Origin of the sequence: Enterobacter sp. WCHEn045836 (assembly GCF_003965585.1) — a bacterium.
GTDB classification, from domain to species: domain Bacteria; phylum Pseudomonadota; class Gammaproteobacteria; order Enterobacterales; family Enterobacteriaceae; genus Enterobacter; species Enterobacter dissolvens.
The window spans coordinates 170,960-267,526 of sequence record NZ_RXPT01000007.1 but is presented as its reverse complement, the minus strand read 5'-3'; the positions used below and the strand labels follow the sequence as shown (position 1 = coordinate 267,526).

General features: G+C 56.2%; 91 protein-coding genes, 1 other RNA gene, 2 pseudogenes and 1 other annotated feature (1 of these 95 running past the window's edge). Of the genes and pseudogenes, 52 read left to right on the top strand and 42 right to left on the bottom strand.

Going from position 1 to position 96,567, the window contains the following annotated elements:
* Positions 1-249: 249 nt before the first annotated feature.
* The 4 genes from EKN38_RS11770 to sppA form a co-directional block, all read right to left on the bottom strand.
* The gene (locus EKN38_RS11770) at positions 250-1,506 is read right to left on the bottom strand and encodes a glycoside hydrolase family 18 protein (RefSeq protein ID WP_014831508.1); all 1,257 of its coding nucleotides are present in this window, start codon (positions 1,504-1,506) and stop codon (positions 250-252) included.
* Positions 1,507-1,677: 171 nt separating this feature from the next.
* Positions 1,678-2,319, bottom strand: coding sequence for a bifunctional nicotinamidase/pyrazinamidase (gene pncA / locus EKN38_RS11765; protein WP_014831509.1), 642 nt, complete (start codon positions 2,317-2,319; stop codon positions 1,678-1,680).
* 9 nt (positions 2,320-2,328) lie between these two features.
* Positions 2,329-3,345: an asparaginase gene (gene ansA / locus EKN38_RS11760; RefSeq protein ID WP_014831510.1), complete on the bottom strand. Its 1,017-nt coding sequence runs from the start codon at positions 3,343-3,345 to the stop codon at positions 2,329-2,331.
* A gap of 63 nt (positions 3,346-3,408) precedes the next feature.
* Positions 3,409-5,265, bottom strand: coding sequence for a signal peptide peptidase SppA (gene sppA, locus EKN38_RS11755; protein ID WP_014831511.1), 1,857 nt, complete (start codon positions 5,263-5,265; stop codon positions 3,409-3,411).
* A 167-nt stretch (positions 5,266-5,432) separates the two neighbouring features.
* On the opposite strand from sppA, the gene EKN38_RS11750 reads away from it, so the two are divergent.
* From EKN38_RS11750 to EKN38_RS11740, 3 genes are all read left to right on the top strand, one after another.
* On the top strand, positions 5,433-5,984 hold the full coding sequence (locus tag EKN38_RS11750) for an NAD(P)H nitroreductase (RefSeq protein WP_014831512.1): 552 nt from the start codon (positions 5,433-5,435) through the stop codon (positions 5,982-5,984).
* A 116-nt stretch (positions 5,985-6,100) separates the two neighbouring features.
* The gene (gene selD, locus EKN38_RS11745; RefSeq protein ID WP_014831513.1) at positions 6,101-7,144 is read left to right on the top strand and encodes a selenide, water dikinase SelD; all 1,044 of its coding nucleotides are present in this window, start codon (positions 6,101-6,103) and stop codon (positions 7,142-7,144) included.
* A 4-nt stretch (positions 7,145-7,148) separates the two neighbouring features.
* A complete protein-coding gene (locus EKN38_RS11740) occupies positions 7,149-9,056 on the top strand; it encodes a DNA topoisomerase III (protein ID WP_023620725.1) in 1,908 nt (635 codons plus the stop codon).
* 69 nt (positions 9,057-9,125) lie between these two features.
* On the opposite strand, the gene gdhA is transcribed toward EKN38_RS11740, so the two are convergent.
* On the bottom strand, positions 9,126-10,469 hold the full coding sequence (gene gdhA, locus EKN38_RS11735; protein WP_014831515.1) for an NADP-specific glutamate dehydrogenase: 1,344 nt from the start codon (positions 10,467-10,469) through the stop codon (positions 9,126-9,128).
* Between the two features lie 228 nt (positions 10,470-10,697).
* On the opposite strand from gdhA, the gene EKN38_RS11730 reads away from it, so the two are divergent.
* Positions 10,698-10,970 carry a YnjH family protein gene (locus EKN38_RS11730; protein ID WP_013097042.1) on the top strand — a complete coding sequence of 91 codons (273 nt, stop codon included), beginning with the start codon at positions 10,698-10,700 and terminating at the stop codon, positions 10,968-10,970.
* Here the strand turns inward: EKN38_RS11730 and EKN38_RS11725 are convergent.
* A complete protein-coding gene (locus tag EKN38_RS11725) occupies positions 10,930-11,346 on the bottom strand; it encodes a pyrimidine (deoxy)nucleoside triphosphate diphosphatase (RefSeq protein ID WP_014831516.1) in 417 nt (138 codons plus the stop codon). The genes EKN38_RS11730 and EKN38_RS11725 overlap by 41 nt on opposite strands.
* Before the next feature lie 75 nt (positions 11,347-11,421).
* Between EKN38_RS11725 and EKN38_RS11720 the strand changes: the two genes are divergently transcribed.
* Both EKN38_RS11720 and EKN38_RS11715 read left to right on the top strand, forming a co-directional pair.
* Entirely contained in the window at positions 11,422-11,991 is a 570-nt protein-coding gene (locus tag EKN38_RS11720) for a carboxymuconolactone decarboxylase family protein (RefSeq protein WP_014831517.1), read from the top strand.
* Positions 11,984-12,601, top strand: coding sequence for a CDP-alcohol phosphatidyltransferase family protein (locus tag EKN38_RS11715; RefSeq protein ID WP_126522083.1), 618 nt, complete (start codon positions 11,984-11,986; stop codon positions 12,599-12,601). Before EKN38_RS11720 ends, EKN38_RS11715 begins: the two co-directional genes overlap by 8 nt.
* Here EKN38_RS11715 and EKN38_RS11710 read toward each other — a convergent pair.
* The 6 genes from EKN38_RS11710 to xthA all read right to left on the bottom strand — a co-directional run bounded on the left by EKN38_RS11710 (position 12,598) and on the right by xthA (position 18,773).
* A complete protein-coding gene (locus EKN38_RS11710) occupies positions 12,598-13,905 on the bottom strand; it encodes a sulfurtransferase (RefSeq protein WP_014831519.1) in 1,308 nt (435 codons plus the stop codon). The genes EKN38_RS11715 and EKN38_RS11710 overlap by 4 nt on opposite strands.
* Positions 13,906-13,978: 73 nt before the next feature.
* A complete protein-coding gene (locus EKN38_RS11705) occupies positions 13,979-14,599 on the bottom strand; it encodes an ATP-binding cassette domain-containing protein (protein WP_014831520.1) in 621 nt (206 codons plus the stop codon).
* Positions 14,599-16,128, bottom strand: coding sequence for a thiamine ABC transporter permease (locus EKN38_RS11700; protein ID WP_014831521.1), 1,530 nt, complete (start codon positions 16,126-16,128; stop codon positions 14,599-14,601). Before EKN38_RS11700 ends, EKN38_RS11705 begins: the two co-directional genes overlap by 1 nt.
* Entirely contained in the window at positions 16,101-17,261 is a 1,161-nt protein-coding gene (locus EKN38_RS11695; RefSeq protein WP_394349992.1) for an ABC transporter substrate-binding protein, read from the bottom strand. Before EKN38_RS11695 ends, EKN38_RS11700 begins: the two co-directional genes overlap by 28 nt.
* Before the next feature lie 15 nt (positions 17,262-17,276).
* Positions 17,277-17,960 (bottom strand): TVP38/TMEM64 family protein, encoded by a 684-nt coding sequence (locus EKN38_RS11690; RefSeq protein ID WP_046887843.1) that lies wholly within the window; start codon positions 17,958-17,960, stop codon positions 17,277-17,279.
* Positions 17,961-17,966: 6 nt separating this feature from the next.
* Positions 17,967-18,773: an exodeoxyribonuclease III gene (gene xthA / locus EKN38_RS11685; protein WP_013097033.1), complete on the bottom strand. Its 807-nt coding sequence runs from the start codon at positions 18,771-18,773 to the stop codon at positions 17,967-17,969.
* A 433-nt stretch (positions 18,774-19,206) separates the two neighbouring features.
* On the opposite strand from xthA, the gene EKN38_RS11680 reads away from it, so the two are divergent.
* The 7 genes from EKN38_RS11680 to ves all read left to right on the top strand — a co-directional run bounded on the left by EKN38_RS11680 (position 19,207) and on the right by ves (position 26,904).
* Entirely contained in the window at positions 19,207-20,427 is a 1,221-nt protein-coding gene (locus EKN38_RS11680) for an aspartate aminotransferase family protein (RefSeq protein WP_126522081.1), read from the top strand.
* A complete protein-coding gene (astA, locus tag EKN38_RS11675; protein ID WP_014831525.1) occupies positions 20,424-21,458 on the top strand; it encodes an arginine N-succinyltransferase in 1,035 nt (344 codons plus the stop codon). The genes EKN38_RS11680 and astA overlap by 4 nt, the downstream gene beginning before the upstream one ends.
* Positions 21,455-22,942: a succinylglutamate-semialdehyde dehydrogenase gene (gene astD / locus EKN38_RS11670; protein WP_014831526.1), complete on the top strand. Its 1,488-nt coding sequence runs from the start codon at positions 21,455-21,457 to the stop codon at positions 22,940-22,942. The genes astA and astD overlap by 4 nt, the downstream gene beginning before the upstream one ends.
* Positions 22,929-24,254, top strand: coding sequence for an N-succinylarginine dihydrolase (astB, locus tag EKN38_RS11665; protein ID WP_014831527.1), 1,326 nt, complete (start codon positions 22,929-22,931; stop codon positions 24,252-24,254). The genes astD and astB overlap by 14 nt, the downstream gene beginning before the upstream one ends.
* Before the next feature lie 10 nt (positions 24,255-24,264).
* On the top strand, positions 24,265-25,230 hold the full coding sequence (gene astE, locus EKN38_RS11660) for a succinylglutamate desuccinylase (protein WP_014831528.1): 966 nt from the start codon (positions 24,265-24,267) through the stop codon (positions 25,228-25,230).
* A gap of 337 nt (positions 25,231-25,567) precedes the next feature.
* On the top strand, positions 25,568-26,059 hold the full coding sequence (gene spy, locus EKN38_RS11655) for an ATP-independent periplasmic protein-refolding chaperone Spy (RefSeq protein ID WP_014831529.1): 492 nt from the start codon (positions 25,568-25,570) through the stop codon (positions 26,057-26,059).
* Positions 26,060-26,346: 287 nt separating this feature from the next.
* Entirely contained in the window at positions 26,347-26,904 is a 558-nt protein-coding gene (gene ves / locus EKN38_RS11650) for an environmental stress-induced protein Ves (RefSeq protein ID WP_046887849.1), read from the top strand.
* On the opposite strand, the gene cho is transcribed toward ves, so the two are convergent.
* Both cho and nadE read right to left on the bottom strand, forming a co-directional pair.
* Positions 26,882-27,760: an excinuclease Cho gene (cho, locus tag EKN38_RS11645; RefSeq protein WP_014831531.1), complete on the bottom strand. Its 879-nt coding sequence runs from the start codon at positions 27,758-27,760 to the stop codon at positions 26,882-26,884. The two genes, ves and cho, sit on opposite strands and share 23 nt — an antisense overlap.
* 149 nt (positions 27,761-27,909) lie before the next feature.
* A complete protein-coding gene (gene nadE, locus EKN38_RS11640) occupies positions 27,910-28,737 on the bottom strand; it encodes an ammonia-dependent NAD(+) synthetase (protein WP_014831532.1) in 828 nt (275 codons plus the stop codon).
* A 232-nt stretch (positions 28,738-28,969) separates the two neighbouring features.
* Here nadE and osmE point away from each other — a divergent pair, with 232 nt between their 5' ends.
* The 7 genes from osmE to chbG all read left to right on the top strand — a co-directional run bounded on the left by osmE (position 28,970) and on the right by chbG (position 34,822).
* Positions 28,970-29,314 (top strand): osmotically-inducible lipoprotein OsmE, encoded by a 345-nt coding sequence (gene osmE / locus EKN38_RS11635; protein WP_003857836.1) that lies wholly within the window; start codon positions 28,970-28,972, stop codon positions 29,312-29,314.
* Between the two features lie 281 nt (positions 29,315-29,595).
* Positions 29,596-29,913: a PTS N,N'-diacetylchitobiose transporter subunit IIB gene (gene chbB / locus EKN38_RS11630; protein ID WP_008500676.1), complete on the top strand. Its 318-nt coding sequence runs from the start codon at positions 29,596-29,598 to the stop codon at positions 29,911-29,913.
* Between the two features lie 79 nt (positions 29,914-29,992).
* Positions 29,993-31,351 carry a PTS N,N'-diacetylchitobiose transporter subunit IIC gene (gene chbC, locus EKN38_RS11625; RefSeq protein ID WP_014831533.1) on the top strand — a complete coding sequence of 453 codons (1,359 nt, stop codon included), beginning with the start codon at positions 29,993-29,995 and terminating at the stop codon, positions 31,349-31,351.
* Positions 31,352-31,399: 48 nt separating this feature from the next.
* Positions 31,400-31,747 carry a PTS N,N'-diacetylchitobiose transporter subunit IIA gene (gene chbA / locus EKN38_RS11620; protein WP_014831534.1) on the top strand — a complete coding sequence of 116 codons (348 nt, stop codon included), beginning with the start codon at positions 31,400-31,402 and terminating at the stop codon, positions 31,745-31,747.
* 29 nt (positions 31,748-31,776) lie between these two features.
* Positions 31,777-32,595 carry a transcriptional regulator ChbR gene (chbR, locus tag EKN38_RS11615; protein ID WP_014831535.1) on the top strand — a complete coding sequence of 273 codons (819 nt, stop codon included), beginning with the start codon at positions 31,777-31,779 and terminating at the stop codon, positions 32,593-32,595.
* A 110-nt stretch (positions 32,596-32,705) separates the two neighbouring features.
* The gene (locus tag EKN38_RS11610) at positions 32,706-34,061 is read left to right on the top strand and encodes a 6-phospho-beta-glucosidase (protein ID WP_014831536.1); all 1,356 of its coding nucleotides are present in this window, start codon (positions 32,706-32,708) and stop codon (positions 34,059-34,061) included.
* 11 nt (positions 34,062-34,072) lie between these two features.
* The gene (gene chbG / locus EKN38_RS11605; protein WP_014831537.1) at positions 34,073-34,822 is read left to right on the top strand and encodes a chitin disaccharide deacetylase; all 750 of its coding nucleotides are present in this window, start codon (positions 34,073-34,075) and stop codon (positions 34,820-34,822) included.
* Positions 34,823-34,860: 38 nt separating this feature from the next.
* On the opposite strand, the gene katE is transcribed toward chbG, so the two are convergent.
* Positions 34,861-37,110, bottom strand: coding sequence for a catalase HPII (katE, locus tag EKN38_RS11600; RefSeq protein WP_014831538.1), 2,250 nt, complete (start codon positions 37,108-37,110; stop codon positions 34,861-34,863).
* A gap of 188 nt (positions 37,111-37,298) precedes the next feature.
* On the opposite strand from katE, the gene cedA reads away from it, so the two are divergent.
* Positions 37,299-37,553, top strand: a complete 255-nt coding sequence (gene cedA, locus EKN38_RS11595) for a cell division activator CedA (protein WP_071841842.1) — start codon at positions 37,299-37,301, stop codon at positions 37,551-37,553.
* 41 nt (positions 37,554-37,594) lie between these two features.
* On the opposite strand, the gene EKN38_RS11590 is transcribed toward cedA, so the two are convergent.
* The 4 genes from EKN38_RS11590 to hxpB all read right to left on the bottom strand — a co-directional run bounded on the left by EKN38_RS11590 (position 37,595) and on the right by hxpB (position 41,359).
* Positions 37,595-38,986, bottom strand: coding sequence for an L-cystine transporter (locus tag EKN38_RS11590; protein WP_126522080.1), 1,392 nt, complete (start codon positions 38,984-38,986; stop codon positions 37,595-37,597).
* A 127-nt stretch (positions 38,987-39,113) separates the two neighbouring features.
* Positions 39,114-39,704, bottom strand: a complete 591-nt coding sequence (locus EKN38_RS11585; RefSeq protein WP_013097014.1) for a metal-dependent hydrolase — start codon at positions 39,702-39,704, stop codon at positions 39,114-39,116.
* Positions 39,705-39,797: 93 nt separating this feature from the next.
* Complete coding sequence (gene kduD / locus EKN38_RS11580) at positions 39,798-40,559, bottom strand: 2-dehydro-3-deoxy-D-gluconate 5-dehydrogenase KduD (protein ID WP_014831541.1); 762 nt, start codon at positions 40,557-40,559, stop codon at positions 39,798-39,800.
* 128 nt (positions 40,560-40,687) lie between these two features.
* A complete protein-coding gene (gene hxpB / locus EKN38_RS11575; RefSeq protein ID WP_014831542.1) occupies positions 40,688-41,359 on the bottom strand; it encodes a hexitol phosphatase HxpB in 672 nt (223 codons plus the stop codon).
* Between the two features lie 148 nt (positions 41,360-41,507).
* Between hxpB and EKN38_RS11570 the strand changes: the two genes are divergently transcribed.
* Complete coding sequence (locus tag EKN38_RS11570) at positions 41,508-42,044, top strand: YniB family protein (protein WP_014831543.1); 537 nt, start codon at positions 41,508-41,510, stop codon at positions 42,042-42,044.
* A 36-nt stretch (positions 42,045-42,080) separates the two neighbouring features.
* Here the strand turns inward: EKN38_RS11570 and EKN38_RS11565 are convergent, their stop codons facing one another.
* The 3 genes from EKN38_RS11565 to pfkB form a co-directional block, all read right to left on the bottom strand.
* Complete coding sequence (locus EKN38_RS11565) at positions 42,081-42,941, bottom strand: fructosamine kinase family protein (RefSeq protein WP_014831544.1); 861 nt, start codon at positions 42,939-42,941, stop codon at positions 42,081-42,083.
* Between the two features lie 105 nt (positions 42,942-43,046).
* Complete coding sequence (gene ghoS / locus EKN38_RS11560; protein WP_014831545.1) at positions 43,047-43,337, bottom strand: type V toxin-antitoxin system endoribonuclease antitoxin GhoS; 291 nt, start codon at positions 43,335-43,337, stop codon at positions 43,047-43,049.
* Between the two features lie 103 nt (positions 43,338-43,440).
* Entirely contained in the window at positions 43,441-44,373 is a 933-nt protein-coding gene (gene pfkB / locus EKN38_RS11555) for a 6-phosphofructokinase II (RefSeq protein ID WP_014831546.1), read from the bottom strand.
* A 295-nt stretch (positions 44,374-44,668) separates the two neighbouring features.
* Here pfkB and EKN38_RS11550 point away from each other — a divergent pair, with 295 nt between their 5' ends.
* Both EKN38_RS11550 and EKN38_RS11545 read left to right on the top strand, forming a co-directional pair.
* Entirely contained in the window at positions 44,669-45,427 is a 759-nt protein-coding gene (locus EKN38_RS11550) for a YdiY family protein (protein ID WP_014831547.1), read from the top strand.
* Positions 45,428-45,689: 262 nt separating this feature from the next.
* The gene (locus EKN38_RS11545; RefSeq protein ID WP_014831548.1) at positions 45,690-45,899 is read left to right on the top strand and encodes a hypothetical protein; all 210 of its coding nucleotides are present in this window, start codon (positions 45,690-45,692) and stop codon (positions 45,897-45,899) included.
* A gap of 89 nt (positions 45,900-45,988) precedes the next feature.
* Here EKN38_RS11545 and yniD read toward each other — a convergent pair whose 3' ends face one another.
* Entirely contained in the window at positions 45,989-46,096 is a 108-nt protein-coding gene (gene yniD, locus EKN38_RS11540; RefSeq protein WP_008500658.1) for a small membrane protein YniD, read from the bottom strand.
* A gap of 85 nt (positions 46,097-46,181) precedes the next feature.
* Positions 46,182-46,274, bottom strand: coding sequence for a stress response membrane protein YncL (gene yncL, locus EKN38_RS11535; RefSeq protein ID WP_023620707.1), 93 nt, complete (start codon positions 46,272-46,274; stop codon positions 46,182-46,184).
* 317 nt (positions 46,275-46,591) lie between these two features.
* On the opposite strand from yncL, the gene thrS reads away from it, so the two are divergent.
* The 14 genes from thrS to selO all read left to right on the top strand — a co-directional run bounded on the left by thrS (position 46,592) and on the right by selO (position 59,349).
* Positions 46,592-48,520, top strand: a complete 1,929-nt coding sequence (thrS, locus tag EKN38_RS11530; protein WP_014831549.1) for a threonine--tRNA ligase — start codon at positions 46,592-46,594, stop codon at positions 48,518-48,520.
* A gap of 3 nt (positions 48,521-48,523) precedes the next feature.
* Positions 48,524-49,066: a translation initiation factor IF-3 gene (gene infC, locus EKN38_RS11525; protein ID WP_023616141.1), complete on the top strand. Its 543-nt coding sequence runs from the start codon at positions 48,524-48,526 to the stop codon at positions 49,064-49,066.
* Between the two features lie 97 nt (positions 49,067-49,163).
* Positions 49,164-49,361, top strand: a complete 198-nt coding sequence (rpmI, locus tag EKN38_RS11520) for a 50S ribosomal protein L35 (RefSeq protein ID WP_001124225.1) — start codon at positions 49,164-49,166, stop codon at positions 49,359-49,361.
* A gap of 50 nt (positions 49,362-49,411) precedes the next feature.
* Positions 49,412-49,768: a 50S ribosomal protein L20 gene (gene rplT / locus EKN38_RS11515; protein ID WP_000124850.1), complete on the top strand. Its 357-nt coding sequence runs from the start codon at positions 49,412-49,414 to the stop codon at positions 49,766-49,768.
* Positions 49,769-50,008: 240 nt separating this feature from the next.
* Positions 50,009-50,133: a sequence feature (Phe leader region), on the top strand.
* Positions 50,014-50,058 carry a pheST operon leader peptide PheM gene (gene pheM, locus EKN38_RS25765; RefSeq protein WP_001386830.1) on the top strand — a complete coding sequence of 15 codons (45 nt, stop codon included), beginning with the start codon at positions 50,014-50,016 and terminating at the stop codon, positions 50,056-50,058. (Overlaps the previous feature by 45 nt.)
* Positions 50,134-50,195: 62 nt before the next feature.
* Complete coding sequence (gene pheS, locus EKN38_RS11505; protein WP_013097003.1) at positions 50,196-51,179, top strand: phenylalanine--tRNA ligase subunit alpha; 984 nt, start codon at positions 50,196-50,198, stop codon at positions 51,177-51,179.
* A 15-nt stretch (positions 51,180-51,194) separates the two neighbouring features.
* A complete protein-coding gene (pheT, locus tag EKN38_RS11500; protein ID WP_014831550.1) occupies positions 51,195-53,582 on the top strand; it encodes a phenylalanine--tRNA ligase subunit beta in 2,388 nt (795 codons plus the stop codon).
* A 4-nt stretch (positions 53,583-53,586) separates the two neighbouring features.
* A complete protein-coding gene (ihfA, locus tag EKN38_RS11495; protein WP_013097001.1) occupies positions 53,587-53,886 on the top strand; it encodes an integration host factor subunit alpha in 300 nt (99 codons plus the stop codon).
* 103 nt (positions 53,887-53,989) lie between these two features.
* Positions 53,990-54,970 carry a vitamin B12 ABC transporter permease BtuC gene (gene btuC, locus EKN38_RS11490; protein ID WP_126522079.1) on the top strand — a complete coding sequence of 327 codons (981 nt, stop codon included), beginning with the start codon at positions 53,990-53,992 and terminating at the stop codon, positions 54,968-54,970.
* Positions 54,971-54,992: 22 nt separating this feature from the next.
* Positions 54,993-55,544, top strand: a complete 552-nt coding sequence (locus tag EKN38_RS11485; protein WP_126522078.1) for a glutathione peroxidase — start codon at positions 54,993-54,995, stop codon at positions 55,542-55,544.
* Positions 55,544-56,299, top strand: coding sequence for a vitamin B12 ABC transporter ATP-binding protein BtuD (gene btuD, locus EKN38_RS11480; RefSeq protein WP_014831553.1), 756 nt, complete (start codon positions 55,544-55,546; stop codon positions 56,297-56,299). Before EKN38_RS11485 ends, btuD begins: the two co-directional genes overlap by 1 nt.
* 74 nt (positions 56,300-56,373) lie before the next feature.
* Positions 56,374-56,838 carry a C40 family peptidase gene (locus EKN38_RS11475; RefSeq protein WP_014831554.1) on the top strand — a complete coding sequence of 155 codons (465 nt, stop codon included), beginning with the start codon at positions 56,374-56,376 and terminating at the stop codon, positions 56,836-56,838.
* Positions 56,839-57,131: 293 nt separating this feature from the next.
* Positions 57,132-57,842, top strand: coding sequence for an EAL domain-containing protein (locus EKN38_RS11470; RefSeq protein ID WP_014831555.1), 711 nt, complete (start codon positions 57,132-57,134; stop codon positions 57,840-57,842).
* Positions 57,843-57,906: 64 nt separating this feature from the next.
* Positions 57,907-59,349, top strand: a complete 1,443-nt coding sequence (gene selO, locus EKN38_RS11465; RefSeq protein ID WP_014831556.1) for a protein adenylyltransferase SelO — start codon at positions 57,907-57,909, stop codon at positions 59,347-59,349.
* A 39-nt stretch (positions 59,350-59,388) separates the two neighbouring features.
* Here selO and EKN38_RS11460 read toward each other — a convergent pair whose 3' ends face one another.
* Genes EKN38_RS11460 through EKN38_RS11440 form a run of 5 tightly spaced genes read right to left on the bottom strand, consistent with a single transcriptional unit; the run spans position 59,389 to position 64,162 of the window.
* The gene (locus EKN38_RS11460; protein WP_014831557.1) at positions 59,389-60,159 is read right to left on the bottom strand and encodes a 3-hydroxybutyrate dehydrogenase; all 771 of its coding nucleotides are present in this window, start codon (positions 60,157-60,159) and stop codon (positions 59,389-59,391) included.
* 10 nt (positions 60,160-60,169) lie between these two features.
* Positions 60,170-61,561 carry a GntP family permease gene (locus EKN38_RS11455; RefSeq protein ID WP_013096992.1) on the bottom strand — a complete coding sequence of 464 codons (1,392 nt, stop codon included), beginning with the start codon at positions 61,559-61,561 and terminating at the stop codon, positions 60,170-60,172.
* A gap of 43 nt (positions 61,562-61,604) precedes the next feature.
* Complete coding sequence (locus EKN38_RS11450) at positions 61,605-62,786, bottom strand: acetyl-CoA C-acetyltransferase (protein WP_014831558.1); 1,182 nt, start codon at positions 62,784-62,786, stop codon at positions 61,605-61,607.
* 9 nt (positions 62,787-62,795) lie between these two features.
* Positions 62,796-63,452: a CoA transferase subunit B gene (locus EKN38_RS11445; protein WP_063426294.1), complete on the bottom strand. Its 657-nt coding sequence runs from the start codon at positions 63,450-63,452 to the stop codon at positions 62,796-62,798.
* A gap of 2 nt (positions 63,453-63,454) precedes the next feature.
* Positions 63,455-64,162 carry a CoA transferase subunit A gene (locus tag EKN38_RS11440; protein ID WP_014831560.1) on the bottom strand — a complete coding sequence of 236 codons (708 nt, stop codon included), beginning with the start codon at positions 64,160-64,162 and terminating at the stop codon, positions 63,455-63,457.
* A gap of 140 nt (positions 64,163-64,302) precedes the next feature.
* Here EKN38_RS11440 and EKN38_RS11435 point away from each other — a divergent pair, with 140 nt between their 5' ends.
* Complete coding sequence (locus EKN38_RS11435; RefSeq protein ID WP_043951610.1) at positions 64,303-65,226, top strand: LysR family transcriptional regulator; 924 nt, start codon at positions 64,303-64,305, stop codon at positions 65,224-65,226.
* Here EKN38_RS11435 and EKN38_RS11430 read toward each other — a convergent pair.
* The 8 genes from EKN38_RS11430 to ppsR form a co-directional block, all read right to left on the bottom strand.
* On the bottom strand, positions 65,193-65,972 hold the full coding sequence (locus EKN38_RS11430; RefSeq protein ID WP_014831562.1) for a heme ABC transporter ATP-binding protein: 780 nt from the start codon (positions 65,970-65,972) through the stop codon (positions 65,193-65,195). The genes EKN38_RS11435 and EKN38_RS11430 overlap by 34 nt on opposite strands.
* Positions 65,965-66,957 carry a FecCD family ABC transporter permease gene (locus EKN38_RS11425; RefSeq protein ID WP_014831563.1) on the bottom strand — a complete coding sequence of 331 codons (993 nt, stop codon included), beginning with the start codon at positions 66,955-66,957 and terminating at the stop codon, positions 65,965-65,967. The genes EKN38_RS11430 and EKN38_RS11425 overlap by 8 nt, the downstream gene beginning before the upstream one ends.
* Positions 66,957-67,778 carry a hemin ABC transporter substrate-binding protein gene (locus EKN38_RS11420; RefSeq protein ID WP_014831564.1) on the bottom strand — a complete coding sequence of 274 codons (822 nt, stop codon included), beginning with the start codon at positions 67,776-67,778 and terminating at the stop codon, positions 66,957-66,959. The genes EKN38_RS11425 and EKN38_RS11420 overlap by 1 nt, the downstream gene beginning before the upstream one ends.
* Complete coding sequence (chuS, locus tag EKN38_RS11415) at positions 67,775-68,803, bottom strand: hematinate-forming heme oxygenase ChuS (protein WP_014831565.1); 1,029 nt, start codon at positions 68,801-68,803, stop codon at positions 67,775-67,777. Before chuS ends, EKN38_RS11420 begins: the two co-directional genes overlap by 4 nt.
* Positions 68,804-68,848: 45 nt before the next feature.
* Complete coding sequence (locus tag EKN38_RS11410; protein WP_014831566.1) at positions 68,849-70,834, bottom strand: TonB-dependent hemoglobin/transferrin/lactoferrin family receptor; 1,986 nt, start codon at positions 70,832-70,834, stop codon at positions 68,849-68,851.
* Positions 70,835-70,911: 77 nt separating this feature from the next.
* The gene (hemP, locus tag EKN38_RS11405; RefSeq protein WP_014831567.1) at positions 70,912-71,094 is read right to left on the bottom strand and encodes a hemin uptake protein HemP; all 183 of its coding nucleotides are present in this window, start codon (positions 71,092-71,094) and stop codon (positions 70,912-70,914) included.
* A gap of 197 nt (positions 71,095-71,291) precedes the next feature.
* Entirely contained in the window at positions 71,292-72,338 is a 1,047-nt protein-coding gene (gene aroH / locus EKN38_RS11400; protein WP_014831568.1) for a 3-deoxy-7-phosphoheptulonate synthase AroH, read from the bottom strand.
* 152 nt (positions 72,339-72,490) lie between these two features.
* Positions 72,491-73,324 (bottom strand): posphoenolpyruvate synthetase regulatory kinase/phosphorylase PpsR, encoded by an 834-nt coding sequence (ppsR, locus tag EKN38_RS11395; protein WP_014831569.1) that lies wholly within the window; start codon positions 73,322-73,324, stop codon positions 72,491-72,493.
* 335 nt (positions 73,325-73,659) lie between these two features.
* Here ppsR and ppsA point away from each other — a divergent pair, with 335 nt between their 5' ends.
* The 3 genes from ppsA to EKN38_RS11380 all read left to right on the top strand — a co-directional run bounded on the left by ppsA (position 73,660) and on the right by EKN38_RS11380 (position 80,051).
* Positions 73,660-76,038: a phosphoenolpyruvate synthase gene (gene ppsA / locus EKN38_RS11390; RefSeq protein WP_014831570.1), complete on the top strand. Its 2,379-nt coding sequence runs from the start codon at positions 73,660-73,662 to the stop codon at positions 76,036-76,038.
* A 233-nt stretch (positions 76,039-76,271) separates the two neighbouring features.
* The gene (locus EKN38_RS11385; protein WP_014831571.1) at positions 76,272-77,672 is read left to right on the top strand and encodes an MFS transporter; all 1,401 of its coding nucleotides are present in this window, start codon (positions 76,272-76,274) and stop codon (positions 77,670-77,672) included.
* 3 nt (positions 77,673-77,675) lie between these two features.
* Positions 77,676-80,051, top strand: coding sequence for a glycoside hydrolase family 3 N-terminal domain-containing protein (locus tag EKN38_RS11380; RefSeq protein WP_014831572.1), 2,376 nt, complete (start codon positions 77,676-77,678; stop codon positions 80,049-80,051).
* A gap of 5 nt (positions 80,052-80,056) precedes the next feature.
* Here EKN38_RS11380 and rprA read toward each other — a convergent pair.
* Positions 80,057-80,164, bottom strand: an RNA gene (gene rprA, locus EKN38_RS11375) — antisense sRNA RprA.
* A 209-nt stretch (positions 80,165-80,373) separates the two neighbouring features.
* Positions 80,374-81,489 carry an AI-2E family transporter YdiK gene (ydiK, locus tag EKN38_RS11370; RefSeq protein WP_014831573.1) on the bottom strand — a complete coding sequence of 372 codons (1,116 nt, stop codon included), beginning with the start codon at positions 81,487-81,489 and terminating at the stop codon, positions 80,374-80,376.
* A gap of 199 nt (positions 81,490-81,688) precedes the next feature.
* Between ydiK and EKN38_RS11365 the strand changes: the two genes are divergently transcribed.
* From EKN38_RS11365 to EKN38_RS11355, 3 genes are all read left to right on the top strand, one after another.
* Positions 81,689-84,745, top strand: coding sequence for an FAD-binding and (Fe-S)-binding domain-containing protein (locus EKN38_RS11365; RefSeq protein WP_014831574.1), 3,057 nt, complete (start codon positions 81,689-81,691; stop codon positions 84,743-84,745).
* The gene (gene menI / locus EKN38_RS11360) at positions 84,742-85,152 is read left to right on the top strand and encodes a 1,4-dihydroxy-2-naphthoyl-CoA hydrolase (protein ID WP_014831575.1); all 411 of its coding nucleotides are present in this window, start codon (positions 84,742-84,744) and stop codon (positions 85,150-85,152) included. The genes EKN38_RS11365 and menI overlap by 4 nt, the downstream gene beginning before the upstream one ends.
* Before the next feature lie 86 nt (positions 85,153-85,238).
* Positions 85,239-85,433, top strand: a complete 195-nt coding sequence (locus EKN38_RS11355) for a YdiH family protein (protein WP_003857766.1) — start codon at positions 85,239-85,241, stop codon at positions 85,431-85,433.
* A 44-nt stretch (positions 85,434-85,477) separates the two neighbouring features.
* Here the strand turns inward: EKN38_RS11355 and EKN38_RS11350 are convergent, their stop codons facing one another.
* Both EKN38_RS11350 and EKN38_RS11345 read right to left on the bottom strand, forming a co-directional pair.
* Positions 85,478-86,107 carry a helix-turn-helix domain-containing protein gene (locus EKN38_RS11350; RefSeq protein ID WP_014831576.1) on the bottom strand — a complete coding sequence of 210 codons (630 nt, stop codon included), beginning with the start codon at positions 86,105-86,107 and terminating at the stop codon, positions 85,478-85,480.
* Positions 86,108-86,173: 66 nt separating this feature from the next.
* Positions 86,174-86,833, bottom strand: a complete 660-nt coding sequence (locus EKN38_RS11345; RefSeq protein ID WP_043951611.1) for a helix-turn-helix domain-containing protein — start codon at positions 86,831-86,833, stop codon at positions 86,174-86,176.
* Between the two features lie 353 nt (positions 86,834-87,186).
* Between EKN38_RS11345 and EKN38_RS11340 the strand changes: the two genes are divergently transcribed.
* The 7 genes and pseudogenes from EKN38_RS11340 to fliB all read left to right on the top strand — a co-directional run bounded on the left by EKN38_RS11340 (position 87,187) and on the right by fliB (position 94,517).
* Positions 87,187-87,720: a fimbrial protein gene (locus EKN38_RS11340; protein WP_373371726.1), complete on the top strand. Its 534-nt coding sequence runs from the start codon at positions 87,187-87,189 to the stop codon at positions 87,718-87,720.
* 58 nt (positions 87,721-87,778) lie between these two features.
* Positions 87,779-88,456, top strand: coding sequence for a molecular chaperone (locus EKN38_RS11335; RefSeq protein ID WP_014831579.1), 678 nt, complete (start codon positions 87,779-87,781; stop codon positions 88,454-88,456).
* 44 nt (positions 88,457-88,500) lie between these two features.
* Positions 88,501-91,041 (top strand): fimbria/pilus outer membrane usher protein, encoded by a 2,541-nt coding sequence (locus EKN38_RS11330; protein WP_126522077.1) that lies wholly within the window; start codon positions 88,501-88,503, stop codon positions 91,039-91,041.
* A gap of 1 nt (position 91,042) precedes the next feature.
* Positions 91,043-91,990, top strand: coding sequence for a fimbrial protein (locus EKN38_RS11325; RefSeq protein ID WP_014831581.1), 948 nt, complete (start codon positions 91,043-91,045; stop codon positions 91,988-91,990).
* Positions 91,991-92,025: 35 nt separating this feature from the next.
* On the top strand, positions 92,026-92,514 hold the full coding sequence (locus EKN38_RS11320; RefSeq protein WP_014831582.1) for a fimbrial protein: 489 nt from the start codon (positions 92,026-92,028) through the stop codon (positions 92,512-92,514).
* A gap of 51 nt (positions 92,515-92,565) precedes the next feature.
* Positions 92,566-93,210 carry a helix-turn-helix transcriptional regulator gene (locus tag EKN38_RS11315; protein ID WP_014831583.1) on the top strand — a complete coding sequence of 215 codons (645 nt, stop codon included), beginning with the start codon at positions 92,566-92,568 and terminating at the stop codon, positions 93,208-93,210.
* Positions 93,211-93,298: 88 nt separating this feature from the next.
* Positions 93,299-94,517, top strand: a pseudogene (fliB, locus tag EKN38_RS11310) (flagellin lysine-N-methylase).
* Between the two features lie 47 nt (positions 94,518-94,564).
* Here the strand turns inward: fliB and fdhF are convergent.
* Positions 94,565-96,567, bottom strand: a pseudogene (fdhF, locus tag EKN38_RS11305) (formate dehydrogenase subunit alpha); it runs 148 nt beyond the window's last position.

Sequence of the window (96,567 nt, the reverse complement as noted above, 5' to 3'; positions counted from 1 at the left end):
AGGCACCGCGAAGCGGCGATTTACCGCCGGGAGCCCGGGTTGCCAGGGTGGTGGCGACTGAGCCACCCTGGCACGTTCACGGGTCATGTTGTTACAGAGCAGCAAGGAACGTAAAGTGAACGGAATTACCTCTACAGTCATATGTTCCCCCTCACCCCAGCCCTCTCCCTCAAGGGAGAGGGAGTCCTACGTGCAGGCATTATTTTGTGGGGAACCCTCAGCCCGGTGGGAGAGGGGTTGATTACCTCACTACTTGTGCGGGATCCCGAGCGACTCCGCCAGCTGCTTCGCTAACTGGTTGTTATCATCCGCCCCATACTCCCAGAACATTGCGCCTGCCAGACCTTTCTCTTTGATATAGTCCGCTTTGATGGCAACGGAACGCGGATTCTCATACGAGAGGGCAAACAGATCCTTCCCGTCGGCGCCCTTCACGGAAAGCCACGGCACTTTCGCCTGGTCGTCCCAGTGTTCGGTAAAGCGCTTTTGCGGGTCGTTAAGCAGCTTCTTCACAATATCGTTGTACTTCACGTAGGTATCTTTGGTCAGGTCATAACCGAGTGATTTGAACAACCCGATCTCCTGAGGGCCGAAGTAAGGCAGCGTAACCGGATTGTTTTGCGCATCGGGTTTGCTCCAGTCAATGCCCGGTTCCACAGCTCGTTTTGGCACGCGGCCATAGAAACCAATCCCGAGGTTCATCTGCTGTGGCTTCAGGCCAGCGGCCAGATAATTGTTCACCACAAAATCGACGCTGTATTTATCTGCGGCCGCCACGGTCGGCCAGGCGCTGGAGTCATACAGGTTTGCGTTAAAATACTGAGTACCGTACGCCATGTCGTAGGTCATCAGGTTGATATAGTCGAGCAGGGGGGCGATGGCTTTCACATCGACCCAGCTTTTCGGACTTTCCGCATTGGCTCCAACCGCAATCGTGACCAGTTTTTTCTGCCCGAAGGCGGTGCGCAGCTCTTTCAACAGGGCAGTAAAATTATCCCGGTCAGCAGGCGTGCTTGCAACCAGTCCCCATGCGCCGTTTACCGGGTATTCCCAGTCAAGGTCGATCCCGTCCAGACCGTATTTCTCAACAATCTCCTGCGCCGAGCGGATAAACACCGCGCGGCTCTCTCTGGTGGCGGCTGCGCCTGAGAAGCCGCGGGCACCCCAGCCGCCGACGGAAAGCAGAACATTTAAATTCGGGTTTTGTTTACGAAGCAGAGGGATAAGCGCCAGGTCGGACGCCACTTTCGGCGATAACCAGATCTGATGCCGCTTCGCCGGATCTTTCAGGGCGGCGTTGGTTTCGTCTTTTTCATCATTGTAGATAAGACCAAACGAATAGTTCAGGTGGGTGATCTGGCGAACATCGAGCGTATTGATATCGCCGCCGGGGCCGGCGGTCACATCTCCACCGCCGTTAAAGTAGCCCACGGACATCAGGGGGGCGGCATAAGCAACTGACGCGCAAAGCAAGGGTAAAGCTGCCAGCAATGGCAAACGTTTCATACAAGTTCCTCTTTGACAGAATAAAAATAACCACGCCACAGAAAAAGCGTGGCGAAAAAACAGCCTGAAAAGCATAGCATTGCCGCTTCGCTGGTGATGCGAGGGAGTTCACTTTATGGGGATCGGAGTGGAAATGCCGGGTGGCGGCTTCGCCTTACCCGGCATAAAAGACTACGCCTGCGTCTCCAGCCAGTCTGCCAGCGTATAGAGCGTTGCGCCTTCAGCGGCCATATCCATAAACGCCTGCGCGCTGTCCTGCGGTTGAATGTTCACCCCGCGACAGCCGTCGGTGATGACGCTGACCGTATAACCCAACTGGAGCGCGTCCAGCACGGTAAACTTCACGCAGTAGTCGGTTGCCAGCCCCAGCACAATCAGCTCGGTGATTTCGTGGTGACGTAACCACGCGTCCAGCGCCGTTTTCTGGCGATGTCCGTTATCGAAAAAGGCGCTGTAGCTGTCAATAGCCGGGTTTTCGCCTTTATGAAACACCGCGTCGATGGCTTTCTGATTCAGCAGCGGATGTAGCGCGGCGCCTTCCGTTTGCTGCACGCAGTGATCGGGCCAGAAGGTTTGCGCCAGACCGTCGAGCTCACCCTGACTAAAGGGTTCAACGCCGTGCTGGCTGGCAAAACTGCCATGGTTGGCCGGATGCCAGTCCTGGCTTGCGACAACCGCTTCACCGCGCGATTGACACCAGTCAATCAGGATATTGGCCACGTCGACCGTGCTGTCACCTTCTGCGACGGCCAGTGCGCCGCCCGCGCAGAAATCATTTTGCAAATCGACCAGTAACAGGGCGCGTTGCTTCATGAGGCCTCCTTATTCGTCCGGGGTCAGTTCGCCGCGCAGGTTTTGCATCATGGCGCGGCGAATGGACTGGATGTCCAGATCCTGACTCAGTAAATAATGAAGTTTAGTCAGTGTGGCCTCGACGGTCATATCGAATCCGCTGATCACCCCCGCATGCGCCAGGGCATTACCGGTGGCATAGCCACCCATGTTGACCTTGCCGGACATACATTGCGTCAGGTTAACCACCACAATTCCGCGCTCGCTCGCTTCCTGCAGCTCTTTCAGGAATTCGCCGTTCTGCGGCGCGTTACCCACGCCGTAGGAGCGCAAAATCAGCGCTTTTACCGGCTGGCGCAGGAAGTTACGTACCACATCAGCAGAGATGCCCGGATAAATGGTTACCACACCGATCGGCTGCGGGGTGATCGGGTGAACGATCAGCTCGCCTGAGGTATTCGGCGCAGGCGGCGTGCCCAGACGACGAATATGAATACCCGCTTCCAGCAGCGGTTGCAGGTTTGGTGAGGCGAAGGCATCAAACCCATCGGCGTGCGCTTTGGTGGTACGGTTGCCACGATACAGACGGTTGTTGAAGAACAGCGAGACCTCGTTAATCGGGTAGTTCGCCGCCACGTAGAGGGAGTTAAGCAGGTTAATCTGTCCATCCGAGCGCAGTTCCGCCAGCGGAATTTGCGAGCCGGTGACAATCACCGGTTTGCTCAGGTTTTCCAGCATGAAGGAGAGCGCCGAGGCGGTAAAGGCCATGGTGTCGGTACCATGCAGGATCACAAAGCCGTCGTACTGGTCGTAATGGGCTTTAATGTCATCCGCGATATGCTGCCAGTCTTCCGGCGTCATGTCGGAGGAGTCCATCAGCGGCTCGTACTCGTGGATGGTAAAGTCAGGCATTTCCGGGCGGTGGAATTCCGGCATCAGGGCAAGCTGACGTTGGAGGTGGCCGGACACGGGAATATAGCCGTTTTCAGAGCGCTGCATCCCGATGGTACCGCCAGTGTAGGCTACATAAATCGATTTCTTCTGCATGGTAGTGATTTCTTGTTCTTCAAAAGAAAAAAATCCCCTCTTCAGCGGAAGAGGGGACGGGTTTTAACGTACGTTTGCGCAGGTCAGGCAAAACGCATAACGACTTTGTGGATCATTAAATGCCGCGAGCTTGTCGCCTTCCGCTTTCATCGCTTTCGCGGCCGTGGCGACAGGCGCTGGCAGATAAGCCTGCAGCGCGTCCGGCAGCATGGCGCGCACGGAGACGGACATGCTGTCCATGACCATATCGAAGAACGATGGCTCATCCTGATAGTATTCAACATGCCACTGTTTGAGCTTCGCCAGTTCGGCGGCTTTCTTCACCGCGTCATCAAAGTCACCCAGGCTGTCGACCAGGCCGTTGCTCTTCGCATCCTGCCCCGTCCAGACGTGGCCCTGAGCGATTTCGTCGACCTGCTGCGGCGTCTTCTTACGCGAGTCAGCGACCAGCGTGATAAAGCGCTTGTAGCCATTCTCAATGCTGAGCTGCATCATCTCGGACACTTCAGGTGGCAGGGATTTGGTTACCGACACATCCGCCAGCGGCGAAGTGGCCACACCATCCGTATGCACACCCAGGTAATCCAGGCTGTTCTCTACCGTGTTGATCACCCCGAAGATGCCAATTGACCCGGTCAGGGTGCTTGGGTTAGCGACGATGTAGTTAGCCGGGGTTGAGATCCAGTAACCGCCGGAAGCCGCCATGCCGCCCATGGAAACCACCACCGGTTTACCTGCTGCACGCGCTGCGGCCAGCTCGGCGCGGATCACTTCAGAGGCGCTGACGCTGCCCCCCGGGCTGTTCACGCGCAGCACAATCGCTTTCACTTTCGGGTCAAGACGCGCATCGCGGATCTGCGACGCGGTGGTATCACCGCCGACGTTCCCCGGCGTCTCCTGACCGTCCATGATTGCGCCATTGGCGAAGACGACGGCAACGCTGTCACCGCTCTCATCCGGTTTTTTCGCCGCGTAATCGTACATGCTGATCGCGCTGTAATTTTTATCCTCTTTGCTCCAGCCGAACTGTTTGCTCAGGGACTTTTCGATCTCCGCGCTGGTTCCCAGGGCATCGACCAGCTTGTTATCAAGCGCATATTTCGCGGTATCGCCGTCAACCTTGCGCAAGCCGTCCAGCACGCCCTGAGCACCAGGGAAGACCTGTGCAGGGGTAATCTGACGGTTACTGGCAACCGTGGTCAGGTAGTTCTGCCACAGCTCACCAATCCAGCGGCTGTCCGCTTCACGGGCGGCCGGGGACATGTCATCACGGATAAATGGCTCAACGGCAGATTTATACGTACCGACGCGGAACACGTGGGTGGTGACCTTCAGCTTGTCGAGCAGCGATTTGTAGTAAAGCCCGTTCGTGGCAAAGCCGTGCAGGTCGACCGTACCCTGAGGTGAAAGCCAGATTTTATTGGCAAAGCTCGCCAGATAATATTGCCCCTGGCTGTAGCTGTCGCCTACCGCGATCACCGGTTTACCGCTGTCACGGAATTCGCGCAGCGCTTTGCCAATGTACTGCATGGAAGGCTGGTCGGCCCCGGCAAAATCTTTCAGATCCAGTACGATACCCGTAATGTTACGGTCATCTTTCGCCTGACGAATGGTATCGACGATATCGAACAGGGAGTTTTCCTGCAGACGGTCTGAGGTGGCGCCGAACAGCTGACGACCAATCACCCCCAGACGATTGCTGGTGGAGGGCTTATCGACAATCACGCCTGTGATATCGAGAAGCAGCGCCCCGCGCGTCGAATGCTGCGACTGATTCGCGTTACTGATGTGCATCCAGATGCCCGCGCAAACCAGCACCAGGAGGATGAAAAAGAGGTTCATCACCAGGTTGCGGACGAAATTGAGCAGTCGCCACGTCCATTTAAAGAAACCGGCAAAGATTCGCCAAAGGGTTCGCATGTATTCTCCCTAACCAGAAAATGACTGTTTCCGTCGCCACTGGACGGTAATGTTGGGTTATCGTAATGACCCAACCGCCACTTGTCAGCAGGAATCGCCTGCCAGGCTGTAACAAAATCTGCCGTCGTGTTAATTTTGTGAGTAAATTTCAAGAAAGGAGTTAACCAATGGACGCACTTGAACTGCTTGTTAACCGCCGTAGCGCGTCACGTCTGGCGGATCCTGCGCCAGCGGGTGAGCAGCTGGAGAACATTCTGCGTGCCGGTATGCGTGCGCCGGATCACGGCACACTTCAGCCGTGGCACTTCTTTATTATTGAGGGTGAAGGCCGCGAGCGCTTCAGCCAGCTGCTGGAGCAGGGGGCGGTAGCCGCCGGTCAGGATGAGAAAGGGATCGATAAAGCCCGTAACGCGCCGTTCCGTGCACCAATGATCATCGCCGTCGTGGCGAAGTGTCAGGCGGAGCATAAAGTGCCGGTATGGGAGCAGGAGATGTCGGCGGGATGCGCGGTGATGGCGATGCAGATGGCCGCTGTTGCACAAGGTTTCAATGGTATCTGGCGTACCGGGCCACTGACTGAAAGCCCGGCGGTGCGCGACGGGCTCAACTGCGGCGAGCATGATAAAATCGTCGGTTTCCTCTATCTCGGCACCCCTCAGCTTAAAGCCTCCAGCACCATTAGCGTGCCGGACACCACGCCTTTCGTCAGCCGTTTCTGATAACGCGCGCTAAACTGTCTGGATTCTGAGCATCTGCCGCAGAATTCAGACAGTCATACTTACCTCTTTAAGGAATGAGCGCTACCATAGCGCGATTGCATTGACAGGAGATGTCCATGAGCGAGCAAACCATTCGTTTAACGCAATACAGCCACGGAGCCGGTTGCGGTTGTAAAATTTCCCCCAAAGTGCTGGAAACCATCCTGCACAGCGAGCAGGCGAAGTTTGTCGACCCGAACCTGCTTGTCGGCAACGAAACGCGTGACGATGCAGCGGTTTATGACTTGGGTAACGGCACCAGCATTATCAGTACCACTGACTTCTTTATGCCGATTGTCGATAACCCGTTCGATTTCGGGCGCATCGCGGCGACCAACGCCATCAGCGATATCTTCGCGATGGGCGGTAAACCGATTATGGCGATTGCGATTCTGGGCTGGCCGATCAACACCCTTGCGCCAGAAATAGCCCGCCAGGTGATTGAGGGCGGACGCTTTGCCTGCCAGCAGGCGGGGATCGCCCTGGCCGGTGGTCACTCTATTGATGCGCCGGAGCCGATCTTCGGTCTGGCGGTCACGGGCGTGGTGCCAACCGAGCGCGTCAAACGCAACAGCACCGCGCAGGCGGGTTGCAAGCTGTTCCTCACCAAGCCACTGGGCATTGGCGTGCTGACCACCGCCGAGAAAAAATCCCTGCTGAAACCGGAACACAAAGGTCTGGCAACGGAAGTGATGTGCCAGATGAACCTGGCCGGTGCCGCTTTCGCCAATATCGACGGCGTGAAGGCGATGACCGACGTCACCGGTTTTGGCCTGTTGGGGCATCTCTCTGAAGTGTGTCAGGGCGCGGGTGTGCAGGCGCAGGTCTGGTATCAGGACGTGCCGAAGCTGCCAGGCGTGGAAGCGTACATTGCCCAGGGCGCCGTGCCGGGCGGTACTCAGCGTAACTTTGCCAGCTATGGTCATCTGATGGGCGAAATGCCTGAAGAGTGGCGTAACCTGCTGTGCGATCCGCAAACCTCGGGTGGCCTGCTGCTGGCGGTCACGCCGGAGTCAGAAGCTGAGGTGCAGGCTACGGCCGCCGAGTTTGGTATTACCCTGACGGCGATCGGCGAGCTGGTGACCGCGCGCGGTGGCCGACCGATGATTGAGATCCGTTAATTCGATGCGGTTGTTTATTGCCGAAAAGCCGAGTCTGGCCCGTGCCATCGCCGATGTGCTGCCGAAGCCGCATCGCAAAGGCGACGGCTTTATTGAATGCGGTAACGGGCAGGTGGTCACCTGGTGCATTGGTCACCTGCTTGAGCAGGCACAGCCGGACGTCTACGACAGCCGCTATGCCCGCTGGAACCTCAACGATCTGCCGATCGTGCCGGAAAAATGGCGCCTGCAACCGCGCCCCTCCGTCACCAAACAGCTCAACGTCATTAAGCGCTTTTTGCATGAAGCGTCTGAAGTTGTCCACGCTGGTGACCCGGACAGGGAAGGACAACTGCTGGTGGATGAAGTGCTGGACTATCTGGAGCTGGCGCCGGAAAAACGCCAGCAGGTGCAGCGCTGCCTGATTAACGACCTCAACCCGCAGGCGGTGGAGCGGGCGATTTCGCGCCTGCGCGCCAACAGCGAGTTTATCCCGCTGTGCGTGTCCGCGCTGGCCCGCGCGCGCGCAGACTGGCTGTACGGGATCAACATGACCCGCGCCTACACGATCCTTGGGCGGAATGCCGGTTATCAGGGGGTACTCTCCGTTGGCCGCGTGCAAACGCCGGTGCTGGGGCTGGTGGTGCGCCGCGATGAGGAAATTGAAAACTTCGTTGCCAAAGATTTCTTCGAAGTGAAAGCGCACATCGTTACCCCGAAAGAGGAGCGTTTTACCGCCGTCTGGCAGCCGAGTGATGCCTGCGAATCGTATCAGGATGAAGAAGGGCGTCTGCTGCACCGTCCGCTGGCGGAGCACGTGGTCAACCGGATCACCGGTCAACCTGCCATCGTCACCAGCTATAACGATAAACGGGAATCCGAACCCGCACCGCTGCCGTTTTCACTTTCTGCCCTGCAGATTGAGGCCGCGAAGCGCTTTGGCCTGAGCGCGCAGAACGTGCTGGATATCTGCCAGAAGCTCTACGAAACCCACAAGCTCATCACCTATCCGCGTTCAGACAGCCGCTACCTGCCTGAAGAGCACTTTGCCGGACGCCACGCGGTGATGAACGCCATCAGCGTGCATGCGCCGGATCTGCTGCCGCAGCCGGTCGTCAACCCGGATACCCATAACCGCTGCTGGGACGATAAAAAAGTCGATGCCCACCATGCGATCATCCCGACGGCGCGGGCCAGCAACGTCAACCTGACGGAGAACGAAGCGAAGGTTTATAACCTGATCGCGCGTCAGTATCTGATGCAGTTCTGCCCGGACGCGGTGTTCCGCAAGTGCGTCATTGAGCTGGAGATCGCCAAAGGCAAATTTATTGCCAAAGCACGTTTTCTGGCGGAAGCGGGCTGGCGCACGCTGCTTGGCAACAAAGAGCGTGACGAAGAGAACGACGGTACTCCGCTGCCGGTGGTGGCTAAAGACGACGAACTGCTGTGTGAGAAAGGGGAAGTGGTAGAGCGCCAGACGCAGCCACCACGTCATTTCACCGATGCGACGCTGCTCTCCGCCATGACCGGAATTGCCCGTTTTGTGCAGGACAAAGAGCTGAAAAAGATCCTGCGCGCCACTGACGGACTGGGAACCGAAGCAACCCGCGCGGGGATCATCGAGCTGCTGTTCAAACGCGGCTTCCTGGAGAAAAAAGGGCGCTATATTCACTCCACCGAGCCAGGCAGGGCATTAATCCACTCCCTGCCGGAGCTGGCTGCCAGGCCGGATATGACGGCGCACTGGGAATCGGTGCTGACGCAGATCAGCGAGAAACAGTGCCGCTATCAGGACTTTATGCAGCCGCTGGTGGGGACGCTGTATCAGCTGATCGATCAGGCGCGCAGCACGCCGGTGAAGCGGTTCAGAGGAATGGTGGCACCGGGTGGTGGTGCGAAGAAACCGTTTAAAAAGAAAAAGAGCGCGGCCTGACACCCCCTTTTTTTTCCCTCTCCCTGTGGGAGAGGGCCGGGGTGAGGGCACCCGGCCGCACGATAAACCTTAAATCACACCCTGCCCAATCATCGCGTCCGCCACCTTCACGAACCCGGCGATATTCGCACCACGCACGTAGTTGGTTTGCGAGGCCTCGCCGCCGTACTCTACACAGGCGTGGTGAATATCCAGCATGATGTGGTGCAGACGGGCATCCACTTTCTCTGCTTTCCAGCCCAGACGCGCGGCGTTTTGCGCCATCTCCAGACCGGACGTTGCCACGCCGCCGGCGTTGGCGGCTTTTCCCGGTGCAAACAGTACGCCCGCTTCCAGGAACAGATCGGTCGCCTCGATGGTAGTTGGCATATTTGCCCCTTCGGCTACCGCTTTTACGCCATTGCCGATTAAGGTGCGGGCGGCTTCAACGTCCAGTTCGTTCTGGGTTGCACACGGCAGGGCGATATCCACCGGCACGCCCCACGGCTGTTTACCCTCAAGATAGGTCAGACCAAACTCGCGGGCATAATCGGCCACGCGGCCATCGCGGCTGGCTTTGATTTCACACAGACGCGCCAGTTTCTCAGCCGTGAAGCCGGCTTCATCCACGACGGTACCGCTGGAATCAGACGCGGTGACCACGCGGGCACCAAACTGCATTGCTTTTTCGATGGCATATTGCGCCACGTTACCGGAGCCGGAGACTGCAACGCGCATGCCTTCGAAGCCTAAGCCGTGGCGTTTCAGCATCGCTTCGGTGAAATAGACCAGACCGTAGCCGGTCGCTTCCGGGCGGATCAAGCTGCCGCCGAAGGAGAGTCCTTTGCCGGTAAAGACGCAGGCGCTGTTGTTTGAGAGCTTTTTCATCATTCCGGCCATAAAGCCCACTTCACGCCCGCCTACGCCGATATCACCGGCAGGGACGTCGGTATCCGGGCCAAGGTGGCGATAAAGCTCGGTGATCAGCGCCTGGCAGAAACGCATCACTTCGCCTTCGCTTTTGCCTTTCGGATCAAAATCGCTGCCGCCTTTACCGCCGCCCATCGGCAGGGTAGTTAGCGCGTTTTTAAAGGTCTGCTCAAAGCCAAGGAATTTCAAAATCGACAGGTTCACTGAAGGGTGGAAGCGCATCCCGCCCTTAAACGGCCCGATGGCCGAGTTAAACTGCACGCGCCATGCGCGGTTGACCTGCACCTGATTGCGGTCGTCCACCCACGCCACGCGGAACTGGATCACGCGCTCAGGCTCGACGAGGCGCTCAAGCAAAGACATCTGACGATAACGCGGGTTTTGTTCCAGGAAGGGCCACAGGGTGGTCATTACTTCACGTACGGCCTGCGCAAACTCGCTCTGATGCGGGTCGCGCTGCTGAACATGGGTGAGAAAACTTTCCAGAGTGCGTGTCTGATCCATAGATATAAGAACCTCTTATGATAATTTCCGTATGTGTCTTATACGATTTGTGTTGTTTTTTTGACTATACCACCCGTACCGCTTTGCGAAGCAAGCAGAAATTTATGTCGAAAGGGAAATTAATGACCTGTGCGGCGTCATAACCAAAAGCGATGACGAGATAAATTAAAGGTTCCGCGATGATTAACCGTTATAGTCATTATCAGGACACAACAGGAAGAGAAGTCTATGAACCGTTACGTGATGACCGCGTTATGTTTGATGCTGAGCGCTGGCGCGCAGGCTGACCGCATTCGCCCGGATGTGGAAGTGAACGTCCCGCCGGAGGTCTTTAGCTCCAGCGGCCAGAGAGCGCAGCCCTGTAACCAGTGCTGCATCTATCAGGATCAGAACTACTCAGAAGGGGCGGTAGTGAAAGCGGACGGCATCCTGCTGCAGTGCCAGCGCGATGAACGCACCATCAGCACGAACCCGCTGGTCTGGCGTCGCGTAAAAGAATAAAGGCTTCCAGCAGCGGAATATCCGCCGGGGCTAAGGGGTAGTCAAACGCCTCTTCAGGCGTACACCACACCAGGGCGCTGTGGTAGTGCGCCGTTAGCTCACCGCTGAAGTGGGGAACGTGCCAGGCGTGCAAATTGATAAGCCGCTGTGACACTTCCCGCTGGTGGCTTGCGACGTAGTGCGACGGTTGCGCGTGGATCCCCAGCTCCTCCTGCAGCTCGCGGATCAGCGCCTCGGGCTGCGTTTCTCCGGCTTCCACCTTTCCACCAGCAAATTCCCACATCCCCGGTTGATCGGCATGCATGGGGCGCTGCGCCAGTAAAATTTTATTGTCTTTTTCGATGATTGCCGCAACGACATCGAGTGTTTTCAGCATGGTCGTCAATACTTGTTAGCGAAAAACACCATATTATCGTGCCCTTTCCAGGAGTCCAGTCATCAGGAGAATCACGTGAAAGCGACATCCACCTGGGTTGCCCCGGTTGAATCCCTTCCCGCCAGCCTCAAACCGATTGCCGCCATGCAGAAAAAACATTTTGGCGCAGTGCTTAACCCCACGCGCTGGTGGGGACGCATGCCGCGCCTGTTCTGGCTGGTGGCGCTGTTTATCGGGTTTCTGGAGCGACGCAACGCCCGCCTGACGCCGGTGCTGCGCTCGCTGCTGATGACGCGGGTATCGCAACTCTGTCACTGTGCGTTTTGTATTGATGCCAACAGTCTACGTCTGGCCGAACGCGCGGGCGCGCTGGATAAAGTGCAGGCCGTGAGCCAGTGGCGTGACGCTGCGCTTTTTAATGAACAGGAGCGCGCGGCGCTGGCCTATGGGGAGGCCGTGACCGCCACGCCGCCGCAGGTGGATGAGGCGCTCAAAAGCGAGCTCAAACGCCTTTATACCGATGAGACGATTAGTGAAATGACGGCGCTGATTGCGTTTCAAAACCTTTCGGCCCGCTTTAATGCCGCCCTTGATTTCCCGGCGCAGGGGCTGTGCGACACGTTTAAAGGAAAGCCGCATGCTTGATCGACATATTCATCCCCGGGTAAAGCCCGCCCTTAACCGGCTGGCCTCCTGGCTGGATAAACCCGGCATCACGCCCGATGGCTTAACCTTGACCGGATTTGCCGCAGGCGTGCTGACGCTACCGTTTCTGGCGCTTGGCTGGTATCCGGCGGCCCTGGTCGCCATTGTGGTTAATCGCCTGCTGGATGGCCTGGACGGCGCACTGGCACGCCGCAGAGGGCTGACGGATGCGGGCGGGTTTCTGGATATCGCGCTCGATTTTTTGTTCTACGCGCTGGTGCCGTTTGGTTTCGCCCTCGCGGCTCCCGCAGAGAATGCGCTGGCCGCGGCCTGGCTACTGTTCGCCTTTATCGGAACCGGCAGCAGCTTTCTGGCCTTTGCTGCACTGGCGGCGAAACACAATATCGATAACCCCGGCTATGCGCACAAGTCGTTTTACTATATCGGCGGATTAACGGAAGGGACGGAGACCATCGTGCTGTTTGTGTTGTGCTGCCTGTTTCCGGCGCACTTCACGCTTCTCGCGTGGGTATTTGGCGCGTTGTGCTGGCTGACCACCACAACGCGCATCTGGAGCGGGTGTCTGACGCTACGCTCACTCACGCCCTAGCGCGAACTGTCGGGTCCGCGTTCGCCAGACGACACCGGGTTTTGCGGGTGGCTGCTCCATTCGTACCAGCCACCGTCATAGACGGCGACGTTTTTCCAGCCCATCGCCCGGGCATACATAAAGCCCTCAGAAGCTCGCCAGCCGGTACCGCAATAAAAGGCCACGTGCTGTTCCGGCAGGATGTTCCAGCTTTTCCACATGGCGGCGATGTCATCGGCGCTGCGCATGGTGCCGTCCGGGTTATGGAAATCTTCCATGTGGGTGGCATCGCTTCCGGCATGACCCCAGCGGGCCCCGGCAATTTCACCTTTGGGTTTGATGTAGCTGTAGCCGCTGGTTTCGCCAGTAAACTCCGGCCACGAGCGAATGCTGACCAGCGAAGCATCCTGGCGATGCAGCATCCCGCGCGCCTGCGCCATATCGACCATCAGCTGTGGCTGACCGGGGATCGGCGCGCCGAAATCGGGGGCGGGTTTGACATCAGCAGGCATCCCTCTTTCCACCGGCAGGTTGGCCTCTGACCACGCTTTCCAGCCACCATCAAGAATACGCACGTCCTTCACGCCCGCGTAGAGCATAATTTGTGCCACGCGGGCGGCGGCATAGACATCGCGACCATACAGAATGACGGTGGTATCGTGACGGATCCCGTGTTTTGCCAGCATCGCTTTCAGTTTGTCGTCAGAAACCTTATTCCACAGCGGCTCGCTTTCCACTTCATTGGTATCAATATAACCCGCGCCGGGAATGTGGTTCAGCAGATAGAACTTCGGCGCACCCCAGGCAGCTTCAATCACTTTCCAGTCACCGGCCGGGGCGGCGGTCACCGGTTTACCCTGCGAAAGCTGGTGGATCCACTGCGGATAAACGAGCTGTTCAAAGTGCGGCAGGCGCTGCAGACGATCGGGGGCCTGTAGGGCATCGCTGAGGAGTGAAATCCGGGTATAGCCGGCTTTTCTGAGCCGGGCGCTCACCGCCTGGTTATCCGCGTCACTGCCGTAGAGGGCGAGGGGGGTTGTGGGGGTAAGTTGATGCTGTTTTGCCCAGCGGGCAATCTGGTCGTCGCTCATCGCACTCAGCCAGGTAGCGGAGAGGTTAAGCGCGGCGGGCTCGTGCCCGGAGGGGCCGCTCAGCGTTTGCGGCCAGCCGTTATAAAACGCACTGGCACGGGTATCGATCGCCGCGCCGTGCTGTTCCTGGAGCTGAGCCAGTGTGAGCGAGTGTGGCATATCAGCGGCCATGCAAGAGAGTGAGGCGAGGCCGCAAAGCAGGGCCAGCGCGGTCAGTTGAGAAACACGTTTCATCGAATAACCTGACGTCAGTAAAAGAGGGGGGCATTGTCGTCTCTCCTGAAAGGTAAAACATTGCGTTAGCACATTATTGCCAGCGAGAAATCTCAATCACCTCTCCACCCGGCGGAATATCTTCCTCGTCATGCGTGACCAGCACCACCGGGATATCACGTGCGCGCAGGGCATCAAACACCCATGTCCGAAAGGACGACCGCAGTGATTTATCCAGGCGGCTAAACGGTTCATCCAGCAACAACGCCTGCGGCTCGGCAAGCAGAGCCCGCAGCAGGCTCACCCTGGCACGCTCCCCGCCGGACAGCGTGGCCGGATCGCTGGCATAGTGGTGATTTAGCCCGGCTGAGTCCAGCGCCCGTTGCACCCCTTCCTGGCGTGCGCGCCCGGTGATCCGCGCCGGTAACGCCAGCAGCAAATTTTGCCCGACGCTGTACTGGTCAAACAGCAGGGCGTCCTGAAAGAGAATACCGATCCCACGTTGCTCGACAGGCAGCCCGTCACAGCGGCGATCGTCAAGCCACAGCTCACCCTGCGCCTGAAAGTCGTCAGACAGTGCCCCAACCATCCATGAAAACAGGGTCGATTTCCCGCTGCCGGACGGGCCCATCAGGGTGACAATTTCACCGCGAGGAACATAAAAGTTAATTTCACGGAACAGCGGCGCAATGGTGAGATTGTTGACCTTCAGCATTAACGTAATCCTCGTCGATAATGGCCCGCGAGCCGGGATAACAGTGCGGCAACGCCGAAGACGGCCCCTGTCACCAACAGCAGCCACAGCGCCCGGTTAGCCAGAATCGGGATGCTGCCGCCGCTGCTGAGCGCCACGGTTTCGGTGGTAAGGGTGCTGAAACGCCCCGCGCCGAGCCAGAGTGTTGGCATGTATTGCGCCATGCTGACCGAAAAGCCGGTTGCAAACGCCAGCAGCGCGGGGCGAAACAGCAGGGGACATTTGATCAGGCAGAAGACTTTTGTCCGCCGCCAGCCAAGCGTTCTGGCCGTGAGGAGAAGCCGCGGATCGATGCGCCGCCAGGCGGGTTGCAGTATCAGCAACATCCACGGTAACACCCACAGCAGATGGCTCCAGGGCACGGCGGCGTACTGCCCGTCGATATCCAGCCATAACGCCACCTTGTATTGCCCGGAGACTAGCGGCAGCGCAGGAAGGGCGAGCGGGAGCCAGACCCACAGCGCACCACGCCGCGGCCCCCATTCCAGCCAGAGCAGTATCATGATCAGGGCGATCAGGCTGGCGAGCAGGCCGAACGATAAGCTGGCACACACGGCGCTAACATCATCCCACTGGGCCAGCATCAGCAGCACTCCGGCGCAAAGCATGCCGCATGCGGGGAGGATTCCGCTGAGCATACGGGCGGGCGGCGCGAGGGGTAACGTGCGTCGCACCCCTGTCAGCGCAGGCAACGTGCGACGCCACGCCTTCCAGATACCGAACCCCAGCGCCGAAAGCACGGCCAGCAGCGCGAGCATCAGCAGGCAGAGCAGGGTTCCCTTCGTTTGCTGCTGCACGTCGCCCTGCGTCAGCCACTGCCAGGCCAGTACCGCCAGGGTAGGAGGATTCCCCGGCCCCAGGATGATGGCGACATCCACAACAGAGAGGGACCAGGCGAGCACCGCCAGCATTGTGGCACCCAGCGCCGGGGCGATCTCCGGGATCACCAGCCAGCACAGCCGCTGGAGCCGCCCGTATCCCAGGGTCTGCAACACGACATTCTGGCAGGCCAGTCGGGTTTCAGGTAACACCGCGTATATCGCCCACAGCACGAAGGCGCTCTCCTTGACGGCGAGGGTCAGCCCCAGCCCAATCCCGTAGCGATCCAACATCGGGGAGCAGCGCGTACAGAGCTGATAAAACAGACCGCCTTCGGCAAAGGTCAGCAACACGCTGGTGGCGAAGGCAACGTGGGGAACGGCCAGCAGCCACGGCAAACGGGTACACAGACGACGCCAGTGCTCGCCGGGCCACAGCGTGGTGACGAAAATCAGGGCGATAAACAGGGCGCCGAGAGTGGCAATCAACGTGGATACCAGCGTGGCGGCAAGCGCCTGCGGGATCTGCGGATCATCAAACAGACGTTGCCAGTTTTCCGCCGACATGGCCGGGATCAGCAGCATGGCGCTGGCGGGAACAAGCGGCAGATAAACTGCCACCATCGCCAGCCAGATGAGTGCGCTCAGCGGGTGCCGTAACGACGCAGCCATTCCTGCTCCAGCGCGTTAACCCAGGCAGCGTGCGGCTCCGCAAGCATCCGCGGAAGCCCTTGTGGCGTGTGGGCCTGAAGCTGTTTTGCTTCATCTGCGGGCAGCGTGTTCGCCTGCAGTACGCTAGGATCGCCCCAGATAGCCGGGTCGGCTTTGCGGATCTGCGCCTGAGGTGAGAGCAGGAAATTGGCAACCACCTTCGCCCCCGCGCTGGCGCTGGCGTTCGCCGGGATGGCAACAAAATGAACGTTACCGATCATCCCGTTGCGAAAACCAAAGCTGTAGCTGTCGGATGGCAGTTCACCGCTGGCCACTTTTTGCAGTGCATGTGCCGGGTTAAAGGTTAGCGACAGGTCCAGGCTGCCGCGGGCAAGCAGGGTATCCATCCGCGCAGGAGAAGGCGGAAAATCTTTTCCTTCTCGCCACAGCAGCGGGTGGAGTCTGTCGAGGTAGTCCCAGAGCGGCGCGGTAACCTGCGCAAAGGTGTCATCGGGCGCGCGTTTCAGCGCATCAGGCCGGGAAGTGAGCGTCAAAAGCAACTGCTCAAGAAACGCGGTGCCGGTGAAATCTGGCGGACGGGGATAGCTGATTTTACCCGGATGCTGCTGCGCCCAGGCCAGTAATGCCTGCGGATCTGACGGCGGAGTCGGCATGCTCGCTTTGCGGGCGATAAAGGTGAGCTGCGCGCCACCCCACGGAGATTCTGCGCCCTCGGTTGGCAGGGCGAAATCTTCCGTGACAGGTTTGTTTGTATCGACATAGCGCCAGTTAGGCAGCGTCTGCGCCCACCCGGTTTGCAGCAGGTTAGCCTCTTTCAGCGTGCGGAAATTTTCACCGTTAACCCACAATAGATCGACTGAACCGTGGGTCTTACGCCCTGCGGCGGCTTCTGTCTGGATCCGTTTTACCGCGTCCGCCGCATCGGCCAGATGGACAATGTTGAGGTTGATGGCGTAGTGCGTTTTCATCTCACCGCTGACCCAGTCGAGGTAGCGGTTCACCGCCTGATCGCCTCCCCAGGCGTTAAACCAGACGGTCTGGCCTTTGGCCTGTTGTTGGATAACGTGCCAGTTGTCGGCGGCACACAGAGGGGCGGTCAGCAGCAGACCGGTCAGAAACGCGCAAAAACGCACACGGCGCATAATGCCTCACTTTTTAAACGAAGAGGGGAGTCGGGAAAACAGCCATCGGCTCACCAGCGGTAATAACCCCAGTAGTGTAAAGGCTAACAGCATGCCCGGCGACAGAATATCGCGCAGCGAGGTGATTTTCCCCAGCTCGCGGCCGGCGTTGAGGAAGATAACCGTCGCGGGCAACATGGCGAGCTGGCTGACCCACCAGTACCGGCGCACCCCAATGCGGGTCAGCCCCATCAGCAGATTGACCAGAAAAAACGGGAACAACGGCATCATGCGCAGGGCGAAAAGATACCCTGCGCCGTCACGCGTCATCCCGGCGTTCACCGTTTTCATCTGTTGGGCAAACCGTCGCTGAACCCAGTCGCGCAGCAGATAACGGCTGGCGAGCATCGCGAGCGTGGCGCCGAGCGTGGAGGCAAACGACACCAGCAGCGTCCCTTCCCACAGCGTAAACAGCGCGCCGCCCAGCAGGGTCAGTATCGCGGCACCGGGGATAGACAAGGCGGAAACCACCACATAGAGCGCAAAAAAGAACAGCGCACTTTGCAGGGGGGAGTCGTCGACAAAGGCGAGCAACGTCTGTTGATGCGTTTTGACGGTTTCAAGAGAGAGCGTGCCCGGAGGAAGAGTGAGCCACGTCAGCATAAAGGCGCCCAGCAGGGCGCACAGTAAGACAATTTTTCGAATGTTCACACGGGGTTACAGCTTGAATTTCGCCCATACCGGCGCGTGGTCCGACGGTTTTTCCATGCTGCGGATATCGTAGTCGATCCCGGTTTCAATGCAGCGTTCTGCCAGCGGGGAGCTGGCCAGCAGCAGGTCTATGCGCAGCCCGCGGTTGTCGTCAAAGCCTTTTGAGCGGTAATCAAACCACGAGAAGCGATCCTGGGTATCCGGGTTGGCCGTGCGGAAGGTATCCACCAGACCCCAGCTCAGCAGGCGATCCATCCACTCACGCTCTTCCGGCAGGAACGAACATTTACCGGTGCGCAACCAGCGTTTGCGGTTCTCTTCACCAATGCCGATATCCAGATCGGTCGGGCTAATATTCATGTCGCCCATGATCAGCACCGGATTCTCTTTTTTCAGTTCGGTGGTCAGGTAATCCTGCAGATCCTGATAAAACTTCGCTTTTGCCGGGAATTTGGTCTCATGGTCACGGCTCTCTCCCTGCGGGAAATAGCCGTTGATCACTGTAATGTTGCCGAGCGCTGAAGGAATTTCCGCCATGATGATCCGGCGCTGCGCTTCTTCGCCATCACCCGGGAAGCCGCGGCGGACGGAAACCGGCGTCTCTTTGGTCAGCAGGGCAACGCCGTAATGGCCTTTCTGCCCATGATAAAAAACGTTGTAACCGAGTTTCACCACCTCTTCGAGGGGGAACATATCGTCGTGAACTTTTGTCTCCTGCAGGCCGATCACATCAGGCTGATGTTGTTCAACAATCGCTTCAAGCTGGTGAGGGCGGGCACGCAGGCCGTTGATATTAAAAGAGACAAATTTCATAGTCGCTGCCAGTGCAAGGTGAATAGTGCATGGATGGTAGCAGAATTTGCGTCGCCTGTTATGGGGATTGACCAATAACTGCGACAGATAATGCCAACGGTGCAATATTTGCACCATTCTGACGCGCTTCGCCCCTTAAGAGGGCGTAAATGGACAATAAATTTCGCGAGCGATCACAATTCCAGAATTATATTTGGCCTCTGCATACTCTTTCTTATTTTCATGCGGCAAAGCGCCGCTTATCGTAAAAATATTCACTTATTATGCAGTAATAGTGAATAACTCCATGTCGTAACCTATTGATATTCTGTTGCTCACTCCCGTTTATGCATTTTTATCGCTGGCTGGCACGAAGCGTGCAATCTACATTCACAGTGCAAACACCCAATTATTTAACATCTAAATAACTTTTTATTTACCGGATGAGGTCGCTATGTCTCTGTCAATTACGCGTGAAAATTTCGATGAATGGATGATGCCGGTTTACGCTCCGGCGGCTTTTATTCCGGTACGTGGGGAAGGCTCGCGCCTGTGGGATCAGCAGGGCAAAGAGTATATCGACTTTGCAGGGGGGATCGCGGTGAATGCGCTGGGCCATGCACACCCTGCGCTGCGCCAGGCGTTAAACGACCAGGCGGCGAAGTTCTGGCATACCGGTAATGGCTATACCAACGAACCGGCGCTGCGTCTGGCGAAAAAACTGATCGACGCGACCTTTGCGGAGAAAGTCTTTTTCTGTAACTCGGGCGCGGAGGCGAACGAAGCGGCGCTGAAGCTGGCACGCAAATATGCGCACGATAAATTCGGGGTGCATAAAAGCGGGATTGTGGCCTTTAAGAACGCGTTCCATGGCCGTACGCTCTTTACCGTCAGCGCAGGAGGCCAGCCGTCCTACTCGCAGGACTTTGCGCCGCTGCCGCCGGATATCCGCCACGGGATGTATAACGATCTGCAGTCTGCCAGCGAGTTGATTAACGACACCACCTGCGCGGTGATCGTCGAGCCAATGCAGGGGGAAGGCGGTGTGCTGCCCGCCCAGAAAGCATTCCTGCAGGGGCTGCGCGAACTGTGCGATCGTCATAACGCGGTACTGATTTTCGACGAAGTACAGACCGGCGTAGGCCGTACCGGTGAGCTGTATGCGTATATGCACTACGGTGTGACGCCGGACGTTCTCTCAACGGCGAAAGCGCTGGGCGGCGGCTTCCCGATTGGCGCGATGCTGACCACCGATAAATTCGCCAGCGTAATGGTCGTGGGCACGCATGGCACCACCTATGGCGGTAACCCGCTGGCAACGGCCGTGGCCGGACAGGTTCTGGATATCATCAATACCCCGGAAGTGCTGAAGGGGGTTAAACAGCGTCACGACTGGTTTGTGGAGCGTCTGAACGCCATTAACAGCAAGACCGGTCTGTTTAAAGAGATTCGCGGCCTGGGGCTGTTAATTGGCTGCGAACTGACGCCGGAGTTTGCCGGAAAAGCTAAACTTATTTCACAGGAAGCGGCGAAACAGGGCGTGATGGTGCTGATTGCCGGTGCCAACGTGGTGCGTTTTGCCCCTGCGCTGATTGTCAGCGAGGAAGAGGTGAGCACCGGTTTAGACCATTTTGCGCTGGCCTGTGAACGTGTGAAATCCGGGGTGTCATCATGATGGTCATCCGTCCCGTTGAGCGCGGCGATCTCGCCGGGCTCATGCAGCTTGCCGGTAAGACGGGGGGCGGGCTGACCTCGCTTCCTGCCGATGAAAAAACGCTGTCGGCGCGCATTGAGCGCGCCCTGCAAACCTGGCAGGGGACGTTGCCAAAAAGCGAACAGGGCTATGTGTTCGTGCTGGAAGATACCGATACGGGGACCGTGGCCGGGATCTGCGCCATCGAAGTGGCCGTCGGCCTTAACGACCCATGGTACAACTACCGCGTGGGCACTATGGTTCATGCCTCGAAAGAGCTGAACGTCTACAACGCGCTGCCGACGCTGTTTCTCTGTAATGACCACACCGGTGCCAGCGAGCTTTGCACGCTGTTCCTTGACCCGGCGTGGCGTAAAGAGGGCAACGGGTATCTGCTCTCCAAATCGCGCTTTATGTTTATGGCCGCTTTCCGCGATCGTTTTAACGAAAAGGTGGTGGCCGAGATGCGCGGCGTGATCGACGACAAAGGTTACTCACCGTTCTGGGAGAGCCTGGGCGAACGCTTTTTCTCAATGGAGTTCAGCCGGGCAGACTATCTGTGCGGCACCGGGCAGAAAGCGTTTATCGCTGAGCTGATGCCGAAACACCCTATCTATACCCATTTCTTAACCCCGGAAGCACAGGCGGTGATTGGCGAAGTCCATCCGCAAACTGCGCCTGCCCGCGCGGTGCTGGAGAAAGAAGGCTTCCGCTACCGTAACTATGTCGACATCTTTGACGGCGGGCCGACGCTGGAGTGCGATATCGACCGCGTGCGCGCGATCCGTAAAAGCCGACTGGTTGACGTCTCTGAAGGTCAGCCCGCGCCGGGTGACTGGCCAGCGTGCCTGGTGGCGAACGAAAATTACACCAACTTCCGCGCCATGCTGGTGCGTACCAACCCGAAATGTGAACGTCTGGTGCTGACGGCGGCAGAACTGGATGCCCTGAAATGTAATGCCGGCGATACGGTTCGCCTGGTACGACTCTGCCCTGAGGAGAAAACAGCATGACTTTATGGATCAACGGTGACTGGGTAACGGGCGAAGGCGAACAGCGCGTGAAGACCAATCCGGTCGGCAACGAGGTGCTCTGGAAGGGGAATGATGCCAGCGCCGGGCAGATCGAACAGGCGTGCCACGCCGCGCGCCGCGCGTTTCCGGCGTGGGCGAAACAGCCGTTCACCGTGCGCCAGGGGATTGTCGAAAAGTTTGCGTCTCTGCTGGAAGCGAACAAAACCGAGTTGACCCGCACGATCGCCCTGGAAACCAGCAAGCCACGCTGGGAAGCGGCGACCGAAGTGACGGCGATGATCAACAAAATCGCCATTTCGGTGAAGGCGTACCATATCCGTACCGGTGAGCAGCATACCGAAATGGCTGACGGCGCGGCCACGCTGCGCCATCGCCCCCACGGCGTGCTGGCGGTGTTTGGCCCTTACAATTTCCCGGGGCATCTGCCAAATGGGCATATTGTGCCGGCGCTGCTGGCGGGAAATACCGTCATTTTCAAACCGAGTGAATTAACGCCGCTGACCGGTGAGGTGGTGGTGAAGCTCTGGGAGCAGGCGGGGCTACCGCCGGGCGTGCTGAACCTGGTGCAGGGCGGGCGTGAAACCGGCCAGGCGCTGAGCGCGCTGAGTGATATTGATGGCCTGCTGTTTACCGGCAGTGCCGGAACGGGCTATCAGCTGCATCGCCAGCTGGCGGGGCAGCCGGAAAAAATTCTGGCCCTGGAAATGGGCGGCAACAACCCGCTTATTGTTGAAGATCCGGATGATATCGATGCGGCCGTGCATCTGACCATCCAGTCGGCTTTTATTACTGCCGGCCAGCGCTGCACCTGTGCGCGTCGTCTGCTGGTGAAGCGCGGGGCGCAGGGCGATGCGTTCCTCAGGCGTCTGGTTGAGGTGAGCGCGCGTCTGGTGCCTGCGACGTGGGATGCCGACCCGCAGCCGTTTATCGGCGGGCTGATCTCCGAACAGGCGGCGCTAAACGTTCTGAAAGCCTGGCAGGACCATGTCTCACGCGGCGCGAAAACCTTGCTGGAGCCGAAGCAGGTTCAGCCGGGCACGTCGCTGCTGACGCCGGGCATTGTTGAGATGAGCGGGACGAGCAACGTGCCGGATGAAGAGGTCTTTGGGCCGCTGCTGTGCGTCTGGCGCTATGACGATTTTGACAGCGCCATTGCGATGGCCAACAACACCCGCTACGGCCTGTCGAGCGGTCTGATTTCGCCGCAGCGCGAGAAGTTTGATCAGCTGTTGCTCGAAGCGCGCGCCGGGATTGTTAACTGGAACAAACCGTTGACCGGAGCCGCGAGTACCGCACCGTTTGGCGGCGTAGGCGCATCCGGCAACCATCGTGCCAGCGCCTGGTATGCAGCGGATTACTGTGCGTGGCCGATGGCGAGCCTGGAAACAGCTGCGCTGACGTTGCCGGACACGCTGAGCCCGGGTCTGGACTTTAGTCAGGGAGAACGCCATGAAAGCGCGTGAAGTGAATTTTGACGGACTGGTGGGGCTGACGCATCACTATGCCGGGCTCTCCTTTGGTAATGAAGCCTCGACGAAGCATCGTTTTCAGGTTTCCAACCCGAAACTGGCGGCAAAGCAGGGGCTGCTGAAAATGAAGGCGTTATCGGACGCGGGTTTTCCGCAGGCGGTGATCCCGCCGCAGGAGCGTCCAAACGTGGCGGTGTTACGCCAGCTTGGTTTTAGCGGTACGGATGAGCAGGTGGTCGAAAAAGCGGGAACGCAGACGCCACACCTGCTCTCGGCGGCGAGTTCTGCCTCCTCAATGTGGGTGGCCAACGCAGCGACCGTCGCACCCTCTGCCGATACGCTGGATGGCAAGGTCCATTTGACGGTGGCGAACCTGAACAACAAATTCCACCGCGCCACCGAAGCGGAGACCACGGAGCGCGTGCTGCGCGCCATATTCCATAATGACGCCCATTTTGCTGTCCATCCGGCTCTGCCGCAGGTGGCGATGTTTGGTGATGAAGGTGCTGCCAACCATAACCGCCTGGGCGGCGATTACGGTGAACCGGGGTTACAGCTGTTTATTTACGGGCGGGAAGAGGGCGGCCATTCTGCGCCCACCCGCTACCCGGCCCGACAGACGCTGGCGGCAAGCCAGGCCGTGGCGCGTCTGAATCAGGTCAATCCGTCACAGGTGATTTTTGCCCAGCAGAACCCGCATGTGATCGACCAGGGCGTGTTCCATAACGACGTGATTGCCGTCTCTAACCGTCAGGTTCTGTTCTGCCACGAGCAGGCGTTCGCCCATCAGGAGAAACTCCTCGCCACGCTGCATGAACGCGTGCCCGGCTTTATGCCGATTCAGGTACCGACCCAGGCGGTGAGCGTGCAGGATGCGGTTGAGACCTATCTCTTTAACAGCCAGCTGTTGAGCCGGGACGATGGCAGCATGATGCTGGTGTTGCCGCAAGAGTCCAGGGATCACCAGGGGGTGTGGCGTTATCTGACGGAACTGGTGAAAGCCGACAACCCGATTGCGGAGCTGCGCGTCTTTGATCTGCGCGAGAGCATGGCGAACGGGGGCGGTCCGGCCTGTTTACGTCTGCGCGTGGTACTTACGCCCAATGAAATGCAGGCCGTTAACCCGGCAGTGATGATGAATGAGACACTATTTAACACCCTGAACGACTGGGTGGACCGCTACTATCGCGACCGGTTAACGCAGGCCGATCTGGTTGACCCGCAGCTGCTGCGCGAAGGCCGCGAGGCGCTGGACGCGTTAACCTCAATCCTGCAGCTGGGCCCGGTTTACCCGTTCCAGCGCTAAAGGAGAGGCTATGGAGAATTTACTGGCGCTGACGCTGGCAGACGAAACGCCTGAGCAGAGTGAGGGGGACGGCCCCTCATTCCACTGGCAATGGCTGGGACGCGGCGTGCTTGAGCTGACGCCGACCGCGAAGAGTGAACAGTCGCTTGTGCTTTCAACCGGCATTCACGGCAATGAAACGGCACCCGTGGAAATTGTCGACCTGCTGCTGCGCGCATTGTATCGCGGGGAGATTGCGCTGCACTGCCGCCTGCTGGTGGTTCTGGGGAACCCGACTGCGCTGGCGCAAAACAAACGCTATCTGGTGAGCGATATTAACCGCATGTTCGGTGGCCGCTGGTCGCAATTCCCGCCGAGTGATGAAACGGCACGGGCGCAGTGGCTGGAGCAGATCGTCACTCACTTTTTCACCGACGCGGGACCATCGCGTTGGCATCTCGATCTGCATACGGCGATCCGTGCCTCGTATCACGTGCGCTTTGGCGTGCTGCCGCAGCGGAATCAGTCCTGGGATGAAGACTTTCTGCGCTGGCTGGGGGATGCGGGGCTGGAAGCGCTGGTCTTTCACCAGTCGCCGGGGGGCACCTTTACCCACTTCACCTGTGAACGCTTCGGTGCGCTGGCCTGCACGCTGGAGCTGGGAAAAGCGCTGCCGTTTGGGCAAAACGATCTCACGCGCTTTGCCCCGACGCATCTTGCGCTGCGGGCGCTGCTGGGCGGTACCGTGCCGGAGCATACCAGCCAGCCCGTCGAGCGTTATCGGGTAGTGCAGCAGATCACCCGCCGCAGCGAAGCTTTCCAGCTTCACATGGCGGCCCACACGCTCAATTTTACGCCGTTTCGCAAAGGGGTATTACTGGCGGAGGATGGTGACGAGCGCTATGAGGTGCAGAAAACCACCGAGTATGTGCTGTTCCCCAACCCGTCGGTGGCCTTTGGTCTGCGTGCCGGGCTGATGCTGGAAAAAGTGTCCTGATCGTTTCCCCTCCTGTCTGCAGGAGGGGAAATTTAAAACTATTTTCTTAGCGATTAAGGCGATCGCATTTTCTTTGCGGAATATTCCTGGATTATTGCTTTATTATTAATCGGTAGTTGGTTATACTTCTGCACAATCTCTTGATAATCAGTCTGTTGCATATTTTTGTTGCAACTCTCCATGCTTTATCCTTATTTCCTCCATATTTGGCGAAAATTTGTTTTTTACACTTTCATTGTTTTACCGTTGCTCTGACTAATTGACGATAAACCCCGTAAAGTTAATCTCGTCAACACGGCATAGCGCCGAAGAATAACTGAAAGTAAGGAAATAAATTATGCGTAAGTTTACTGCACTGTTTGTTGCTTCTACCCTGGCTCTGGGCGCTACCAGCATGGCGTTCGCCGCAGATACCGCAACCACGACTGCCGCGCCTGCTGAAGGCAAAATGATGATGCATCACAAAGGCAAGCCGGGTATGCACGAGATGATGATGTTCAAAGATCTGAACCTCACGGATGCACAGAAACAGCAGATCCGCGACATCATGAAAAGCCAGCGTGACCAGATGAAACGTCCTCCGCTGGAAGAGCGCCGCGCGATGCATGACATCATCGCCAGCGACAGCTTCGATAAGGCCAAAGCCGAAGCGCAGATCGACAAAATGGCTGAGCAGCATAAAGCACGCATGCTGGCTCATATGGAAACCCAGAACAAGATCTACAACATTCTGACGCCGGAACAGAAAAAACAATTTAATGCCAATTTTGAGAAGCGTCTGACAGAACGTCCGGCAATGGAAGGTAAAATGCCAGCACCAACCGAATAATCGGTTCACCCTCTTAAGACCGCCGGGATCCTGTCTACAAAAGCGCAAACGCTGTGGACAGGACCGGCGGTTTTTTCTTTCTTACCCTCTTGTCTGCCGCAACAGGCGCGGTATTCTCCTCACATCGCTTCAGAGAATTCATGACGTTAGATTTTTATCCACGTCCCGCTAAGGCCTGCCCACTCTGCTGCCGATAATACGTCTGTGACTATTCAACCATAACAAACAAGACAGCAACGATAGCGATATCCTTGCCCTGGCGCTCGTTGCGCCATTCAGGAGTGGTGATGGAGTTCTTTGATATCCGTAAGATGCCGGTCAGTCTCTGGCGTAATGGTGCTGGTGAGACGCGCGAAATTTGTTGTTTTCCTCCCGCGACGCGCGACTTTTTCTGGCGTGCCAGCATTGCGACCATCGCCAGTAATGGCGAGTTTTCCTCTTTTCCGGGTGTGGATCGGGTGATTACCTTGCTGGAAGGGGGAGAGGTGACGCTGGATGCCGGTCAGGCGTTTTGCCATACCCTGAAGCACCATCAGCCCTTTTGTTTTTCCGGCGATCAGCCCGTAAAAGCGCTGCTCACCGAAGGTCAGATGTCGATGGACTTCAACATCATGACCCGGCGGGATTGCTGCCAGGCGAAAGTGCGGGTGGCTGACCGTACCTTTACCACCTTTGGTTCACGTGGCGGTGTGGTATTCGTGTTAAGCGGTGCGTGGCAGTTGGGGGATAAATTGCTGACGGCCGATCAGGGCGCGAGCTGGGAGGAGGGAACCCATACCCTCCGTTTGCTGGAATCACAGGGCACGTTATTATTCAGCGAAATCAACTGGCTGCCTGGTCACTGAGCACAATAACGTCAAACTCGCCGGTCAGCACGGGCTTACAGAGAATTTTGTAGCCATCATGGTCGAAGCCGGCGGGTGTGCGCAACAGGGTGGCGGCCTCCTGCAGGTTATCGACTGCACCCAGCCAGAACCAGTTATGGACGATGTGGTACTGCGTCATTGTCTCTCCCACTTCTTTTAGCGCAACAGCGCCTTCCCATGGCCAGCAGTTCACGCTGATGGCCGCCAGCCCGCCAAGAAGCCGGGCGTGATGTTCCTCCAGGCTCTCTTTGCCGCAGCAGGCACCCGCACAGCGCTTGAGCGCAGAGCGGAAACAGGCGCGTCCACGGGTGGTGGCCTCCAGCCCCAGCAGGCTGTAGCAAAGCTGCTGCTCGTCCGCCAGCGTTTGCAGCGCCTGTAGCGCAGCACGTTTGTTGGCGAACAGGCCGTACAGATTCGGTGCATGGGAAAAATCGACGTCGCGCGCATAGACAACCTGCGGTTTGCCCGCGGTTATCTGCAGCGAGCAGAGCTGACGATTGCGGCGCAGACGCTTATTAAACAGCGGCTGTTGCTCTTTAATTAACCGGGCTTCCAGTAAGAGCGCCCCCATCTCTCCCGCGGTCGGATACCAGCTGATGCGTCGCGACTGACGGAGCATGGCGGCTTCGTCCGGCGTGCGCAGATGGGACAGCACCCGGCTGCGAATATTCACGCTCTTGCCGATATAGAGCGGCAGGGTGTCGCTTTCGCCATGAAAGATGTACACGCCTGGCTGTTTAGGCAATTCCTCAAGCCAGGGGCGGAGATGTTCGGGATATTCATAGATAGCCGCCGCTTCAAACTCAAGACGCGGGGCAGATTGACGCCTGCTCACATACCACTCCATATACTGTTCAGGTATACAGTGTAGCAGGTGTGGGGTGGTTAAAAAAGAGCCGGGTGGCCTGATGCCCTCACCCCAACCCTCTCCCACGGGAGAGGGCGCAAACATTAAAAACGGTAACCTGGGTTACCGTTTTGCTTCTATTTCTTCCAGAAATCGTCAAACACGGTAATGGGTGGGCGGCGTTTGTGCTCGGTTTTCAGATACCAGCCTTCGATAATCTTCGCGATACTCTCGTCCAGTTTCTTGCCTTCCAGATAATCATCGATGTTGTCATAGGTCACACCGAGCGCCGCTTCATCCGGCAGGGAAGGGCGATCGTCTTCCAGATCCGCCGTTGGCGCTTTCTTGTATAAATGCTCCGGACAGCCCAGCGCAGCCAGCAGTTGTTTACCCTGACGCTTGTTCAAACGGAAGATAGGGTTAATGTCGGTGCCACCGTCGCCGTATTTGGTGAAGAAGCCGGTGATGGCTTCCGCCGCGTGATCGGTCCCGACAACCACGCCTTTGGTCATGCCGGCGATGCTGTACTGCGCTTTCATACGTTCGCGCGCTTTTTCATTGCCGCGCACAAAATCGCTCAGCTCAATGCCCGCTTCGCGCAGCGCCTGTTCGCTCGCCAGCACCGATCCTTTGATATTGACCGTCAGCACGCGGTCAGGCTGGATAAAGGCGATAGCATCCTGACAATCCTGTTCGTCCGCCTGCACGCCATACGGAAGACGTACGGCGATAAACTGCAGGGATTCATCCCCGGTCTCTTCGCGCAACTCTGAGATTGCCATCTGACAGAGTTTACCGGTCAGCGTTGAATCCTGGCCCCCGCTGATGCCCAGCACCAGAGATTTCAGGAAAGAGTTCGTTTTTAAGTACGATTTTAAAAAATCCACGCTGCGGCGGATCTCTTCATTAGCATCTACCGCAGGCTTCGCGCCCAGCGCCTGGATAATCTCGTGTTGCAGAGCCATCACGCCCTCCATATGCAGACCATAAACAGAATGTGTTAACTGTTAAAACTAACCCTTCAGGCGTAAAACGACAAGGATCACAGTTTCGAGTGCGCTATTTTGCGGCGTTTTAGCAGGTTATCGTTGTTTTATTAGAATTTTCCGAAATTCGTCTGGCGTAACTCGCAAAGTTGAACAATAGTACTTTTTATCCCATGCTTAGATAACACGCTGATAAACAAGAGGACGGAATATGAACAAGAACGTAGCAGGAATTCTTAGCGCAGCGGCGGTACTGACTATGCTGGCAGGGTGTACGGCGTACGATCGCACCAAAGATCAGTTTACACAGCCGGTGGTAAAAGATGTCAAAAAAGGCATGACGCGTTCGCAGGTGGCGGCGATTGCCGGTAAGCCTTCTTCAGAAGTGACGATGATCCACGCGCGTGGTACCTGCCAGACCTATATCCTGGGTCAACGTGATGGTAAGGCAGAAACCTACTTTGTTGCTCTGGATGACACCGGTCACGTGATCAATTCCGGTTACCAGACCTGTGCTGAATACGATACCGATCCGCAGGCACCTAAGGCGCAATAACCCTGCTTGCCTGAGGATGTTAACAAGCCGGCCTTTAGGCCGGTTTTTTTATGCATACGTAAATCTTATTTCTTTGCGCGAATTATTTGCCTGAAATGTGAAGGTAGTCAACAAGCCAGGTCAATGAGAGACAATTTAGGCCTGTGCAGAATTATCCCCCCTCTGTACCATTACGTATACTCACTCCAACGATAAACAACAGTCAGCACATTACCTGTCAGCCAGGAGAGCGAGTCGAGTGATAGCGCGACGGCAGGTAGTCATACAAGAGGGAAATTATTATGGAAAAGAAACATATCTATCTGTTCTGCTCTGCGGGCATGTCAACGTCACTGCTGGTGTCAAAGATGCGTGCGCAGGCTGAAAAGTATGAAGTGCCTGTCGTGATAGAAGCGTTCCCGGAAACGCTGGCGGGCGAAAAAGGACAGACCGCGGATGTCGTTTTACTGGGACCGCAGATCGCGTACATGCTGCCAGAGATTCAACGTCTGTTACCGAATAAACCGGTCGAGGTTATCGACTCGGGACTGTATGGCAAGATTGATGGTTTAGGTGTACTGAAAGCTGCTGTGGCAGCCATTAAAAAAGCTGCTAATTAATTTTTATTTTTCCCGTCAAAGAGTTATTTCACACACAATACGCCGTGACCTGGGTTGCGGCATTTAAGGGTATTTTCCTATGAGTAAAGTCATCGCTTCACTTGAAAAGGTACTCCTTCCTTTTGCTGTTAAAATAGGAAAGCAGCCTCACGTTAATGCCATCAAAAACGGCTTTATTAAATTAATGCCGTTGACGCTGGCCGGGGCAATGTTCGTTTTAATTAACAACGTTTTTCTGAGCTTCGGTGAAGGTTCCTTTTTTTATTCATTAGGAATTCGGTTAGACGCTTCAACCATTGAAACCCTTAACGGTTTTAAAGCCATCGGCGGCAACGTATACAACGGTACGTTGGGTATTATGTCGCTGATGGCGCCTTTCTTTATTGGGATGGCATTAGCCGAAGAACGCAAGGTGGATCCGCTGGCCGCGGGGTTATTATCCGTTGCCGCCTTTATGACCGTCACCCCTTATAGCGTGGGTGAAGCTTATGCGGTAGGCGCTAACTGGCTGGGTGGGGCAAACATTATTTCCGGTATTGTTATCGGTCTGGTGGTTGCCGAGATGTTCACCTTTATTATCCGTCGCAACTGGGTAATTCGCCTGCCGGATAGCGTACCGGCCTCCGTTTCCCGTTCATTTTCCGCGTTGATTCCAGGCTTCATTATTCTCTCCATCATGGGGATTATTGCCTGGGCGCTCTCTCACTGGGGCACAAACTTCCACCAGATCATCATGGACTCTATCTCTACGCCGCTGGCGTCGATGGGTGGCGTGGTCGGTTGGGCGTACGTGATTTTCACCTCCCTGCTGTGGTTCTTCGGCGTGCATGGTTCACTGGCACTGGCGGCGCTGGACAGCGGTATCATGACCCCATGGGCACTGGAAAACGTTGCACTTTATCAGCAGTACGGCTCCGTTGATGCGGCGCTGGCGGCAGGTAAAACCTTCCATGTGTGGGCGAAGCCGATGCTGGACTCTTATATCTTCCTGGGGGGTACCGGGGCGACGCTGGGTCTGATCATCGCGGTCTTTATTGTCTCTCGTCGCGCTGACCATCGTCAGGTTGCGAAGCTGGCGCTGCCGTCAGGCATCTTCCAGATTAACGAGCCGATTCTGTTTGGTCTGCCTATCATCATGAACCCGGTGATGTTCATTCCATTCGTCCTGATTCAGCCGCTGCTGGCGGGGATCACCCTGACGGCCTATTACCTGGGCATTATCCCGCCTGTGACCAACATTGCGCCGTGGACCATGCCGGCGGGTCTGGGAGCATTCTTCAATACCAACGGTAGCGTAGCCGCCTTCCTGCTGGCGATATTCAACCTCGGGATTGCAACACTGCTCTATATGCCATTCGTGGCGATAGCCAACAAAGCCGCGACCGTAATTGATGAAGAAGAGAGCGAAGAGGATATCGCCCTCGCACTGAAATTCTAAATATTGCCCGGCGCGGGGTCGCCCGCGCCAGCGAAAAGGAGCTTAAAGATGTTAGATTTGGATAGTATCGTAGCCGAAGACGCCGTAGAGAACGATCTGGAAGAAGTGGTGATGGGCCTTATCATCAACTCCGGGCAAGCACGTAGCCTGGCGTATGCCGCCCTGAAACAGGCCAAGCAGGGCGATTTCGCCGCCGCCAGGACCATGATGGATCAATCCCGCATCGCGCTGAATGAAGCGCACCTGGTGCAGACAAAGCTTATCGAAGGCGACCAGGGGGAAGGGAAGATGAAAGTCAGCCTGGTGCTGGTACATGCGCAGGATCACCTGATGACCTCGATGCTGGCGCGCGAACTGGTGGCAGAGTTAATTGAGCTTCACGAGAAGCTGCAGTAAGTCAGACTGAGTAGCAGGAGGTCAGCACGATGGAAATCAAAACCGCACTTGAACAGCAGCTGTTTAATGGCAAGAATTTTCACGTGGTTATTTACAACAAGACGGAGAGCGCCAGTGGTCTGCACCAGCATGACTACTACGAGTTCACGATTGTTCTGACCGGCCGCTACTATCAGGAGATTAACGGCAAGCGTGTCCTGCTGGAGCGCGGTGATTTTGTCTTCCTGCCGATGGGGTCTTACCACCAGAGTTTTTATGAATTTGGTGCCACCCGCATTCTTAACGTTGGCGTCAGCAGACGCTTCTTTGAGAAACACTATCTGCCGCTGGTGCCGTTCTGCTTTGTGGCGTCACAGGTCTATCGCGTCAAAAACGAATTCATGACCTGGATAGAAACGGTGATTGCCTCGCTCAACTTCCGCGACAATGAGTTCGATGAGTTTATCGAAACCGTGACGTTCTACGTAATGAACCGTCTTCGCCATCACCGTGAAGAGCAGCAGGTGACCGATGATGTCCCGCAATGGCTTCGCAGTACCGTCGAGTTGATGCACGACAAAGGGCAGTTCAGCGAGAATGCTCTGGAAAATATGGTGTCACTGTCCGGAAAATCCCAGGAATACCTGACCCGGGCGACACAGCGTTATTATCGTAAAACGCCCGTGCAAATTATTAATGAAATCCGCATTAATTTTGCCAAAAAACAGCTGGAAATTACCAACTACTCTGTCACCGATATTGCTTATGAGTCCGGTTACAGTAGCCCCAGCCTGTTTATTAAAACCTTTAAGAAATTTACCTCATTCACACCAAACAGTTACCGGAAGAATTTGACGGTAATTAATTAGTGCCTGGCGAGTGTATTCGCCACGAATATTGACTTGATTGCTTGCCCAAATAGCGGGAAGAGTCCGCTATACCTTGCAGGCGATTAACCTGATACGCTAAGGGAGATGTTATGCAAAAGAAATTAAAAGTCGTGACCATTGGCGGCGGCAGCAGCTATACCCCGGAATTACTGGAAGGTTTCCTGAAACGTTATCATGAATTACCTGTCAGCGAATTATGGCTGGTGGATGTTGAGGAAGGTCAGGAAAAGCTGAATATTATTTTCGACCTGTGCAAACGAATGGTTGAAAAAGCCGGTGTGCCATTAACCGTGCATAAGACGCTCGATCGCCGCCAGGCGTTGAAAGACGCTGACTTCGTCACCACCCAGCTGCGCGTAGGCCAGCTCAAAGCGCGTGAACTGGACGAACGCATTCCGCTGAGCCACGGCTATCTGGGACAGGAAACCAACGGCGCGGGCGGCCTGTTTAAAGGTCTGCGCACCATCCCGGTCATTTTCGACATCGTCAACGATGTGCAGGAGATCTGCCCGAACGCGTGGGTAATCAACTTTACCAACCCGGCCGGGATGGTGACCGAGGCCGTCTATCGCCACACCGGGTTCAAACGCTTCATTGGTGTCTGTAATATCCCGATTGGCATGAAGATGTTCATCCGCGACGTGCTGGAGCTGACCGACAACGACGATCTCTCTATCGATCTGTTCGGTCTCAACCACATGGTGTTCATCAAAGATGTGATAGTCAACGGCCAGTCTCGCTTTGCTGAACTACTGGACGGCGTGGCCTCCGGTCGCCTGACCGCTGCATCGGTGAAAAATATCTTCGACCTGCCGTTCAGCGAAGGGCTCATCCGTTCCCTGAATCTGCTGCCATGCTCGTATCTGCTCTACTACTTCAAGCAGAAAGAGATGCTGGCTATCGAAATGGGTGAGTACTATAAAGGCGGCGCACGTGCACAGATAGTGCAGAAAGTTGAGAAGCAGCTGTTTGATTTGTATAAAGATCCGAATCTGAACGTGAAGCCGAAAGAGCTTGAACAGCGCGGTGGGGCGTACTATTCCGACGCGGCGTGCGAAGTGATTAACGCCATTTACAATGACAAGCAGGCTGAGCACTACGTCAATGTGCCGCACCACGGCCATATCGACAATATCCCGGCCGACTGGGCCGTAGAGATGACCTGTATCCTGGGCCGTGAGGGGGCAAAACCGCATCCGCGTATTACTCACTTTGATGACAACGTGATGGGACTTATTCACACCATCAAAGGGTTTGAAGTGGCGGCCAGCAACGCTGCGCTGAGCGGTGAGTTGAATGACGTGCTGCTGGCGTTGAACCTCAGCCCGCTGGTCCATTCCGACCGCGATGCTGAAGTGCTGGCCAGCGAGATGATACTGGCGCATGAAAAATGGCTGCCAAACTTTGCTGCCACGATTGAGAAGCTTAAATTCCAACACCGTTAAGAGGATGTGCGATGGAAAACCTGCTGATCGTCAATGCTGATGATTTTGGCCTGTCAAAAGGGCAGAACTACGGCATTGTTGAAGCCTGTCGCCGGGGAGTGGTGACGTCGACCACTGCGCTGGTGAATGGAGAAGCGATAGCGCACGCGGCGCAGTTGAGCCGTGAAGCGCCTGAGCTGGGCGTGGGCATGCACTTTGTGCTGACGCTGGGGATGCCGCTTTCAGCGATGCCAGGCCTGACGCGCGACGGACATCTGGGGAAATGGATTTGGGAACTGGCAGGACAGGACGCACTGCCGCTCGAAGAGATTGCCCGCGAGCTGGACTGTCAGTACAACCGTTTTGTTGACCTCTTTGGTCACGAACCTACGCATATCGACAGCCATCACCACGTGCATATGATCCCGGCGATTTTCCCTCTCGTCGCGGAATTTGCTCAGCGCAAAGGCGTGGCGATGCGCGTGGATCGCGACGTACGCGGATTGCCGGACGTTGCAGTGGCCACAACCGAGGGGTTCAGCAGTGCATTTTATGGTGATGAAATCGACGAAGCGCTGTTCCTGAAGGTGCTGGATGATTCCGCTGCCCGGGGAGAACGGTCACTGGAGGTGATGGCGCACCCGGCTTTCGTCGATAACATCGTGCGTAAGAGCGCCTACTGCTGGCCGCGCCTGGCGGAGCTGGAGGTGCTGACGTCGCCATCGCTGAAATACGCGATTGCCGAGCGCGGGTATCGGTTGGGGACATTCAGGGATCTGTGAAAAGTGCCGGGTGCGGCTTTGCCTTACCCGGCTTTTTTTTACGCCGGTATCTGGTCAATCTTGCTGCTGCGCGACCAGACGCGGTGCGCGGCAAGCAGATCAAACAGCTTCGTCATAAACGCGTCGTCCACGTTATCGCCTTCCACAATCCCGTCTTCACCCTGGTCGGCCACATTCAGGCGTGCTTTAAACTGGCGCGCATCACCGGAAAGGGCGATCGGTTTCAGGTGCTTATAGGCTTCAAGCAGATAATAGACCGCGTCACCGTTCGTCAGCAGGCTGGCAATATCGCCACACGGCACAATCACCGCGTCCACCGTCAGCGATGGCGCACCGGCAAAGGTGGCGGCAACCGGCAGCACCGACCCGTCATTGGCGGTCACTTCACCCATCCGGGAGTAGAGCAGTTTGGCGTGTACGCCTTTGGCTTTCAGCGCCTGCATGATCCCCAGAACGTCGCTGGCACGGGTTTTGTCGTTAAGCAGGATCGCCACCACCCGGCCTTTAATCGAGCCTCCCGGCACCGCGTACAGGCTGAGCGACGGATCCTTCTTCACCCCGTTAACGTCTTTCGGCGGCGCAAGGTTGCGTTGCTCATCCGTCAGCGTAATGCCGAGGTTATCGGCCACGCTCTGGGCGAGCTGAATATCGATATGCGCCAGTTGATCGACCACGCGCTCGCGGATGTACGTCCGGACAACCTTGCTCAGTTCGAAGCTAAAGCCGCCGATAATATGCTGCTGCTCAATCGGTGTCTGGCTGTTCCAGAACAGGCGAGGGTGGGCATAATATTCACCAAACGATGGGCTGCGTTCGCGGATTTTATTGCCATCCACACGTTCCTGATACGACTCAAATCCGCCCCGTTTAGGGCCTGGAGGCGTTTCACGCGGCCAGTTATCGTTGATGGAGTTCGGCTCATAGTTGGCCGGGTTGGTATCGATATCCTGACGATGCATTCCGTCACGCTGGAAATTATGGTACGGGCAGGTAGGGCGGTTAATCGGGATTTCGTGGAAGTTCGGCCCGCCAAGTCGGCTAATCTGCGTATCGGTGTAGGAGAACAGTCGCCCCTGCAGCAGCGGATCGTTGGTGAAATCCAGGCCGGGGACGATATGACCGGGATGGAAAGCCGCCTGTTCGTTCTCGGCAAAGAAGTTGTCCGGGTTGCGGTTCAGCACCATTTTGCCCACCAGTTGAACCGGCACCAGCTCCTCAGGGATCAGTTTGGTCGGATCCAGCAGGTCAAAATCGAACTTAAATTCGTCCTCTTCCGGGATCAGCTGTAACCCCAGCTCATATTCCGGGAAGTCGCCCGCTTCAATGGATTCCCACAGCTCGCGGCGATGGAAGTCCGGATCGCGGCCGGTCAGCTTCTGGGCTTCATCCCACACCAGTGAGGCCTTCCCGGCGACCGGTTTCCAGTGGAAACGAACAAACGTCGCTTTGCCCTCGGCGTTGATCATCCGGAAGGTATGAATGCCAAACCCCTCCATGGTGCGATAGCTGCGTGGGATCCCGCGGTCAGACATCGCCCACATCACGTTGTGTAACGTCTCGGGTTGCAGGGAGACATAGTCCCAAAAGGTGTCATGCGCACTTTGTCCCTGCGGTATCGCCCAGTGGGGCTCCGGTTTTACCGCATGGACAAAGTCAGGAAATTTATGCGCATCCTGAATGAAAAAGACCGGCGTGTTATTACCCACGAGGTCGAAAATACCCTCTTCGGTATAAAACTTGGTGGCAAAGCCGCGGATATCTCGCACGGTATCTGCCGAGCCTGCGCCACCCTGCACGGTGGAGAAACGCACAAACACGGGGGTGATCTTGTCCGGGTCTGAAAGGAAGTCAGCTTTGGTGATTTCCTTCAGGCTCTTGTAGGGCTGGAAATAGCCGTGAGCGGCGGAACCGCGCGCGTGCACGATGCGCTCCGGGATGCGCTCATGGTCAAAGTGGGTGATTTTTTCCCGCAGGATGAAATCTTCCAGCAGAGTCGGCCCGCGAGCACCCGCGCGCAGGGAGTTCTGATCGTCAGCGATGCGCACCCCCTGATTGGTGGTCAGCGCATAGCCTTCACCGCCTTTGCGGTGTGGCTCCAGTGATTTTAGCTTCTCATTGCCGGTGTCCGGCGATTTCATGCTACCGGGCGCGGTCGGCTGCTCGCCAGGGGCTGAGGGGCCCGGTGAAGGGCGATGAGAGCCATCTTCAGGCGCAAGGGAGTCCATACCCGGCTGTGATTCTTCAGTGCCATGAATGGGTGATTGATGTGTTTTATCTTTGTTCGACATTGCACGCTTCTCCTTTATTCATTCCTAAAAAACCCTGTTAACTATAGAACAATGTAAGGAAAGGGCAGGCGAACTCAGCTTTTTCAGACACCGCCTTAGCAAAAGGCGCTGTCAACCACACGCAAGGCGCGACGCATGGGGGCAGGATCGGCTATCATAGAAATTTCCTGCTTTAAGAATTTGCTTTAGTGAACCAGTCGCTTATGAAACCTCTTCGTCAACAAAACCGCCAGGTGATTAGCTACGTGCCCCGTGTCGAACCCGCTCCCCCCGATCATGCGCTGAAGGTGGAGGGGTATCGCGATGTCTGGCAGTTACGTGGAAAATACGTGGCTTTTGTGCTGATCGGCGAGCACTTCCGGCGTTCACCAGTATTTAATGTGCCGGAAGCGGCTCAGCGGTGGGCGGTACAAATTCGACAGGATGAAGAAGTTGAAGAATAACACGTATAAAAAAACCGCCTGATGGCGGTTTTTTTATTTGCTTAACGGTGCGCCAGCTCGGCGTCGTCTTCACTATCCAGAATGGCTTTGTCGGTCTGCTTCAGCCACTGGCTGGTCAGCGTACCGGCCGTCATTGAGCCGCTGACGTTCAGCGCGGTACGCCCCATGTCGATCAGCGGTTCAACGGAGATCAGCAGGGCAACCAGCGTCACTGGCAGACCCAGCGCAGGCAGAACAATCAGCGCGGCGAAGGTGGCACCACCGCCCACGCCCGCAACGCCTGCGGAGCTAATGGTGACAATACCGACCAGCGTAGCAATCCAGACCGGATCCAGCGGGTTGATCCCAACCGTTGGCGCAACCATCACGGCCAGCATCGCCGGGTAGAGACCCGCACACCCGTTCTGACCAATCGTGGCACCAAAGGAGTCCGAGAAGCTGGCGATAGATTCCGGTACACCCAGTCGACGGGTCTGCGCTTCGACGTTCAGCGGAATAGACGCGGCGCTGGAACGGCTGGTGAAGGCAAAGGTCAGCACCGGCCAGACTTTACGGAAGTATTTCAGCGGGCTTACGCCGTTCACACCGAGCAGGATGCCGTGTACGACAAACATAATGCCCAGACCCAGATAAGAGGCGACAACGAAGCTGCCCAGCTTAATGATGTCCTGCAGGTTAGAGCCAGCGACCACTTTGGTCATCAGTGCCAGAACACCGTAAGGGGTCAGCTGCATCACCAGACGAACCAGCTTCATCACCCAGCTTTGCAGGGTATCGATAGCGGTCAGCACGCGCTCGCCTTTTGGCGCATCGTCTTTCAGCAGCTTCAGTGCCGCCACGCCCAGGAAGGCAGCGAAAATCACCACGCTGATGATGGAAGTTGGGCTGGCGCCTGTCAGGTCAGCAAACGGGTTCTTCGGAATGAAGGAGAGCACCATCTGCGGCACCGTCAGGTCAGCGACTTTACCCACGTAGTTGGTCTGAATTGCGGTCAGACGCGCGGTTTCAGCAGTACCCTGAACCAGACCTTCGGCGGTCAGGCCGAACAGGTTGGTCACCAGCACACCCACCAGCGCAGCAATCAGTGTGGTAAACAGCAGCGTACCGATGGTCAGGAAGCTGATTTTACCCAACTGCGTAGCGTTATGCAGACGGGCAACAGCGCTCAGAATAGAGGCAAATACCAGCGGCATGACGATCATCTGCAGCAACTGGACATAGCCGTTACCGACAATATTGAACCACTGAATGGAGTCTTTCAGTATCGGGCTATCGGAGCCGTAGACGGCATGTAAGGCCAGGCCAAACACGACACCCATGACCAGACCCACCAGCACTTTCTTCGCCAGGCTCCACTGTTTGTGACGCGCCAGGGCGAGAAGCAATAGCAATATAACGAACACGACAATGTTCGCGATGAGTGGAAAATTCATCCCCGTTCTCCTGATTTATTATGTGGCCAGTTTTTACCGGTCCTGTTGGCGCAAGGTTAGCAGAAGTGTGATGTCGCGCTTATATCCAAATGGAATGGGTTATGACAAATGCGATAATTTTGCTGGTTTACTGTTCAATCTGGTGATGAATAAAGCGATTGAACTGAAATTGCAGCGAATTGATCATCTGAGATGACCAGCGCACTGCACTGTTTTCGGGCAAGGTTTGCGGCATCCAGACGGCATAGGCGAACAGAGCCATGCACAACACGCGCTCAAGCTGATTCCCTTTCTGGGGAACGAGAACAGGCAGGCGGAAACGCCAGCGGCAGGGCCACAGTAGCGGTACGCCAGCAGGCGTCAGCATATCGGCGAGAATATGGCTCAAATAGCCCAGCACCATGCCCTGTATGGCATCGGCGGGCACTATCCAGCTTTCTGGCACTTTTAAATAGAACAGCGTCAGCAGGGCAAACACAGCCAGCAGACTGTGGGTAAACCCGCGATGGCCAAAGGCACGGGCGATAGGTTTTGAGATCCACTTCAGGCGTTGCCCAAGAAAAGATTTTGGATGGTCGATGTCGGGCAACAGGCAGGTTAGCACGGCAGAAGGAACAATATGCCACCAGTCCCCCTGTGCAAGCACGGGGGTAAGCTCAGCGTTTTTGGCAAATACTGCGCACGCAATGGAAAAAAGCAGGTGGCCTTCCGCCGTCATGATAAAACCCAGGAAACTGTCAATTCATACAGTATAGGGTTTTTATACAGTAGGCGGAAGAGGTGACGGTGTAACTCTTTGTCACAAAGCGGGTCAACGCGCCAGCCAGCCTCCGTCGACGGCCAGAGTGTGGCCGTTCACGTAATCTGAGGCGGCAGAGGCCAGAAACACCACCGGGCCCTGCAGGTCTTCCGGCTCGCCCCAGCGCCCGGCAGGAATGCGGTCAAGGATTTCCTGGCTACGCTGCTCGTCATCACGCAGTTGCTGCGTATTGTTGGTCGCCATGTAACCCGGTGCGATAGCGTTGACGTTAATACCATGCGCCGCCCACTCGTTTGCCAGCAGACGGGTGATCCCCAGCACGCCACTTTTTGAGGCCGTATAAGAGGGCACGCGGATGCCGCCCTGGAAGGAGAGCATTGAGGCAATATTGATAATTTTTCCACCCTGACCCTGAGCGATGAACTGCTTTGCCACGGCCTGTGAGAGGAAAAAGACGGATTTCAGATTGAGGTCGATCACCTCATCCCAGTCCTTTTCCGTGAACGCCAGCGCATCTTCCCGGCGAATCGTCCCGGCGTTATTCACCAGAATATCAACGCGCCCCATCTCAGCGACGGCACGCTCCACGACGCCCTGAAGGCTCTCCTGCTGGCCGAGGTCGGCCCGAATGGCCGTAAACCGTCTGCCGAGCGCCGTCACGCTGGTCGCCGTTTCCTCAGGCGCTTTACGATTTACACCCACGATATCGCATCCCGCCTGTGCCAGCGCGATGGCCATGCCTTGCCCCAGCCCCGTATCGCACCCGGTGACGATGGCCACTTTTCCTGAAAGAGTAAAGGTATCCAGTATCATACGCGCCTCAGAAGCAGAGTATTGTCGTTCTGACGCTAAGAATAGGAGGCGGCTGTGAGAAATGCAAATGAAATGAAACGATGTTTTATTTTATTTTCAGGCAGCATGAGCTGCCTGAAACGCAGTGCTTATTCGCCTCGCAAGTGCTCCACTGTCAGCTCAGCGAGTGAGTTCAGCTTGACGTCGGCAAGCGCAAAACGCGGATCGTGCCGGCCCTCTTCAGCAGGAACGACAATGGAACGCATCCGTGCAGCTTTCGAGGCCACCATGCCGTTGACAGAATCCTCCAGCGCAACGCAGGTCAGCGGATCGAGGCCGAGCTTAGCGGCACAGTCCATATACACCTGGGGATGGGGCTTGCTGTAAGGGAGCTTTTCCGCAGAGGCCAGCGCATCGAAACTGTCACGCAGTTCGAACATGGTCAGCACTTTTTCCAGCATATGCAGCGGGGAGGCGGAGGCCAGGCCTACTTTCAGCCCCTGTGCTTTACACAGAGCGACAGCTTCACGGACGCCCGGCAACAGCGGCCTGGACTCTTCCACCAGCGCAATGGCGCGGCTGATTATGCGGGCGGTGACTTCATCGCGATCCGGGCCAACCCATGGCTGGTGGGCATACCACAGATCAACCACCATATCGATGCGCAAGCCCAGCGTATCCGGGAGCTCATGGCGGCGGCTGATATCGACGCCGAGGCTGGCCATGACGTCCAGCTCGGCGCGATCCCAGAGAGGTTCGGAATCGATCAGTAATCCATCCATGTCAAAAATAGCGGCAAGAATTTGGCGCGGTGTCGACATCACAACGTCTCCTTATCAAGGGTGTACGACAGACGATACGTGCTAAGTACAATCTGCAATTTAGCATATTGCCTTTAAAGATCGGGCGAAAATGATGGTCAGCAGGTAGACTTAGCGACAAATAACGCGTCTTTATGAAGGGGAACTGATGACGTATCAACAAGCTGGACGCATTGCTGTCTTAAAACGGGTTGCGGGCTGGGTGATTTTTATTCCAGCCGTCATTTCTACGCTGATTTCTGTGCTCAAATTTATGTACGATCACAGCGAAAAACAGCCGGGTATTAATGCGGTTATGCTTGATTTTGCGCATGTCATGATTGAGATGATGCGTTTTAACACGCCATTTTTGAATGTCTTCTGGTTCAACTCGCCCACGCCGGACTTTCACCAGCAGCTCAATATCGGTTTCTGGATTATCTATGCGCTGATCTTTATCGCCATGGCGTTACAGGCCTCTGGGGCACGCATGAGCCGTCAGACCCGTTTTTTACGTGAAGGGGTGGAAGATCAGATGATTCTGGAACAGGCCAAAGGCCCGGAAGGGATGACCCGCGAACAGATCGAGTCCCGCATTGTGGTTCCGCGTCACTCCATTTTCCTGCAAATTTTCCCGCTCTATATCCTGCCTGTGATCATTATTGTGGCGGGCTACTTCTTCTTCTCACTGCTCGGTTTTTTGTAGTCTGAACAGGGTGGCCTGTGGCCACCCGTCCTGCCTTCACGCGGCCAGCATGCGCTCAAGCGCCCGCTGCGCGTTCACCAGATGCTCGCCCCCAAACAGAATCGCGCGGTTCATCAGGGTATACAGCTGATACACCGGCTGACGGTCGAGGAAACCCTGCGGTAAGGGGGAAATGGACTGATAGCCATCATAAATTTGTGGCGGCTGCTCGGGGTGCAGGGGCAGCATGGCGAGATCGCACTCTCTGTCGCCCCAGTAGCAGGCCGGATCAAAGATATAGGGACCGTGAGGGCCCAGCGCGCAGTTATCGGACCACAAATCGCCGTGCAGCAGGGAAGGCTGAGGCTGATGAGAGGCCAGGCGCTGCTGGACATGTTCGACGATGGCATCGATGTTGCCAAATTCGAGGCCTTTCTCGGCGGCCAGTTCCAGTTGCCAGCCGATACGCTGCTCGGCAAAGAATGTCGACCAGCGGCGTTGCCAGGCGTTCGGCTGCGGTGTGGTGGAAAGATCGTTATCAAAGTCGAGACCAAATTGCGGCTGGTCGCTCCATTGATGCAGGCGCGCTATCTGCTGACCCAGAATGAAAGCATTGTGGGCATCCAGAGGACGGGGAGGGAGATATTCCATGACCAGAAAGCTGTAGTCACGATCGCTGCCCACGGCCAGCACCTCAGGGACGGTGACCGTTTTGCTGCGCGACAACAGTTCCAGCTGATCGGCTTCGGCGGTAAAAATAGGGAGCAGTTCTCGCTCATCGCATTTTACGAAGAGATCGCGCCCTGAGTAGCGAATATGCCATGCGGCGTGGATCTCTCCGCCTGGCAGTTCGTTACGCAGTTCAATTTCACCTTCGCCCAGTTGTTCACGTAAAAGATGACTGATAGCCTGCCACATGATCTCTCTCCCATGTTGTCTGCCAGATCATAAAGTTAGCGCATAACTGCGGTAAAAAAATACGAACTAACGCACACCTGAGCGGTTTACCTTCATGCAGGGCACTTATTGTTCTTTTTTCTGCCAGGTTTCCCAGGTATCCACATCAATTTCGGCAGGCTTGTCGGTCACACTCTCAACCAGGCTTTCCGCCAGCGCGCGAACCTCCTCATCGCTGAGGGCGCTTATCAGGCCGAATGCCAGCGTGCCTAAATCATGAATATTGCCTTCTTCATCCGTCAGCGTGAGCAGGAAATTGGCCCGGGTAAAGGCGTTGTTAAGCTCATTCAGCTCGGTCAGCGACGCTTCATGAAGGTTCACGGTAACGACGTAGCGGGTGATGTCACCACTGCTCATAATTCACCTCATTGTTATCATGAAAGTTTTCTTAGCATAGTCGATAGTGTGTGTTTGGCGACTTTGCACTGCATTTCCCCTTCAGCGCGAAGGGGAAACCGGGTTAATTTCGGGACAGGTAATCGACAATTTTTTGCGTATCGGCCAGCGAACACAGCCGCGTTCCCTGGTTGATGGTTGCCGCGCTACCTGCCGCCACGCCGTAGCGCGTCATCTCCAGCAGCGTCGCGCCCTGCGCCAGTTTCAGCGTCATTGCCCCAACCATGCTGTCACCTGCGCCTACGGTGCTCTGGCTTTTCATCGGCGGTGGGACAACCTGCACTGACCCCGTTTCATCCACGGCCAGCGCCCCCTGTGGGCCAAGAGAGACCACCACGCGTCGGGCTTTACCCGTTCGCACCAGCTCCTGGGCCGCGCTGCGCACATCATCTGGCTGAGTAAGTTCGCGGTTAACCAGCGCGCTCAGCTCTTTCTGGTTTGGTTTGACCAGCTCAAGATTGCCCGGCTCTAACGCTGCCTGCAACGCCTCGCCGCTGCTGTCTACGATACAGCGGATGCCGCGCTGCTGTGCGGCACGAATGAGTGCTGCCAGCTTCTCCGTACTGACACCGGGCGGCAGACTGCCGCTGATCACCAGCAGTGAACCGCTTTCAATGGTCAGCACTTTCTCTTCAAGCTGACGAAACTCATCGTCGCTCAGTCTGGCGCCTGGCATCACAAAGCGATATTGCTCCCCGCTGGACTCTACGTGCACGTGCAGGTTTTGTCGCGTCCAGTCTTTGGCCTCGACCGTCTCCACGGCGACCTGTTCATCGGCCAGCAGGGAAACCAGGTGCTCGCCGGTGGCACCCCCGGCGGGGAAAATCGCCGTGGCTTTTCCACCAAGATGAGTGATGGCGCGTGCCACGTTGATCCCACCGCCGCCCGGCTCAAACACCGGGGCACTGCAGCGGAGTTTACCTTCCGGGTAAATCTGCGGCGTCAGGGTGGCGGAATCGAGGGAAGGGGAGAGCGTCAGGGTGTAGATAGAAACCATCATTACCTCCTTTTAGCGTGGGTTCCTTTTAGTCTGGCACCATTTAGCAGGAAGGCAATGTAAATAACAGTATGATTTTCAATATGAATAATGAAAAAGCGAAGGTTAAGCGATATATAAAATAAAACGCATTTTGGGATCGTTCTTATTCAAAAAATGAAATAAGAAAACATTGCTATGTTATTTGCGGCTTTTTATAATTTGTTACCTTTCTCTGGACGCCTTGTCATTGATCCTCAAGAAAGTTTCCGGGACCGTGTGGTCTCTTTTTTTGTTGTACGGACTCCTTAATAAAATGAAGCTTTTGAAGACAGTGCCCGCTGCACTGATGCTGGCGGGTGGCGTGTTTGCGGCTATGAACGCGACCGCCGATGATTCCGTTTTTACTGTCATGGACGATCCCACCGCGGCGAAAAAACCTTTCGAAGGTAACCTGAATGCTGGTTACCTGGCGCAATCCGGTAACACGAAAAGCTCCTCTCTGACGGCGGATAGCACGTTGACCTGGTACGGTAACACCACCGCCTGGTCTCTGTGGGGAAACGCCAGCAACACCTCCGCTAACGATGAACGCTCCTCCGAGAAATACGCGGTAGGTGGACGTAGCCGTTACAACATGACTGACTATGACTACCTGTTTGGCCAGGCAAGCTGGCTGACTGACCGTTACAACGGTTATCGTCAACGCGATGTCTTCACTGCCGGTTATGGTCGCCAGTTCCTGAACGGTCCGGTTCATAGCTTCCGTTTCGAATTCGGTCCGGGTGTCCGTTATGACGAGTACACCGACGGCGATACCAAAACGCAACCGCTCGGCTACGCGTCTGGCACCTATGCCTGGCAGATGACCGACAACACCAAATTCACCCAGGGTGTTTCTGTGTTTGGTGCCGACGACACAACGCTGAACTCTGAGACAGCGCTGAACGTGGACATCAACGAACACTTTGGCCTGAAAGTGGCTTATAACGTGACCTGGAACTCGTCACCTCCAGAGACTGCGCCGGATCATACCGACCGCAGAACCACGGTTTCACTGGGCTATAAAATGTAATGCAGGCGGGCCGATTATTTCGGCCCGTTTTTTATTTTCAGAAACTGTGCTGTTTTATATTAAACGCCGTTTTAAAATAATTGGTCCTCTGAATTCTTCTTAATTTCTTCATAATTCATCCCGGCTACACCTCATTCGTTTATTTGACACAAATTGATCAATAACCGGGCGAGGCAAAAGTATGATCCAGAGTTATACTGAATACTCAGGCAGACATTTGCCTTGAGTAGTATTGCATGACTTCAGAAAGAGAATAATGGTTATGAAAAAAATCCAAAATGCTGCTGCAGCAATGGTGCTTTCCGCACTCTCCTTTGGTGTGTTTGCTGCGGATGACGTCAGCCAGGCCGGGATAACTCGCGCCTCTGACGTTGAAGCCGGTTCAAACATCGCGCCAGGAGCACAGTCTACCGGCCAATCGATGAATGACGCGTTTGACGTGCATAAACTGGTTGCAGGTGAATGGTCCTGACAGGTTATTGTGTATGTCACTATTCCACCTGTATTTCGTATTGACGAAAAACAGGTGGAATATATTTATGTATAACGTGAAATTTCCGCTTAGCCCCAAATCATCGCCGCCCAACGCAATAGCAGCATTGCACCGCAGATGGCAATCAATACCAGCACCATTTTCCAGTGTTTTACGGCAAATCGTTTTGTTGGCATAACCTAATCCTTGTCTGTTGATTCCTTCAGTCTACCAAAATATGCGCTGCGCAGGACAGAAGGTTATGCCATATCACCGGTTGGGTCAGAACCAGTGAAATCTCTCGGCAAGAATCAACGCTAAACCGGCAGCAGAAAGTATATTCAATATCACAACGGTTCTACTGGATACGTTCATGTGATGCCTCATGGCTGTGTCAGGACCTGTTCAAGAATAGCTCAACAATCGGGTATTGCGAGCTCTGGCTGGCGAACACGCGTGAACGGATACATCAGACGTTCAAACTGGTCGCAGAGGGTGCATATGCCCTGTCATTAGTGTTACCATTAGAAAGCCTGCCGTAAACCGGCATTAGTCTGATTTTGGCAGGTGCAGGATGACGAGCCAATTTGACGATTGTTGGTCAGATGGTTTCGTAATCTATTGTTAAACAATGATTATTTTCTTTGTATATGCTCTTATGTGTGGGGCATCACTGCAAATAAGGATATAAAATGCCTGTAATTACTCTTCCTGATGGCAGCCAACGCCATTTCGACCACGCTGTTAGCCCAATGGATGTTGCCCTGGATATTGGTCCTGGACTCGCGAAAGCGACCATCGCTGGCCGTGTGAATGGTGAGCTGGTTGATGCATCCGATCTGATCGAAAACGATGCGCAACTCTCTATCATCACCGCGAAAGATGAAGAAGGTCTGGAGATCATTCGTCACTCCTGTGCGCACCTGTTAGGTCATGCCATCAAACAGCTGTGGCCAAACACCAAAATGGCGATCGGCCCGGTTATCGACAACGGTTTCTACTACGACGTTGACCTTGACCACACCCTGACCCAGGAAGATATCGACGCGCTCGAGAAACGTATGCACGAGCTCGCCGAAACCAACTATGACGTCATTAAGAAGAAAGTCAGCTGGCACGAAGCGCGTGAAACCTTCGTGAAGCGTGGCGAGAGCTATAAAGTCTCTATTCTTGATGAGAACATTTCTCATGATGACAAGCCTGGCTTGTACCATCACGAAGAATACATCGACATGTGCCGTGGACCGCACGTGCCGAACATGCGCTTCTGTCATCACTTCAAACTGATGAAAATTGCTGGCGCCTACTGGCGTGGCGATAGCAACAATAAGATGTTGCAGCGTATTTATGGTACCGCGTGGGCAGATAAAAAAGCCCTGAACGCCTACCTGCAGCGCCTGGAAGAGGCGGCGAAGCGTGACCACCGTAAAATCGGTAAACAGCTTGACCTGTACCACATGCAGGAAGAAGCGCCGGGTATGGTCTTCTGGCATAACGACGGCTGGACTATCTTCCGTGAGCTGGAAACGTTCGTGCGTTCCAAGCTGAAAGAGTACCAGTATCAGGAAGTGAAAGGCCCGTTCATGATGGACCGTGTGCTGTGGGAAAAAACCGGCCACTGGGACAACTACAAAGATGCGATGTTCACCACCTCGTCTGAGAACCGTGAATACTGCATCAAGCCAATGAACTGCCCGGGTCACGTTCAGATCTTCAACCAGGGTCTGAAATCCTACCGTGACCTGCCGCTGCGTATGGCAGAGTTCGGTAGCTGCCACCGTAACGAGCCATCAGGCGCACTGCACGGTCTGATGCGTGTTCGTGGCTTTACGCAGGATGATGCGCATATCTTCTGTACTGAAGATCAGGTACGTGATGAAGTTAACGCCTGTATTCGTATGGTCTACGATATGTACAGCACTTTTGGCTTCGAGAAGATCGTGGTCAAACTCTCAACGCGTCCGGAAAAACGTATCGGTAGCGATGAGACCTGGGATCGCGCAGAAGCGGATCTCGCCGTGGCGCTGGAAGAGAACGGAATTCCGTTTGAATACCAGCTGGGTGAGGGCGCCTTCTACGGTCCGAAAATTGAATTTACCCTGTATGACTGCCTCGATCGCGCATGGCAGTGCGGCACAGTACAGCTGGACTTCTCCCTGCCTCAGCGTTTAAGCGCCTCTTATGTTGGCGAAGACAACGAGCGTCAGGTCCCTGTAATGATTCACCGTGCTATTCTCGGTTCTCTGGAACGCTTCATTGGCATCCTGACCGAAGAGTTCGCGGGCTTCTTCCCAACCTGGCTTGCGCCGGTGCAGGTGGTGGTCATGAACATTACCGATTCTCAGGCGGATTACGTTAAAGAATTGACGCAGAAACTACAAAATGCGGGCATTCGCGTAAAAGCAGACTTGAGAAATGAGAAGATTGGCTTTAAAATCCGCGAGCACACTTTACGTCGTGTCCCGTATATGTTGGTCTGTGGTGATAAAGAGGTGGAAGCAGGCAAAGTTGCCGTTCGCACCCGCCGTGGTAAAGACCTGGGCAGCCTGGACGTAAGTGAAGTGATTGAGAAGCTGCAACAAGAGATTCGCAGCCGCAGTCTTCAACAACTGGAGGAATAAGGTATTAAAGGCGGAAAACGAGTTCAAACGGCACGTCCGAATCGTATCAATGGCGAGATTCGCGCCCAGGAAGTTCGCTTAACAGGTCTGGAAGGCGAGCAGCTGGGGATTGTGAGTCTGAGAGAAGCAATCGAAAAAGCTGAAGAAGCTGGAGTAGATTTAGTTGAAATCAGCCCTAACGCCGAACCGCCAGTTTGTCGTATCATGGACTACGGCAAGTTCCTTTATGAAAAAAGTAAGTCTTCTAAGGAACAGAAGAAGAAGCAAAAAGTTATCCAGGTTAAGGAAATTAAATTCCGTCCTGGTACCGACGATGGCGATTATCAGGTAAAACTCCGCAGCCTGATTCGCTTTCTGGAAGATGGCGATAAGGCCAAGATCACACTGCGTTTCCGCGGTCGTGAAATGGCCCACCAACAGATTGGTATGGAAGTGCTTAACCGCGTCCGTGACGATCTGAGTGAACTGGCAGTAGTCGAATCCTTCCCTACGAAGATCGAAGGCCGCCAGATGATCATGGTGCTCGCTCCTAAGAAGAAACAGTAAGGCCTTCAAGCAGCAAAATCTGTGGAGCCTTCGGGCCTCATAGGTTTTGCTCGCCTATGTTTCGTTTATTTAACAATGCGAAGTGGAAGTTATTAAAATGCCAAAAATTAAGACCGTACGCGGTGCTGCTAAGCGCTTCAAAAAAACCGGTAAAGGTGGTTTTAAGCACAAGCACGCTAACCTGCGTCACATTCTGACTAAGAAAGCTACCAAGCGTAAACGTCACCTGCGTCCAAAAGCCATGGTTTCTAAAGGCGATCTGGGCCTGGTCATCGCGTGCCTGCCGTACGCATAAGTCGTTAACGTTTAACTTTTTTAACTTAGAATAGATACAGGAGAGCACACATGGCTCGCGTAAAACGTGGTGTAATTGCACGTGCACGTCACAAGAAAATTTTGAAACAAGCTAAAGGCTACTACGGTGCGCGTTCACGCGTATACCGCGTTGCCTTCCAGGCTGTTATCAAAGCAGGTCAGTACGCTTACCGTGACCGTCGTCAGCGTAAGCGTCAGTTCCGTCAACTGTGGATTGCGCGTATCAACGCAGCAGCACGTCAGAACGGTATTTCTTACAGCAAATTCATCAACGGCCTGAAAAAAGCCTCTGTTGAAATCGACCGTAAGATCCTGGCTGACATCGCAGTATTCGACAAAGTCGCGTTCACCGCGCTGGTCGAAAAAGCGAAAGCAGCACTGGCATAAGCCAGTTGAGAGAGGGGGCTTAGCTCCCTCTTTTCATATACCTGTCATACTTCAAGCTGTACCTGCGTTGGCTGCGTTCGTTCACCCCAGTCACTTACTGATGTAAGCTCCTGAGGATTCTCTCTCTTGCCGCCTTGTTACAACTCGAATTATTTAGGGTATAACCTTATCAGAAGATTGACTTTTATCCGTGCAGGCTTTTCAATAAGGTCTTAACGGTTTTTACCACACAAGGTAACGCAAGCATGAATGCTGCTATTTTCCGCTTCTTCTTTTACTTTAGCACCTGATTTCAGGAGGCTAGCGCGTGAAAGATGAAACGAAAAACAGCGCCAGATAAGCCTCCTGATGGAGGCTTTTTTTGTGCCTGAATTTAAGAGAATACGTCCACCAAATCGGTGTCTGCACCGACATAATGAGGAAAATCATGTCACATCTCGCAGAGCTGGTTGCCAGTGCAACAGCCGCCATTAATCAGGCCTCAGATGTTGCCGCGTTAGACAATGTCCGCGTCGAATATCTGGGTAAGAAAGGGCACCTGACCCTTCAAATGACTACCCTGCGTGAGTTGCCGCCGGAAGAGCGTCCGGCAGCGGGTGCGGTGATAAACGAAGCCAAAGAGCAGGTGCAACAGGCTCTGAACGCGCGTAAAGCGGCGCTGGAAAGTGCCGTGCTGAATGCGCGTCTGGCGGCAGAGACGATCGACGTGTCTTTGCCGGGGCGCCGTATCGAAAACGGTGGTCTGCATCCGGTGACCCGCACCATCGATCGCATTGAAAGTTTCTTCGGTGAGCTCGGCTTTACCGTGGCGACTGGCCCGGAAATCGAAGATGATTACCATAACTTCGACGCTCTGAACATTCCAGGCCATCATCCGGCACGTGCTGACCACGACACTTTCTGGTTCGACGCCACCCGTCTGCTGCGTACTCAGACCTCCGGCGTACAGATCCGTACTATGAAGGAACAGGAACCCCCGATCCGTATCATCGCACCGGGCCGCGTGTACCGTAACGATTACGATCAGACCCACACCCCTATGTTCCACCAGATGGAAGGGCTGATCGTGGATAAAAACATCAGCTTCACCAACCTGAAGGGCACGCTGCACGACTTCCTGAACAACTTCTTTGAGGAAGATCTGCAAGTGCGTTTCCGTCCGTCCTATTTCCCGTTCACCGAACCGTCTGCAGAAGTGGATGTGATGGGCAAAAACGGCAAATGGCTGGAAGTGCTGGGCTGTGGCATGGTGCATCCTAACGTACTGCGCAACGTGGGTATCGACCCAGAAGTCTACTCCGGCTTTGCGTTCGGTATGGGCATGGAGCGTCTGACCATGCTGCGTTATGGCGTGACCGATTTGCGTGCATTCTTCGAAAACGATCTGCGTTTCCTCAAACAGTTTAAATAAGGGCAGGACAGAACAATGAAATTCAGTGAACTGTGGTTACGCGAATGGGTGAACACCACGCTGGACAGCGAAGCGCTTTCCAACCAGATCACCATGGCGGGTCTGGAAGTTGACGGTGTAGAGCCGGTTTCTGGCGCCTTCACCGGCGTGGTCGTGGGCGAAGTGGTTGAATGCGGTCAGCACCCTAACGCTGACAAACTGCGCGTCACCAAAGTCAATGTGGGTGGCGATCGTCTGCTGGATATCGTCTGCGGCGCGCCAAACTGCCGTCAGGGCCTGAAAGTGGCTGTGGCGACTGTCGGTGCCGTGCTGCCGGGCGATTTCAAAATTAAAGCGGCCAAACTGCGCGGTGAACCCTCTGAAGGCATGCTGTGCTCGTTCTCCGAGCTGGGTATTTCCGACGATCACAACGGCATTATTGAACTGCCGCTGGATGCGCCAATCGGTACTGATATTCGCGAATACCTGAAGCTCGATGACAACACCATCGAAATCAGCGTGACGCCAAACCGTGCGGACTGCTTAGGCATTATCGGCGTGGCCCGCGATGTTGCGGTGCTGAACCAGACCGAACTGAACGCGCCGGAGATTGCGCCGGTTGCTGCCACCATCAGCGACGTGCTGCCTATTCAGGTAGATGCGCCTGAGGCCTGCCCACGCTACCTCGGTCGTGTGGTGAAAGGTATCAACGTCAAAGCGCCAACCCCGCTGTGGATGAAAGAAAAACTGCGTCGCTGCGGTATCCGTTCTATCGATGCGGTTGTTGACGTGACGAACTATGTTCTGCTGGAACTGGGCCAGCCAATGCACGCGTTCGATAAAGATCGTATCGACGGCGGGATCGTCGTGCGTATGGCAAAAGAGGGTGAAACCCTGGTTCTGCTGGACGGCAGCGAAGCAAAACTGAATGCCGACACGCTGGTGATTGCCGATCACGGTAAGGCGCTGGCGATGGGCGGGATCTTCGGTGGCGAACACTCTGGCGTGAACGATGAAACGCAAAACGTTCTGCTGGAATGTGCCTTCTTCAGCCCGCTCTCTATTACCGGTCGCGCACGTCGTCATGGTCTGCACACCGATGCCTCTCACCGCTACGAGCGCGGCGTTGACCCGGCGCTGCAGTACAAAGCGATGGAACGTGCGACCCGTCTGCTGATCGACATCTGCGGCGGCGAAGCGGGTCCGGTTATTGATGTGACCAACGAAGCCACGCTGCCGAAGCGTGCAACCATTACCCTGCGTCGTAGCAAGCTTGATCGTCTGATTGGCCACCACGTTGCCGATGCACAGGTCACCGACATTCTGAAGCGTCTGGGTTGCGACGTGACGGAAGGGCAGGACGAGTGGAAAGCCGTTGCGCCATCATGGCGTTTCGACATGGAGATTGAAGAAGACCTGGTGGAAGAAGTGGCCCGCGTTTACGGCTACAACAATATCCCTGACGAGCCGGTACAGGCAGGTCTTGTGATGGGCTCCCACCGCGAAGCCGATCTCTCCCTGAAGCGTGTGAAAACCATGCTAAACGATAAAGGCTACCAGGAAGTGATCACCTACAGCTTTGTCGATCCTAAGCTGCAGCAGCTGATCCATCCAGGCCAGGACGCGCTGATCCTGCCAAGCCCGATCTCCAGCGAAATGTCGGCAATGCGTCTGTCACTGTGGACGGGTCTGCTGGGTACCATCGTTTATAACCAGAATCGCCAGCAAAACCGTGTGCGAATTTTCGAAAGCGGTTTGCGCTTTGTGCCGGATAATCAGGCAAATTTAGGCATCCGTCAGGATCTCATGCTGGCTGGCGCCATCAGCGGTAATCGCTATGAAGAGCACTGGGACCTGGCAAAAGGCACGGTTGATTTCTACGATATGAAGGGCGATCTGGAAGCGATTCTCGATCTGACCGGTAAATTATCTGAAATTGAATTCCGTGCAGAAGCCATTCCGGCGCTCCATCCGGGCCAAAGTGCGGCTATCTATTTAGCGGGCAAACGCATTGGTTTTATTGGCGTTGTTCATCCTGAGCTGGAACGTAAACTGGACCTGAACGGCCGTACCATCGTGTTTGAGCTGGAATGGAGCCCGGTTGCAGACCGCGTGATTCCACAGGCGCAGGACGTCTCTCGCTTCCCGGCAAACCGCCGTGATATCGCGGTTGTGGTCGCTGAAAACGTGCCTGCAGCAGATATTTTGGCCGAGTGTAAGAAAGTTGGCGTAAATCAGGTAGTTGGCGTAAACTTATTTGACGTGTACCGCGGCAAGGGCGTAGCAGAAGGTTTCAAGAGCCTCGCTATCAGCCTTATCCTTCAGGATACCAGCCGTACACTCGAAGAAGAGGAGATTGCCGCTACCGTCGCCAAATGTGTAGAGGCATTAAAAGAGCGATTCCAGGCATCATTGAGGGATTGAACCTATGGCGCTTACAAAAGCTGAAATGTCAGAATATCTGTTTGATAAGCTTGGGCTTAGCAAACGGGATGCCAAAGAGCTGGTAGAGCTGTTTTTCGAAGAGATCCGTCGTGCTCTGGAAAATGGTGAGCAGGTAAAACTCTCCGGCTTTGGCAATTTTGATTTGCGAGACAAAAACCAACGTCCGGGCCGTAACCCGAAGACGGGGGAAGATATTCCCATTACAGCCCGCCGCGTGGTGACCTTCAGACCCGGACAGAAGTTAAAAAGCCGTGTCGAAAACGCAACGCCCAAAACAGAGTAATATGAACTAACTAAAAAGGCCGCTCTCGCGGCCTTTTTTCTTTGCTCTCGCTGGCAAACCCGCCGTAAAATCAATTACATCTCACGCTAATAAAACCGTACTCATGCTTGATTTTGCCCATCGCCAACAGCGTTCCGATCGACGCCGCCTGCTTTTGCTGGTGCTGCTGCTTTTTGTTGCCGCCGGTTTCAGCCTCTGCGCCGGTGACCAGTGGCTGGGCCCGGAACGCTGGTTGGGTCCCGACGGACAGCTTTTCGTCTGGCAAATTCGTCTGCCGCGCACGCTGGCGGTGATCCTTGTCGGCGCCGCACTGGCGCTCTCGGGCACCATTATGCAGGCGTTATTTGAAAATCCCCTGGCGGAGCCTGGACTGCTCGGCGTGTCAAATGGTGCTGGCGTGGGTCTGATTGCCGCGGTGATGCTCGGCGGTGGGGCGCTTTCGGCCTGGGGAGTCAGCCTTTGCGCCATCGTTGGCGCATTGCTGATCACCCTCATTCTCCTGCGCTTCGCGCGCCGCCATTTATCAACCAGCCGGCTGCTGCTGGCCGGTGTTGCGCTGGGGATCATCTGCAGTGCGTTGATGACCTGGGCGGTCTACTTCTCCACCTCGTTTGATCTGCGACAGCTGATGTACTGGATGATGGGCGGATTTGGTGGCGTAGACTGGCAACAGGGATGGCTGATGGTACTGCTGATCCCGGTCATTCTGTGGGCCAGCGTGCAGTCGCAGCCGCTGAATATCCTTGCGCTCGGTGAAACTTCAGCCCGCCAGCTCGGTATGCCAATTGGCGTCTGGCGTAATGCGCTGGTGATGGCCATCGGCTGGCTGGTCGGCGTAAGCGTGGCGCTGGCGGGGGCGATTGGCTTTATCGGGCTGATTATCCCGCACATGCTGCGTCTGTGTGGCATCACCGACCATCGGACCTTACTTCCCGCCTCGGCGGTGGTCGGGGCGGCAACGCTGCTGGTGGCGGATATCATCGCCAGGCTTGCCCTGACCGCCGCTGAGTTGCCCATCGGCGTGGTGACCGCCACGCTGGGCGCGCCGGTGTTTATCTGGCTACTATTAAAAGCTGGACGTTAAATCGACAACCTGAGGAAATGCTATGCAGTCTGATATTCTGAATACCGAAGTGACCACCATTTACGGGGACAAAACCACCCTGGAGCACTACAAAGGCAACGTGTTGCTCATCGTGAACGTGGCCTCCAAATGTGGTCTGACGCCGCAGTACGAGCAGCTGGAGAACATTCAGAAAGCCTGGGAAAAAGACGGCTTCACCGTGCTGGGCTTCCCGTGCAATCAGTTCCTGGGTCAGGAGCCGGGCAGCGAAGAGGAGATCAAAACGTTTTGCAGCACCACCTATGGTGTGACGTTCCCGATGTTCAGCAAAATTGATGTGAATGGCGAAAATCGTCATCCGCTGTATGCCAAACTGGTGGCCGCTGCGCCGACCGCCGTGGCGCCGGAAGGCAGCGGCTTCTACGAACGTATGGCCAGCAAAGGGCGCGCGCCGCTCTATCCGGACGACATTCTGTGGAATTTCGAAAAATTCCTGATTGGTCGTGACGGCCAGGTTATTCAGCGTTTTTCTCCGGATATGACGCCTGAAGATCCTATCGTGATGGAGTCAATTAAGCTGGCGCTGGCGAAATAATGACATTGCTGATGCAGCTCACGGACGTTGCCGAGACGGGGCGTCTGGAGCCGGTGACGGCGGCCATCCGTGCAGGAGAAATCCTGCACCTTGTGGGGCCGAACGGGGCAGGGAAAAGTACGTTGCTGGCACGCATGGCGGGGATGACCTTCGGGCCAGGCTCGATTACGCTGCTCGACAATCCTCTGAGCGACTGGTCGGCGGTCTCGCTGGCGCATCGGCGAAGCTACCTCGTTCAGCAGCAGCTCCCGCCGTTTGCGATGCCAGTCTGGCACTACCTGATGCTGCATCTGCACGATAAACAGCAGACGACGCTGCTCAGGGAGGTGGCGGCAGCGTTGGGGTTAGAGGACAAACTTTCCCGACATGCCAGCCAGCTTTCCGGTGGCGAGTGGCAGCGCGTCCGTCTGGCGGCGGTGATTCTTCAGATCCACCCGGCTGGCAATCCTCATGGGCGGCTGTTGCTGCTGGATGAGCCGATGAGCGGTCTGGACGTGGCGCAACAGGCCGCGCTGGACACGTTGCTCAGCGCGCTGTGTCGACAAGGCATTGCCGTGGTGATGAGCAGCCATGACCTGAACCATACGCTGCGCCATGCGCACAGCGTCTGGCTTCTGGCGCGCGGGAGGCTGATCGCCAGCGGCACGCGCGATAGCGTCCTTACGCCGCCAAATCTTGCTCGTGCCTACAATATGCCGTTCCGCAGGCTGGATATCGAAGGACATAAGATGCTGATTTCTACCGCGCAGGAGTAACCGTTTCTTGCCTGTTAGCGCCATTGCACGCTAAATTACGAAAAGAATAAAAAAAGCAGAGGATTCGTCTGGACATGCGATTCTGGTTTCTCCTGGTGGCAGTGTTATTTCTTGCGGGATGCAGTAGCCATCGCGCACCGCCGCCTAACCCACGACTTTCAGATTCAATCACCGTGATTGCCAGCCTGAACGATCAGCTGAGCAACTGGCGCGGGACACCTTATCGCTACGGTGGCATGAGTCGCGGTGGGGTGGATTGCTCCGGCTTCGTGCTGATGACGTTTCGCGATAAGTTCGATTTACAGCTTCCTCGCGAAACGCGCAAACAGGCTGAAATCGGTACCGAAATTGATAAAGATGAGTTGTTACCTGGCGACCTGGTTTTTTTCAAAACCGGTTCGGGTGAAAGTGGTCTGCATGTAGGCATTTATGATACTGATAACCAGTTTATTCATGCGTCGACCAGTCGCGGGGTGATGCGTTCTTCCCTCGATAATGTTTACTGGCGTAAAAATTTCTGGCAGGCACGACGTATTTAGTCAGCCACCGACATCGCATTTCTGACGGCATGGCACTATTACACCATGCCGTTTTTTTGCAAATAAGATGATTAAAGTTAAATTTACGACAAATTACTTATGTCCTTATGTGTCTGTTTTATCTAAAACTGGCTATTACTCAGTAACCAGGATAAGATTATTTTAGATTCAGGGATAAATCTGAAAATTAATACGGATCTAATGAAATTAAACTTATTAAAATCAAGACAGTGGAATTGTGTCAGCAATTGCTCCAGGATGTCCTCTCTCATCTTTAATGCGGGGCGAGTGCAATGATTATTACGCTAGATAATGCCTACCAGTCTGAACTGTTGCTCCAGCCTGCCCGCAATAACGCAGGTGAGCTTAAAGGTTTAGAGGTAGTGGTTAACTTTACTGGCGTCGGCAGCGATGTACGGATCCCCACTGAACTCGTTATCCCGCGTCTGACAGCGGCAGAAGAGTTAGCGCTGTTTCACGAAAAACTGCAATTGCTTGATACCTGCAAACTGTTTTTTATTCAGCATCAGTTAATTGCATGGATCAATATTACACCTGTAATAGTTGAGTTTTTATTAACTAAAGGGAACGCTGTTTCAATACTTGAGCGTTATCCGTTTCTTGAGTTTACTGTTAATGAGAATTATCCAGGTTTAAATAACGGGAAAGACGATCTGGAACTGGCGAGAATGGCGATTCATTTTCCGTTGGTGCTGGCAAACTTTGGTGCCGGTGAAGCATCGCTTAAAGCCGTTTATGATGGTTTGTTTAAACGTGTCATTCTGGACAAAGGGTTTATCCAGCAGCACGCTTCTGCGCTTTCTTTTGAGCCATTTATGCGCGCAATCCTGTGGCAAATAACGCCTCACTGTCAGTCAGTGCTGGTCGCCGGTATCGACGATCATAGCCTGTTGCAACGCGTCTTATCCTTCAACTTTGGTGCCATGCAGGGGGCGCTGTGGCCTGCCGTCTCTGCCGGGCGCGTCACCACGCTGGTTCAGTGATAACCCTTTCTTTCGCCCGTGTTTAAGTCCGGGTAAACCCTCTACACTAAAAGCAGGAGGACTTATGACCCTGTCTTTTACTGCGCACTGGCATGATGAGTTGCCGGGCTTTTATACCGCACTCAAACCAACACCATTACAACATTCCCGTCTTGTCTGGCATAACGATTCGCTGGCAGAAGACCTGGCTATCCCGCCGGAGATGTTCCAGCCCTCAGACGGCGCGGGCGTCTGGGGAGGGGAAACGCTTCTGGCCGGCATGCAGCCTCTCGCTCAGGTGTATAGCGGACACCAGTTTGGCGTCTGGGCAGGACAACTGGGGGACGGCCGCGGGATCCTGCTCGGGGAGCAACAACTCCCCGGCGGAGAGACGATGGACTGGCACCTGAAAGGGGCGGGCCTCACGCCCTATTCACGCATGGGCGACGGGCGCGCGGTGCTGCGTTCAACCATCCGCGAAAGTCTGGCGTCGGAAGCAATGCATGCGCTGGGGATCCCCACCACGCGCGCGCTGTCGATCGTGACCAGTGACACCCCGGTGGTCCGCGAAACCGTAGAGAAAGGGGCAATGCTGATGCGCATTGCACAAAGCCATCTGCGTTTCGGCCATTTTGAACACTTTTATTATCGTCGCGAGCCGGAGAAAGTTCGCCAGCTGGCGGATTACGCGATCCGACGGCACTGGCCACAATTACAGGACGAGGCCGATAAATATCACCTCTGGTTCCGGGATATTGTTGCCCGAACGGCCACAATGATTGCCCGCTGGCAAACCGTTGGGTTTGCCCATGGCGTGATGAACACCGATAACATGTCGATTCTGGGGCTGACCTTTGATTACGGTCCGTTTGGTTTTCTGGATGACTACCAGCCGGGGTATATTTGCAACCACTCGGACTATCAGGGACGCTACAGCTTTGACAATCAGCCGGCAGTGGGGCTGTGGAATCTGCAGCGTCTGGCGCAATCTCTGTCGCCGTTTATCGACGTTGATGCCCTGAATGATGCGCTCGACGGCTATCAGGAGACATTGCTGCGCGAATACGGCGCGCTGATGCGCAACAAGCTGGGGCTGATGACGCAGGAGAAAGGCGATAACGCTATTCTGAATGGTTTGTTTGCGCTTATGGCGCGTGAGGGCAGCGATTATACCCGTACCTTCCGTATGCTCGGTCAGACGGAGCAGCACAGCGCCGCCTCGCCGTTGCGCGACGAATTTATCGACCGACAGGGGTTTGACGACTGGTTTGCTACCTACCGGGCGCGCCTGCAGCAAGAGCAGGTGGATGATGCGGCCCGGCAGACGCAGATGAACGCGGCGAACCCGGCGATGGTCTTGCGCAACTGGCTGGCGCAGCGGGCGATTGAACAGGCTGAACGAGGTGAGTATGACGAGTTGCACCGTTTGCACGTGGCATTGCGCACGCCGTTTGCCGACCGGGACGATGACTATGTCAGCCGTCCGCCAGACTGGGGCAAACGGCTGGAAGTCAGCTGCTCAAGCTAATGTTTTGGCCGGGAAGCACAGGCTTGCCCGGCCGATACGTCACTGGGCGACCCATCCGCCGTCCATGTTCCACGCCGCGCCCCGCACGTGCACGGCGCTGTCGCTACATAAAAACAGCGCCAGTTCACCCAGCTGTTCCGGCGTAACAAATTCTCCTGAGGGCTGTTTCTCCGCAAGCAACTGCTCGCGCGCCCGATCCGCAGGCACACCTTCCGCGATACGTTTGTCGATCTGCTGCTGAACCAGCGGCGTAAGCACCCATCCCGGGCAGATGGCGTTCGCGGTAATACCGGTGCGGGCAGTCTCCAGCGCCAGGGATTTTGTAAAACCGACCACCCCATGCTTGGCGGCGACATAGGCAGACTTCTCTTTTGATGCCACCAGCCCATGCACGGAGGCGATATTAATGATGCGTCCCCAGTTTTTCTCGCGCATTGCAGGCAGCGCCAGACGGCTGGTGTGAAACACCGATGACAGGTTAATGGCAATAATGTCGTTCCATTTTTCCACCGGGAACGCCTCAACCGGGGCGACATGCTGTATGCCTGCGTTGTTGACAAGAATATCCACCCCGCCAAATTGCGTGTCGGCGTAGCGCATCATGGCTTCGATTTGCAGGACGTCACGCAGATCCGCTTCGTGATAGCCCGGCGTTTTCCCCAGCCGGGTAATCTCTTCTCTTGCCGCGTCACTGTCGCCAAAGCCGTTGAGGATCAGCTGCGCCCCGGCCTTCGCCAGTACGCGGGCGATGCCCAGACCAATGCCGCTGGTCGAGCCGGTGACCAGCGCCGTTTTACCGTTCAGATTCATTTGATTCTCCTTACACAATGCCGGTGAGATAGAACACGGCAATGACAAAAAGCACCGCCAGACTTTTAATGATCGTGATGGCGAAAATACCGCCGTAGGCCTGACGATGGCTAAGACCGGTGATGGCCAGCAAGGTGATCACCGCGCCGTTATGGGGGAGCGTATCCATGCCACCGCTGGCCATGGAGGCCACACGGTGCAGGACCTCCAGCGGAATATTCGCGGCGTGGGCGGCGGCGACAAAGCTGTCTGCCATGGCCGCCAGCGCAATGCTCATCCCACCTGAAGCCGAACCGGTGATCCCGGCGAGAACGGTCACGCTGATCGCTTCATTCAGTAACGGGTTCGGAATGGCCGCCAGCGCGTGGGATAAGACCAGAAAGCCGGGCAGGGCGGCGATAACCGCACCAAAACCATATTCCGAGGCGGTATTCATCGCCGCCAGGATCGCGCCGCTCACTGCCGTCCGGCTGCCTTCCGCCAGACGCCCCCGGATATTGCGAAAGCCAAAGATCAGCACCAGCACGATACCGGAAATCAGCGCGGCTTCCACGGCCCAGATGGCGGTGATCTTGCTGACCTCGGTCACAATCGGCTTTGCCAGCCCCGGCAGGGTCAGCTCGTGGCTGGTGCCATACCAACCGGGGATCCAGCGGGTAAACAGCAGGTTGAGGATCCCCACCACCAGCAGGGGGGAGATCGCAATCAGCGGATGGGGAAGGTTAATGTTGTCCGGCGTTTCCGGTTCGTTTTTCAGATCCGTGCCGTAACCTTCGTTGTTATTCAGCGCTTTTCGCCGCTGACGCTCCAGCCAGAGCAGGCCAAAGCAGATAATAAACAGCGAACCAATCAGCCCCAGCCAGGGGGCAGCCCAGGCGTTTGTACCGAAAAAGCTGGTGGGAATAATATTCTGGATCTGCGGCGTGCCGGGCAGGGCGTCCATAGTGAACGAGAACGCCCCCAGCGCCACGGTCGCCGGGATCAGCCGTTTGGGGATCCCGCTCTGGCGAAACAGTTCGGCGGCGAACGGGTATACGGCAAACGCCACCACGAAGAGCGATACGCCGCCGTAGGTTAACAGCGCGCAGACCAGCACAATCACCGGAATGGCGTGGCGGCGGCCAAGGATCTGAATCGCTGCGGCGACAATGGAGCGTGAGAAGCCGGAGAGTTCAATCAGCTTGCCAAACACGGCGCCCAGCAGGAACACCGGGAAGTAGAGCTTGACGAAGCCCACCATCTTTTCCATGAACAGGCCGGTAAACGTCGGGCCGACAGCGCCCGGGTCGGTCAACAGCACGGCACCCAGCGCCGCAATGGGCGCAAACAGAATAACGCTATATCCGCGATAGGCCGCCAGCATCAGCAGCGCCAGCGCCGCCAGGGCAATTAACACACTCATTGCGACTCCTTACTGTTGTTATATTCGGGTACTCACGAGAGGTTTAACGCTCGATGGTCAGCGCAATGCCTTGCCCGCCGCCTACGCACAGGGTGACGAGCCCTCTTTTGGCGTCACGGCGCTGCATCTCATGCAGCAGCGTCACAAGGATCCGACAGCCGGACGCGCCAATCGGATGGCCCAGCGCGATAGCGCCACCGTTGACATTGACTTTGCGCGCATCCCAGCCGAGCAGTTTGCCGACCGCCAGCGCCTGCGCGGCAAAGGCTTCATTGGCTTCGATGAGATCCACCTCATCCAGCGTCCAGCCCGCCCGTGCCAGCGCAGTCTGGCAGGCACTGACGGGACCGATGCCCATTACGGACGGATCGACGCCCGTGACGGCGTAGCTCACGATCCGGCCCAGCACCGGTAGTCCGCTCGCCCGCGCTTTTTCTTCGCTCATCAGCAACACCGCGGCGGCACCATCATTGAGGGTGGAGGCATTACCCGCGGTGACCGTGCCGTCCTCCTGGCGAAACGCGGGGCGCAGTTGCGCAAGCTGCTCTGCGGTGGTTCCTGGCCGGGGTTGTTCGTCATGACGAATCACCAAAGGCGGCTTCTTACCCTGTTTTACCGTTACCGGGGTAATCTCGGCCTCAAAGCGAGCAGATTCGATGGCAGACGCCGCCTTTTGCTGTGACCCGGCGGCGAAGGCATCCTGCTGCTCGCGTGAAATGCCGTACTGCCGGGCGACGTTTTCCGCGGTGATCCCCATGTGGTAATCGTTAAACGCATCCCACAGGCCGTCGACGATCATGCTGTCCTGCAGGCCCGTGTGGCCAAAACGTAGCCCGGAACGGGCGCCATCCAGCAGGTAAGGGGCATTGCTCATGCTCTCCTGACCGCCCGCAATCACCACCTCTGCGTCGCCACAGCGGATAGCCTGTGCCGCAAGCTGTACCGCCTTCAGCCCCGCGCCGCAGACCAGATTGACCGTGGTGGCAGGGGTACTGACGGGCAGCCCGGCGGCGATAGCCGTCTGACGCGCCGGGTTTTGTCCGCAGCCTGCCGTCAGCACCTGCCCAAAAATCAGTTCGTCTGTGTCACCTGCCGAAAGCGAGCTCTCCTCAAGCAGGCGGCGCACCGCGACAGCACCAAGTTCAACGGCGGAAAGGGTCGAGAGCGAGCCGCGAAAACTGCCAATCGGCGTTCGCGTTGCCCCGACTATCATGACGTTTTTCATGTTGAGTCCTCAGCTAAAGCGCATTTCGCGAACGTCGTCCGCCACAATGATTTTCCCGGCGGTTTTGTTGACGATGTCGTCAATGCTGACACCGGGGGCATATTCCCGCAGAATGAACGCACCGTCTTTAATTTCCAGCAGTGCCAGGTCGGTTAACACCCGGTGAATGCAGCCCACCCCGGTGAGCGGCAGCGTGCAGCGCGACAGCAGTTTTGACTCACCGCTTTTCGAAGCATGAGTCATCACGACGATGATGTTCTGCGCCCCGGCGACGAGATCCATGGCGCCGCCCATGCCTTTCACCATCTTTCCGGGGATCATCCACGAGGCGATGTTGCCTTCGACGTCCACCTCAAACGCCCCCAGCACCGTGAGGTCGACGTGACCGCCCCGGATCATGGCGAACGACTGGGCCGAGTCGAAAATGGCGGCACCGGTTCGCGCGGTAACGGTCTGCTTACCGGCGTTGATCATGTCGGCATCAAGACTCTGCGCATCGGGAAATTCCCCCATCCCCAGCAGTCCGTTTTCTGACTGGAGCATCACGTCCATGCCGTCCGGGATGTAGTTCGCCACCAGCGTCGGGATACCGATCCCCAGGTTGACGTAGTAACCGTCGCGCAGCTCGCGGGCGACGCGCATGGCCATCTGTTCGCGGGTTAACATGGTCAGACTCCCTCTGCGCGCAGCGTGCGCTGTTCAATGCGTTTCTCAAACTGGCCGACAATCAGCCTGTCGACGTAAATTCCCGGAGTGTGGATCGCGGACGGCGGCAGCTCACCCGGCGGGACAATCTCTTCCACCTCCACCACGGTTATCCGTCCTGCGGTGGCCATCAGCGGGTTGAAATTCTGCGCGGTATGGCGATAGATAACGTTGCCGTACCAGTCCGCTTTCCAGCCCTTGATAAGCGCAAAATCGCCGGTGATGGCCTCTTCAAGGATGTAGTGCTTACCGGCAAACTGACGTACCTCTTTCCCTGCGGCCACGGGCGTGCCATAGCCAGTAGCCGTGTAAAATGCCGGAATACCGGCCCCGCCCGCGCGCACCTTTTCGGCCAGCGTGCCCTGGGGCGTCAGCTCAATCTCCAGCTCTCCGCTCAGCACCTGCTGTTCGAACAGCGCGTTCTCGCCGACGTAAGACGCCACCACCTTCCGCACCTGGCGCGTCTCCAGCAGCAGCCCGAGCCCGAAACCATCCACGCCGCAGTTGTTCGAGACCACCGTCAGGCCCTGCACCTGACGGCGTTTGACTTCCGTAATCAGATTTTCAGGAATACCGCACAGGCCAAAGCCGCCCGCCAGCAATGTCATCCCGTCCGTCAGCCCCTCCAGCGCCTGCGCATAGCTGCTGACGCGCTTATCCAGTCCTGCCATAACCATCCCTCCTGTTGTCCGTGGCGGTATCATTGGGGGCGACGACTCTTTTGTTAATTTTGAATTTGTGACCCACTCATTTGGTTTTTTTATTAATTTCCTGTTAACTAAATTTTTTCAATTAGTTAACAGGATGAAAAATGAGAATGAGTGTCAAACAGTTACGCGCGTTTTTAGCGGTAGCTCACACTCTCAATTTTGCGCACGCCAGCGAACGGCTAAATCTTTCTCAGCCTGCCCTCAGCCTGACGATTAAAGGGCTGGAGGATGCGCTGGGAGGCCCGCTGCTGCAGCGAAGCACGCGTAAGGTCACCCTGACGCAGGAGGGCGAAACCTTTTTACCGATGGCGCGGCAGCTGCTGGCTGACTGGGATAACGTGGAAGAGGCAATGCACCAGTGCTTTACGCTGCAGCGCGGCAAAATCTCGGTCGCGGCCATGCCGTCGTTTGCGGCCAACGTCCTGCCGGAGGTGCTGAAAGCGTTTCGCGATCGCCACGCCGGGATCAACGTCACCGTGCATGATGTCATCAACGAACAGGTGATTGAGATGGTGCGGGAAGGGCGGGTCGAGATGGGGATCGCCTTTGAACCGGCGCCGACGCATAACCTGCTGTTTACGCCGCTGGGCCTCGACCGGTTTGTCGCCATTGTGCCGAAAGCGTCTCCCCTTGCGGTGAAAAAACGCCTCTCCTGGAATGAACTGCTGACGCTGGATTTCATTACCCTGCAGCGCCCCTCGGCGGTGCGCCTGATGATGGAAGAGGAGCTGGCCCGTAGCGGCCGCAAGCTGGAGGTGGCGCTGGAGAGCCATCAGCTGGTGACGGTAGGGAGGATGGTCGCCAGCGGGCTGGGCGGCAGTGCCGTACCGGCGCTGTGCGAGGCGCAGATGACATCGCTGGGTGCGGTCTGCATTCCGCTGGACAGCCCGCCGATAGAAAAGTGTATCGGGGTGATCCATCCGGGGCACACGCAGCTCTCAAAAGCGGCGCATGCCCTGCTGGAAACCCTGAAAGATTTTTATCAGCCCGATCAGGGGGCGAGAAATACCTGCGGCGCGGCTTGAGCCGGGTGTCGGCCAACGTGCACCTGCGCGCCGTACCAGCGCGTCAGCGTATCGGCCTGCAGAACCGCCTCCGGGGTCCCCTGAGCGACCATTTTGCCGTTATGTAACAGCAGGATCCGATCCGCCCACAGCGCCGCCAGATTGAGATCGTGCAGGACCACACAGACATGCAAATGCCCCCGACGGGTCAGGGAAGAGAGCAGGCGCAGCAGATGCTGCTGGTGGTAAAGATCCAGCGCGGACGTGGGTTCATCGAGAAACAGCCAACCGCGCGGCGCACCGTCGCACCAGAGCTGTGCCAGCGCGCGGGCGAGCTGGACGCGTTGCTGCTCCCCGCCGGAGAGCGCCGCAAACTGCCTGCCCGCCAGCGGTAAACAGCCGGAGATGGCCATCACTTCCTCAATTACTGACGCCTCAGGGCGACGCGTCCACGGCGCACGCCCCATCCCGATCACCGCCTCCACCGGCCAGTCGAATCCGAGCTGCGTACTCTGGCGCATTACCGCCCGGTAGCGGGAGAGCCTGTCCGGCAGCCAGGCCGCAAGCGGCGTTCCCGCCAGACTGCACTGTCCACTTGCGGGTTTGAGATAGCCGGTAAGCAGGCGTAACAAGGTCGATTTCCCGGCACCGTTGGGGCCTATCAGCGCCACCAGTTCGCCCTGAGAGAGGGTCAGCGACACGTTGTCGATCAGCGTCCGTTGCCCGGCGTGAAAGACAATATTTTCCGCACAATAGCGTTCAGCCATGCGCACCTCCGCGACGAAAGATAAGCCACAGGAACCACGGCGCACCGAGAAGACTGGTCAATAAACCGACCGGCATTTCCGCCGGGGCGACCAGGGTACGCGCCAGCGTATCGGCCGCCAGCAACAGTAACGCACCGGCCAGCACCGAGCCGGGGATCACTGCCCGGTGGTCGGCCCCCAGCCACATGCGCACCAGGTGTGGCACCACAAGGCCAACAAAACCGATAACGCCGCTGACGGCCACCGCGGCGGCCACCAGCAGGGCGCTGCACAGCAGCAGGAGCCGCTGCACAACGGCCACCTCCACCCCGAGGTAGTGCGCCTCTTCTTCGCCAAGCTGCAGCAAATTAAGCGCGCCAGCCAGGCGCCAGATAACCAGCACGGTGGGAACCATCAGCGAGCAGACGGCCAGCAGCGTTGACCACTGGGCCTGGCCGAGGCTGCCCATGCCCCAGAGTGAGAGCTGGCGAAGCTGGGCATCATTACTGAGCCATGACAGCACGCCGACGGCCGCCCCGCACAGGGCATTGATGGCAATCCCCACCAGCAGCAGGCGCGACAGGGAACTGTCACGTTGCCGGCTAAGCAGGAAAATGACGAAAGTCGCGGCCAGCGCGCCGAGAAACGCCGCCAGCATCGGGGCGTACAGCATCACCAGCGCGGGTAGCGAGAGCGGAATAACCACCCACAGCGCGACGGCGAGTGCTGCGCCGCTGCTGATCCCCAGCAGGCCCGGGTCGGCCAGCGGGTTACGAAACAGTCCCTGCATCACGCAGCCCGCCAGCGCCAGCGAACCGCCGATCGCCAGCGCCAGCAGCACGCGGGGCAGGCGGATTGTCAGCCAGATCTGACGCAGCGCGTCGTCGCTGCCGGTCCACAGCAGGCTGACCGGCAGGCGCAACGCGCCCACACCGCTGGCCGCCAGCGTCATGACGGCCAGCAGCGCGGCCAGCAACCACAATGCCAGTACGGCGCGTCGGGACATCAGGGCAGTTGCTCCGCTTTACGGCGTAACTGCTGGATCGCCTGTGGCGTTCGCACGCTAAAGCCCAGCAGCGCCATATCGTCGATGGCCAGCATCTGCCGGTGACGTCCCGCAGGGGTTTGCGCCAGACCGGGCAGTTGCCATACCGCATCCGTCCCGCCCAGAGCGTTAACGCCATCCTGCGAAATCACCACCAGGTCGGGCTGACTGGCGATAACCCCTTCCTGAGACAGCGGCTGATAGCGGGTGAAACCCTGCATCGCATTCTGCAGTCCCGCCGCACGGATCGCAGCATCCGCCGCGGTTTGTTGCCCGGCGGCCATCGCGGTCATCCCGCCGTGGTTGAGAATAAACAGCACCCGTTTATTGAGCGGTGACGCAGGAAGCGCCGACAGCGCCTGACGCAGCGTGTTGCGCAGGGTTTTCCCTTCGGCCTCGCGGTGTGTCGCTTCAGCGATAACCCGAACCTTTTCATCGATAACGCTCAGATCATTGCCTGCCGGAACGGTGATCACCCTGACGTGGCTCTGCGCTACCTGTTTTAACGCCAGAGACGGCTGTGCCTGCGCACTGGCCAGCACCAGCGTGGGGCGCATGGACAAAATGCCTTCGGCATTCAGCTGGCGCAAATAGCCCACGTCCGGCAGCGCGTTCGCCGCCTGTGGCCACTGGCTGGTGCTGTCGCGTGCCACCAGCGAAGACGCCGCGCCGAGTGCATAGACAATCTCGGTAACGTCACCGCCGAGCGCGACGATTTTCGCCTGCGGTGCAGCAAGTGCCAGCAGCGGCAGGGCGCTGATCAGGGCAAGCCATTTTTTCATGCGGCCAGCCCTTTTGCCGTTAAGGCGTCGATCTGGCTGCGCCACTGGCTTTGCTCGGGTTCGCCTTCGCTCCGCTGGCCGTACAGCTGGGCAATCTGCGTGCCGTCGGCGGAAAACAGCTCCAGACTGGTGACATGTCCGTCAGCCGTCGGTTTGCGCGTGACCCAGGATTCGGCGATGGCGCCTTCCAGCAGATGCAGGGTAAAGGCCGGGTTGAAGATGTTCAGCCAGCCCTTCATCGGCATCAGTTTTTCCACCACGCCGGTGAAGATCTGCACGCAGCCGCGGTTGCCGACGAAAATCATGATTTCGTTCCCGTCCTGGCGCGCCGTTTCCAGCAGCTGGGCCAGCGCGGTGTTGTCGACCCTGCAGGCCAGATCGTCGCCCACCAGGCGAAACGCCTGCTGGCGGCTGAGGTTGTGGCGCTTGAGCAGACTGAAGAACTGATGCACGTCGGTCATGGCACGCCACTCAGTATCCACGAGCGAGGCGTCCGGGTTTTCAGCGTGAGCCGGGACATCGGCCGTTTTCAACGCCAGTGGCGGATTCCCGGCAAAGATAAAGCGGGTGAGCAGGTCGCCCCAGGCGGTGAGGTCGGTGTTATCCGTGGCGTAAACCTTCAGCAGGGCGTCGCCCTGGTGGTCGAAGAACTGAATACTCTGTCGCTCGCCACGGGCGGTGGCCTCGCTGATGTGAAATACGCTCGCCCACTGGTTAAGGAACAGGCGCAGATCCAGCGCGCGCGGGTTGAGGATCAGCCCGGCGTGGCCGCTCAGGTGTTGATGGGTAAAGGCGCCGACCTGCTCGTGAACGGCGTAGTCGTTGCGGCAAATGCATTTGGTTTCGCCCACCGCTTCCAGCGCGGCCAGGATCTCGCGGACGTCACCGCGCAGGCGCCAGGCGTCATGACCCACACGGGCGAAGGTCAGCTCGGCTTCGCTGATGTTCATTAAACCTGCGATGTCGCGCGCGTACTTACCCGGATTGTCTTCTTTTAGCTCAAGCCAGCGTGTGTAGTGATTCATTGTCTTTTCCTCTCAAAGCATTGCCCCGGCCAGCCGGGGCGGGGATTACCACTGATAACTGACGAAAATCTTCCCGTTTCGGCCATCCTGCGGAATGCCCTGTGGCGACCAGTATTCTTTGTCGAAGGCGTTGCCCAGCACCAGCGTCGTGGTGACGCCTTTAAGCTGCGCCTGGCCGGTGTAGCTCACGTAGAAATCGTTGACCGCATAGCCGGGCTGCTCGCTGTAGCTGCTGCTGATGTGCGTTGAGCGATCGACAAAGGTGCCGATCCAGCCGACGGAGAAGCCGCTTTGTGCCAGCGGAACATCCAGCTTGCTGGTGACGGTATCCGGATTGATGCTGGAGATGTACTCGCCCGTGTCGGTATCTTTTCCGCGCGTGCGGTTATAGGCGAGGTCGAGGTTGAACAGGTCGGCGGAGTATTTCGCCATCACGTCCCAGCCCCAGATTTTGGCGTTCGGGACGTTATATGACATGGTGGTCGCCGCCGCAAAATTGACGGTGGTGGAGATGTAGTCTTTGGCGTTGGTATCGAAATAGCTGGCTTTAAACTCCAGCGCATCGTTGGCCAGCATCAGGTCATCAAAGCGCAGACCAAAACCATACTCCTGCGTTTCGTTGGTTTCCGGGCGCAGATTCGGGTTTGGCACCCAGTAGTTGGTATAGAAGCGGCCGATGGAGAAGTGTTTGGCGTCGTTATACATTTCGCCCATGGTCGGTGCACGGAACGCCTGCGCGTAAGAGCCGAACAGCATCAGCCAGTCGGTCGGGCTGACGGTCAACCCGGCGCGGGAGGACCACTTATCGGCATCCACATCCTTGTAGCCGTCGCTGCTGCCGCGGTAGTTGTCGTAGCGCGTGCCGCCCAGAAGGGTCACGGGCAGGTCGCGCAGGGTGATTTCATCCTGCAGCCAGCCGGAGCTGAAATCGATTTGCGCCTGCGGGAAGCCCGTCGTTGCGCCGCCCGGGCGTTGCTCCTGACGATAATACTCACCGCCGTAGGTCAGCAGATGTGACGCAAAGGAATCGCTGAACAGACGGGTGCGGTTCTCCACTTTGCCACCTTTGGTGGTCTGTTTACGAAACTCACCGCTGCCGTCGATATTCTGGGCGTTGATGCGCGCTTCGGACCAGTAGATTTTCGCGTCGGCGTTCAGCCAGTCGTTACCCTGTGGAGCAAGGTGATAGCCGAGCTGTGCGTCACGCTGGATGGTGGAGCGGTCGGTCAGCGGGTTACTGCTGCTGTCTGCTGCACTGGTTTGCGGGTTTTTCGGCTCCTGTGCGGCGTTATTGTAATAGCGCAGGGAACCGCTCAGGCTCTGGGCCGCGTCGATTTTCCAGCTGCCCTTCGCCAGCATGTTCTGAATGGATTCGTCGTTCGGGGCGGTTGTACCGTCACTCTGGCGCAGATCGCCGCGATCCCGGCTCGACCAGGAGACCAGCCCGTCCAGGATATCGGTACGGCCATAGGCGCTGGCCCCCATGCCGATGCTGTGATCGCCCGTCGCACCGGTAGCGAACACCCGGTAGCCGCTGTTTTTACCCGGCTCCAGCAGATCTTTGGCATCGACGGTGTCATAGGCAATCACACCGCCCAGCGCGCCGCTGCCGTACAGCAGGGCCGACGGACCGCGCACCACTTCGATACGTTTAATCAGCGCTGGATCGAGGAAGGTGCTGTTCAGGTGGCCGGTGTCGGTGCCCTGGCGCACGCCGTCAACCAGTACCAGCACGCCGCGACGGTCATAACCGCGCAGGTTAACGTCCTGGCCGTTGGTACGTCCGGTGCCATCGAGCGTCAGGCCGGGAACGTTACGCAGCAGGTCGGCCGCCGAGCTGGCGGTCTGTTTATCCGGTGTGCTGGCGTCAATCACGCTCACCATCATGGGAGCTTCGAAGGCGCTACGGGCGTTACCCGTGGCGGTCACGGTCATTTCATCTGTGGTAGCAAACGCGACGCCCGGCAGGGTGCTGACAATCGCCAGCGCCAGCAGTGACGGACGTAAAGGCGCGGAAGGCAGGTGTGGCATAGCAACTCTCCATTAAGAATTGAAAGCGCTGGCTGCCTGGGGGGTCACCTGGGTGGCTGGCGGAGTTTTTGTGTTGTTTATTTTGTGAGGATCAATTTTCCGGCATGGGTCTGACGCAACAGGTAGTACTGACCGTCATGCTCGATAATGACCCGTCCCTCATCGCCCAGCAGGGTTTTGCTGTCAATGCGACGCCCGGCGGGGGCGGGTGCTGTGTCTGTTTTTGGCGGCGTTGCCGCAGTGTTATCCGTACGTGACATAATGTTTATAAATAACAATCAATGTAACAATGATAATCATTATCAATAAACTACAAATTCGCGGCAAGCGTTTTTGTGAAAAAATGGTGAGAGGATCAAATTTGTGCAATGAAACGCCCGGTGGCGGCTACGCCTTACCGGGCCTACAACGGCACGTATCGTAGGTCGGGTAAGCGCAGCGCCACCCGACAATAACATCAGAAGCGCGAATCTACCGCAGACGCCAGCTTCTCCAGCAGCAGTTCGCTGTCTTCCCAGCTCAGGCACGGGTCGGTGATCGACTGGCCGTAAACCAGCGGCTGACCCGACACGATTTTCTGCGCGCCTTCGCGGATAAAGCTTTCGGCCATAATGCCCGCAATGGCGCTTGAACCGCTGCGGATCTGCTGGCAGATCTCATCGCAGACATCCAGCTGGCGACGGTGCTGTTTCTGACAGTTACCGTGGCTGAAGTCCACCACCAGATGTTCCGGCAGATCGAACTCGGCCAGCGTTTCACAGGCCGCGGCAATATCCCCGGCGTGATAGTTCGGTTTCTTCCCGCCGCGCATAATGATATGCCCGTACGGGTTACCGCTGGTCTGGTAGATGGTCATCTGGCCGCTCTTATCCGGCGAGAGGAACATGTGGCTGGCACGTGCTGCGCGAATAGCATCAACCGCAATCCGGGTGTTGCCGTCGGTTCCGTTTTTAAACCCGACCGGGCAGGAGAGGGCAGAGGCCATTTCACGGTGGATCTGGCTTTCGGTGGTCCGTGCGCCAATCGCGCCCCAGCTGATCAGATCGGCGATAAACTGGCCGGTCACCATATCGAGGAACTCGGTTGCCGTGGGAACGCCCAGCTCGTTCACCTGCAGAAGCAGCTTACGCGCCAGCTCAATCCCGTGGTTAACGCGATAGCTGCCGTTGAGATCGGGGTCTGAAATTAATCCCTTCCAGCCCACCACGGTACGGGGTTTTTCAAAGTAGGTCCGCATCACGATCTCAAGGCGATGCTGGTGTTGTTCCCGCAGTCCCTGTAGCCGTTTTGCATAATCCATCGCCGCGTCCAGATCATGGATCGAGCACGGACCAATCACTACCAGAAGACGTTTGTCTTCACCATTGAGGATTTTTTCTATACGTCGGCGCGAGGCCGTAACATGCTCCGCAACGCCTGCGGAAAGAGGATGCCGCTGTGCCAGTTCAGCCGGTGTGACCAGGCTGTCAATGCGCGCTGTGCGGAGTTCGTCGGTTTTATTCATGGAATGTCTCAGAAATTTTGTGCTTCATCGGCAGACTACCGGGAAGTGATGGGCATCACCTTAAACCAATCCCTGCTGATTTCAAGTTCGGGGCGGCTCCGCCCCGAGGATGTGGATGATGATACCCGAATCTGAGCTAATGTACTAGCATGTTAGTACATGCGGCGATTGAGACCCATGATGTCGAGAATTTTGGTGGCGATCTCTTCGACCGAATAGTTGGTGCTGTTGAGCCATGGGATCTGGTTTTTGCGGTACAACGCTTCCACTTCGGAGACTTCCATTCGGCACTGGCGCATGGAGGCGTAGCGGCTGTTCTCGCGTCGCTCTTCGCGGATCGCCGCCAGCCGTTCCGGATTAATGGTCAGACCGAACAGCTTGTGCTGCAGCGGCTTCAGGGCAGCAGGCAGCACCAGATTATCCATATCATCGGCAATGAACGGGTAGTTAGCGGCACGAATACCAAACTGCATCGCCAGGTAGAGGCTGGTTGGGGTTTTACCGCAGCGCGAGACGCCCAGCAAAATGACCTGCGCCTGGTCGAGGTTACGCAGCGAGATCCCGTCGTCGTGCGCCAGGGTGTAGTCAATGGCGGCGATACGCGCATCGTATTTGGTCAGGTTGCCGGGGTTCAGCCCGTGGGTTCGGTGCGCGATGGGGGTCGGGTCGAGTTTCAGCTCGCTCTGCAGCGGGGCCACCAGCGCCTGAACGATATCCTGGCAAAACCCTTCACTCTGCAGAATGATGCTGCGAATTTCCGGGATCACAATGGAGTAGAAGACCAGCGGGCGCACGCCGGTCTGCTGGTAAATGGCGTCAATCTGATCCTTGACCGCCCGCGCGCGGCTCTCATTTTCCACAAACGGCAGCGTGATGCTGTTAATCGAAACGGGGAACTGCGACATCACCGCGTGCCCCAGCACCTCGGCGGTAATCGCCGTACCATCAGAAATATAAAAAACGTGGCGATCGACAGCATTATCCATTTTATCCACCCTGAATATCGGACCTAATTGTCTGAAAGCATAAATTAAAAAAGTTAATTGCACAGCAAAGAACTTGTCCTAATTATAAATGGAACGGTGTTTTTGATTTTCCTGAAAAGTGGATTTCATTTTTCAAATAGCGACTTCATTTTTGTGGTTTTTGGCTGAATATATAGGAATCATCGGGTTATCGGATGGTGGGAAAGTATCCGAAAAGTTGAAAATTTAAATTGCTTACACGATTCACCGTTTTTTTAGCGCTAATAATTATGCCAGTATAAATACGTAGTCAGGTGTTTCTTACTCCGATCAAATATCACAAAAGGATTGTTTCGATGTCCAACAATGGCTCGTCACCGCTGGTGCTTTGGTATAACCAACTCGGCATGAATGATGTAGACAGAGTTGGGGGCAAAAATGCCTCCCTGGGTGAAATGATTACAAATCTGTCCGGTATGGGTGTCTCCGTACCAAACGGGTTTGCCACAACCGCCGATGCGTTTAACCTGTTTTTAGACCAGAGCGGTGTAAACCAGCGCATTTACGACCTGCTGGATAAAACGGATATTGATGACGTTACCGAGCTTGCCAAAGCCGGGGCGCAGATCCGCCAGTGGATTATCGACACACCTTTCCAGCCGGAGCTGGAAAAAGCCATTCACGATGCGTACAACCAGCTCTCCGCTGATGATGCGCAGGCCTCTTTCGCCGTGCGCTCCTCTGCAACCGCAGAAGACATGCCGGATGCTTCGTTCGCCGGGCAGCAGGAAACCTTCCTGAACGTCCAGGGGTACGATGCGGTGCTGGTGGCGGTGAAACACGTGTTCGCCTCCCTGTTTAACGATCGCGCCATCTCCTATCGCGTGCACCAGGGCTATGACCATCGCGGCGTGGCGCTCTCCGCGGGCGTACAGCGCATGGTGCGTTCCGACGTGGGCTCTTCCGGCGTGATGTTCTCCATCGATACCGAATCCGGCTTCGACCAGGTGGTGTTCATCACCTCCGCGTGGGGTCTGGGTGAAATGGTGGTGCAGGGGGCCGTGAACCCTGACGAATTCTATGTCCACAAACCGACGCTTGCCGCTAACCGTCCGGCAGTAGTTCGCCGCACCATGGGCTCGAAAAAAATCCGCATGATCTATGCCCCGACCCAGGAGCATGGCAAGCAGGTGAAAATTGAAGATGTACCGCAGGAGCTGCGCGACCGCTTCTCCCTGACAGACGCCGAAGTGCAGGAGCTGGCGAAGCAGGCGGTGCAGATTGAAAAACACTACGGCCGTCCAATGGACATCGAGTGGGCCAAAGACGGGAACACCGGCAAGCTGTTCATCGTCCAGGCGCGTCCGGAAACCGTTCGCTCCCGTGGTCAGGTCATGGAGCGTTATACCCTCCACGCGCAGGGCAAAGTCGTCGCGGAAGGTCGCGCGATTGGTCACCGCATTGGTGCCGGTCCGGTGAAAGTGATCCACGATATCAGCGAGATGAACCGCATTCAGCCGGGCGACGTGCTGGTAACCGACATGACCGACCCGGACTGGGAACCGATCATGAAGAAAGCCGCGGCTATCGTCACCAACCGTGGCGGCCGTACCTGTCACGCGGCGATCATCGCCCGCGAGCTGGGGATCCCGGCGGTTGTCGGCTGCGGTGACGCAACCGAACGCATGAAGGACGGACAGAACGTGACCGTCTCCTGTGCCGAAGGGGATACCGGCTACGTGTATGCCGACATCCTCGACTTCAGCGTGAAAAGCTCCAGCGTCGATACCATGCCGGACCTGCCGCTGAAGATCATGATGAACGTCGGTAACCCGGACCGCGCGTTTGACTTCGCCTGCCTGCCGAACGAAGGCGTGGGCCTGGCGCGTCTGGAATTTATCATCAACCGTATGATCGGCGTTCACCCGCGCGCGCTGCTGGAGTTTGACGACCAGGACGCAAAGCTGCAGAACGAAATTCGCGAGATGATGAAAGGCTACGACTCGCCGAAAGAGTTCTACGTCGGCCGTCTGACCGAAGGGATCGCGACGCTCGGTGCGGCGTTTTATCCGAAGCGCGTGATTGTGCGTCTGTCGGACTTTAAATCTAACGAATACGCCAACCTGGTGGGCGGCGAGCGTTACGAGCCGGAAGAAGAGAACCCGATGCTGGGCTTCCGTGGGGCCGGACGTTATGTCTCCGACAGCTTCCGCGACTGCTTCGCGCTGGAGTGTGAAGCGGTAAAACGCGTGCGCAACGACATGGGGCTGACCAACGTTGAGATCATGATCCCGTTTGTACGCACCTTGGATCAGGCGAAAGCGGTGGTGGATGAGCTGGCGCGCCAGGGTCTGAAGCGCGGCGAGAACGGGCTGAAGATCATCATGATGTGTGAGATCCCGTCCAACGCCCTGCTGGCAGAGCAATTCCTGGAGCACTTCGACGGCTTCTCTATCGGCTCTAACGACATGACGCAGCTGACGCTGGGTCTGGACCGTGACTCCGGCGTGGTCTCTGAGCTGTTCGATGAGCGCAACGAGGCGGTGAAAGCCCTGCTGTCGATGTCCATCCGTGCGGCGAAGAAACAGGGTAAATACGTCGGGATTTGTGGCCAGGGCCCTTCTGACCATGAAGACTTCGCGGCCTGGCTGATGGAAGAGGGGATCGACAGTCTTTCCCTCAACCCGGACACCGTGGTGCAAACCTGGCTGAGCCTGGCTGAACTGAATAAGTAACGTCATCCGTATCTGAAAAGGCGAGGGAAATAATCCTCGCCTTTTTTATTTCCGCTTATATTTGCTCCCCATCACAAATAAAGTAAAAAACCAAATATCATAATTTGTCTGTTAGTTTAGACAATTGTTAGCGCGCAAAGCGTTGCTAATACTTGAGCCTTACCGCGCAAATCAACAGGATTTTGCGCAACTGGTTGAAATACGTTTTAACCTGATAAAAAGGCAAATAACAAATGACAATCTCCTCTGTACTGCGTACCAAAGATAAAATAGGTTATGGCTTAGGTGATATGGCCAGTGCGCTGGTCTGGCAAACAGCGACGTTATTTCTTGCTTATTTCTATACAGACGTTTTCGGTTTACCCGCGGCCATTATGGGCACCATGTTTTTAGTGGTGCGCGTGGTCGACGCCTTTATTGATCCCTGTATAGGCGCGCTGGTGGATCGCACCCAAACGCGTCACGGTCGTTTCCGTCCATGGCTGCTCTGGTTTGCCATTCCGTTTGGCGTAAGCTGCCTCATTACGTTCTACGTTCCCGACGTCAGGCCCACGGCGAAAATCGTGTATGCCTGCGTGACCTACGGGATTTTAAGCCTCATCTATTCCGCCATTAACGTCCCTTACTGCGCCATGCCGGGCGCACTGACGCTGGATCCGCGCGAGCGTCATTCGCTGCAGTCGTGGCGCTTTGGCCTGTCGTTTATCGGCGGGTTGATTGTGACGGTTATCGCGTTGCCGCTGGTCTCGCATCTAGGGCAGGGCAACGTACAGAAAGGCTATTTCTATGCCATGAGCCTGATGGGATTGCTGGGGATTATTTTATTCTTCTGCTGTTTCCTGATGACCCGCGAGCGCTATTCTCCGCGTAATGACACCTCTGGCTCCATGCTCACCGATTTAAAACGGCTGGCCGCCAATAGCCAGTGGCGAATTGTGTTCCTGTTTAATATTTTGCTGTTAACGGCGGTCGTGACGCGCGGTTCTGCCACGATGTATTACGTGAATTATGTGCTGTTGCGCCCGGAACTGGTCTTTGCCTTTATCGTCTCCGGGATGGTGGCCTCCTTAAGTGGCGCATTATTATCCGAACGGCTGCTGGGGAAATTTGACCGCGTACGCGCCTATCAGTGGACCATTATTTCTTTCGTGATCTTCGGGGCGCTGATCTTCTTCCTGCCGCCTTCACAGGTCTGGCTGATTTTCGGCCTCAATATTGTCTTTAGCTTCATCCAGAACCTGACCACGCCGCTGCAGTGGACCATGTTCTCCGATGTGGTCGACTACGAAGAGCACCGCAGCGGCCGTCGGCTTGATGGTCTGGTCTTCTCCACCGCGCTGTTTGCCATCAAGTTTGGTCTGGCGCTGGGCGGAGCGGTGGTGGGTTGGGTGCTCGGGATGGTGGATTACGCGCCAGGCCAGGCAACCCAGGCGCCGCACGTACTCACGACCATTAACGCGCTATTTACCCTTATTCCGTGCGTGCTGTTCCTCTGCATGGTCGCACTGCTTGCCATCTACAAACTCAACAGCCGGCTGGTGGATACCATCGCCCGCGAACTGGCCAGCAAGCGCGACGTGCGGCCAGAAGCAGGGCAACTCAGCCCGGCTGCCCCTTCCGCCCTACAGGAGTAAAACATGACTGCAATCTATAAGGACGCGGGACGTCCCGTGCACGAGCGCGTCGCCGACTTGTTGGCACGCATGACCCCGGAAGAGAAATTTGCCCAGATGCATGCTTACTGGCTGATCCTCGATGAAAACGGCAACCACCGTGAGCGCAGCGACTTGAGTGATGAATTCGCGGGGGTGAGTGAACAGGCCTCGCTCAGCGAACGACTGAAGCTGGGCGTCGGGCAGATCACCCGTCCGCTGGGCACCCATATCGTTGATGCGCAAACCGGCGTGCGCGCCGCCAACCGTCTGCAGCGCATGATGATGGAAGAGACGCGGCTTGGCATTCCGGCGCTGTTCCATGAGGAGTGTCTGGTGGGGTTGTTGTGCAAAGATGCGACGCTGTTCCCGTCCTCGCTGAACTACGGTTCAACCTGGGATCCGGCCCTGGTGCAGCAGGCAGCAGAGCAGATAGGTAAAGAAGCGCGCTCTGTGGGCTGTCAGCAGGGGCTGGCCCCGGTACTGGATGTCTCCCGCGATGTGCGCTGGGGGCGCACGGAAGAGACCTTTGGCGAAGATCCCTGGCTGGTGGGGGTGATGGCCACGGCCTACGTTAAAGGGCTGCAGGGCGATAAACGCGATCTGCTGGCCACGCTTAAGCACTATGTGGGCCACTCGTTCAGCGAGGGGGCGCGCAACCATGCCCCGGTTCATCTGGGCTTTAGCGAGCTGAATGATACCTTCCTGCTGCCATTTGAAATGGCAGTGAAGCTGGCCAATGCCGGGTCGGTGATGCCAGCCTACCACGATATCGACAATCAGCCGGGGCACAGCGACCACTTCCTGCTGACCACCGTCCTGCGCGAACAGTGGGGCTTTGACGGGATCGTTGTGGCGGACTATGGCGGCGTCAGCCTGCTGCATCAGCATCACGGGGTCTCGCATGATGCGACCGAATCCGCCGCACTGGCCTTTAACGCCGGGCTTGATGTTGAGCTGCCGAAAGATGACTGCGCCCGCCATCTGGCCGAGGCCGTCGGGCGTGGTCTGATCTCCATGGCAAAAGTGGACGAAATTGTAGGACGCGTGCTGACCGAAAAATTCCGTCTCGGCCTGTTTGAAAACCCGTATGCCGATGAACGCGGCATTGATTTGCAAAATGAGACCACCCGGCAGGTTGCACGTGAGGTGGCGACCCGCTCGCTGACGTTGCTGGAGAATAACGGCATTTTGCCTCTCGGCGGCAAACCCCGCGTGGCGGTGGTGGGACCCACGGCGGACGATCCGCTGGCGTTGCTCAGCGGCTACAGCTTCCCGGTGCATTTAATTATCAGCGATATGGTTGACGAAACCTCGCAGGTGACGACCCCGCGCGCGGCGCTGGAGCACTATCTGGGCGCGTCGAACGTGCGTTACGCCAAAGGGTGTCACATCATTGAAAAACGGATGGCGGGTGCGCCGGTCTTCCCGGGTGACAGCGGGGGCAAACCGATGCAGCAGTCGCCGGTGTCGCAAAGTATCGCGCTGATCCCCGAAGCCGTGAACGCCGCGCAGGAGAGCGACGTGGTGGTAGCCTGCGTCGGCGACCTCGCCGGTTTGTTCCAGAGCGGCACAGTAGGGGAAGGATCCGATACCGATTCCCTGAACCTGCCTGGTGTTCAGCAACAGCTGCTGGACGCCCTGGTCGCCACGGGCAAACCGGTGATTGTGGTGATGACCGGCGGGCGGCCGTACAACCTTCAGGGGCTGGAAGATAAGGTCGCGGCGCTGATGATGGCCTGGGCGCCTGGGCAGGAAGGGGGCTGGGCGATTGCCGATGTGTTAACCGGCCGCGCGGAGCCGCAGGGACGTCTGGTGGTGAGCGTGCCGAAAAGTGCGGGCGCCATGCCGTACTACTACAACCACAAGCTGAAAAGCGGCGGCACGCCATTCGCGTTCCACTTTGGCTCCCGCTATCCCTTTGGTTTCGGCCTTGGCTGGACGCAATTTAACTGGGGCGCAGCACGCCTCGCGCAAAACAGCGTACCGGTGGACGGCGAGGTGGTGCTGAGTATTGACGTCACCAACCGCGGTGAACGCAGCGGCAGCGAGGTGGTGCAGGTGTACGTCCGGGATAAGGTTGCCACGCAGGTGCGGCCGCTTCAGGAGCTGAAAGCGTTCCAGCGCGTGGCGCTCGCGCCGGGCGAAACGGCCACGCTCACTTTTACGCTGCCCGTGGAGATGTTCAACTTTACCCGTCGGGACGGCAAACGCATTGTTGAGCCGGGCGAGTTTGAGCTGCAGCTGGGGGCATCGTCGGCAGATATTCGCGACGTGGTGACGGTCAATGTGACGGGAGAGACGCGGGTGCTGCCTGCTGAATGGCGCATGCTAAGCACCTGTCAGGTTCAGCACGCGTAGTCAGGATAAAAAAAAGCCCATCGTGGGAGATGGGCAAAGACTACACACAGCAATTCGTTGTTTCACTCAGGGGATTTCCATGCTTATAAATCAAGGTGTTGATTTATAACCGTGAGCTAATAGTAGGCATGCCAGCCCTGAGCGTCGATCAGATTCGTCTCAATAGTTAAAGAGAAGTAAAGATTTCTTGAATTGAATAGCGGACTTAGAGCAAAAAAGGCGGGTCGGACCAGTGTGTAGCGAATAAATAGTTTAGCAACGTTTAAGTATTGCAGGGGGGAATGTAGGCCGGGTAAGCGTCAGCGCCACCCGGCAACCCCTTTTACTGCGTATTCTTCTCTTCCAGCTCTTCCAGTTCGCTCAAAATCACATCCGGGTCAGTTCCCGGCGGCGGTACTTCGTGTACCCAGGCGGAGAAGAGACGCCAGGTGACGGCAAGCAGTACCGGTCCAATAAACAGACCGATCATCCCAAAGGCGATTAACCCGCCAATGACGCCGGAGAGGATCAGGATCAGCGGCAGGTCCGCGCCCATGCGGATGAGGATGGGACGAATCACGTTATCCATGGTGCCGACCACACAGCTCCAGACCAGCAGAACGGTTCCCCACGTGGTATCCCCCGTCCAGTAAAGCCAGATGATGCTGGGGACCAGCACCAGCAACGGACCCAGTTGCGCAAGACAGGTCATCAGCATCACCACCGTAAAGACGGTGGCGTACGGCACGCCAGAAATGGCCAGGCCGATACCGCCCAGCACCGCCTGCACCAGCGCCGTGACGACCACGCCAAGCGCAACCGCCCGCACGGCCTGCGCCGCCAGCAGAACCGCAGCATCGCCGCGTTTGCCGGCCAGTCGGGTGGCGAAATGGCGAACGCCCAACGCTACCTGCTCACCGCGCCAGTAGAGCAGGGCGCTGAAGACCAGCATCAGCGCACAGTGCATCATAAAGCGACCAATATGGGCCGCCTGACCCACAAACCAGGTGGTGGTGGTGCCAATATACGGACGTACTTTCGCCATCAGCGCGCTGCCGCCCATCTCCAGCAGGCTGTGCCAGCCGCTGTAAAGTTTGGCGCCTACCACCGGAATGCTGTTCAGCCAGGCGAGATCCGGTAGCGTTAAATCACCGCTGGTAACGGCGCGAATCACCGGGCCACTGGAATCGACAAGACTGTTCACCAGCAGCGCAATTGGAATAATAAACAGCAGGAACAGCAGCAGCGTCATGACCAGTACCGCCAGACCGCGGCGGCCAAACAGCAGTTTTTGCAAACGTAACAGCACCGGCCAGGTCGCCACGACCACCGTCGCGGCCCAGGCGAAGCCAAGTATGAAAGGTTGAACAATCCACAGACACGCAATAATCATGAGGGCCAGAAACAGCACCGACAGCATAATTTGCGCAACATCCCTGGGCTGGCGAAGATTGACCATAAATGAAACTTTCCTTAATAAACACCAGCGAGGCTGGCGGGAACGGATAACCGCGTCTCTCTAATCATTAATGATATCAGCGATTTTTGACAGGCGGATTTTGCCCGTAATTCAGCGAAGCACATAAGAAAAAAATGTGATAAAACTTTCCAGACACAACGCAAACGGTTTCATCCCACTCTAATTAGGGTCGACAGTCATGATCCCACAGATTTCTCAAGCACCTGGCGTCGTTCAGCTGGTGCTTAATTTTTTGCAGGCACTGGAGCAACAGGGTTTTACAGGTGATACCGCCACGAACTATGCCGACAGGCTGACGATGGCGACCGATAACAGTATTTACCAGCTTCTTCCCGATGCAGTCGTCTTTCCGCGCTCAACGGCCGATGTGGCGCTTATCGCCCGGCTGGCGACCCAGGAACGTTTTAGCGCACTGGTGTTCACCCCGCGTGGCGGTGGCACCGGGACAAATGGCCAGGCGCTGAACCAGGGCGTCATCATTGATATGTCGCGCTATATGAACCGCATCATCGAGATCAATCCTGAAGAGGGATGGGTGCGTGTCGAAGCGGGCGTCATCAAAGATCAGCTCAACCAGTATCTCAAACCTTACGGCTACTTCTTCGCGCCGGAGCTTTCCACCAGCAACCGGGCGACCATCGGCGGGATGATCAACACCGATGCCTCCGGGCAGGGCTCGCTGGTCTACGGAAAAACCTCCGATCACGTTCTGGGCGTACGCGCGGTGCTGCTGGGCGGCGATATCCTGGATACCCAGCCCATGCCGGTCGAGCTGGCGGAAACGCTGGGTAAAGAGAATACCGCAAGCGGGCGCATCTATCGCACCGTGCTGGAACGCTGTCGCGATAACCGCCAGCTGATCCTCGACAAATTCCCCAAACTGAACCGTTTCCTGACCGGTTACGACCTGCGGCATGTCTTTAACGACGAACTGACACAGTTTGATTTGACCCGCGTGCTGACCGGCTCCGAAGGGACGCTGGCGTTTATTACCGAGGCGCGGCTGGATATCACCCGGTTGCCGAAGGTTCGCCGCCTGGTGAACGTCAAATATGACTCCTTTGATTCCGCGCTGCGTAATGCCCCGTTTATGGTTGAGGCGCAGGCGCTGTCGGTGGAGACCGTCGACTCGAAGGTGCTTAATCTGGCGCGGGAAGATATCGTCTGGCACTCCGTACGGGAGCTGATTACCGATGTGCCAGATAAAGAGATGCTCGGGCTTAACATCGTTGAATTTGCCGGAGACGATGCAGAGCTTATCGACAGCCAGGTGACCACGCTCTGTCAGCGGCTGGACGAACTGATTGCTCAGGGCGAAGGTGGCGTCATTGGCTGGCAGCTCTGTAACGATCTGGCCGGCATTGAGCGTATCTACGCGATGCGTAAAAAAGCGGTGGGACTGCTCGGCAATGCCAAAGGTGCCGCTAAGCCGATTCCGTTTGCCGAAGATACCTGTGTCCCCCCTGAGCATCTGGCGGATTATATTGTTGAATTCCGTGCCCTGCTGGACAGTCATGGCCTGAGCTATGGCATGTTCGGCCATGTTGATGCCGGGGTGCTGCACGTGCGTCCGGCGCTGGACATGTGCGACCCGCAGCAGGAGATCCTGATGAAACAGATCTCCGATGAGGTGGTGGCGTTAACCGCGAAATATGGCGGCCTGCTGTGGGGTGAACACGGAAAAGGGTTCCGCGCCGAGTACAGTCCGGCGTTCTTCGGTGAACAGCTCTTCGGCGAGCTGCGCAAGGTCAAAGCGGCGTTTGACCCCAATAACCGTCTCAATCCGGGGAAAATTTGCCCCCCCGAAGGGATTGATGCGCCGATGCTGCAGGTGGATGCCGTCAAGCGCGGCACCTACGACAGACAAATCCCGATTGCCGTGCGCGCGTCCTGGCGCGGGGCGCTGGAGTGTAACGGCAATGGCCTGTGCTTTAACTTCGACGTGAAAAGCCCGATGTGCCCGTCGATGAAAATTACCAGCAACCGCATCCATTCGCCAAAAGGGCGGGCGACGCTGGTGCGGGAATGGCTGCGTCTGCTGGCCGACCGCGGGGTGGATCCCCTCAAGCTGGAGCAGGAGTTGCCGGAAAAACGGGCCAGCCTGCGCTCCCTGATTGAGCGCACCCGCAACAGCTGGCATGCGAATAAGGGCGAGTATGATTTCTCCCATGAGGTGAAAGAGGCGATGTCCGGCTGCCTGGCCTGTAAAGCCTGTTCGACCCAGTGCCCGATTAAGATCGACGTGCCGGAGTTCCGTTCACGCTTCCTGCAGCTCTACCACACGCGCTATCTGCGCCCGATGCGCGACCATCTGGTGGCAACGGTGGAGAGCTATGCGCCGCTGATGGCGCGGGCGCCGAAGACCTTCAACTTCTTTATTAATCAGCCGCTGGTACGCAAGCTTTCCGAAAAACATATCGGGATGGTGGATCTGCCGCTGCTTTCGGTACCGTCGCTGCAGCGCCAGCTGGTGGGGCACCGCTCGGCAAACATGACCCTGGAGCAGCTTGAGGCGCTAAGCCCTGAGCAAAAAGCGAAGGTGGTGCTGGTGGTGCAGGATCCCTTTACCAGCTACTACGACGCGCAGGTGGTGGCCGATTTCGTCCGCCTGGCGGAAAAGCTGGGATACCAGCCGGTAGTCCTGCCGTTCTCACCTAACGGTAAGGCGCAACACATTAAAGGCTTCCTCAACCGCTTCGCGAAAACGGCGCAAAAAACGTCTGATTTCCTCAACCGGGTCGCCGGGCTGGGGATGCCGATGGTGGGTGTCGATCCGGCACTGGTGCTCTGCTATCGCGATGAATACACGCAGACGCTGGGCGATAAACGCGGTGATTTCCACGTAATGCTGGTACATGAGTGGCTGCCGGCCGCCCTGGAGCAGACCACCGCCATGGAGGTCAGCGGTGAGTCGTGGTATCTGTTTGGCCACTGTACCGAGGTCACCGCGCTGCCAGGGGCACCTGCGCAATGGGCCTCTATCTTTGCCCGTTTCGGCGCGAAGCTTGAGAGCGTCAGCGTTGGCTGCTGCGGCATGGCGGGCACCTACGGGCATGAAGTCAAGAATCACGCCAACTCGCTCGGTATCTACGAGCTGTCGTGGCATCAGGCGATGCAGCGTTTGCCAAGAAACCGCTGCCTGGCAACGGGCTACTCCTGTCGAAGCCAGGTGAAACGGGTAGAGGGTAACGGCGTACGCCACCCATTACAGGCTTTACTGGAGATTATCGGATGATCTGGAAACGTGCCGTCACGCTACAGGCGTTAAACGCCATGGGCGAGGGGAATATGGTCGGGTTGCTGGATATCCGGTTCATCCGTATCGGCGAGAACGACCTGGAGGCCACCATGCCTGTCGATCATCGCACGCATCAGCCGTTTGGCCTGCTGCATGGCGGTGCGTCCGTGGTGCTGGCCGAAACGCTGGGCTCGGTGGCGGGCTATCTGTGTACCGAAGGGGAGCAAAAGGTGGTCGGTCTGGAGGTGAACGCCAACCATATTCGCTCGGTGCGTAGCGGACGCGTGCGCGGTATTTGCCGCGCGCTGCATGCCGGTAGCCGTCATCAGGTGTGGCAGATTGATATTCTTGATGAGCAGGATCGGCTGTGCTGCTCGTCGCGGCTGACGACAGCGGTGGTGTAAATTTTGCCGGTGTTTTTGCATTTGGTCAAAATCTCGCCAGGGTGTTGTGATATACTGGTCAGGATTTGTACATAAGCGAGGACATCATGGATACTGAAATAACCCCAACGCAACTGGCAATTGAATACTTACGTCGCGATAAGAGCAACCTGTCTCCGGCGCAGTACCTGAAAAAGCTGAAACAGCTTGAACTGGAGTTCACAGATTTGCTGGCGCTCTCTTCGAATGAACTGAAAGAAGAGATCTATTTTGCCTGGCGCTTGGGCGTTCACGTCCATTGAGAGAATAAAAAGGCCGCGAGTGCGGCCTTTTTTGTGTCTGCAATTCAGTATCGGGCGGGAAGTTTGTTGATTTTAATAAGCCTGCCGTCGTCCATTTCGATAAACCCGCCGGTTTTTAAATCCGCCAGGATACGCATCACGCCGCTACGGGAAAGCTGGGTTTTGTCGCGAATGTAGCGTTCAGCGGTGATCCCCCGGCGATAGGATTCATCTTCATTCATTAACAGCATCAACTGCTGGCGGATCATCTCATAAGCCGTCGGCGCCCCCTTCGGCATGACGGTGTTATAGAGCCGGTTGTACATGAACATCAGATGGTTTGATAGCAGCCCCCACAACGCCTTCTCCTGGATAATGACGTTGAGCTGCTCTGTGGGCAGCGTACCGATCCTGCAGGGCGTCACCGTTTTCAGGTAGTCGTCAAAAAAGATGTCACTGATATTGGCCACGCCAAATAACGCCGGGCTTTTCGCCGTCGACAGCATCAGATTGTCGCTGCGTCGGTAAATGGCAACGGTCCCTTCCAGAATCAAATAACTCATTCCCCGGCCATTAACCACCAGATCCAGCTGCTCCCCGCGACCCGTGTTGCGAAGCGTAGAGTAGGGCTGTAAGTGCGTAATCAGCGCTTGCGCATAAGGAGAACCACGATGGGGTTTTTCTGTGGTGGACATAACCTGAACCTGAAAGAATCGTCTTTCTGATTATAGTCTTACTCGGCACCACCGACAGCACCAGGGTCAGTATTTCCGCGGCAAATGATGGACATCAAGCAGCACGCCGCGCTCCATCGTAATGTACTTTCCGGTGCGCAGTTCCGCCAGTATTCGCATAATTCCGCTGCGCGACAGCCAGGTGCGGCTTTGTATATACCCTGCCGCCGTCATGTTCAGCCGTATAGCTTCAGGCTCCTGCATCAGCTCAACCAGCTGAAAGCGAATAATGTCATAGGCTGACATCTGTGAGATCCGCGAGCAATGCTCGTAGACCCGGGAGGCGGTATAGATCAGCAGGTGCGCAAAGGGCTCCCATAAATTGTGTTGCGCAACCAGGCGATTAAACCGTTCCAGCGAAATACCCGCGATCTCGGAGGTTTCCAGCGCTCTGACGTACAGGTGCTCTGAGGAGAACTGGCTGCTCACGCCAAGAACAAACGGCGAGGATTCTGAATTTAATACAATGCCATCTCCCCGACGGTGCAACGCCACGCTGCCCTGCAACAACAAAAAACACTGACGAATATCGTTATTGTAATAATGGATCACTTCCCCTCGCGACAGTATGCGTCTTTCTGCAAAGGGGAGAAGGTTATCGATTAATTTCTCGATGTGCTTATAGGGTTTAGCCGTAAGCACGGTGGCTTTTTCATTATCGAGACTGGGAGCCATTCGGGTGTTCATTAGATACCTCACTCACGGACGCGATCATTATTTGATCGATATAAAGAATTATCTTAAAAAACAGCGGGTCGTGGAATATTTAACACGGGTCTAAAAATAGACCGCAGTAAATGACGAGCCTAATTATATGAATTGTAAGGGCGTAAATTACGGGTCTAAAAGTAGACCGAAAACATAATTGCTTAAGAAATTTTAAAACTGAAATGTATTTATTTTGTTAAAGAGAAGTCTACAGCTAGACCTCAAAATAGATTGTGTGTCGAAAAAGAGTTGTATAAATTTCGTTCATCGGCTGATGAGGCCTGAATTATGTAATCTGGATTTCAGTAATAAATAAAGTGATACAGGATTTAATGATGAACAATAAAATGATGATAACACTGCTGGCAGTCAGTTCTGCCCTGACAGCAACACACGCCTTCGCCGCTGCGGGTACCGTTAATTTTAACGGTAATATTCTGGATTCCGCCTGTGACGTTGATGTGGCTTCACAGAATCAGGTGGTGGTGTTGGGCGATTATTATAAGACCGAATTCCCGACCACCGGGGCCAGAACCGCAGCCACGCAATTTAATATCGTGTTGAAAAATTGCCCGGTGACGGTCACCAACGCGAAGGTTCGCTTTGATGGTACGCCGGATGCCACGAATTCCAGCCTGCTGGCGATTGATTCGTCTGCGGCGGGCGCGGCGACCGGTGTGGCGATTAACCTGATGAGTGCGGATAAGGCCGATCTGCCGCTCCATGGCAGCAACAGCTATAGCTATGCGCTGAGCAGCACCATGGATAATACGCTGAGTTTCTATGCGCAGTATATTTCCACCGCAGCGGCGGTCACCGCTGGTCCGGCGAATTCTGTCGCGAATTTCTCCGTGGTCTACAACTAATATTTTTGGCAGCAATCAGTAAGGGGCCAACCCGGCCCCGTTGTGGTATGAGGTTTTCATGCGTTTTATCAAAACAAAAGGACTGGCCCTGGCGCTGTCAGCACTGACGCTGACCACAGCTCACGCCGGGGTCATTATTGGCGGCACCCGAATCATTTTCGATGGGGCTAAAAAAGAAGCGTCAATCAGCATAACTAATCCGGACAGTGCGCCTTATTTAATTCAGTCATGGATAGATATGCAGGAAGGGAACTCAGGTAAAGCGCCTTTTATTATTACACCGCCATTATATCGGCTGGATGGAGGACAAAAAAATATTGAGCGGATCGTGATGACTGGTGCACTGCCTCAGGAGCAGGAGAGTTTATTTTGGCTGAATATCAAAGCGATCCCTTCGGCATCAAAGCAGACGAACGCCCTGCAAATAGCAGTGAAAACGCGCATCAAACTGATCTACCGGCCAGAAGGTTTGCGGGCGTCTACGCCAGAAGAACAGGCTAATAAATTAACCTGGCAACGAGCCGGGAATGAAATTCAGGTCAACAACCCCACGCAATATGTCGTCAATTTTAATGAAATTACGCTGGGGGGGAAAAAACTGGACGATGTGACCTACGTGTTACCCGGCGCCTCAGCCCGGTTTGTATTACCCAACGAGGCAAGGGGAAATTCACTCACGTTTAAAATTATTAACGACTATGGCAGTCCCGGCGTATTACATCAAGCCAGTTTGTGATCCTTTCGCAAACGGCAACGCCTGCATTAACCCGGTAATTCGCAATGACGGTAAATAACACGATGAAACCCGCACGCCTGGCGATGTTTATCGCCTTAGCGTTTGGCGGATCCTCAACCTCGCTCTACGCCAGTGTTGCCTTTAACACCGAATTAATTGAGCTGGATAATCCAGGCATGGATAAAGCCGATTTGTCGGCCTTTGAATCAGGCTCGCAGGCACCGGGGATCTACCATGTCGATATTATTGTCGACGACGCGTTTCTGGAGACGGGGGATATTCAGTTTACCGCGAGCAAAGCCGACAACGGCGATGCGTCATTGCAACCTTGTCTGAGTCTTGCACAATTAAAACGCTGGGGCGTGAAAACGGCACTATTTCCAGCGCTTGATGCAGAGAAGAGTGAATGCGTCAATCTTCAGGCTATTCCACAGGCTAGTGCGGATTTTCAGTTTGCTGCCCAGCGTCTGGTGTTGAGTATTCCGCAGGCCGCCATCGATCTGCCGGCAAGAGGCTATGTGCCGCCGGAGATGTGGGATGAAGGGATCACGGCAGCCATGCTCAATTACAGCCTGAGTGGGGCAAACAGCCGGGCGAGAGCGGGTGAGGGGGTCAGTAGCAACACCCAGTATGCGAACCTGCGTCCAGGGGTCAATATCGGGCCGTGGCGTTTACGCAACTACACCACCTGGTCGCGGGATGCTGCCGGGAAAGATCAATGGGACATGGTCTACAGCTACCTGCAACGTGCCGTGATACCCCTGAAAGCGCAGCTTACACTCGGGGACAGCTCCGCCCCGGCGGATGTCTTTGACAGCGTGCCTTTTCGCGGGGTTCAGCTGGCGTCGGACGATGACATGCTGCCGGACTCCCTGAAAGGCTATGCTCCTGTGGTGCGAGGGATCGCGCGCACCAATGCGCAGGTCGTGATTCGCCAGAATGGCTATCAGATCTACCAAAGCTATGTGGCACCGGGCGCATTTGAAATTACCGATATGTATCCCACCGGTGGTGCGGGCGATTTAGACGTGACCATCAAAGAGGCGGATGGCAGCGAGCAGCATTTCACGCTGCCGTATGCCTCGGTACCCGTGTTGCAGCGTGAAGGGCGACTGAAATATGCCCTCACCGGCGGACAGTATCGCGCCTATAACAGCAGCGTGGAGAAAACCCCGTTCGGGCAGGTCAGCGGTATTTATGGGCTGCGGAATGGCATTACGCTATATGGCGGGGTGCAGGGTTCCGGCAAGTACCAGTCGTTCGCTGTCGGCACAGGTAAAAACATGGGGGATTTCGGGGCGCTCTCCGCCGATGTCACCCAGGCCTGGTCAACACTGGCCCATACCGCGAAAACGCAGGGGCAATCCTTGCGCGCACGCTACAGCAAGAACGTGCTGAATACCGGCACTAACTTTTCGATTGCAGGATACCGTTATTCAACACGCGGCTATTACGGGCTCCAGGACGTGCTGGACTCGTACGGAGACAGCAGTGCGCTTCAGAACAGACGACGTAACCGCGTGGAGCTGACGATGAGCCAGACGCTGGGTGATGAGCGGGGTGCGCTGACGCTCAGCGCCGCACGGGAAGATTACTGGAACACCGACAAATCAATGGCGTCATGGAGTGTCGGCTACAACAACGACTGGAACAACATCAGTTATGGTGTGACCTGGACATACAGCAAAAATGGCGGCCCGACCTCATCCGGCAGTGGAAGTACAAAGACCTATGACCACGACCAGTTGCTGGCGTTTACCGTCAGCGTGCCGCTGGATAAATTCCTGCCGCAGACGTGGGCCAACTATGGCCTGAATACCAGTAAGAACAATGGCACGACGCACAGTATCGGCATGAACGGGGTGGCTCTCGACAATAGCGCGCTGAACTGGAATATCCAGCAAGGTTACGGCACGGATGGCGTGGGGTATACCGGCACGCTGAACGGTGACTACAAAGGCACGTATGGCGAGGTCACGGCGGGATATGGCTACGACAAAAATAGCGAACGCCTTAATTATGGTGTGCAGGGGGGGATCCTCGCCCATGCTGACGGCATAACGCTGTCTCAGCCGCTGGGAGAAACCAATGCGTTAATCAAAGCCCCTGGCGCTCATGGTGTGAATATTCGTAACCAGTCCGGCGTACGGACGGATTACCGGGGATATACGGTGGTGAATAACCTCTCCGTATACCGCAAAAACGATCTCGCTCTCGATCCTGAAAATTTGCCTGATGATGTGGAGCTGGAGATCAACACGCGCACGGTCACACCTACACGTGGTGCGGTGGTGAAAGCCGATTATCTGTCCAAAGTCGGACGTCGGGTGCTGATGACGTTGACGACTCATGACCAGTTCGTGCCGTTTGGCGCGGTTGTTACCCTGGCGGATGATGACAAGAGCAGCTTTATCGTGGGCGATCGCGGCCAGGTCTATTTAACCGGCCTGCGTGACCAGGGCACGGTCCTGGCAACATGGGGACATCAACCTCACCAGCAGTGTCGGGCAGATTTTAGCCTGCCGGAAGGATCGCAATACGGCGGAATCACGGACATCAGCGTCTCGTGTCGCCAGGAGAATTAAGATGAAACGGATCAACATGTTATTACTGCTGTGCTGTCTTTGCGGATGGCATATCGCCCGGGCGGGAACCTGCACCACCATTACACCGCAGCTTTCGACATTATCGGTGGGGACAATCAATGTTCAGCGCGATGCGCCTGTCGGCACGGTGATTTTTTCTGGTGCGGGAACGTACACGGGATCCTATCTCAGCGGATGTACTAATCCGTTAATGCTGGGTTTTAGCATGCGATATAACAGTGCCACGCTGAGCAGCTACGGAAACCACGTTTACAACACTAATGTCAGCGGCGTAGGCATTCGATTCTCATCGAATGCCTACTTTGAAAACCCGAGCAATACGTTCTCGTATAATGCGCAAACCTCATACGTGGACTGGTATGGTGGCCGGGTCGAACTGGTCGTCACCGGCCCGGTGTCTTCCGGTGCCTTAACGCCTGGTGCAATAGGTGTGGTCACGCTTCAGGGCAGCGACGGTATCTACCGCGACGGGCTGACCACGCAACTTACCGGCGGAACAATCAATGCGCTGGCATGCACGATCGCCACGCCACAGTTGACCTTCCCAATGGGGGATATTTCGGCCGCGGCATTTGGCAGCGTGGTGGGGACCACGCCAGCGGTTGCGCAGAATACGCAAAACCTGGGATTAAACTGCAGTGCCGGCACCAATATTACGGTTTCCCTGAGCGGAATACAGAATCCGGACAGTGCCAACACCAGCGTCATGGCATTAACCGGGCAGGGAAATAGCGGCACGGCAAAAGGCGTTGGCGTGCAATTTCTCTATAATGGCACGCCACTGGTCTTGAACAGTCGTCTTTTATTAAAACAGTCTGCAGGCGGGCAGGAGACGCTCCCGTTAACGGCACGCTATTACCAGACCTTAACGACCGTCGAATCCGGCTCGGCAAATGCCTCTGCCACGCTTAATTTGACCTACCAGTAACAGGTGACATGATGAAATTACCCTTAAGGAGAGGGATGCTCCTCCTTGCTATCAGCTGGAACGTCGTTGCGGCTGATAGCGTTAATCTGGGCGTGACGGGAAATATCATCGCCTCGCCCTGTGTATTTAATGGCGGGAGCGCAAACCTGGATATTAATCTTGGAAATATACAGGCGACTAATATGGCGACGCCGGGATCGACATCCGATCCGGTACCGTTTAATTTGCAATTTGCCCAGTGCCCGGCGGGGACCCGCAGCGTCACGGTCTCGTTTACCGGCACCCCCGATCCGGCGGCCGGTGCGGACTACTACCTGAACAGCGGCTCGGCGACAAACGTGGCGATAGCCATGCGTGAGGCCGCCACGGGTACGCTGAAGGGGACCGGGTCCAGCATAACGCAAAATATTGCGCCGGACAGAACGGCGACCATGGCCATGCAGGCTTGGGTAAAATCTGTAACCGGTGGCGCGACGCCGGGCAGTGTCAGTGCAGTTGTTGTGATGACCATGCAATACAATTAAAAATCCCGCGCGTTAATAACGTTTATTGACTGACCCACATCGGTATTTGCTATGTTGAATATTCTGATTCAAGAGACAGACCAATTTTTTCACCATGGGCTGCAGTGTTTCTTTGTGGAATTCTTTTTACGTAATTTTAAGCAGCAGATTCATTTCGAGGCGGAGCTTAGCCGTGATAACGTCAGTGCCGCCGATATTATCGTTCTCTCATTTTGTATGGGGGAGGCGCTGGTCTGTTTTCCCGAATTACAGGCGCGCCAGAAAGGGATTGTGATCGGATTGGTGGAAGATGAATATCATTTTCCTGCCTTACCCTCCTGTTTTAACGATATTATTTTTATTTCGCGTCGCGCTTCGCTTGATCGGATAAACCAGGTGCTGTTCATCGCCTGGTACCGTGCAGAGCTCGCGGGGAACAGCTGGAAGCAAAAAAGCTGCGCAGAGTGTCAGCATAAAATATTATCACCCCAGCAAAAACGCATTATGGCCAATTTTTATCGGGGATTATCGGTAGTGCAGATCGCGCATGCGCTGAAGATCAGCGATAAAACCGTTTTTACGCAAAAGTATGTGATGATGCAGAAGTTTAATCTGAGAACTGATTTTGAACTGATTGCCCTTATTCGCCGAATGGTGCAGAGGAACAGTTATCCAAACCGACTCGGTGACTATCTCGCATTCTCTTTGATACTCTAAATTACCTGAATTTGTGCGCCGTTATGCACCTTTAGCATAACGCACGCGTCATGGTACTTTTTATGCTTGATATCATGACGCCTTGGCTATGCAAATTCATAAAACCATCAAACCGATTTTCGTCTGTAAGTTTCAGTGTGTTGGGCCAGAGTGCTTAATGACATGCTGTGGCCGTAATTGGTCGATAACTATTGATAAGAAAACCCATCAGAAATATGTTCTGTCCTCACGCGCAGACATTGCATCCATCGCCAAAGAGAATCTTATCCTTCTGCGAAAGGGTAAAAATAACTATTCCAGAGTGAAGCTCAACGAAAAAGGGGACTGTCCTTTTGTCGATGAAAACAAGCTCTGCATGACACCGCGATTTAGGTGAAGAGGCGCTTTCGCATACCTGTAGCACCTACCCCAGGCGTTCAACCCGCTACCAGGATGAGACCCGGCATACGATGACGCTCTCCTGCCCGGAAGTGGTTCGACGTGTGTTGTTTGATCCGGATGCGATGCTGCTTCAGGAGCAGGATGAGTTAGTGGCGGGTTATAAAACCAACCTGATTGGGCAGCGCCAGTCTGCCTCGCAGACGCAGCAGGTGATCCATCTTTTTGCCTGGAATTTAATCCAGTCGCCATCGCGTAACATTGAAGAGAATTTGATGGCGCTGGCGCAATTTATTCTTTGCCTCCAGCACGTTAACTTTGATCTGCATAACCGATTTGCTGAAGTGGAAGATTTCTACGAGGCGTTACTCAATGAACTGCAAAGCGGAAAATCGCTGCTCAGTTCCGGTCATCTGGCGAAGTCAAACGCAATGAAATATCTGGCGTTATCCGTGATGGGAACGAACGCGGCAAACTTATCGGCCCAGGGCAGTTTTGCTCTTGAAGGGCATCAGCAAATTGCCTCGTATCTGGATGTGGCCGGTATCAGTGACGAGGCGGAACTGGAGGCGAAATTCGACGCGATTAATCAGCAGTGGCACAGATTGTGTGAGACTTCCTGTTTGTCTGAACCCTACGTATTACGTAATTATCTGTTGTACAAACTGTACAGCAGCTATTTCCCCGGCAAAAATATGGCCACCATCATGCGTCAGTTTTATCGTATCGTGCTGGACTTTTTCTATATCAAATGCGTCTTCAGCGTAAGATCGATGCAGGGTGAAATCGACCAGCAGGTAGTTATGAAAACTATTGCCAGCCTCTCCGAAAAGACCATGCACCGCAGTGACATGGATGCGCGCATGGACTTTGCGATTGATAAAATCAATGGCGGCGATGATTTATCCTGTCTGCTGTTGATTGGATAAACGCCCGGAATGTTGGCCGGGTAAGCGCAGCGCCACCCGGCTTTTTCTCAGACGTTCACCGCACTGATCAGCCGAGACTTCATGGACTGGTACGCCGATGCCGCAAAATCCTCAGCCCAGCACTGATCCTCAATGGCTTCCAGCTGTACCGCGCAGTACTTCGTTTCCGGCGTTTTGGAGATGGGATCGAGGTTATCCTGCGTCAGTTCGTTGCAGGCACCAATCCACCACTGATACGTCATATAAACGGCCCCGGCGTTGATGCGTTCGCTGAGGCTGGCGCGGGTGATCACTTTACCGCGACGCGAACGCACCCAGACCAGTTGCCCGTCTGTAATGCCGAGTTTGTCCGCATCCGCCGGGTTCATTTGTACCCGACCCGGCTCGTCGGCCAGGCTTTGCAGCGTGGCGCAGTTACCGGTCATGGAGCGGCAGGAGTAATGACCTACCTCGCGTACCGTGCACAGCACCAGAGGATAATCATCATCAGGTGTTTCCGCGGGCGCGCGCCAGGCGGCGGCAAACAGTTGACCCTTACCGGTGGGGGTGTCGAATTGGTTGTCTTTATAGAGGTACGGCGTGCCGGGGTGATCCAGCGTCGGACACGGCCACTGGACATGACCCATTTCACCCATTTTTTCATACGTTACACCGTAGAACAGCGGGCATAGCTCGCGCATCTCATCCCAGATCTGCTGGTTGGTGTCTTAGTGCATTGGATAGCCCATTTCCGTCGCCAGCAGGCTGATGATCTCCCAGTCGCGTTTCACGTTGCCGCTGGGCTCAATGGCTTTGCCAAAGCGCTGGAAGCCACGATCGGCACAGGTAAAGACGCCGCCGTGCTCACCCCAGGAGGTGGCGGGCAGCAGGACATCCGCCACTTCTGCCGTTTTGGTCATAAAGATGTCCTGAACCACCACAAAGTCGAGCGCTTCAAAGCCGCTGCGCACCAGACCGAGATCGGCCTCCGTCTGAAGCGGATCTTCCCCCATGATGTAATAAGCTTTGACCTTGCCTTCCAGGGCCAGATGCGGCACCTCGGTAATACGCGTGCCGACGCGATCGTCCATCGCCTTCACGTCAATTCCCCAGGCATCGGCAAACTTCTGCCTGACTGCCGGGTCCGTTACGTCCTGGTATCCCGGGAACATATTGGGCAGAACCCCCATGTCACAGGCACCCTGCACGTTATTCTGCCCGCGCACCGGCCCGACGCCGACGGCAGGGCGACCAAGGTTACCGGTCAACAGCGCCAGGCTGGAAAGCCCTTTTACCACATCCACGGCCTGACCAAACTGCGTGACGCCCATTCCCCACATCACGGTGGCGGAGGGGGCCGCGGCGAAAGTGCGCATCGCCTGGCGGACATCGCGGGCGGGAATGCCGGTCAGATGTTCAACTTTCTCTGGCGCGTACGCTTTCACCGTCTGCCGGTAGGCCTCAAGCCCTTCCGTGAAGCGCGCGACGTAGTTTTTGTCGTACAACTCCTCTTCCAGCAGCACATAGCCAAAGGCGTTGACCAGCGCCATATTGCTGCCGTTTTTCAGCTGCAGGTGTTGATCGGCAATGCGTGCGGTTTCAATCCGACGCGGATCGCAGACGATAATTTTCGCGCCATTCTCGCGGGCTTTCAGCACCCGGCGGGCGACGATAGGGTGAGAGTCAGCGCAGTTGTAACCGAAAACCAGCAGGCATTTTGAGTTTTCAATATCGTTAATGGAATTGCTCATCGCGCCGTTGCCCAGTGTTTCCTGTAAGCCAGCAACAGAAGGGCCGTGACAGACGCGCGCGCAGCAGTCCACGTTGTTGGTATGGAGCACCGCGCGGGCAAATTTTTGCATCACATAGTTGGTTTCATTGCCTGTACCCCGGGATGAGCCGGTGGTCATGATCGACCGTGGGCCGAACTGCGCTTTAATGCTCTTAAGCTTGTTGGCGGTATAACGAATGGCCTCGTCCCAGGTGACAGGGGTGAAGGGTTCGCCTTTGTGATACCGGATCATCGGCTGCGTCAGGCGAGGGGTGAGCAAGCGAGTGTCGTTGAGGAAGT

Excerpts from the sequence above, each read along its gene's own strand:
- chbB (WP_008500676.1), top strand. The coding sequence starts at position 29,596 with ATGGAAAAGAAACATATCTATCTGTTCTGCTCTGCGGGCATGTCAACG.
- EKN38_RS11455 (WP_013096992.1), bottom strand. The coding sequence starts at position 61,561 with ATGAGTGTGTTAATTGCCCTGGCGGCGCTGGCGCTGCTGATGCTGGCG.
- hemP (WP_014831567.1), bottom strand. The coding sequence starts at position 71,094 with ATGTCACGTACGGATAACACTGCGGCAACGCCGCCAAAAACAGACACA.
- sppA (WP_014831511.1), bottom strand. The coding sequence starts at position 5,265 with ATGCGAACCCTTTGGCGAATCTTTGCCGGTTTCTTTAAATGGACGTGG.
- EKN38_RS11345 (WP_043951611.1), bottom strand. The coding sequence starts at position 86,833 with ATGAACACCCGAATGGCTCCCAGTCTCGATAATGAAAAAGCCACCGTG.
- pheT (WP_014831550.1), top strand. The coding sequence starts at position 51,195 with ATGAAATTCAGTGAACTGTGGTTACGCGAATGGGTGAACACCACGCTG.
- EKN38_RS11715 (WP_126522083.1), top strand. The coding sequence starts at position 11,984 with ATGCTTGATCGACATATTCATCCCCGGGTAAAGCCCGCCCTTAACCGG.
- EKN38_RS11330 (WP_126522077.1), top strand. The coding sequence starts at position 88,501 with ATGACGGTAAATAACACGATGAAACCCGCACGCCTGGCGATGTTTATC.
- EKN38_RS11340 (WP_373371726.1), top strand. The coding sequence starts at position 87,187 with ATGATGAACAATAAAATGATGATAACACTGCTGGCAGTCAGTTCTGCC.
- selO (WP_014831556.1), top strand. The coding sequence starts at position 57,907 with ATGACCCTGTCTTTTACTGCGCACTGGCATGATGAGTTGCCGGGCTTT.
- EKN38_RS11705 (WP_014831520.1), bottom strand. The coding sequence starts at position 14,599 with ATGCTGAAGGTCAACAATCTCACCATTGCGCCGCTGTTCCGTGAAATT.
- EKN38_RS11550 (WP_014831547.1), top strand. The coding sequence starts at position 44,669 with ATGAAGCTTTTGAAGACAGTGCCCGCTGCACTGATGCTGGCGGGTGGC.
- yniD (WP_008500658.1), bottom strand. The coding sequence starts at position 46,096 with ATGCCAACAAAACGATTTGCCGTAAAACACTGGAAAATGGTGCTGGTA.
- chbR (WP_014831535.1), top strand. The coding sequence starts at position 31,777 with ATGGAAATCAAAACCGCACTTGAACAGCAGCTGTTTAATGGCAAGAAT.
- EKN38_RS11325 (WP_014831581.1), top strand. The coding sequence starts at position 91,043 with ATGAAACGGATCAACATGTTATTACTGCTGTGCTGTCTTTGCGGATGG.
- gdhA (WP_014831515.1), bottom strand. The coding sequence starts at position 10,469 with ATGGATCAGACACGCACTCTGGAAAGTTTTCTCACCCATGTTCAGCAG.
- EKN38_RS11710 (WP_014831519.1), bottom strand. The coding sequence starts at position 13,905 with ATGAAACGTGTTTCTCAACTGACCGCGCTGGCCCTGCTTTGCGGCCTC.
- astB (WP_014831527.1), top strand. The coding sequence starts at position 22,929 with ATGAAAGCGCGTGAAGTGAATTTTGACGGACTGGTGGGGCTGACGCAT.
- chuS (WP_014831565.1), bottom strand. The coding sequence starts at position 68,803 with ATGAATCACTACACACGCTGGCTTGAGCTAAAAGAAGACAATCCGGGT.
- ves (WP_046887849.1), top strand. The coding sequence starts at position 26,347 with ATGGAGTTCTTTGATATCCGTAAGATGCCGGTCAGTCTCTGGCGTAAT.
- astD (WP_014831526.1), top strand. The coding sequence starts at position 21,455 with ATGACTTTATGGATCAACGGTGACTGGGTAACGGGCGAAGGCGAACAG.
- menI (WP_014831575.1), top strand. The coding sequence starts at position 84,742 with ATGATCTGGAAACGTGCCGTCACGCTACAGGCGTTAAACGCCATGGGC.
- EKN38_RS11425 (WP_014831563.1), bottom strand. The coding sequence starts at position 66,957 with ATGTCCCGACGCGCCGTACTGGCATTGTGGTTGCTGGCCGCGCTGCTG.
- EKN38_RS11610 (WP_014831536.1), top strand. The coding sequence starts at position 32,706 with ATGCAAAAGAAATTAAAAGTCGTGACCATTGGCGGCGGCAGCAGCTAT.
- EKN38_RS11385 (WP_014831571.1), top strand. The coding sequence starts at position 76,272 with ATGACAATCTCCTCTGTACTGCGTACCAAAGATAAAATAGGTTATGGC.
- EKN38_RS11410 (WP_014831566.1), bottom strand. The coding sequence starts at position 70,834 with ATGCCACACCTGCCTTCCGCGCCTTTACGTCCGTCACTGCTGGCGCTG.
- EKN38_RS11740 (WP_023620725.1), top strand. The coding sequence starts at position 7,149 with ATGCGGTTGTTTATTGCCGAAAAGCCGAGTCTGGCCCGTGCCATCGCC.
- pncA (WP_014831509.1), bottom strand. The coding sequence starts at position 2,319 with ATGAAGCAACGCGCCCTGTTACTGGTCGATTTGCAAAATGATTTCTGC.
- EKN38_RS11380 (WP_014831572.1), top strand. The coding sequence starts at position 77,676 with ATGACTGCAATCTATAAGGACGCGGGACGTCCCGTGCACGAGCGCGTC.
- astA (WP_014831525.1), top strand. The coding sequence starts at position 20,424 with ATGATGGTCATCCGTCCCGTTGAGCGCGGCGATCTCGCCGGGCTCATG.
- ppsA (WP_014831570.1), top strand. The coding sequence starts at position 73,660 with ATGTCCAACAATGGCTCGTCACCGCTGGTGCTTTGGTATAACCAACTC.
- selD (WP_014831513.1), top strand. The coding sequence starts at position 6,101 with ATGAGCGAGCAAACCATTCGTTTAACGCAATACAGCCACGGAGCCGGT.
- EKN38_RS11430 (WP_014831562.1), bottom strand. The coding sequence starts at position 65,972 with ATGGCTGAACGCTATTGTGCGGAAAATATTGTCTTTCACGCCGGGCAA.
- pheS (WP_013097003.1), top strand. The coding sequence starts at position 50,196 with ATGTCACATCTCGCAGAGCTGGTTGCCAGTGCAACAGCCGCCATTAAT.
- yncL (WP_023620707.1), bottom strand. The coding sequence starts at position 46,274 with ATGAACGTATCCAGTAGAACCGTTGTGATATTGAATATACTTTCTGCT.
- ydiK (WP_014831573.1), bottom strand. The coding sequence starts at position 81,489 with ATGGTCAATCTTCGCCAGCCCAGGGATGTTGCGCAAATTATGCTGTCG.
- rpmI (WP_001124225.1), top strand. The coding sequence starts at position 49,164 with ATGCCAAAAATTAAGACCGTACGCGGTGCTGCTAAGCGCTTCAAAAAA.
- thrS (WP_014831549.1), top strand. The coding sequence starts at position 46,592 with ATGCCTGTAATTACTCTTCCTGATGGCAGCCAACGCCATTTCGACCAC.
- EKN38_RS11365 (WP_014831574.1), top strand. The coding sequence starts at position 81,689 with ATGATCCCACAGATTTCTCAAGCACCTGGCGTCGTTCAGCTGGTGCTT.
- EKN38_RS11475 (WP_014831554.1), top strand. The coding sequence starts at position 56,374 with ATGCGATTCTGGTTTCTCCTGGTGGCAGTGTTATTTCTTGCGGGATGC.
- EKN38_RS11585 (WP_013097014.1), bottom strand. The coding sequence starts at position 39,704 with ATGACGGCGGAAGGCCACCTGCTTTTTTCCATTGCGTGCGCAGTATTT.
- ppsR (WP_014831569.1), bottom strand. The coding sequence starts at position 73,324 with ATGGATAATGCTGTCGATCGCCACGTTTTTTATATTTCTGATGGTACG.
- katE (WP_014831538.1), bottom strand. The coding sequence starts at position 37,110 with ATGTCGAACAAAGATAAAACACATCAATCACCCATTCATGGCACTGAA.
- EKN38_RS11725 (WP_014831516.1), bottom strand. The coding sequence starts at position 11,346 with ATGCTGAAAACACTCGATGTCGTTGCGGCAATCATCGAAAAAGACAAT.
- ghoS (WP_014831545.1), bottom strand. The coding sequence starts at position 43,337 with ATGAGCAGTGGTGACATCACCCGCTACGTCGTTACCGTGAACCTTCAT.
- EKN38_RS11730 (WP_013097042.1), top strand. The coding sequence starts at position 10,698 with ATGAACCGTTACGTGATGACCGCGTTATGTTTGATGCTGAGCGCTGGC.
- EKN38_RS11440 (WP_014831560.1), bottom strand. The coding sequence starts at position 64,162 with ATGGCAGGACTGGATAAGCGCGTCAGCAGCTATGCGCAGGCGCTGGAG.
- EKN38_RS11590 (WP_126522080.1), bottom strand. The coding sequence starts at position 38,986 with ATGAATTTTCCACTCATCGCGAACATTGTCGTGTTCGTTATATTGCTA.
- EKN38_RS11570 (WP_014831543.1), top strand. The coding sequence starts at position 41,508 with ATGACGTATCAACAAGCTGGACGCATTGCTGTCTTAAAACGGGTTGCG.
- chbA (WP_014831534.1), top strand. The coding sequence starts at position 31,400 with ATGTTAGATTTGGATAGTATCGTAGCCGAAGACGCCGTAGAGAACGAT.
- EKN38_RS11750 (WP_014831512.1), top strand. The coding sequence starts at position 5,433 with ATGGACGCACTTGAACTGCTTGTTAACCGCCGTAGCGCGTCACGTCTG.
- EKN38_RS11335 (WP_014831579.1), top strand. The coding sequence starts at position 87,779 with ATGCGTTTTATCAAAACAAAAGGACTGGCCCTGGCGCTGTCAGCACTG.
- EKN38_RS11350 (WP_014831576.1), bottom strand. The coding sequence starts at position 86,107 with ATGTCCACCACAGAAAAACCCCATCGTGGTTCTCCTTATGCGCAAGCG.
- EKN38_RS11470 (WP_014831555.1), top strand. The coding sequence starts at position 57,132 with ATGATTATTACGCTAGATAATGCCTACCAGTCTGAACTGTTGCTCCAG.
- EKN38_RS11320 (WP_014831582.1), top strand. The coding sequence starts at position 92,026 with ATGCTCCTCCTTGCTATCAGCTGGAACGTCGTTGCGGCTGATAGCGTT.
- xthA (WP_013097033.1), bottom strand. The coding sequence starts at position 18,773 with ATGAAATTTGTCTCTTTTAATATCAACGGCCTGCGTGCCCGCCCTCAC.
- EKN38_RS11680 (WP_126522081.1), top strand. The coding sequence starts at position 19,207 with ATGTCTCTGTCAATTACGCGTGAAAATTTCGATGAATGGATGATGCCG.
- EKN38_RS11315 (WP_014831583.1), top strand. The coding sequence starts at position 92,566 with ATGTTGAATATTCTGATTCAAGAGACAGACCAATTTTTTCACCATGGG.
- ansA (WP_014831510.1), bottom strand. The coding sequence starts at position 3,345 with ATGCAGAAGAAATCGATTTATGTAGCCTACACTGGCGGTACCATCGGG.
- EKN38_RS11700 (WP_014831521.1), bottom strand. The coding sequence starts at position 16,128 with ATGGCTGCGTCGTTACGGCACCCGCTGAGCGCACTCATCTGGCTGGCG.
- rplT (WP_000124850.1), top strand. The coding sequence starts at position 49,412 with ATGGCTCGCGTAAAACGTGGTGTAATTGCACGTGCACGTCACAAGAAA.
- EKN38_RS11445 (WP_063426294.1), bottom strand. The coding sequence starts at position 63,452 with ATGTTAACCCGCGAACAGATGGCCATGCGCGTCGCCCGCGAGCTGCGC.
- osmE (WP_003857836.1), top strand. The coding sequence starts at position 28,970 with ATGAACAAGAACGTAGCAGGAATTCTTAGCGCAGCGGCGGTACTGACT.
- EKN38_RS11565 (WP_014831544.1), bottom strand. The coding sequence starts at position 42,941 with ATGTGGCAGGCTATCAGTCATCTTTTACGTGAACAACTGGGCGAAGGT.
- nadE (WP_014831532.1), bottom strand. The coding sequence starts at position 28,737 with ATGGCTCTGCAACACGAGATTATCCAGGCGCTGGGCGCGAAGCCTGCG.
- EKN38_RS11355 (WP_003857766.1), top strand. The coding sequence starts at position 85,239 with ATGGATACTGAAATAACCCCAACGCAACTGGCAATTGAATACTTACGT.
- chbC (WP_014831533.1), top strand. The coding sequence starts at position 29,993 with ATGAGTAAAGTCATCGCTTCACTTGAAAAGGTACTCCTTCCTTTTGCT.
- hxpB (WP_014831542.1), bottom strand. The coding sequence starts at position 41,359 with ATGTCGACACCGCGCCAAATTCTTGCCGCTATTTTTGACATGGATGGA.
- EKN38_RS11545 (WP_014831548.1), top strand. The coding sequence starts at position 45,690 with ATGAAAAAAATCCAAAATGCTGCTGCAGCAATGGTGCTTTCCGCACTC.
- EKN38_RS11450 (WP_014831558.1), bottom strand. The coding sequence starts at position 62,786 with ATGAAAAACGTCATGATAGTCGGGGCAACGCGAACGCCGATTGGCAGT.
- chbG (WP_014831537.1), top strand. The coding sequence starts at position 34,073 with ATGGAAAACCTGCTGATCGTCAATGCTGATGATTTTGGCCTGTCAAAA.
- spy (WP_014831529.1), top strand. The coding sequence starts at position 25,568 with ATGCGTAAGTTTACTGCACTGTTTGTTGCTTCTACCCTGGCTCTGGGC.
- EKN38_RS11770 (WP_014831508.1), bottom strand. The coding sequence starts at position 1,506 with ATGAAACGTTTGCCATTGCTGGCAGCTTTACCCTTGCTTTGCGCGTCA.
- btuD (WP_014831553.1), top strand. The coding sequence starts at position 55,544 with ATGACATTGCTGATGCAGCTCACGGACGTTGCCGAGACGGGGCGTCTG.
- astE (WP_014831528.1), top strand. The coding sequence starts at position 24,265 with ATGGAGAATTTACTGGCGCTGACGCTGGCAGACGAAACGCCTGAGCAG.
- btuC (WP_126522079.1), top strand. The coding sequence starts at position 53,990 with ATGCTTGATTTTGCCCATCGCCAACAGCGTTCCGATCGACGCCGCCTG.
- pfkB (WP_014831546.1), bottom strand. The coding sequence starts at position 44,373 with ATGGTTTCTATCTACACCCTGACGCTCTCCCCTTCCCTCGATTCCGCC.
- EKN38_RS11420 (WP_014831564.1), bottom strand. The coding sequence starts at position 67,778 with ATGAAAAAATGGCTTGCCCTGATCAGCGCCCTGCCGCTGCTGGCACTT.
- kduD (WP_014831541.1), bottom strand. The coding sequence starts at position 40,559 with ATGATACTGGATACCTTTACTCTTTCAGGAAAAGTGGCCATCGTCACC.
- EKN38_RS11435 (WP_043951610.1), top strand. The coding sequence starts at position 64,303 with ATGAGAATGAGTGTCAAACAGTTACGCGCGTTTTTAGCGGTAGCTCAC.
- EKN38_RS11460 (WP_014831557.1), bottom strand. The coding sequence starts at position 60,159 with ATGAATCTGAACGGTAAAACGGCGCTGGTCACCGGCTCGACCAGCGGC.
- EKN38_RS11485 (WP_126522078.1), top strand. The coding sequence starts at position 54,993 with ATGCAGTCTGATATTCTGAATACCGAAGTGACCACCATTTACGGGGAC.
- ihfA (WP_013097001.1), top strand. The coding sequence starts at position 53,587 with ATGGCGCTTACAAAAGCTGAAATGTCAGAATATCTGTTTGATAAGCTT.
- aroH (WP_014831568.1), bottom strand. The coding sequence starts at position 72,338 with ATGAATAAAACCGACGAACTCCGCACAGCGCGCATTGACAGCCTGGTC.